This is a genomic window from Allochromatium vinosum DSM 180, assembly GCF_000025485.1.
GTDB lineage: Bacteria > Pseudomonadota > Gammaproteobacteria > Chromatiales > Chromatiaceae > Thermochromatium > Thermochromatium vinosum.
In genome coordinates, this window is the sequence record NC_013851.1 from 171,953 (window position 1) to 287,295 (window position 115,343).

At 60.9% G+C, this 115,343-nt stretch carries 80 protein-coding genes, 1 tRNA gene and 1 pseudogene (2 of these 82 running past the window's edge); 49 read left to right on the top strand and 33 right to left on the bottom strand.

What is annotated here, in order from left to right:
- The 5 genes from pilB to ALVIN_RS00840 form a co-directional block, all read right to left on the bottom strand.
- Positions 1–896, bottom strand: the 5' portion of a protein-coding gene (gene pilB / locus ALVIN_RS00820; RefSeq protein ID WP_012969408.1) for a type IV-A pilus assembly ATPase PilB. 820 nt of this gene lie to the left of the window's left edge; only the first 896 of its 1,716 coding nucleotides appear in the window; it begins with the start codon at positions 894–896; its stop codon lies beyond the left edge, outside the window.
- A 26-nt stretch (positions 897–922) separates the two neighbouring features.
- Entirely contained in the window at positions 923–1,756 is an 834-nt protein-coding gene (locus ALVIN_RS00825; protein ID WP_012969409.1) for a LabA-like NYN domain-containing protein, read from the bottom strand.
- A 218-nt stretch (positions 1,757–1,974) separates the two neighbouring features.
- Positions 1,975–3,921 carry an acetate--CoA ligase gene (gene acs / locus ALVIN_RS00830; RefSeq protein WP_012969410.1) on the bottom strand — a complete coding sequence of 649 codons (1,947 nt, stop codon included), beginning with the start codon at positions 3,919–3,921 and terminating at the stop codon, positions 1,975–1,977.
- A gap of 154 nt (positions 3,922–4,075) precedes the next feature.
- Positions 4,076–4,753 (bottom strand): exonuclease domain-containing protein, encoded by a 678-nt coding sequence (locus ALVIN_RS00835; protein ID WP_012969411.1) that lies wholly within the window; start codon positions 4,751–4,753, stop codon positions 4,076–4,078.
- A 19-nt stretch (positions 4,754–4,772) separates the two neighbouring features.
- A complete protein-coding gene (locus tag ALVIN_RS00840; RefSeq protein WP_012969412.1) occupies positions 4,773–6,638 on the bottom strand; it encodes a putative nucleotidyltransferase substrate binding domain-containing protein in 1,866 nt (621 codons plus the stop codon).
- A 162-nt stretch (positions 6,639–6,800) separates the two neighbouring features.
- On the opposite strand from ALVIN_RS00840, the gene ALVIN_RS00845 reads away from it, so the two are divergent.
- From ALVIN_RS00845 to trpC, 3 genes are read left to right on the top strand one after another with little or no spacing between them, the layout of a single operon-like run.
- Positions 6,801–7,382, top strand: coding sequence for an anthranilate synthase component II (locus ALVIN_RS00845; RefSeq protein WP_012969413.1), 582 nt, complete (start codon positions 6,801–6,803; stop codon positions 7,380–7,382).
- Position 7,383: 1 nt separating this feature from the next.
- The gene (trpD, locus tag ALVIN_RS00850; protein WP_012969414.1) at positions 7,384–8,406 is read left to right on the top strand and encodes an anthranilate phosphoribosyltransferase; all 1,023 of its coding nucleotides are present in this window, start codon (positions 7,384–7,386) and stop codon (positions 8,404–8,406) included.
- Between the two features lie 25 nt (positions 8,407–8,431).
- Positions 8,432–9,229, top strand: coding sequence for an indole-3-glycerol phosphate synthase TrpC (gene trpC, locus ALVIN_RS00855; protein WP_012969415.1), 798 nt, complete (start codon positions 8,432–8,434; stop codon positions 9,227–9,229).
- On the opposite strand, the gene crp is transcribed toward trpC, so the two are convergent.
- Positions 9,226–9,882 carry a cAMP-activated global transcriptional regulator CRP gene (gene crp, locus ALVIN_RS00860; RefSeq protein WP_012969416.1) on the bottom strand — a complete coding sequence of 219 codons (657 nt, stop codon included), beginning with the start codon at positions 9,880–9,882 and terminating at the stop codon, positions 9,226–9,228. The two genes, trpC and crp, sit on opposite strands and share 4 nt — an antisense overlap.
- A 145-nt stretch (positions 9,883–10,027) precedes the next feature.
- Between crp and ALVIN_RS00865 the strand changes: the two genes are divergently transcribed.
- Positions 10,028–10,447 (top strand): OsmC family protein, encoded by a 420-nt coding sequence (locus ALVIN_RS00865; RefSeq protein ID WP_012969417.1) that lies wholly within the window; start codon positions 10,028–10,030, stop codon positions 10,445–10,447.
- A 9-nt stretch (positions 10,448–10,456) separates the two neighbouring features.
- Here the strand turns inward: ALVIN_RS00865 and coq7 are convergent, their stop codons facing one another.
- Positions 10,457–11,119, bottom strand: coding sequence for a 2-polyprenyl-3-methyl-6-methoxy-1,4-benzoquinone monooxygenase (gene coq7, locus ALVIN_RS00870; protein WP_012969418.1), 663 nt, complete (start codon positions 11,117–11,119; stop codon positions 10,457–10,459).
- A gap of 18 nt (positions 11,120–11,137) precedes the next feature.
- On the bottom strand, positions 11,138–12,466 hold the full coding sequence (locus ALVIN_RS00875; RefSeq protein WP_148217423.1) for a (Fe-S)-binding protein: 1,329 nt from the start codon (positions 12,464–12,466) through the stop codon (positions 11,138–11,140).
- Positions 12,467–12,563: 97 nt separating this feature from the next.
- On the opposite strand from ALVIN_RS00875, the gene ALVIN_RS00880 reads away from it, so the two are divergent.
- The 7 genes from ALVIN_RS00880 to ALVIN_RS00910 all read left to right on the top strand — a co-directional run bounded on the left by ALVIN_RS00880 (position 12,564) and on the right by ALVIN_RS00910 (position 20,212).
- On the top strand, positions 12,564–12,893 hold the full coding sequence (locus ALVIN_RS00880) for a (2Fe-2S) ferredoxin domain-containing protein (RefSeq protein WP_012969420.1): 330 nt from the start codon (positions 12,564–12,566) through the stop codon (positions 12,891–12,893).
- 173 nt (positions 12,894–13,066) lie between these two features.
- The gene (rplM, locus tag ALVIN_RS00885; RefSeq protein WP_012969421.1) at positions 13,067–13,504 is read left to right on the top strand and encodes a 50S ribosomal protein L13; all 438 of its coding nucleotides are present in this window, start codon (positions 13,067–13,069) and stop codon (positions 13,502–13,504) included.
- An 11-nt stretch (positions 13,505–13,515) separates the two neighbouring features.
- The gene (rpsI, locus tag ALVIN_RS00890; RefSeq protein WP_012969422.1) at positions 13,516–13,905 is read left to right on the top strand and encodes a 30S ribosomal protein S9; all 390 of its coding nucleotides are present in this window, start codon (positions 13,516–13,518) and stop codon (positions 13,903–13,905) included.
- 20 nt (positions 13,906–13,925) lie between these two features.
- A tRNA-Gln gene (locus tag ALVIN_RS00895) sits at positions 13,926–13,999 on the top strand.
- Between the two features lie 174 nt (positions 14,000–14,173).
- On the top strand, positions 14,174–16,948 hold the full coding sequence (locus ALVIN_RS00900) for a class I SAM-dependent DNA methyltransferase (protein ID WP_012969423.1): 2,775 nt from the start codon (positions 14,174–14,176) through the stop codon (positions 16,946–16,948).
- Positions 16,945–19,002 (top strand): DEAD/DEAH box helicase, encoded by a 2,058-nt coding sequence (locus tag ALVIN_RS00905; protein ID WP_012969424.1) that lies wholly within the window; start codon positions 16,945–16,947, stop codon positions 19,000–19,002. Before ALVIN_RS00900 ends, ALVIN_RS00905 begins: the two co-directional genes overlap by 4 nt.
- Positions 18,995–20,212, top strand: coding sequence for a GIY-YIG nuclease family protein (locus ALVIN_RS00910; RefSeq protein ID WP_012969425.1), 1,218 nt, complete (start codon positions 18,995–18,997; stop codon positions 20,210–20,212). The genes ALVIN_RS00905 and ALVIN_RS00910 overlap by 8 nt, the downstream gene beginning before the upstream one ends.
- Positions 20,213–20,370: 158 nt before the next feature.
- Here ALVIN_RS00910 and ALVIN_RS17740 read toward each other — a convergent pair whose 3' ends face one another.
- Both ALVIN_RS17740 and ALVIN_RS18170 read right to left on the bottom strand, forming a co-directional pair.
- Positions 20,371–20,514 (bottom strand): hypothetical protein, encoded by a 144-nt coding sequence (locus ALVIN_RS17740; protein WP_190275511.1) that lies wholly within the window; start codon positions 20,512–20,514, stop codon positions 20,371–20,373.
- Positions 20,515–20,770: 256 nt separating this feature from the next.
- Positions 20,771–23,602 (bottom strand): methyl-accepting chemotaxis protein, encoded by a 2,832-nt coding sequence (locus ALVIN_RS18170; protein WP_317623700.1) that lies wholly within the window; start codon positions 23,600–23,602, stop codon positions 20,771–20,773.
- 164 nt (positions 23,603–23,766) lie between these two features.
- Between ALVIN_RS18170 and ALVIN_RS00925 the strand changes: the two genes are divergently transcribed.
- Positions 23,767–25,695, top strand: coding sequence for a bifunctional metallophosphatase/5'-nucleotidase (locus ALVIN_RS00925; RefSeq protein ID WP_012969427.1), 1,929 nt, complete (start codon positions 23,767–23,769; stop codon positions 25,693–25,695).
- Between the two features lie 75 nt (positions 25,696–25,770).
- Here ALVIN_RS00925 and ALVIN_RS00930 read toward each other — a convergent pair whose 3' ends face one another.
- The 5 genes from ALVIN_RS00930 to rpmB form a co-directional block, all read right to left on the bottom strand.
- Positions 25,771–26,904 (bottom strand): sodium ion-translocating decarboxylase subunit beta, encoded by a 1,134-nt coding sequence (locus tag ALVIN_RS00930; RefSeq protein WP_012969428.1) that lies wholly within the window; start codon positions 26,902–26,904, stop codon positions 25,771–25,773.
- A 4-nt stretch (positions 26,905–26,908) separates the two neighbouring features.
- A complete protein-coding gene (gene oadA, locus ALVIN_RS00935; protein ID WP_012969429.1) occupies positions 26,909–28,693 on the bottom strand; it encodes a sodium-extruding oxaloacetate decarboxylase subunit alpha in 1,785 nt (594 codons plus the stop codon).
- A 108-nt stretch (positions 28,694–28,801) separates the two neighbouring features.
- Positions 28,802–29,050, bottom strand: a complete 249-nt coding sequence (locus tag ALVIN_RS00940; protein ID WP_012969430.1) for an OadG family protein — start codon at positions 29,048–29,050, stop codon at positions 28,802–28,804.
- A 111-nt stretch (positions 29,051–29,161) separates the two neighbouring features.
- Positions 29,162–29,329: a 50S ribosomal protein L33 gene (gene rpmG, locus ALVIN_RS00945; RefSeq protein ID WP_012969431.1), complete on the bottom strand. Its 168-nt coding sequence runs from the start codon at positions 29,327–29,329 to the stop codon at positions 29,162–29,164.
- A 15-nt stretch (positions 29,330–29,344) separates the two neighbouring features.
- Positions 29,345–29,581, bottom strand: coding sequence for a 50S ribosomal protein L28 (rpmB, locus tag ALVIN_RS00950; protein WP_012969432.1), 237 nt, complete (start codon positions 29,579–29,581; stop codon positions 29,345–29,347).
- A 164-nt stretch (positions 29,582–29,745) separates the two neighbouring features.
- Between rpmB and ALVIN_RS00955 the strand changes: the two genes are divergently transcribed.
- Both ALVIN_RS00955 and ALVIN_RS00960 read left to right on the top strand, forming a co-directional pair.
- A complete protein-coding gene (locus ALVIN_RS00955) occupies positions 29,746–30,138 on the top strand; it encodes a DUF423 domain-containing protein (RefSeq protein WP_012969433.1) in 393 nt (130 codons plus the stop codon).
- 22 nt (positions 30,139–30,160) lie between these two features.
- Positions 30,161–30,907, top strand: a complete 747-nt coding sequence (locus ALVIN_RS00960) for a 16S rRNA (uracil(1498)-N(3))-methyltransferase (RefSeq protein ID WP_012969434.1) — start codon at positions 30,161–30,163, stop codon at positions 30,905–30,907.
- 16 nt (positions 30,908–30,923) lie between these two features.
- On the opposite strand, the gene ALVIN_RS00965 is transcribed toward ALVIN_RS00960, so the two are convergent.
- The 5 genes from ALVIN_RS00965 to ALVIN_RS00985 all read right to left on the bottom strand — a co-directional run bounded on the left by ALVIN_RS00965 (position 30,924) and on the right by ALVIN_RS00985 (position 40,307).
- Positions 30,924–36,572: a hybrid sensor histidine kinase/response regulator gene (locus ALVIN_RS00965; protein ID WP_012969435.1), complete on the bottom strand. Its 5,649-nt coding sequence runs from the start codon at positions 36,570–36,572 to the stop codon at positions 30,924–30,926.
- A 30-nt stretch (positions 36,573–36,602) separates the two neighbouring features.
- A complete protein-coding gene (locus ALVIN_RS00970) occupies positions 36,603–38,648 on the bottom strand; it encodes a methyl-accepting chemotaxis protein (protein WP_012969436.1) in 2,046 nt (681 codons plus the stop codon).
- A gap of 92 nt (positions 38,649–38,740) precedes the next feature.
- Positions 38,741–39,343, bottom strand: coding sequence for a chemotaxis protein CheW (locus ALVIN_RS00975; RefSeq protein ID WP_012969437.1), 603 nt, complete (start codon positions 39,341–39,343; stop codon positions 38,741–38,743).
- Positions 39,336–39,785 (bottom strand): response regulator, encoded by a 450-nt coding sequence (locus ALVIN_RS00980; protein ID WP_012969438.1) that lies wholly within the window; start codon positions 39,783–39,785, stop codon positions 39,336–39,338. Before ALVIN_RS00980 ends, ALVIN_RS00975 begins: the two co-directional genes overlap by 8 nt.
- Positions 39,786–39,896: 111 nt before the next feature.
- Positions 39,897–40,307, bottom strand: coding sequence for a response regulator (locus tag ALVIN_RS00985; RefSeq protein ID WP_012969439.1), 411 nt, complete (start codon positions 40,305–40,307; stop codon positions 39,897–39,899).
- 244 nt (positions 40,308–40,551) lie between these two features.
- On the opposite strand from ALVIN_RS00985, the gene gshB reads away from it, so the two are divergent.
- The 8 genes from gshB to ALVIN_RS01025 all read left to right on the top strand — a co-directional run bounded on the left by gshB (position 40,552) and on the right by ALVIN_RS01025 (position 47,686).
- The gene (gshB, locus tag ALVIN_RS00990) at positions 40,552–41,523 is read left to right on the top strand and encodes a glutathione synthase (RefSeq protein ID WP_012969440.1); all 972 of its coding nucleotides are present in this window, start codon (positions 40,552–40,554) and stop codon (positions 41,521–41,523) included.
- Positions 41,524–41,605: 82 nt separating this feature from the next.
- Positions 41,606–42,709 carry an FAD:protein FMN transferase gene (locus tag ALVIN_RS00995; protein ID WP_012969441.1) on the top strand — a complete coding sequence of 368 codons (1,104 nt, stop codon included), beginning with the start codon at positions 41,606–41,608 and terminating at the stop codon, positions 42,707–42,709.
- Positions 42,706–43,716, top strand: a complete 1,011-nt coding sequence (locus ALVIN_RS16395) for an energy transducer TonB (RefSeq protein WP_012969442.1) — start codon at positions 42,706–42,708, stop codon at positions 43,714–43,716. The genes ALVIN_RS00995 and ALVIN_RS16395 overlap by 4 nt, the downstream gene beginning before the upstream one ends.
- Before the next feature lie 139 nt (positions 43,717–43,855).
- Positions 43,856–44,419, top strand: coding sequence for a YqgE/AlgH family protein (locus ALVIN_RS01005; RefSeq protein ID WP_012969443.1), 564 nt, complete (start codon positions 43,856–43,858; stop codon positions 44,417–44,419).
- Positions 44,420–44,432: 13 nt separating this feature from the next.
- Positions 44,433–44,843 carry a Holliday junction resolvase RuvX gene (gene ruvX, locus ALVIN_RS01010; RefSeq protein WP_190275528.1) on the top strand — a complete coding sequence of 137 codons (411 nt, stop codon included), beginning with the start codon at positions 44,433–44,435 and terminating at the stop codon, positions 44,841–44,843.
- Complete coding sequence (pyrR, locus tag ALVIN_RS01015; RefSeq protein ID WP_012969445.1) at positions 44,830–45,369, top strand: bifunctional pyr operon transcriptional regulator/uracil phosphoribosyltransferase PyrR; 540 nt, start codon at positions 44,830–44,832, stop codon at positions 45,367–45,369. The genes ruvX and pyrR overlap by 14 nt, the downstream gene beginning before the upstream one ends.
- A gap of 39 nt (positions 45,370–45,408) precedes the next feature.
- Entirely contained in the window at positions 45,409–46,407 is a 999-nt protein-coding gene (locus ALVIN_RS01020) for an aspartate carbamoyltransferase catalytic subunit (protein ID WP_012969446.1), read from the top strand.
- Entirely contained in the window at positions 46,400–47,686 is a 1,287-nt protein-coding gene (locus ALVIN_RS01025; RefSeq protein ID WP_012969447.1) for a dihydroorotase, read from the top strand. The genes ALVIN_RS01020 and ALVIN_RS01025 overlap by 8 nt, the downstream gene beginning before the upstream one ends.
- Positions 47,687–47,720: 34 nt before the next feature.
- Here the strand turns inward: ALVIN_RS01025 and ALVIN_RS01030 are convergent, their stop codons facing one another.
- Positions 47,721–49,004: a capsule biosynthesis protein gene (locus ALVIN_RS01030; RefSeq protein WP_223295240.1), complete on the bottom strand. Its 1,284-nt coding sequence runs from the start codon at positions 49,002–49,004 to the stop codon at positions 47,721–47,723.
- A 441-nt stretch (positions 49,005–49,445) separates the two neighbouring features.
- On the opposite strand from ALVIN_RS01030, the gene ALVIN_RS18260 reads away from it, so the two are divergent.
- From ALVIN_RS18260 to ALVIN_RS01055, 5 genes are read left to right on the top strand one after another with little or no spacing between them, the layout of a single operon-like run.
- Entirely contained in the window at positions 49,446–49,784 is a 339-nt protein-coding gene (locus ALVIN_RS18260; protein WP_223295281.1) for a DVU3141 family protein, read from the top strand.
- The gene (locus ALVIN_RS01040) at positions 49,781–51,466 is read left to right on the top strand and encodes a polysaccharide biosynthesis/export family protein (RefSeq protein ID WP_012969450.1); all 1,686 of its coding nucleotides are present in this window, start codon (positions 49,781–49,783) and stop codon (positions 51,464–51,466) included. The genes ALVIN_RS18260 and ALVIN_RS01040 overlap by 4 nt, the downstream gene beginning before the upstream one ends.
- A 17-nt stretch (positions 51,467–51,483) precedes the next feature.
- The gene (locus tag ALVIN_RS01045) at positions 51,484–52,278 is read left to right on the top strand and encodes an ABC transporter permease (RefSeq protein ID WP_012969451.1); all 795 of its coding nucleotides are present in this window, start codon (positions 51,484–51,486) and stop codon (positions 52,276–52,278) included.
- Entirely contained in the window at positions 52,275–52,964 is a 690-nt protein-coding gene (locus ALVIN_RS01050; protein WP_012969452.1) for an ABC transporter ATP-binding protein, read from the top strand. The genes ALVIN_RS01045 and ALVIN_RS01050 overlap by 4 nt, the downstream gene beginning before the upstream one ends.
- Entirely contained in the window at positions 52,961–54,040 is a 1,080-nt protein-coding gene (locus tag ALVIN_RS01055; protein WP_012969453.1) for a chain-length determining protein, read from the top strand. The genes ALVIN_RS01050 and ALVIN_RS01055 overlap by 4 nt, the downstream gene beginning before the upstream one ends.
- A gap of 17 nt (positions 54,041–54,057) precedes the next feature.
- Here ALVIN_RS01055 and ALVIN_RS01060 read toward each other — a convergent pair whose 3' ends face one another.
- Positions 54,058–55,983 (bottom strand): capsular polysaccharide biosynthesis protein, encoded by a 1,926-nt coding sequence (locus ALVIN_RS01060; RefSeq protein WP_223295242.1) that lies wholly within the window; start codon positions 55,981–55,983, stop codon positions 54,058–54,060.
- 56 nt (positions 55,984–56,039) lie between these two features.
- Between ALVIN_RS01060 and ALVIN_RS01065 the strand changes: the two genes are divergently transcribed.
- Positions 56,040–57,038 carry a glycosyltransferase family protein gene (locus tag ALVIN_RS01065; RefSeq protein ID WP_190275512.1) on the top strand — a complete coding sequence of 333 codons (999 nt, stop codon included), beginning with the start codon at positions 56,040–56,042 and terminating at the stop codon, positions 57,036–57,038.
- On the opposite strand, the gene ALVIN_RS01070 is transcribed toward ALVIN_RS01065, so the two are convergent.
- Positions 57,001–58,980, bottom strand: coding sequence for a glycosyltransferase family 2 protein (locus ALVIN_RS01070; protein ID WP_407637053.1), 1,980 nt, complete (start codon positions 58,978–58,980; stop codon positions 57,001–57,003). The two genes, ALVIN_RS01065 and ALVIN_RS01070, sit on opposite strands and share 38 nt — an antisense overlap.
- A 146-nt stretch (positions 58,981–59,126) precedes the next feature.
- Positions 59,127–62,072 (bottom strand): glycosyltransferase family A protein, encoded by a 2,946-nt coding sequence (locus ALVIN_RS16400; RefSeq protein WP_012969457.1) that lies wholly within the window; start codon positions 62,070–62,072, stop codon positions 59,127–59,129.
- A 6-nt stretch (positions 62,073–62,078) separates the two neighbouring features.
- On the opposite strand from ALVIN_RS16400, the gene ALVIN_RS01080 reads away from it, so the two are divergent.
- Positions 62,079–63,512: a coiled-coil domain-containing protein gene (locus tag ALVIN_RS01080; protein WP_012969458.1), complete on the top strand. Its 1,434-nt coding sequence runs from the start codon at positions 62,079–62,081 to the stop codon at positions 63,510–63,512.
- Positions 63,513–63,601: 89 nt separating this feature from the next.
- On the opposite strand, the gene ALVIN_RS18125 is transcribed toward ALVIN_RS01080, so the two are convergent.
- A complete protein-coding gene (locus ALVIN_RS18125) occupies positions 63,602–63,733 on the bottom strand; it encodes a hypothetical protein (protein WP_263053324.1) in 132 nt (43 codons plus the stop codon).
- Between the two features lie 147 nt (positions 63,734–63,880).
- Here ALVIN_RS18125 and ALVIN_RS17425 point away from each other — a divergent pair, with 147 nt between their 5' ends.
- From ALVIN_RS17425 to ALVIN_RS17440, 13 genes and pseudogenes are all read left to right on the top strand, one after another.
- Positions 63,881–64,279 carry a hypothetical protein gene (locus tag ALVIN_RS17425; protein WP_012969459.1) on the top strand — a complete coding sequence of 133 codons (399 nt, stop codon included), beginning with the start codon at positions 63,881–63,883 and terminating at the stop codon, positions 64,277–64,279.
- Positions 64,280–64,282: 3 nt separating this feature from the next.
- Positions 64,283–65,296, top strand: a complete 1,014-nt coding sequence (locus ALVIN_RS17430) for a class I SAM-dependent methyltransferase (RefSeq protein ID WP_012969460.1) — start codon at positions 64,283–64,285, stop codon at positions 65,294–65,296.
- A gap of 292 nt (positions 65,297–65,588) precedes the next feature.
- Positions 65,589–66,602, top strand: a complete 1,014-nt coding sequence (locus ALVIN_RS01100; protein ID WP_012969461.1) for a hypothetical protein — start codon at positions 65,589–65,591, stop codon at positions 66,600–66,602.
- Positions 66,603–66,636: 34 nt separating this feature from the next.
- Positions 66,637–67,827 (top strand): annotated as a pseudogene (locus ALVIN_RS01105) (SDR family NAD(P)-dependent oxidoreductase).
- 38 nt (positions 67,828–67,865) lie between these two features.
- Positions 67,866–69,053 carry an NAD-dependent epimerase/dehydratase family protein gene (locus tag ALVIN_RS01115; RefSeq protein ID WP_012969462.1) on the top strand — a complete coding sequence of 396 codons (1,188 nt, stop codon included), beginning with the start codon at positions 67,866–67,868 and terminating at the stop codon, positions 69,051–69,053.
- 443 nt (positions 69,054–69,496) lie between these two features.
- Positions 69,497–71,164 carry a glycosyltransferase gene (locus tag ALVIN_RS17435; protein WP_190275513.1) on the top strand — a complete coding sequence of 556 codons (1,668 nt, stop codon included), beginning with the start codon at positions 69,497–69,499 and terminating at the stop codon, positions 71,162–71,164.
- Positions 71,165–71,229: 65 nt separating this feature from the next.
- The gene (locus tag ALVIN_RS16815) at positions 71,230–73,113 is read left to right on the top strand and encodes a glycosyltransferase (RefSeq protein WP_190275514.1); all 1,884 of its coding nucleotides are present in this window, start codon (positions 71,230–71,232) and stop codon (positions 73,111–73,113) included.
- A 19-nt stretch (positions 73,114–73,132) separates the two neighbouring features.
- Positions 73,133–73,498, top strand: coding sequence for a transposase (locus ALVIN_RS17880; RefSeq protein WP_223295282.1), 366 nt, complete (start codon positions 73,133–73,135; stop codon positions 73,496–73,498).
- Positions 73,389–73,973, top strand: coding sequence for an IS5 family transposase (locus ALVIN_RS16825; RefSeq protein WP_223295226.1), 585 nt, complete (start codon positions 73,389–73,391; stop codon positions 73,971–73,973). Before ALVIN_RS17880 ends, ALVIN_RS16825 begins: the two co-directional genes overlap by 110 nt.
- Before the next feature lie 41 nt (positions 73,974–74,014).
- Complete coding sequence (locus tag ALVIN_RS16830) at positions 74,015–75,061, top strand: glycosyltransferase (protein ID WP_223295283.1); 1,047 nt, start codon at positions 74,015–74,017, stop codon at positions 75,059–75,061.
- Complete coding sequence (locus tag ALVIN_RS16835) at positions 75,042–76,670, top strand: glycosyltransferase family 4 protein (RefSeq protein WP_012969465.1); 1,629 nt, start codon at positions 75,042–75,044, stop codon at positions 76,668–76,670. Before ALVIN_RS16830 ends, ALVIN_RS16835 begins: the two co-directional genes overlap by 20 nt.
- A gap of 356 nt (positions 76,671–77,026) precedes the next feature.
- Positions 77,027–78,013, top strand: coding sequence for an NAD-dependent epimerase/dehydratase family protein (locus ALVIN_RS01120; protein ID WP_012969466.1), 987 nt, complete (start codon positions 77,027–77,029; stop codon positions 78,011–78,013).
- Positions 78,014–78,075: 62 nt separating this feature from the next.
- Entirely contained in the window at positions 78,076–79,122 is a 1,047-nt protein-coding gene (locus ALVIN_RS17440; protein WP_012969467.1) for a sulfotransferase family protein, read from the top strand.
- 325 nt (positions 79,123–79,447) lie between these two features.
- Here the strand turns inward: ALVIN_RS17440 and ALVIN_RS16840 are convergent.
- Positions 79,448–80,202 (bottom strand): IS5 family transposase gene (locus ALVIN_RS16840; RefSeq protein WP_148217425.1). Its coding sequence is split into 2 segments (ribosomal slippage): positions 79,448–79,872 and positions 79,872–80,202, totalling 756 coding nucleotides; the frame shifts between segments, so codons are not numbered across the junction.
- An 82-nt stretch (positions 80,203–80,284) separates the two neighbouring features.
- On the opposite strand from ALVIN_RS16840, the gene ALVIN_RS16405 reads away from it, so the two are divergent.
- The 3 genes from ALVIN_RS16405 to ALVIN_RS16845 all read left to right on the top strand — a co-directional run bounded on the left by ALVIN_RS16405 (position 80,285) and on the right by ALVIN_RS16845 (position 83,623).
- On the top strand, positions 80,285–81,691 hold the full coding sequence (locus ALVIN_RS16405; RefSeq protein WP_012969470.1) for a glycosyltransferase family 2 protein: 1,407 nt from the start codon (positions 80,285–80,287) through the stop codon (positions 81,689–81,691).
- A gap of 199 nt (positions 81,692–81,890) precedes the next feature.
- Entirely contained in the window at positions 81,891–82,769 is an 879-nt protein-coding gene (locus tag ALVIN_RS01145; protein WP_050750261.1) for a hypothetical protein, read from the top strand.
- Positions 82,770–82,945: 176 nt separating this feature from the next.
- Positions 82,946–83,623 (top strand): sulfotransferase family 2 domain-containing protein, encoded by a 678-nt coding sequence (locus ALVIN_RS16845; protein WP_012969472.1) that lies wholly within the window; start codon positions 82,946–82,948, stop codon positions 83,621–83,623.
- A gap of 53 nt (positions 83,624–83,676) precedes the next feature.
- On the opposite strand, the gene ALVIN_RS01155 is transcribed toward ALVIN_RS16845, so the two are convergent.
- From ALVIN_RS01155 to ALVIN_RS01175, 3 genes are all read right to left on the bottom strand, one after another.
- The gene (locus ALVIN_RS01155) at positions 83,677–94,971 is read right to left on the bottom strand and encodes a DUF4347 domain-containing protein (RefSeq protein ID WP_012969473.1); all 11,295 of its coding nucleotides are present in this window, start codon (positions 94,969–94,971) and stop codon (positions 83,677–83,679) included.
- Between the two features lie 79 nt (positions 94,972–95,050).
- Positions 95,051–101,926: a DUF4347 domain-containing protein gene (locus tag ALVIN_RS16410; RefSeq protein WP_012969474.1), complete on the bottom strand. Its 6,876-nt coding sequence runs from the start codon at positions 101,924–101,926 to the stop codon at positions 95,051–95,053.
- A 177-nt stretch (positions 101,927–102,103) separates the two neighbouring features.
- Complete coding sequence (locus tag ALVIN_RS01175) at positions 102,104–102,829, bottom strand: response regulator transcription factor (RefSeq protein WP_043795464.1); 726 nt, start codon at positions 102,827–102,829, stop codon at positions 102,104–102,106.
- A 178-nt stretch (positions 102,830–103,007) separates the two neighbouring features.
- On the opposite strand from ALVIN_RS01175, the gene ALVIN_RS01180 reads away from it, so the two are divergent.
- The 3 genes from ALVIN_RS01180 to ALVIN_RS01190 all read left to right on the top strand — a co-directional run bounded on the left by ALVIN_RS01180 (position 103,008) and on the right by ALVIN_RS01190 (position 108,214).
- Positions 103,008–104,963, top strand: a complete 1,956-nt coding sequence (locus ALVIN_RS01180) for a sensor histidine kinase (RefSeq protein ID WP_012969476.1) — start codon at positions 103,008–103,010, stop codon at positions 104,961–104,963.
- Between the two features lie 191 nt (positions 104,964–105,154).
- Complete coding sequence (locus ALVIN_RS01185; protein ID WP_012969477.1) at positions 105,155–106,888, top strand: type I secretion system permease/ATPase; 1,734 nt, start codon at positions 105,155–105,157, stop codon at positions 106,886–106,888.
- Between the two features lie 9 nt (positions 106,889–106,897).
- Positions 106,898–108,214 carry an HlyD family type I secretion periplasmic adaptor subunit gene (locus ALVIN_RS01190; protein WP_012969478.1) on the top strand — a complete coding sequence of 439 codons (1,317 nt, stop codon included), beginning with the start codon at positions 106,898–106,900 and terminating at the stop codon, positions 108,212–108,214.
- Between the two features lie 8 nt (positions 108,215–108,222).
- On the opposite strand, the gene wecB is transcribed toward ALVIN_RS01190, so the two are convergent.
- Positions 108,223–109,353 carry a non-hydrolyzing UDP-N-acetylglucosamine 2-epimerase gene (gene wecB / locus ALVIN_RS01195; RefSeq protein WP_012969479.1) on the bottom strand — a complete coding sequence of 377 codons (1,131 nt, stop codon included), beginning with the start codon at positions 109,351–109,353 and terminating at the stop codon, positions 108,223–108,225.
- Positions 109,354–109,607: 254 nt separating this feature from the next.
- On the opposite strand from wecB, the gene glmS reads away from it, so the two are divergent.
- The gene (gene glmS / locus ALVIN_RS01205) at positions 109,608–111,422 is read left to right on the top strand and encodes a glutamine--fructose-6-phosphate transaminase (isomerizing) (RefSeq protein WP_012969480.1); all 1,815 of its coding nucleotides are present in this window, start codon (positions 109,608–109,610) and stop codon (positions 111,420–111,422) included.
- 36 nt (positions 111,423–111,458) lie between these two features.
- Here glmS and ALVIN_RS01210 read toward each other — a convergent pair whose 3' ends face one another.
- From ALVIN_RS01210 to ALVIN_RS01220, 3 genes are all read right to left on the bottom strand, one after another.
- Entirely contained in the window at positions 111,459–113,159 is a 1,701-nt protein-coding gene (locus tag ALVIN_RS01210) for a cation:proton antiporter domain-containing protein (protein WP_012969481.1), read from the bottom strand.
- Positions 113,160–113,269: 110 nt separating this feature from the next.
- On the bottom strand, positions 113,270–114,598 hold the full coding sequence (locus ALVIN_RS01215; RefSeq protein ID WP_012969482.1) for an ABC1 kinase family protein: 1,329 nt from the start codon (positions 114,596–114,598) through the stop codon (positions 113,270–113,272).
- A 140-nt stretch (positions 114,599–114,738) separates the two neighbouring features.
- Positions 114,739–115,343: the end of a hybrid sensor histidine kinase/response regulator gene (locus tag ALVIN_RS01220; RefSeq protein WP_012969483.1), read on the bottom strand. It continues 2,467 nt past the right edge of the window; 605 of the gene's 3,072 nt are visible here — the last part of the coding sequence; its start codon lies beyond the right edge, outside the window; it ends in the stop codon at positions 114,739–114,741.

Here is a 115,343-nt window from a genome sequence, read left to right on the forward strand (position 1 = left end):
TGGGCCGAGCTGGAGTCCAGGATACGCAGCACGATCTTTTCGCCATAGATGGTCGGCAGCGTATTGACGCGAAAATCGATGTCGCGATTGCGGCTGAGCTTGAGCTTGATGCGTCCGTCCTGGGGCACGCGCCGCTCGGCGATGTTCATGCGCGACATGACCTTCAGGCGCGAGGTTAGCCGATTGGCGATATTGAGTGGCGGGTTGGCGACCTCGCGCAGCAGACCGTCCTGACGGAAGCGAATACGGAAGAACTTCTCGAACGGCTCGAAATGGATGTCCGAAGCGCCGGCGGTGATGGCATCGACCAGGATCTTGTTGACATAGCGCACGACCGGCGCTTCGTCGATGGTGGCGTCCAGATTCTCGGTATCGTCCTCCTCGCCACCCTCGATTTCGAGCTTTTCCAGATCCGCGTCGGCGAACTCGCTGATGGTGCTGGTGTCCTGGGCCTGGATCGTCTTCTGGATGGCCGCGCCGAGCTTGCTGTCCTCGACCAGGATCGGGTCTGTGGCCAGTCCGGTGTGGAACCGGATCTCCTCGAGTGCCTGATCGCTGGTCGGGTCCGAGAGCGCCAGGAACAGCCGGTTGCCGCGGCGCAGCAGCGGCAGCGCGCGATGCTTGCTGATCAGCCGCTCATCGACGAGGTTGGGCGGCAGATTCGAGACATCGAAGGACTCCAGGTCGAGCAGGGGGACGCCGAATTCCTGCGCGGCCACGATGGCGATGCGGCGGCTGTCGAGGATCTTCTCTTCGACCAGATGCTGCACGAAGGTCCGCCCCTTGGAGCGTGCCTCCTGATAGGCCGCCTGCATCTGGGACTCGGAGATGAGCTGGTCCTTGACCAGTCGCCAGGCCAGTCCGGAGGGTTTGAGCATGGCTTGATCCTTCGACATCGGCGGCTCCGTGTGGTGCGTGCCCGCTAACGGTTGACCGAGAACGCGAGCCTCACGTTGTTGGCGACCAACCCGTTGTCCTTCTGCTCGCTCTCGTTGACATAGAATTCCAGGACGGTTTCGCGGTTCATCAGCAGATCCTCCGTCACCTCGTCGGCGACCTCGTTGGCGTGACAGAAGACGCTGATATAGGGCGAGTCGGGCTCACGCGGGTCCGTGATCCAGAGATTGGGCGAGATCTGATTCATGACCCGCAAGAAGCCGTAGCCCTTGTCGGGGAACCATTTGGTACAGACCCCGCGCACGCAGGAACCGGGCTTGCCCCATTCGTTGCGCGGCTCATAGTGGACGGGCAGCAGGTCCGGGATGACGAAGCCCGAATAGAAGGCATCGACCCGCTGCTGGAGCAGACGCGAGACGTTCTTGAAGCCGATCAGCTCGACGCGGCAGCCGGTGTTCTGAAGCGCCTCGACGACTTGCAGGAAATCGCCGTCGCCCGTCACCAGCAGCACCTGATCGAGCCGGTTGGCCTGGAGCATGGCGTCGACGGCCATGTCGAGATCGGCGTTGGCCTTGGTGGTGACGTTGCCGTTGTCGTCGGTATAGCGGCGCACGGTCTTGGCGGTGATCTTCCAGCCGAAGTCGCGCACCATCTGCTGATAGGCATGGGCCTTCTTCTTGTATTCGTAATCCTCGCGTGCGCGCTCGGCATCGTAGGCCATGTAGGTGTTGAGACGTTGCAACACGCCGCCCTCACGTGCAGCGAAACGGCGCAGAATGTCGTAACGCATCTGATAGCCGCCGTTGTAGCGCACGTTCTCGGCGTCGACGAAGACTCCAACTCTAAAACTCGATGACAAAGTGAACCTCTGGAGATGAAGGGTTCAAACCGCGTCCAATGCTGAAAAAAACAGTGCCGTCCCGTGTCCCGGTCTCGTATCCGAGCCGAACGGCGGGCGAGACGCGGCTTGAAGCGTTTTATAAATCAATCAACTGGAATCCATTTTGGTCTTGCGACCCAATCCCTTCGAGACGATGAACGCGGCCCGGACGAACCGGGCCGTGTGCGGCGCGCGTCTTACTTGACGGCGCGGTTCTCGATCAGATCCTCGACCACGGTCGGATCGGCCAGGGTGGAGGTGTCACCGAGCGAATCGATCTCGTTGGCGGCGATCTTGCGCAGGATGCGGCGCATGATCTTGCCCGAGCGGGTCTTGGGCAGACCCGGCGCCCACTGGATGATGTCGACGATGGCGATCGGGCCGATCTCGCCGCGCACCAGTGATACCAGTTCCTTCTTCAGCTCGTCGGTCGGCTCGACACCGGCCATCGGGGTGACATAGGCATAGATGCCCTGACCCTTGAGGTCGTGCGGATAGCCGACCACCGCCGCCTCGGCGACGTGCGGATGCAGCACCAGCGCCGACTCGATCTCGGCGGTGCCGAGACGGTGGCCCGAGACGTTGAGCACGTCGTCGATGCGGCCGGTGATCCAGTAGTAACCGTCGGCATCACGGCGCGCGCCGTCACCGGTGAAGTAGTAGCCCGGATACTGCTTGAAGTAGGTGTCGACGTAGCGCTGATGATCGCCATAGACGGTGCGCATCTGACCGGGCCAGGGCTGGCAGATGACAAGTGCGCCTTCAGCCGCGCCCTCGATGCGCACGCCCGTCGACGGATCGACCAGCGCCGGCACCACGCCGAAGAAGGGGCGGGTGGCCGAACCCGGCTTGAGTGCCGTGGCGCCCGGCAGCGGAGTGATCAGATGGCCGCCGGTCTCGGTCTGCCACCAAGTGTCGACGATCGGGCAGCGTCCGTCACCGACGACGTTGTGGTACCACTCCCAGGCCTCGGGGTTGATCGGCTCGCCGACCGAGCCGAGGATGCGCAGCGACTGGCGCGAAGTCTTCTTGACCGGCTCCTCGCCGGCGCGCATCAGCGAGCGGATCGCGGTCGGGGCGGTGTAGAAGATGGAGACATTGTGCTTGTCGACCACGTCCCAGAAGCGCGACATGTCCGGATAGTTCGGGATGCCCTCGAACATGACCGAGGTGGCGCCGTTGGCCAGCGGGCCATAGACGATGTAGGTGTGACCCGTGACCCAGCCGACGTCGGCGGTGCACCAGTAGATCTCGCCGTCCTGGTAGTCGAAGGTGTACTTGTGGGTCATGGCGGCATAGACCAGATAGCCGCCGGTGGTGTGCAGGGCGCCCTTGGGCTTGCCGGTGGAGCCGGAGGTGTAGAGGATGAACAAGGGATCTTCGGCGTCCATCTCCTCGGGCGCGCACTCGGTGGCGGCCGCGGCGACAGCCTCGTGATACCAGACATCGCGGCCCTCGACCCAGTCGACGTTGCCGCCGGTGCGGCGCACCACGAGCACGGTGTCGACGTTCGGGCACTCGCGCATGGCGATGTCGGCGTTCTTCTTGAGCGGGACGTGACGCCCGCCGCGCACGCTCTCATCCGAGGTGATGACCAGTTTGCACTCGGAGTCGAGCACGCGGTCGCGCAGCGAGTCGGGCGAGAAGCCGCCGAAGACGATCGAGTGCACCGCGCCGATGCGGGTACAGGCCAGCATGGCCACCGCCGCCTCGGGGATCATCGGCAGATAGATGCAGACCCGGTCGCCCTTCTGGACGCCGCGCGACTTGAGGACGTTGGCCAGACGGCAGACTTCCTCGTGCAGCTCGCGATAGGTGATCTTGCGGTCCACGTTCGGATCGTCGCCTTCCCAGATGATGGCGACCTGATCGCCACGGGTGGCCAGATGACGGTCCAGACAGTTGTAGGAGACGTTGAGCTTGCCGCCCTGGAACCAGTTGATGTGCAGATCGTCGGCCTGATAGCTGTAGTCCATGACCGAGTCCCACTTCCGGCTCCAGGTCACGAACTGCTCGGCCTGCTCGGCCCAGAAGCCGGCCGGATCGTCGATCGAGCGCTGATACATCGCGGCATACTGCTCGGCGTTGATGTGGGCCTTGGCGGCGATCGCCGCAGGAACCGGATAGACCTTTTCTTCCGACATGGATCTGATCTCCTCGATCTCTTCGATGGTGTGTTGCACGAGTCGGCTTCTCGCCGATGATGGAATCTCGACGATGTCGACCCGAGGTCGAAACGCGACAATAGTAAACCGTCGACTGAGCGACGATCTAGCCGAGTCGACGCCTGCTCCGTCCTCAGCACAAAAATTCCGACAGGCGTAACCGCCGTCCGTCGTCGCGATAGGCCGCCTGGGCCAGGAACAGTTCGGCGGCCGAGAGCGCATCGCTCAGGGCGTTGTGAGCGCCGTGGCGCGGCAGGTTGTAGCGGCTGGTGAGCGCGTGCAGACGCAGGTCCGAGGCTTTGAACGGGATCTGGCGTCGCTCCAGCGTGCGATGAGCCAGGGTCTGGGTATCGACGAGGCGCAGCGGCAGCCCCCGGCCCCAGCAGCGCTGGCAGGCCTGCGACAGAAAGCCCTGCTCGATGCCGGCATGGTGGGCGATCATCACCCGTCCGGTGAGCGCCGCGAGCACTTCACCCAGGACATCCTCCAGCTCGCGCCCGGTGGCGGCCTGATCGTCGGTGATCTGGTGGATCACGGCGCTCGCCTCGGGGATGGAGCGGTCGATACGCACCAGATGATGGCGCGCGGTCGACAGATCGATCTCCGGACCATGGAGCACCACATAGCCGACGCTCAGGATCAGATCCTGACGCTGATCGAGTCCGGTCGTCTCCAGGTCGATGGCCAGATACTCGACTTCGCGATAGTCGGCACGTGGGCTCGGCAGGGGCTGGGCCAGATAATCGCGCAACGGGCCGGGCGGGGCGCGCCTGTGGCGCCAGCGTCGGCCCCAGTCGGTCAGGATCGGCATGGTGTCGAGTCTCTGGCGATCAGGCGAAGCGCCCGGTCTGATAGCGCTGGCCGAGCGACTCCTGCATGGTGTTGATCAAGACGAAGGCCTCCTTCAGATGGCCGCGCTCCAGCGGCGAGAGTGCGTCGGGTGCGAGAAAGTTGTCGGGCTTCTCGCCGTTGCGCAGTTGCTGGGCCTGATGGCGCATGCGCAGCGTGGCGATGAGTTCGAGCGCGTCGATCAGATTGGCTGCGCCGTCGCGACTGAGCGCCCCGCGTTCGGCGGCGGTCTGGAGGCGCTCGTTGGTGTTGTTCTCCATGATCCCGGCCGAGAGCGCATAGACGCGCGCCAGATCGATGATGGGGATGAGACCGCGATGCTTGATGTCGAGCGTATGGTCGTGATCGCCGCCCTGGATCAGCACGATATTGCGGAAGAAGCCGAGCGGCGGACGGTTCTTGAGCGCGTTGGCCGCCATGTAGGCGATGAAGATGCGGTTGGCGCGCGACTTCTCGATGATGCGCTCGTGCAGCTCCTCGCACAGTCCGTTGGGGTCGCGCAGCGAGCGCATGTCGAAGAAGACGTTCGACAGCATCAGCGCCATCGGCTCGGGCTTGAGGATCCAGTTGGAGAAATACTTGTTCCAGATCCGCAGCGTCTGGCGCCACTTGGGATTGCTCGCCATGACGTCGCCGGGGCAGTAGACGCAGCCGCAGGCATGGAGTCCATCGTTGACGAAGCGCGCCAGGGCGGCGAAATAGGCGTCGTCCTCGGGCTTGGCCTCGTCGGAGATCAGGAGCGCATTGTCCTGATCCGAATGCGCCGACTGCTCGCGCCGTGCCTGCGAGCCGCCCAGCAGCCAGGCATAGGGCACGGGCGGCGCGCCGAGATCGGCCTCGGCCAGCTCGATCAGACGCAGGGTGATGGCGTCGGTGATGGCGCTGATCGCCTGTCCGACCTGGGTCGCCGTCGCTCCACCCAGGATCAGATGCACCTGTAATTCGGCGATCTTGGCTCCGATCTGGGCCAGGGTCTCGATGGAATCGGCGCGATGGATGTCGCCGACCAGATAGATCGAGTTGGCGCTCTGGAAACGGGTGAAGTCGGTCGATGAGATCAGCCCCACGACCCGTCCGTTCTCCACCACCGGCAGATGGTGCACATTGAGCCGGGTCATGGCGATGAGCGCCTGGAAACCGAGCGTATCCATGTCGACCGTGGTCAGCTTCTCGGTCATGATCGCGCGCACCGGCTGATCGGTCGCCAGCCCCGCCGCGACACAGCGATTGCGCAGATCGCGGTCGGTGATCATGCCGGCCAGATGTTCGCCGTCCATGATCAGGAGCGAGGAGACATGGTGCTCGGACATGATGCGCGCGGCGTCACGGATACTGGTCTCGGGACGGGTCGCGATGGGCGCGCGCTGGACCATGTCGCGCACCTGTACCGTCATCAGCCCGGTGCCGCTGGATGGCGACTCGGTCACCACGTCGAGCGCCTTGCGCAACCGGCGCGAGGTCGACTGCTCGAAGTGTTCGGCGAAGGCGGGGTGCGCGGCGCGCAGCTCGGTCAGATCCGCGCAGGGCAGGGCATAGACGAGCGTGTCCTCGGCGGTGTTGCCCTGGAAACGTGGTTCGTCCTCCGAGATCCGGCAGTGCTGTTCGCACAGATCGCCCTCGGCCAGCTTGCCGACCAACTCGCCGCGCGTGTTGCGCAGCTCCACCGCGCCGCGGCGCAGGATGTAGAGACAGGGCGAATCGGCCGCCTCGGGCGGAAAGGGCGTGCCGCGACGGAAATAGCGCACCGACAGACGTCGTGGAAGACGGGCCAGCGTCTCCTCGGGCAGTTGATCGAACGGCGGATGACTGGCCAGGAATTCCTGGATCTCGATCAGTTCGACATCCATCGGTTGTTCTCACGCTTGCGGAATGGAACGAGGTTCGGGTCGAGCCGGTATTGAAACATGAATCGCGAACGTTCGGGCGAGTGCCGTATCACGCCGGTTTCGTTCGCGGGGCGTTTCGGCGAGAATGCCGCGTCGTCCCAAGAATCCAAGGATGCCCTGTCTATGCTGCTGATGATCGACAACTACGATTCCTTCACCTACAACCTGGTGCAGTATTTCGGCGAGCTGGGTGCCGAGGTGAAGGTCGTCCGCAACGACGAGCTGACGGTCGAGGAGGCGGTCGCGCTCGCGCCCGAACGGGTCGTGATCTCGCCCGGTCCCTGCACGCCGCACGAGGCCGGGATCTCGGTGGCCCTGATCGAGCGTCTGGCCGGCGCGGTGCCGATCCTCGGCGTCTGTCTGGGGCATCAGTCGATCGGTCAGGCGTTCGGCGGGCGCATCGTCAAGGCGCCCGAGGTCATGCACGGCAAGACCTCGCCGGTGTATCACAGTGATCAAGGCGTCTTCAACACTCTGCCCAATCCCTTCGGGGCCACGCGCTATCACTCGCTGGTGATCGAACCCGAGACCCTGCCGGACTGCCTGGAAGTCACGGCCTGGACTCAGAACCCGGATGGTACGCGCGAATGCATCATGGGTGTGCGTCATCGCACGCTGCCGATCCAGGGCGTGCAGTTCCATCCCGAATCCATCCTCACCGAACAGGGCCATCGTCTGCTCCAGAACTTCCTGGAGGACCGCTGACATGGAACTCAAGGACGCCATCACGCGCTGTATCGAACGCCGTGATCTCAGTGGCGACGAGATGAGCGCGGTGATGCGCCGCATCATGACCGGCGGTGCCACCCCGGCCCAGATCGCCGGCTTCCTGATCGCGCTGCACATGAAGGGCGAGAGCGTGACCGAGATCGCCGCCGCCGCCGCCGTGATGCGCGAACTGGCCACCGGGGTCGATCTCTGCGGACTGGATCACACCGTCGACATCGTCGGCACCGGGGGCGACTGTTCGGGCACTTTCAACGTCTCGACCACCAGCATGTTCGTCGCCGCCGCCGCCGGCTGCCATGTCGCCAAGCACGGCAACCGCTCGGTCTCCAGCAAGTCCGGCGCGGCCGACGTGCTGGAAGCGGCCGGGCTCCGGCTCGATCTCACCGCCGAGCAGGTCGCCCGCTGCGTGCGCGAGGTCGGGGTCGGCTTCATGTTCGCGCCCGGTCATCACAGCGCCATGAAGCACGCCGTCGTTCCCCGGCGCGAGCTGGGCGTGCGCACCATTTTCAATGTCCTGGGGCCGCTGACCAACCCGGCGCGGGTACCCAATCAGGTGCTCGGCGTCTTCAGCGCCGAGTTGCTCGAACCGCTCGCCCTGGTGCTGCAACGGCTCGGCAGCCGGCACGTGCTGGTGGTCCACGCGCGCGACGGACTCGACGAGATCAGCATCGCCGACAGCACGGATGTGGCTGAACTGCGCGATGGCGAAGTCCGTGTCTACAGTCTGCGGCCCGAGGATTTCGGACTCCAGCGCGCGCCGCTGGAGGCGATCCGCGTGTCGGGTCCGGCCGAGAGTCTGGCGCTGCTGCTGAGCGTGCTCGCCGGTGAACCCGGACCCGCGCGCGACATCGTGCGGCTCAACGCCGGTGCAGCCATCTATGCCGCCGGGCGTGCCGGCTCGCTCGCCGAGGGCGTGACCGTGGCGGCTCAGGTGATCGACAGCGGTGAGGCCCAGCGACGCCTGGAACGTCTGGTCGCCCTGACCAAGCGCTTCGATTGACCCTTCACAGATGACGCAAAGGCTCATGACCGATACCCCGGATATCCTGAAAAAGATCGTTCAGCGCAAGATCGAGGAAATCAGCGAGCGGCGCATACGCCGCTCAGACGCCGATCTGAGCGCGGCGCTGGCCGATGTCGGGCCGGTGCGTGGTTTCGCCGCCGCGCTTCAAACGCGGGTCGCGGCCGGTGAGCCGGCGGTGATCGCCGAGGTCAAGAAAGCCAGTCCGAGCAAGGGCGTGCTGCGTGCCGACTTCCATCCGGCGGAGATCGCGGCGGGCTATGAACGCGGCGGTGCGGCCTGTCTCTCGGTGCTGACCGATGTGGACTTCTTCCAGGGCGCCGATGCCTATCTCCAGGAGGCGCGCGCCGCCTGTGCGCTTCCGGTCATCCGCAAGGACTTCATCGTCGACCCCTATCAGGTGCGCGAGGCGCGGCTGATCGGCGCCGATGCCATCCTGCTGATCGCCGCCTGTCTGTCCGATGCCCAACTGAGCGAGTTGAACGCGCTGGCGCATGAACTGGGGCTGGACGTGCTGGTCGAGGTGCACGACGCCGAAGAGCTGGAGCGTGCGCTCGCGGTGCCTGGACGGCTGATCGGCATCAACAACCGCAATCTGCGCACCTTCGAGGTGACGCTGGAGACCACGCTCGGTTTGCTGGAAGCGATTCCGGAGGATCGGCTGCTCGTCACCGAGAGCGGCATCCTGACCGGCGAGGACGTGGCGCGGATGCGCGGTCGGGGCGTTCATGCCTTCCTGGTCGGCGAAGCCTTCATGCGCGCGCCCGATCCGGGTGTCGAGCTGGCACGGCTGTTCTTCTAGCGTGCGCCATAGACCACGATGGTCTTGCCCTTGACGCTCACCAGCCCCTGTTCCTCCAGATTCTTGATCACCCGTCCGGCCATCTCGCGCGAGCAGCCGACGATGCGCCCGAGTTCCTGACGCGTCACCCGGATCTGCATCCCGTCCGGGTGCGTCATGGCATCCGGCTGTTTGCAGAGATCGAGCAGGGTGCCGGCGATGCGTCCGGTGACGTCGAGAAAGGCCAGGTGCCCGACCTTGCGGCTGGTCATCTGCAGACGCATCGACAGTTGTGCGCCGAGGCTGTAGAGCAGCTCCTTGGCCACCTCGGCCAGCTCTTCTTCGAGCAGGCGGTCGAGGCGCTGATAGGTGATCTCGGCCACCTTGCATCGGGTGCGGGTGCGCACGATGACGCTGCGCGTGTTCTGCGGGACGAACAGCCCCATCTCGCCGATGAACTCGCCCTTGTTGATATAGGCCAGCATCAGCTCACGGCGTTCATCCTCGTCGAACATCAGGGCCGCGACCGAGCCTTCGATGAGATAGTAGAGGCTCTCGGCGGCCTGCCCCTGGCGGATGAAATCGACGTTCTTGTCGTAGCTCTTGGTGTGGCATTGAGCCAGAAAGGGCTTCAGCCACTTGGGCTCTTCCTTCAGTGCGCGCTGAGTGCTCATCGCTCGACCTGTGCGTGGGTGGGCGGAACTGAGCCGGATTCTAGGCAGGCCGGGTAGTCTTGTCGAACTTATGCTAGCCTGCCCCGCCGCCGGTACGGGCGGGCGAGACGTATCGGATCACAACAAACGGCAATGAGGGCGAGCGATGAAGGCGCGGGTGAAATGGATCGATGGGGTGGCCATGCTGGGCGAGTCCGGCTCCGGGCATGGCGTGGTGATGGACGGGCCGCCCGAACTGGGTGGACGCAACGTCGGCGTGCGGCCGATGGAGATGCTGCTGCTCGGCCTGGGCGGCTGCACCCAGTTCGACGTGCTCCTGATCCTGCGCAAGGGCCGCCAGGATGTCACCGACTGCGTGGTTGAGCTGGAGGCCGAGCGCGCCGAGCAGGATCCCAAGGTCTTCACCCGTATCCACGTCCACTTCGTCATCACCGGGCGCGGACTCGATCCCAGGCGGGTCGAGCAGGCGATCCGGCTGAGCGCTGAGAAATACTGCTCGGCCTCGATCATGCTCGGGGCGACAGCCACCGTCACGCACGACTTCGAGATCCGCGAGGCGCCCTGAGCCGTATCCTCACACCCAGTAGGCGGTGCGCGTCATCACGCGCGAAGTCAGCTTCATCGCCTGACGGATGGGCGCGGGCAGATCGGCTCCGCCCGCCGACTTGGCGACCTGGGCATGATGGATCTCGTCGGCCTTCATTCGTTCCAGAATCGCCCGGCTCTTCTCGTCGTGGGCCGGGATCTGGGCCAGATGGTCGTCGAGATGATCCTCGACCTGACGCTCGGTCTCGACCACGAAGCCGAGACTCCATTTGTCGCCCGCCAGTCCGGCCAGCGCCCCGAGCGCGAAGGAGCCGGCATACCAGACCGGGTTCAGCAGGCTCTTGCGGTCGCCCAGCTCGTCCAGGCGCTCCTCGCACCAGGCCAGATGATCGTTCTCCTCCTTGGCCGAGCGCTCCAGCCGCTGGCGCGTCTCGGGCAGTTTGGCGGTGAGCGCCTGGCCCTGATAGAGCGCCTGGGCGCAGACTTCGCCGGTGTGGTTGATGCGCATCAGACGCGCCACATGCCGGCGCTGGTCGGCGCGCAAATCGGCTTCCATCAGATCGGCGGCCGGATTGCGGCGCTCGGTGAGGCGTGGGCGGCCGAAGACGGTGCGCAGAGCCTGATCGGTGTTGATGAGCAGGTGATCGAGCAGGGTGTAGCGGCGGCTGTCGGTGTGCTGGCTGTTGGTCATCGTCAAAGAACTCGCAAATCAGGTGGACATGCTTGGGAGTTGGCGCGCGATCAGCTCGACCGGATGGCAGACCTCGATGGCGAGACCGGACTCGCGGACCCCAGCGAGCAGATGCAGTGCGCATCCCGGATTGGTGGTCACGATGATATCCGGCTTCAAGTCGCGGATGTGAATCAGCTTGTCGTCGAGCAACGCGGCGGCCATCTCCGGCTGCTGGAGCAGATAGGTGCCGGCGGCCCCGCAGCAGCGATCGTTGTCCGGCAGCGGTGCGACCTCCAGGCCCGGAATCCGTGCCAGCAGCCGGTGGACGGCGGCATTGCCCCCGAGCAGACGCCGGTGCGAGCAGGGTTCGTGCACCAGCACGCGGCGCGCGAGTGGGGTCAGGACGAGCGCGTCGGGCCAGGTCCGGCGGTCGAGGTAATCGCAAACCTCCTGCGCCTGGGTGAGCGCCGGATGCTCGCGCAGTTCGGCGATACAGGCACTGGAGGCGCCGACCAGAGGGCGACCGCCGTGGACCTGTGCGCACTGTTCGCGGGCGCGATCGGCGGCCTCCGGGAAACCGTTGTGACGCTGCATGGCGCCGCAGCAGACCGCCTCGGACGCGATACGGACCCGGAGTCCGAGCCGTTCGCAGACGAGGCGCGTGGCCGCGATCGCCCCGCCTTGTGCGCTCGCCCCCGAGCAGCCGACGAAGAGATCCAGGTCGGCGTCGTCGAGCGGCTGCGCCGCGACCGGGCGCGCGGTGACGGCCAGCGCCCTGAGCAGCCGATGACGGGGCGCGATCGCGCGGAGGCGGATCAAGCGCGCGATCTCGACGAGCCGCGCCAGTCCGGTTCCGACATAGACCGAGGCCAGCCGCCCAAGCGCGTCCATGAACCGGGCGTTCGACAGCGCACCGAGCCGGTGTCCGGTCCAGAATCGCCGCCAAGTCGGCGTCATGGCCACGTGCCGCGCCCGCGCGCCGTCGAGCAGACGCCCATAGGCGACCAGCGACGGACAGGCCGACTCGCAGGCGCGGCAGAGCAGGCAGCCGTCGAGATGCGCGGCCAGTCCGGGCGTCATGTCCAACTGACCCGTCAGCCAGCCCTGGACCAGCGCGATGCGCCCGCGCGGCGAGTCGGCCTCGTGGCGCGTCTTGGCATAGGTCGGACAGTGCGGGAGGCAGAGTCCGCATTTGACGCACTGATCGGCGAGCCGGAGCAGATCCTGATTCGAGAGACGGGGCGCCGACCGGGCGGACGACAGAGTGACCGGAGTATTCAAGGCGGATTCTTGGCGGTGATAGTGATGGACGACGTTCGACTGGAACGCCCGACCGACCAGCGCGCGGGCGCGGATCGACGTCATGGAGGAGCGGTGTTCGGGGTGTCATGGTACCCTATAAACCGTTATCCCGACTGAATCACTCTCCCGGCTCACCGACCACGACGACCCAGGTTCGACCATGGCGCGCTACAGTCACCACATCTTCTTCTGCACCAATCGGCGCGAGGACGGCCGCCAGTGCTGTGCCCAATCCAATGCCTCGAACATGCGCGACTATCTCAAGCGCCGTGCCAAGGATGAGGGGCTATCGGGTCCGAGCGGCGTGCGTGTCAACACCGCCGGCTGTCTGGGGCGCTGTGTCGACGGACCTACCATCGTCGTCTATCCCGACGCCGTCTGGTACACCTATGCCGACGAGCAGGATCTGGAAGAGATCCTGAGCGAGCATCTGAAAGGCGGGCGTGTGGTCGAGCGCTTGCGGCTGCCCGATTCGGGGACGGCGACCTGAGTTCGCGCACGCCCGAGAGGGGCTGTGCGATCGACTGATTGACATTCTGGCATTCGGGGGCTTGCACTCCCGAATTTGATCGCGTATATTTCGCGGTCTTTCCCGTAGTGGACAAACGATTTACACGGCCAGCGCGCTGATCACCGTGCGCGGCCCTCCCGGAGCGATGGAACATGACGACGACTGTTAGCGCCAAGCCCGCCGAGGTTCGCCGCGCTTGGTACCTGATTGATGCCGAGGGCAAGACCCTGGGGCGTCTGGCAAGCGAGCTGGCGCGCCGCCTGCGTGGCAAGCACAAGCCGCAATACACCCCTCACGTGGACACGGGCGACTACATGGTGGTCATCAATGCCGAGAAGATCCGCGTGACCGGCAACAAGCTCCAGGACAAGATGTACTATCACCACACGGGTTACGTCGGCAATCTCAAGTCGACCAACCTGGAGAAGCTGTTGCAGAGCGCTCCTGAGCGTGCCATTCAGATCGCCGTCAAGGGCATGCTGCCGCGTGGTCCGCTTGGTCGCGCCATGTTCAAGAAACTGCGCGTCTATGCCGGCCCCAATCACGAGCATCAGGCCCAGCAGCCGCAAGTCCTCGAACTCAACGTGTAGGAATTAGACTCATGTCGGAGACACAACTCGCCACTGGTCGTCGCAAGACCTCCGCCGCACGGGTCTTCCTGTCGCTGGGATCGGGCAACATCACCGTCAACAACCGTCCGCTGGATGAGTATTTCGGTCGCGAGACTGCGCGCATGGTCGTGCGTCAGCCACTGGAAACCGCCGGTCTGGCCGATCGCGTCGACGTCAAGATCACGGTTCGCGGCGGTGGCAACACCGGGCAGGCTGGTGCCATTCGTCACGGTATCGCTCGTGCGCTGGTCGATTATAATGAGGAACTGCGCAGCCCCATGCGCCGCGCCGGTTTCCTGACCCGCGATGCACGCGAAGTCGAGCGCAAGAAGGTCGGTCTGCACAAGGCGCGCAAGCGTCCGCAGTACTCCAAGCGCTGATCGCTTCGAGACAGTTTTCCTGGGGAATCGTCTAACGGCAGGACAGCGGACTCTGACTCCGTCAATCTAGGTTCGAATCCTAGTTCCCCAGCCAAACAAAACAAGGGCTTAGCCGCAAGGCTAGGCCCTTTGTTTTTGGGTTCCGGGCGTATTCCGGGCGGAGCCACGTACAGCTTGTTCCGGGAAGAGCCAGTTGCGGATAAGATCAGGGTTCACTCTCCGCGCCAACTCAGACCACCAATCCATCATCAGGAAAGGGTAAATACCGTTGAACGCCGTAGAGATCGAGCAGGCCATTACTGACCTTGCCGAGCAGCCCTTCGACGCTGCGAACTTTCCCTACGACTTCCTGGAAGCCTTCGGGAACAAGGCGACGACGATCAAGCGCCTTCGCGCCGGTGCGTCGAACAAATCCGACCTTGGCGGTGTACTCCAGACAAACAATATCCACATCCTGACCTGCGACGCGGGGCAGGTGTCGAAAGCGCTCAAGGCACTCAAGGACAGCCCGGCTACCACCAAGGCCAAGGCGAAGTTCATCCTGGCGACCGACGGCACGGACTTCGAGGCGGAAGACCTGACAAGCGGCGAGACGGTGGCCTGTGCTTTCAGGGACTTTCCCGACCACTTTGGCTTCTTCCTCCCGCTGGCGGGGATCTCGACCGTTCGTCAGATCACCGAAAATGCCTTCGACATCCGGGCCACCAGCCGCCTCAATCGCCTCTACGTCGAGCTGCTGAAGGACAACCCCGAGTGGGGCACGGACGAGCGCCGTCATGACATGAATCACTTCATGGCGCGGCTGATCTTCTGCTTCTTTGCCGAGGATACCGGCATCTTCGGCGGCAAGGGCAAGTTCACCGAGACCGTGGCGCAGATGAGTGCGCGGGATTCGTCCAATACGCATGAGGTGATCAGCACGCTGTTTCTGGCCATGAACACGCGGCGGGAGCAACGGGCGGTAGCCAATCTCCCCCGCTGGGCCAGTAGCGATGTCTTTCCCTACGTGAATGGCGGTCTGTTCTCGGGCAGCATGGAAGTGCCGAAGTTCAGCAAGATTGCCCGGTCCTACCTGCTGCATGTCGGTGGGCTGGACTGGACCAAGATCAACCCGGACATCTTCGGCTCGATGATCCAGGCCGTCGCCGACGATGAGGAGCGCGGCGCGCTGGGGATGCACTACACCAGCGTGCCCAACATCCTCAAGGTGCTGAACCCGCTGTTTCTCGACGACCTGCGGGCGAAGCTGGAGGAGGCAGGCGACAACCCGCGCATGTTGCTCAATCTGCGCAAGCGCATGGCGAAGATCAGGGTTTTCGATCCCGCCTGCGGTTCGGGCAATTTCCTGGTTATCGCCTACAAGGAAATGCGCGCCATCGAGGCTGAGATCAACAAGCGGCGCGGCGAGCCAGACATGCGCTCGGCGATCCCGTTGACGAATTTTCGCGGGATCGAGCTGCGTGACTTCCCGGCAGAGATCGCCCGCCTGGCGCTGATCATTGCTGAGTATCAGTGCGATGTGCTCTATCGCGGGCAGAAGCTGGCCTTGGCCGATTTTCTACCGCTGAGCAACGAGAACTGGATTACCTGCGGCAATGCGCTCCGGCTCGACTGGTTGAGTCTCTACCCGCCGACCGGCACGGGCGTGAAGTTGCAGGGAGACGATCTGTTTGGCACGCCACTCGATCAAACGGAGATCGACTTCGAGAATGCAGGCGGGGAGACCTATATCTGCGGGAATCCACCTTATAAAGGAAGCCAAGAACAGACACCAAGTCAGAAAACCGACCTAGACACTGCGTTTAGAGGACGGATCAAGTCCACCAAGTCGGCTGACTATGTTGCTGGCTGGTTTATTCTCGCGCGTGACTACATCGCAAAGTCAGATGCAGCGTGTGCTTTCGTTACAACGAATAGCATCAATCAGGGGCGACAGGTTTCCTTGATCTGGCCAACTATACTGACCGACGACATCGAGATCCGGTTTGCGAGACCATCATTCCCATGGAGCAATCTTGCATCCAAGAAGGCCGTTGTCACTGTCTCCATTGTAGGCCTTGGCAGGAGATCAAACAGGCCGAAGTTAGTCTTTACGCAAAATACCGTTAAGGAAGCTAAGTATATTGGCCCCTACTTAGTGCCAGATCAGTCGGCGATCGTCTTACCGTCGACTTCTTCGTTGTCGCCGCTGTCCGAGATGACCTACGGGTCGATGCCTAACGATAACGGTGGACTAATATTATCGTCGGACGATGCACATTCACTTGTCGAAACCTATCCACAGGCCCAGAGGTTTGTTAAGCGACTGTTGGGGTCGAATGGAACGATTCACGGTCAATGGCGTTATTGTCTTTGGATTTCCACAGCCGACCTAGATGCCGCTTTGGCTATCGAACCCATCCGCAAGCGTATAGAAATCGTAAAGAACCACCGCGCGCGGAGCACGCGAGTAACCACCAAGGCGCTCGCCGCGACCCCGCATTTGTTTGGCGAGGTGCGCCACTCCGATAGTCAGGCGTTGGCCGTACCCTGCCACAGCGCAGAGGGCAGACCCTATCTACCATTTGCACTAGTTGATGGAGACACAGTTATTGACAACAGCGCGATCCGGCTTTCCGAGCCTAGGATGTATGAGGTCGCCCTCTATGCGTCGCGCCTTCACATCATCTGGATCGCGACCGTGTGTGGCCAGCTAGAGACCCGCTACCGTTACTCAAACACACTCGGCTGGAACACCTTCCCCGTTCCGACGCTGACCGAAAAGAACAAGGACGACCTGACCCGCTGCGCCGAAAACATTCTGCTGGCGCGGGAGCATCACTTCCCGGCCACCATCGCCGACCTCTACGATCCCGACAAGATGCCGGACGATCTACGTGCCGCCCATGACCGCAACGACGAAGTGCTGGAACGCATCTACATCGGTCGCCGCTTCAAGAACGACACCGAGCGGCTGGAAAAGCTCTTCGACCTCTACACCAAGATGACCGCCTCAACCGCCCCGTCCAAGGGCAAGAAGCGCACAGCGAGAACCCGCGCATGAGCGACACGATCAAGGCCGTCCCGTCCATCTCCGTCACCTATGCCCGCAAAGGCGTCTCGACGAAGGCTAATGCCCTGGGAATGCGCCCTATGCAGGAGCGCGCTTACGAGAAGCGGGGCGAGCAATATCTACTGATCAAGTCACCGCCCGCCTCCGGCAAGAGCCGCGCGCTCATGTTCATCGCGCTCGACAAACTGCACAACCAAGGCTTGAAGCAAGCCATCATCGTCGTGCCGGAAAAGACCATCGGGGCCAGCTTCAACGACGCGCCACTGTCCCAGTTCGGTTTCTGGTCCGACTGGCAGGTCGAACCCAAGTGGAACCTATGCAACGCACCGGGCAATGACAACGGCGGAAAGGTCAAGTCACTCGGCGCATTCCTCGAAAGCGACGACAGGGTACTGGTCTGCACTCACGCGACGTTCCGCTTCGCGGTCGATGCCTACGGCGTCAAAGCCTTCGACAACCGTCTGATTGCGGTCGATGAGTTCCACCACGTTTCGGCTAATCCAGACAACAAGCTCGGCCTGCACCTAGGGCAGTTCATCGCACGCGACAAGACACACATCGTCGCCATGACCGGCTCCTACTTCCGGGGCGACGCTGAAGCCGTTCTGCCCCCAACGGACGAAGCCAAGTTCGATACCGTCACCTACACCTATTACGAACAGCTCAACGGCTACGATTACCTCAAGCAACTCGACATCGGCTACTTCTTCTACAGCGGGTCGTATGTCGACGACATCCTCAACGTCCTCGACCCCAACGAGAAGACGATCATCCACATTCCCAACGTCAATTCACGCGAAAGCACGAAGGACAAGATGCGGGAGGTGGAGCACATCATCGAGGCACTCGGCGAATGGCAGGGCATCGACATCGCCACTGGCTTCCAGCTCGTCAAACAGCCTAACGGACGGGTACTGAAAATCGCCGATCTGGTAGATGACGAGGCGACGAAGCGCGATCGAGTGTCTACCGCCCTCAAAGACCCAGCGCAGAAGGACAACCGCGACCATGTAGACATCATCATCGCCCTGGGCATGGCCAAGGAAGGCTTCGACTGGATTTGGTGCGAGCACGCGCTGACCGTGGGGTATCGCGCCAGCCTAACCGAAATCGTCCAGATCATTGGCCGAGCCACACGCGACGCTCCCGGCAAGACCAGGGCGCGCTTCACCAACCTGATCGCTGAGCCGGATGCCTCTGAGAAAGCCGTCACCGAGGCCGTCAATGACACCCTGAAGGCCATCGCCGCCAGCCTGCTGATGGAGCAGGTGCTTGCCCCACGCTTCGAGTTCAAGCCCAAGAACCCCGACACCGGCCCGACACCCGGCTTCGACTATGGCGAGGGCGGCTATGACCCGAGCCGGTGCAATGTCGGTGTCAATGAGCAGACGGGGGCGTACCAGATCGAGATCAAGGGACTGGCCGAACCCAAGAGCCAGGAGGCGGTACGCATCTGTCAGGAGGATCTGAACGAGGTGATCGCCACCTTCATTCAGGACAAGACCACCATCGAGCGCGGCCTGTTCGACGAAGAACTCGTGCCGGAGGAACTGACACAGGTTCGTCTGGGCAAGATCATCAAAGACAAATACCCCGAACTGGATACCGAGGATCAGGAAGCCGTGCGCCAGCACGCTATTGCCGCACTCACGCTGACACAGCAGGCCAAGCAGCGTGTGATCGGTGGCGAGAGCGACGAGGCGAAGCCCAACACGGCTCTGATCAACGGCGTGCGTCGCTTCGCGATGGATGTCCGCGACCTGGACATCGACCTCATCGACCGCATCAACCCCTTCGGCGAAGCCTACGCCATCCTTGCCAAAACCATGAGCGAGGACAGCTTGAAGCAGGTCGCAGCCGCCATCTCCGCCAAACGTGCGAACCTGACGCCAGAGGAAGCGAAGGAGTTGGCGATCCGCGCTGTCCAGTTCAAAAAGGAACGGGGACGGGTGCCCGCGCTCGACTCACAGGATGCGTGGGAGCGACGCATGGCTGAAGGTGCAGCCGCCTTCATGCGCTACAAGAAGGAGGGGCGCTATGAGTGAGTTCGACCTCGACGAACTGGCCGAAGAACTTTCCGAGTTCGCCGCACCGGAAACCAAGAACGGACGCTCACCGCGCGAGGAGCGCGTTATCGCCGGGTTCGAGGAGATCCAGCGGTTTGTCGAAAAACAGGGTCGAGTGCCACAACACGGGGAGGAACGCGACATCTTTGAACGGCTATATGCAGTGCGCCTCGATCGCCTGCGTGCGCTTCCGGACTGCCGCGCCGTACTGGAACCTCTAGATCATCAGGGTTTGCTGGCAGGTGCCCCCACGATTGCCGAACCCTCACCGGACTACGACGTGGATCAACTGGCGGACGAACTGGCAGACATGGACGGCACTGAAGACATCACCGTCCTGCGCCATGTTCGCACTAGTGCCGAAAAGCGCGCTGCCGAGGAGATCGCCAATCGAAAGACCTGCACCGATTTCGAGATGTTCAAACCGCTGTTCGAGCGCGTACAGGCTGACCTCAAGACGGGTCTACGCCAATCCCAGCCGATTGAAGCAGGGAACCGCGCGATTGAAGCCGGAGATTTTTTCATCCTCGACGGCGTCACCCTCTACGTCGCCGAAGTGGGTGAACCGCTGAAGACGACAGCGGGGGAAGTCGATTGCCGTCTACGGCTGATTTTCGCCAACGGCACTGAGAGCAATCTCTTACTTCGGTCGCTGCAACGCGCATTCTACGACGACCCTGCCGCACGGCGATTGGTTTCACCGGACAGCGGACAGTTGTCGTTCGGCGGCGAATTTGAAGCGGATGATGTCGAGAGCGGCACGATCTATGTCCTGCGCTCCCTGTCGGATCATCCCTATGTCACCCAACACCGCGACCTGATCCACAAGATCGGCGTGACAGGCGGCAAGGTAGAGACCCGCATCGCCGGGGCTGAACATGACGCCACCTACCTACTGGCGAAGGTCGAGATAGCAGCCACCTACAAGCTCGCCGGTATCAACCGCACGCGCATGGAGAACCTGTTTCATCGGCTGTTTGCATCGGCCCGGCTGGACATCACCATCAATGATCGCTTCGGCCATCCGGTACAGCCACGGGAATGGTTTCTCGTCCCCTTATTCGCCATTGATGAAGCCGTCGAGCGCATCAAGGATGGGACGATAACGAACTACGTCTATGACCCTAAGGCGGCGCAGTTGGTGAAGGCAGCCCCCGTTGGCGGCCATCGTGGACCAGGTTTGGACTGACGAACCCGTAGTCCGTCAACCTTGAGCCGGTCAAGAAAAAAAGATCCCGTCAAAAGCCTTGCCGGACAGGAGCTTAGGTGAGGCACCCAGAGACAGAGATCGTGGAGCGGACTAAATTCCGGTCGTATACCGGGTGTCTCGGCACCGCTCCACCTCGATCAATCGACTTCGCGCCTTTCCAGACCCGCCTCGAACTCCAGAATGGCGGCCCGCTCCTCGAAGAACTCGCGCGCATCGGCATCGAGTCCAGCCACAAACCGCGCGACCACTTGATCGACAGGGACAGGATCAGAAGCGTCCATGTCGATAGTCCTCGGGCAACAACAGCGTCGTCACTGAGCGATCCGCTTCCGTGATGATCCAGACCTTGACCAACTCAGCGACGGCATAGCTCGACAACAGCCGTCCTCCTACACGCAGTGCCCGCTGACTTTCTGCCCCGTCCTCGACACAGACGCCCCCCAGTCTCCCTGTACATGCCGTCAAGCTGTCAGGCCGCACTTTCCAGCGGAGCAGCGCATCCCGCTACTCCGCTGTTTTTGCTGGAATCGAGTTCGATCAGAACTCTTCCCACTGCTCCCCATCGTCTGTAGCCGGAATCGACTTGGGTCGCTTTCTGAGCGAGGAGTCGCTCGCTTTGACGGGAGACTTGGACTGGGTGCCCGTCATCTTGGGTGCGGCCGATGCGGTCATACCGGAACGCGGCTGAGCCTGTGTCCTGGCAGGCGTGCGTGCACCCGTGGAGCCGGCTCCAGAGAGCTTGAAGATGGAAACGGCCTGCGCCAGCACCCGCGTTTGATCCTCCAGACTCTCGGCCGCCGCCGCGGCCTGTTCGACCAGGGCGGCATTCTGCTGGGTGACTTCGTCCATCTGGGCGACCGCCTTGGTCACTTGCTCGATTCCCGAACTCTGCTCGCGCGAGGCGCCGGTGATCTCATCGACCAGCGTCGTGACCTGACGGAAGCTGTCGAGGATCTCGGACATGGTCGAGCCGGCCTGCGAGGCCAGCTCGGCGCCCCCCTCGACCTTGCTCACCGAGTCGGTGATGAGCTCCTTGATCTCCTTGGCGGCCTGGGCGCTGCGCTGAGCCAGATTGCGCACCTCGGCAGCGACCACCGCAAAGCCGCGCCCCTGCTCGCCGGCACGCGCCGCCTCGACGGCCGCATTGAGCGCCAGGATGTTGGTCTGGAAGGCGATGCCGTCGATGACGCTGATGATGTCGGCGATGCGCCGGCTCGATTCCTGGATGGAGCTCATGGTGCCGACGACACGCTGCACCATGTCGCCGCCGCGCGCGGCGATGGTATTGGCGCTCTGCGCGAGCTGATTGGCCTGCTCCGCATTCTGGGCGTTCTGCCTGACCGTAGCGTTGAGTTCTTCCATCGAACTGGCCGTCTCTTCCAGGCTCGCCGCCTGCTCCTCGGTGCGTGCCGAAAGATCGGAGTTGCCCGAGGCGATCTCGCCGGCGGCGCTGCTGATGGCCTCCGAGACTTCCAGAATGCGCCCGACCACCTCGCGCAGACGCGCGACCGTGGTGTTGGTGTCGTCCTTGACCTGACCGAAGGTGCCGCTGTAATCGGCCTCGATGGTGCGGTTGAGATCACCCGCCGCCATGGCATTGAGCACGGCGGCGATGTCGGCCAGACCCTGAGCCATGATCTCGATCAGTCGGTTGAGTCCCTCGCCCAGCTGCATGAAAAAGCCGTCCTTGCCCTGGAGTTCGATGCGGCGCGTGAAGTCGCCATTGGCGGCGGCCTGCACGAGTTCGGCGATCTCGTGCTCAGCCGTGACCTCGGCGGTGCGGTCCTGCCACTGGGTGACACGTCCACGATAGCTGCCGTCCTCGTCCATGATCGGCGTGGCGGTCATGCGCAGATTGCGCCGCGACTGAACCATGTCGAAATGCCGGGTCTGGTCGAGCCGGCCACGATAGACCTCGGCGATCGCCTGATCCTCGAAATAGGTCGCGAGGTTGGTGCCGATCATGCCGGCGACCGTGAATCCCGGATGACGCTGGCGAACACCCGCCTCCATGGTTTGCCAGAGACGCTGCGCGGCGGCATTGAGATAGACCAGTTGACCTCGGTCGTCGGAGATGGTCACGGGCAGGGTGACGTTGTCGAGTCCGGTGCGGATGCGCAGATTCTCGCTGGCGATCCGGCGTGCATCCTGAATGTCGAAGTCCAGCCGCGCCTGCACCGACTTGACCGCGAGCATCATTTCGCCGAGTTCATCCTTGTTGGTGATTTCGATGCGGCTGCTGTAGTCGCCGTTGGAGAGGGCCTCCAGATAGCCGAGCGTCTTTTGCAGCGGGCGGGTGATCTTACGTACCAGCCAGATGCCGAGCAGAATGGCGGTCAGCAGCGCCAACAGCGAGAAGGCGAGCGCCTGGCGTTCGGCGAGATTCGCGGCGGCAATGGCCGCGTTCCGCTCGGCTTGGGCCTTGCGTGTGACCTTGGCGGTGGCTTCGAGTATCAGATCCTTATAGGCGCGCCAGATCACATTGTCCTGGGTGTCGTAAGTCTGCTTGGCGCCGAGCAGGTCGCCGGCGCTGATCTGGACCAATACCCGCCCCTGGATTTCACTGTGGCGCTGGCGTTCCTGCTCGATGCGTGCGAGCACTTGGAGTGCCTCGCTGTCATCGGCCGAGAGCCGGCGTGCCGTGTCCAGATTCCGGGCGAATTGCTGACTGGCTTTTTCGACGTTGTTGCGGGCTTGTTTGTCGCTGGGTTCGAGCAGCAGATAGCGCATGGCAGCGGCCATCTGCAGGCCATCGCCGAGCATGCCGTTGTAGGCCTGTTCCAGGATCTGCGTTTCATCATCGATGTGCTGCAATTGACCGGCGGCGCGATCCAGACTCATGAGCGAGACATTGAGCGCCAGGATGAAGAACGCGGAGATGAGCACCAGACCGCCCGGCAAGGCCCAGCGTATCCGGATGTCGTTGATACTGGAGGCGATCCGTCTCAGCAACGGCTGCGGCGGCTTGCCTGCACGCAGCCGCGCATAGATCACCTCGGCCTCGGCGATCTGCTCGCGCGTGGGTTTGCGCCGCACCGAGATGTAGCCGGTGATCCGGCCTTTCTCGCGCAAGGGTGAGACGTTGGCCTCGACCCAGTAGAAATCACCATTCTTACAGCGGTTCTTCACCAGGCCGGTCCAGGGGCGGCCCGACTGGATGGTCTGCCACATATCCTTGAATGCCGCCGGTGGCATATCGGGGTGGCGGATGATGTTCTGGGGCGCGCCGAGCAATTCCTGCTCACTGAAACCGCTGATGTCAGCGAAATCGCGGTTGAAACTGGTGATTCGTCCCTTGAGGTCGGTCTTGGAGACGATCAATTGGTCGTCACGCATCACATGTTCGGTGGCGGTGACGGGCAAGTTCATGCGCATGGTCGGTCCGGTCCCCTCATATCGTGGCTGTTTGGGCGCGCTTTTGCAAAAACGACCAAGCATTGGGTGTCGTGTCAATCAAGTCAAGCTTGGTGAATGTTCGATCGAATATACTCGTCGGCTCCATTCATAAATCGGAATCCATCGAGGTGGCCTGTATGGTCCGTTTCGCTTTCAGTACCAGACTGGCGGTCGCGATGCTCGTTGGACTGGCGTTCGTCGTCTCGGGCGGGCACTCTGCCGCTGTCGAGACCGGGACGGACGCCTTCAGGCTGACCATCCTGCACATCAACGACCATCATTCGCATCTCGAACCCGCTCTGGATGCGCGGCTGGCGTTCGCTGAGCCTGTTGGGGCCATCGAGGTCGAACTGGGCGGTTTTGCGCGTGTGTCGGCCAAGATCCGGGAGCTGCGCGCGCGCTATCCGAACAGCCTGGCTCTGCATGCGGGCGATGCCATCACGGGCACCCTCTACTACACCCTGTTCAAGGGCGAGGCCGACGCAGCGGCCATGAATCGGATCTGTTTCGATGCCTATGCGCTGGGCAATCACGAGTTCGACGACGGTGATGCGGGGCTGGCGGGGTTTCTCCGAATGCTCGATGGCGATCCGGCCGGCTGTCGGACTCCGGTGCTGGCGGCCAATGTCGTTCCGGCCCTGGGGACGCCGCTCTATCCCCGCGCGGGCGAACGCTTGATCCAGCCGGATGTGGTGCGGACGGTCGCCGGCCGGCGCATCGGGATCATCGGACTCGACATCTCGGGCAAGACGCGGCGCTCGTCGCGTCCGCTCGACTCGACAGTCTTCCTCGATGAACTCACGACCGCGCAGCAGCGGATCGATGCACTCACGTCTCAGGGGATCGACAAGATCATTCTGCTGACGCATCGGCAGTATCTCAATGATCTCGACATGGCGCTGCATCTGCGCGGAGTCGATGCCATCATCGGCGGTGATTCACATACCCTGCTCGGGGAGTCTTTCGCCGACTGGGGGCTGAATCCGAGCGGTCCCTATCCGACCGAGACGCACGATCCGGACGGCAACCGCGTCTGCGTCGTGCAGGCCTGGCAGTACGCCAGCGTCGTCGGCGAACTGCACCTGAGCTTCGATGCGGCCGGACACGTGGCGCGCTGTGAGGGGACGCCGCATCTGCTCCTGGGCGAGCGCTTCGCGCGCGACGGTCAGCCGCTGGACGCGACGGCGCGTCAGACGGTACTCGATGCGATCGCGGCGGCGCCCGAACTCGGCATCGTTGAGCCCGATCCGTCCACCCAGGCGCTGATCACGCGCTATTCCGAGCAGGTCGGGCGGCTCAAACAGACCATCGTCGGAATCGCGGTCCAGGATCTCTGTCTGGAGCGGGTGCCGGGGCAGGGACTGAGTGCCCTCTGTGATGCGCGCGCGACCCAGGCTCATGGCGGCGACATCCAGCAACTGGTGACGGCAGCCTATCTGGCGCGCGTTCCGGAGGCGGACGTGGCGATCCAGAACGCCGGCGGGGCGCGCATCGACATCCCGGCCGGGCCGATCAGTGTCAGTGATGTCTACAGTCTGCTGCCCTTCGCCAACACTCTGGTCGCGCTGCGTCTGACAGGGACCGAGATCCGGGCGGCGCTGGAGGAGGCTGTCGCTGGCTTCATGGATCACGCGGATGGATCGGGCGGCGCCTATCCGGTGGCGGCCAATCTGCGTTGGGAGCTGGATCTGAGCCGGCCGCGCGGACAACGTTTCAGCCATCTCGAGATCCGGCGGCGCGGCGCGCCCGCGTGGCGCCCGCTGGAGGAGACCGATGAGGTGGTCGTCGTCACCAACAGCTTCCTGGCCGGCAGCGGTGATGGCTACGAGACCTTCAAGCGTGCGAGCGAAGATGGACGCGCCAGCGACACCTTCATCGATTACGCGCAAGGCTTCATCGATTATTTGCAGCAGGATCTCGGCGGCGCGGCACCCGGCGATCCGATCCTGGCGACGCCGCCCGAGATTCGGCCGCTGCCCTGCGCCGACTACAGCACCCAGCGCTTCGTCGATGGGCAGGGGCGTCTGTTACAGCCGGATCCGGCCAATCCGCCTGCTTGCCGCTGAGCGAGAGGGGAGATGTCCCGGTCACACCGCGCTCGGGCGGCGTGACCGGGGCGAGCGGAGCGTTGCGGCGGGCGGCTAATTCCCCACCAGCGCCAGCAGCACTCCGGCGGCAACGGCTGAGCCGATGACACCGGCCACGTTTGGCCCCATGGCGTGCATGATCAGGAAGTTGTGGTGATCCGTCTCCTGCCCGACCTTGTTGACCACGCGCGCGGCCATGGGAACGGCCGAGACGCCGGCCGCGCCGATCAGCGGATTGATCTTGCCGCCCGTGACCCGGTGCATGATCTTGCCCATGATGACGCCGGCCGCAGTGCCGATGCAGAAGGCGAGGGCGCCGAGCACCAGGATGCCCAGCGTCTCGGTCTGGAGGAACTTCTCGGCCGAGAGCTTGGACCCGACCGCCAGCCCCAGCAGGATGGTGACGACGTTGATGATCTCGTTCTGCGCCGCGCGGCTCAGACGCTCGACCACTCCGGCCTCGCGCAGCAGGTTGCCGAGCGTGAGCATCCCGATCAGGGGCGCCGCCGAGGGCAGCAGCAGGGCGCAGAGGATCAGCACCACGAACGGGAAGATGATCCGCTCCAGCCGCGAGACCGGACGCATCTGCTGCATGACCACCGCACGCTCTTCCTTGGTCGTCAGAGCGCGCATGATCGGCGGCTGGATGATCGGCACCAGAGCCATGTAGGAGTAAGCCGCGACTGCGATGGCGCCAAGCAGGTCGGGCGCCAGCCGTGAGGCCAGGAAGATGGCCGTGGGACCGTCGGCACCGCCGATGATGGCGATGGCCGAGGCATCCGCGAGCGTGAAGTCGAAGCCCGGCACCAGATTGAGCGCGATGGCGCCGATCAGGGTGGCGAAGATGCCGAATTGCGCCGCCGCGCCCAGCAGCAGGGTCGAGGGTCGCGCGATCAGGGCGCTGAAATCGGTGAGCGCGCCGACGCCCATGAAGATCAGCAACGGAAAGACGCCGGTCTCGATACCGATCGAGTAGATCATGCCGAGCAGGCCATCAGGGCCCGCGATGCCCGCGACCGGAATGTTGCTCAGGATGGCGCCGAAGCCGATCGGCAGCAGCAGCAGCGGCTCGAATTTCTTGGCGATCGCCAGATAGATGAGCAGGACGCCGACGCTCATCATCAGCGCCTGGCCCCACTCCATGTTGGCGATGCCCATGGACAGCCAGAGTGTTTCGAGTTTGTCCATGGTGTCAGCCCAGTGCGATCAGCGGCGCGCCGAGTGCCACGGCTTCGCCTTCCTTGACGCGGATATCGGTCACGCGGCCGGCGGCGGGTGCACGGACTTCAGTCTCCATCTTCATCGCCTCCAGGATCACGACCACATCCCCGGCGTTGACCGTCTGGCCGACAGCGACCGGAACCTTGACGATGGTGCCCGCGAGCGGGGACGCGACCGTTTGCGCCTGGACCGGCACCGCCGCCGACACAGGTGCCGTGCCCGCCGGCACGACCGCTTCGAGCGTGCCTTGGGGCGAAACCGTGACATCGTAGGCACGGCCGTTGACTTCGATCCGATAGTGCTCGGGACCGCTCGCGACCGTCGTCGTGGCGGCCGGGCCGGCGGGTGCGTCCTCGATCTCCCAGGGACGCGGCTCGAAGGCCGCCGGGTTGTCGCGGTTCTCGATGAACTTCAGTCCCACCTGCGGGAACATGGCATAGATGAGCACGTCGTCGATCACCGGATCGACCAGCTTGAGCGTGCGCTCGCGGGCGATCGCCTCCAGCTCTTCGGTCAGGCGATCCAGCTCGGCCGTCAGGTTGTCGGCCGGACGGCAGGTGATCGGCTCCTCGCCCGGCTGGAGCACGCGCGATTGCAGATCCTGATCGACCGGCGCAGGCGTGGCGCCGTATTCGCCGCGCAGCACACCGGCGGTCTCGGTGGTGATGGTCTTGTAGCGCTCGCCCATGAGCACGTTGAGCACCGCCTGACTGCCGACGATCTGCGAGGTCGGCGTGACCAGCGGCAGGAACCCCAGCTCCTCGCGCACGCGCGGGATCTCGGCCAGCACCTCGTCGAGACGGTCCGCCGCGCCCTGCTCGCGCAACTGGTTCTCCATGTTGGTCAGCATGCCGCCCGGCACCTGCGCGACCAGGATGCGCGAATCGACGCCCTTGAGCGAACCCTCGAAGCGCGCGTATTTCTTGCGCACCTCGCGGAAATAGGCGGCGATCTCTTCGAGCAGATTCAAATCCAGGCCGGTGTCGCGCTCGGTGCCCTGCATGATCGCGACCACGGATTCGGTCGGCGAATGACCATAGGTCATGCTCATCGAGGAGATGGCGGTGTCGACCATGTCGATCCCGGCTTCGGCGGCCTTGACGATGGCCGCCGTGCTCAGGCCGGTGGTGGCGTGACACTGCATGGCGATCGGGATGGCGCAGGTCGCCTTGAGCCGCGTCACCAGTTCCTCAGCGACATAGGGACGCAGCAGTCCGGCCATGTCCTTGATGCAGATGGAGTGACAGCCCATGTCTTCGAGCCGCCGGCCCATGTCGACCCAGTAGTCGATGTTATGCACCGGACTGACGGTATAGGACAGAGTGCCCTGGGCGTGGGCATCGGTGGCCAGCGCCGCATGGACCGCGCGCTCCAGATTGCGCAGATCGTTCATGGCGTCGAAGATGCGGAACACCCCGATGCCGTTGAGGGCCGCGCGCTCGACGAACTTCTCGACCACATCGTCGGCATAGTGGCGGTAGCCGAGCAGATTCTGACCGCGCAGCAGCATCTGCTGGGGCGTGCGCGGCATGGCGGCCTTGAGCTGACGCAGACGGTCCCAGGGATCCTCGCCCAGATAACGGATGCAGGCGTCAAAGGTGGCGCCGCCCCAGGATTCCACGGACCAGTAACCAACCTGATCCAGCTTGGCGGCGATGGGCAGCATGTCCTCGGTGCGCATGCGGGTCGCCAGCAGCGACTGATGCGCATCGCGCAGGATGACGTCGGTGATGCCGAGTGGGGTCTTCTGAGTCATGGGTCTATTCCGGCTGTTCGCGCCCGCTCGGGCGTCCGCGACGCACGAGTCGGGCCGGGGCGATGGAGGCTCGGGCCTCTCGGTTGGAATGCGGGTGCGCGAGTCCGGTCAGCGCGGGGCGCGATAACGCGCGATGGCCGCCGTGATCACGGCGATCAAGTCCTCTGAGGTGTCCGCCGGGAGCGGCGCGGCGGCCGGCGACGGGACGGCTGGCGGTTCCTCGGCGGGTGCCAGACGCAGGATGAGCGCCGACATCAGACGCAGGATGCCGACCAGCAGCAGCAGAAAGCTGAACACGATACCCATGCCGATCAGCATCAGCATGAAACTTTCGAACAACAGGGCGCCGTCATTCATGATAGGGCTCCATCGGTCTGTGATTTCCCCATACAGCACGAAGCCCGCCAGAAGCGGGCTTCATCGCGCCACGGACAAGGAGATCGACGACATCGCCGATCGCGATCAGGCTTACTTGATCTTGCCTTCCTTGTACATGACGTGCTGGCGGGCGACGGGATCGAACTTCTTGATCTCCATCTTGCCGGGCTGATTGCGCTTGTTCTTGGTCGTGGTGTAGAAGTGACCGGTTCCAGCGCTGGAATTCAGGCGGATTTTTTCGCGTGCGGCCTTGGCCATGGGGGAATCCTCCGGTTAGACCTTGACGCCGTCGGCGCGCAGGTCGACGAGCACCGCATCGATGCCCTTCTTGTCGATGGTGCGCATGGCCTTGGTGGTCAGGCGCAGCTTCACCCAGCGCTTCTCGGCCTCGACCCAGAACCGCTTTTCGTGCAGATTCGGCAGGAAACGGCGTTTGGTTTTGTTGTTCGCGTGCGAGACGTTGTTGCCGGTGAGGGGGCGCTTACCGGTAACCTGACAGACCTTGGACATGGCGGGAATCCCTACAAGTCGGCGTTGTTCAGTGCTAAAGACCGCGCACTCTAACACAGTGGTCAAAATCGACGCAACCGGAAACCCGATTCTCGTCATCGACATCAGGTTGTTGCAGAATGCCGCCTGGACGGCGACTTTCGACTCTCTCAGCGAGGAAACACATGCCTCCCGCATCGATCTGGATGACACTCGGCGCCGTCGGCGGTCTGCTGACGGTGGCGCTCGGCGCCTTTGGCGCACATGGACTCAAGGGCCGGGTCGATCCGGCGCTCCTGGCCAACTGGCAGACAGCGGCCAATTATCTGGGGCTGCATGCCCTGGCGATCCTGGCCTGCGGTCTGGCCTTGCTGCACCGGCCCGAATCGAGCCTGCTGCACTGGTCGGCGCTGGCCTTCGCGGTCGGCGTCTGTCTGTTCAGCGGCAGTCTGTTCGTGATGACGCTCACCGGTCTGCGTCAACTGGGCATGATCACGCCCATCGGCGGTGTGATCCTCGTCCTCGCCTGGGCGTTGCTGGCCGTCGGCGCGGCGCGCCTGGCCGGCCCTTCGGCCTGAGTCTGGAACGCGAGCACATGTCATGCGCCTGACCCGTCTACATGTCGACCTCGATCTGCGGCCCGGTGCCGAGATCGACCTGCCGAGCGCCCAGGCCCGTCATGCGGTGCAGGTACTGCGACTCGAACGCGATGCACCCTTGGTACTCTTCAATGGCGATGGGCATGACTATTCGGCCTGTCTGGTCGAGCCGGGACGCGATCGCGTGCGCGTCCTGGTCGAATCGCGCGGCGATCCGGAGCTGGAATCCAGGCTCGACATCCATCTGGCGCTCGGGATCTCCAAGGGCGAGCGCATGGACTTCGCGATCCAGAAGGCCGTCGAACTGGGTGTGACCCGGATCACGCCGCTCTTCACCCGCCGCGCTCAGGTGCGGCTCGATGGGGCACGGCTCGACAAGCGGCTGGAGCACTGGCAGGGCGTGGTCGTCGCCGCGTGCGAGCAATCGGGACGCAGGCGCTTGCCGACGCTGGAGCCGGCAGGCGGTCTGGAGGCCTGGCTGGAGACGGCGCACGGGGACGGCTTCGCGGGCGGACTACTGCTCGATCCGCTCGCCGAGCGGGCGCTTCCCGCGCTGCCCGCCCCCGAATCTGGTCTGACGCTGTTGATCGGACCGGAAGGCGGCCTCGATCCGCGCGAGCGTGAAGCGGCGCGGCGCCACGGTTTTCAGGGTGTGCGCCTCGGCCCGCGCATCCTGCGCACCGAGACCGCTCCACTGGCCGCCATCGCCGTGATCCAGGCGCTCTGGGGCGACTTCCGCGATCCCTGAGTCCGGATTCCGTGCTTCAGCCCGACTTCTTGCCGATCAGGGCGCCGATCTCATCGAGCAGCTGCGACTCCTGGTAGGGCTTGCCCAGATAGCGGTTCACGCCGAGCTGGGTGGCATAGTCGCGATGCTTGGCCCCGGTGCGCGAGGTGATCATGATGATCGGCAGATTCCTGAGCCGCTCCGAACGCCGGATGTGGCGCGTGAGTTCATAGCCGTCCATACGCGGCATCTCGACGTCGAGCAGCACCACGTCCGGAATCCGCTCGTCGAGCAGTGTCAGCGCCTCGACGCCATCCTTCGCGGTCAAGACCTCCATGTTCTGCCGGCGCAGCAGACGGCTGGTGACACGGCGCACGGTCAGCGAGTCGTCCACCACCATGACGCAGACCGATTCGCTGGCCGGCTCGGGTGCGATCAGCACCGGCGCCTGTTCGCGAATGGCCCCCGAGCGCACCAGCGCCAGCGCGTCGAGGATGAGCGCAACCCGCCCATCCGGCAGGATGGTCCCGCCGCTCAACCAGCGCACACCCGTCAACTGCGGTCCCAACGGCTTGACCAGGATGCGCTGGCTCTCCAGCAGGGTATCGGCCTGCAGGGCCACGCGCTGATCGCCGATACGCGCCAGCAACACCGGCAGCCAGCGCCGTTCGCCGAGTTCCGGTTCCGGCCCGTTCGCCTCCAGCGCCTGTCCCAGATAGGCGACGCGATAGCGATGACCGCGTGCCGTATAGGTCTTGCTCGGATCGGCATAGATGGCCAGCAACTCTTCACGATTGATGCGCGCCAGTCCTTCGACCGTGCTGTGGGGCACGGCATAGACGGTGTCGCCGACCGAGACCAGGAAGGCGTCGATGATGGCCAGGGTCAGCGGCAGACGGATGGTGAAGCGCGCCCCCTTGCCGGGCACCGATTCCAGATTCATGGTGCCGTTGGCCGCCTTGATCTCGGAGGCGACCACGTCCAGACCCACGCCGCGCCCCGAGATCTGCGTGACCTTGCCCGAAGTGGTGAAGCCCGGTTCCATGATGAATTGCAGGATGGCCTCGTCCGGGAGTTTGGACTCGGCTGTCATCAGGCCGCGCGCGATGGCCTGCTTGCGGATGGCCTCCAGATCCAGGCCCTTGCCGTCGTCGCCCAGACTGATGACGGCATCGTTGCCTTCGCGTCGCAGCGCCAGTGTCACCATGCCGGTTGCGGGTTTGCCGCGTGCCACGCGCGTCTTGGTGTCCTCCAGTCCGTGATCGACGGCATTGCGCAGCAGATGTTCGAGCGGCGCGACCAGCCGGTCGAGGATGGTGCGATCGAGTTCGACCTCGGGGCCGATGACCTCCAGTCGCGCCGACTTGCCGAGACTGTCGGCGGTCTGGCGTACCAGACGATGCAGTCGCGGCACCACCTGCACGAAGGGCACCAGCCGCGTGCGCAGCAACCCATCCTGCAAGTCGTCGGCCAGGCGTGCCTGCTGGGTCAGCAGATCGGTCATCTCACGCTGATAGCCGGCCAGCATCTCCTTGACGCTGATGAGGTCGTTGACGGTCTCGGCGAGCGATCCTGAAAGCTGCTGGAGACGCGAGAAACGGTCGAACTCCAGCGGATCGAACTCGGCGTCGTAGTCCGAGGCGGTCTCGGCACGCTCCGAGGACTCACCGCTACGCTCGAAGCGGTTCAGGATCTGAGCCTGGGTCTCGATCTCGAGCTGGCGCAGTTGCTCGCGCAGCCGCACCACGGTCTGGTCGAGTTCGCCCAGTCCGAAGCCGAGCTGGCCGTTGCGCTGGGTCAGGCGACCGCGATAGATGCTGATCTCGCCGGCATGGTTGACCAGACGGTTGAGCAGGTCGGAGCGCACCCGGATTTGCGGGACGGCGGCGATGGCCCCGGCTCCCTCGCGGGGGGCGGCTTCGGCCGGGGCGGCGGCGGGTGTCGGGAGCGGATGATCCATGGGTGCCGGCGCACCGGGTTCGGCCGTCTCCGCCGGGCGCATCAGGGCGACCTCGGGCGTGGCGGCTTCGGTCGTCGGCTCACCATGCGGTGCGCGCGACAGCTCGGTGACGAGCTCGGCCATGCGCGGGATGGCCGCACCCTGTTCGAGTGCGTCGACCTGGAGCGAGAGCATGTCGACGGCGCGCTGGGCCAGTTCGAGCGTGAGATCGTTGATGCCCGTCTGGTCTTCGTCGAGCGCCTTGAGCCGGGTCTCGAGCGCATGGCTGAGGTCGCCGATCGCCGGCAGTCCGGTCAGGCGGGCGCTGCCCTTGAGCGTGTGCAGCAGCCGGTTGACACCGGCGAGCGCGGCGCTGTCCTGGGGGGCGAGCAGCCAGTCGCGGAACTGACGATCCAGCTTGTCGAGCAGGTCGCGCGCGTCCTCCAGGAAGAGCGCGGCCAATTCGGGGTCGGGCGCGGCCTGGATCTCCGCAGGTGCAGGCTCCGGCATTACCTCTAACTCGCGCTCCGGCTCCGACTTAGGCGGCTGTTCCACCACCGGGGCAGGCGGCTGGGGTGTCTCGGTATGTGCCGAGTCCGTCTCCTCGATGTCGATCCCTGTGGAATCCCTGTCCGGCTCAGGTTCTTCCCGCATGGCCTCCAGCACATCGGTTCGGGCCGTCTCCGGTTCGAGTTCGGGCAAGGGCTCCAGCTCGATCTCAGGCTCCAGCTCGATCTCAGGCTCCAGCTCTGGTTCCGGCGTTGGCTCCGGCTCGGATTCGAGCTCGGACTCCGGTTCCAGGGCCGCTTCGATGTCTGCGATCGGGAGCGCTTCGGCTGGACTTGGCTCGGCTTCCAGTGTGAGTTCCAGCTCGGACGCCTCCGCCGCGATCGGCGCATCGAGCTGGAGCGGTTCTTCCAGCTCGACGAATGATTCCGGCGCGTGCTCGTCGATGGCCGCGAAGGATTCGGGCGAGTCCTCGTCCTCGAAGGCGACATCCAGTTCCAGTTCGAGTGGCGCGAGGTCCGGCGTTCCGGGTTCCGGTGGTTCGACCTCGACGGCTGATCCGTGCTCCGGTTCCGGCGTCTGGAGCGCCGGTGAGTTCAGTTCAGACCAGAGGGCGGCGAGGGCGGCCGCGCCGGCGCCCGATTCGGGCAGTTCCTCGACCCGCTGCTCGATGGCCTCGGCCGCGCGCCGGAAGAGTGTGACGAGCGGCTCGCTCAAGGGTTCGCCGCTCGTGCGCCTGGGCTTGATGCACAGCTCCATGGCTTTGGTGACGCGCGCGATGGATTCGATGCCCGACATGCGGGCGCTGCCGGTCAGGGTATGGAGCGCGCGTTCGATCGACTCATAGAGCGGCCGCTCGCCGCCGGATTCGTCGCCCTCCAGGAAGGCACGCACGACGCTCAGATGTTCCAGTGTCTCGGTGTGGAAGATGTCGAGCAGTTCCGAATCGGCGGCAAACAGGCTGTCGTGGTCGAGGCTCTCCTCGACGGGTGCCGACGTCCCGACCTCCGCGACCGGGGAAGCGGCTTCGGCGGGTGACTCTTCCGGCTGGCGTTCGACGGATGGCTGGGGTTCCGACGGACTCTCGGCACCGATGCCCTCGCGCAGCCGGGTCGCACGCACGACATGGGGTTCGATGTCGAATGGGTGCCCCTCGGCTTCGGACTCGACCAGCTCGGGCAGGACGCGCACGGCCTCGGCGATGCAGTCCAGGATCTCGGTGGAGGGACTGGACGCCGTCTCGATGAGCCGGTTGAGCAGGAACTCTATGGCTTGAGCGAAATCACCGACCTGGAGCGCGCCGACCAGCCGTCCGCTGCCCTTGAGCGTGTGGAAACTGCGGCGCAGCGTAGCCAGTGCGTCCGCATCGGACGGATCGGACTGCCAGCGCGCCAACTGGGTGCGGGCCGAGTCGATCTCCTCGCGTGCCTCTTCCAGGAAGATGTCCAGGAATTCGGTCTCGCCGTCATCCGATTCCAGATCCAGCTCGTCGGCCGGATGTGCGGATTCGGACTCCGGTTCGGACGGGAGTTCGAGTTCCGGCTCGGGCGTCGCGTCGGCCTCCAGCGCCCTGGAGGCGAGGGGGGGCTCGCCCAATGCGCCCAGTTCGGCCTGGAGCGCCGAGATGCCGCGCCCGGCCCGGTCGATCAGGGTCTCGCCGAGCGGCATCGGCTGTTGCAGATGGCCGATATAGAGCTCCAGTCCGGCGATGGCGTCGGCCAGGTGGTCGATCTGGGTGTCGGTCGGGAGACGCTGGTGGCGCACATAGGCCGTCTGCACCAGGCTCGCGACCAGCTCGGCCAGGTCGGCGGCCGGACTCTCGCCCAGGATGCGCAGCGCGCCCGACACACCCGTCAGGTAGCCCTCGATGGGACTCAGGATCTCGCGGGACTCGGGGTCGCTCTGCCAGTCGGCGATGGCCTCCTTGACCCGCGACAGCTCGTAGCCGGCCTCGCGGAGCGTGGCGGCGGTCAGGTCCGATAGATCCATATCGGGCGCAATGAGCCGCTCGGCGCCCGCGTCACGCCGGTCGGCCAGGGCCAGTAGCACGGATTCGATCCCCAGCAACTCCATTGCGTAGGATTCGAGACGCGCGGCCTGTCCCTTGAGATCGGTCGCGTCGAGTGTCTGGAAACGATCGGCGAGCGCCCGCAGGCGTGCCGGCAGATTGCCGACCTCGACCTCGTCGAGTCGCGTGGCCAGTCGGCGCAGACGATCGCTGAAGCCCTGGATCAGATCCTGATCGGTGTGCTCGGCGAGCGTGAGCCGATCGAAGGTCGCCTTGAGATCCGTGAGTTCGGTGACGAGCTCGCCCGCCAGTCCGGCGAGCGCCGCCTCGGCCTCCAGCGTGGCCTGAGTCTCGGCTTCGATCGGCACGGCGGGCGCCGGACCATAGTTCATCCGCGCTTCGGTGAGCGCGTCGTCCTCGATACCGGCCGCGATCAGGATGTCGAGCAACTGTTCGATCAGTGCCCTGGCATCGACCTCGGGCCAGACGGGGGGGCGCTGGGTCAGCGGCTTGAGCGCCCAGTCCATATGCCCCATGAGGGTCCGCGCATGCGGGCTGGATTCGAGCCGGCCGTCCTGGAGCGCCGCCGTGAAGAGCTCGGCGAGTCCGAAGAGATCGGTGAGGGTTCCGTCCTTGAGGTAGTCGTGGAGCTGGTGGAAGATCCGCCCGAGCTGAATGAGGGCCTCGGTGTCGTTGCGGTACCAGCCGACCAGATGACGATGGAACTGGGGACGGACCTGACGGATGACCTCGGCCAGGATGTCGAGCTCCTCGGGAATCCATTGCGAACGGCCGTCCTGATCGGAGATCGCAAACCGCAGCAACTCCGAGCGGGTCAGCGGGAGCTGATCCCGGGCCGAGCGCAGGGCGTTGATGATCGACCACAGGCTCAGCGGTGGTTCCTCGAATCCGGCGTCCAGCCGGTCGAGATGGTTGGCCAGCTGATCGAGCGCCTGCCCCAGGACGACGGTGGCCTCGGGATAGTGTTCGGGTTCGGTCTCTTCGAGACATTCGGCGAGCCGGTGCATCTCCTCGACCAGGCGCGCGGGCGTCGTCAGGCGCAGGGCCAGCAGCACGCCCTGGATCTGACTCAAGGCTTTGAGCACGGAGTCCAGTTCGGTCTCGACATCGAAATCGGCGCCGGCCTCGATCAGATCGCGGACCGGGCGCAGGGTGGCGCCGATCTCGCCCTTGACCCATTTCAGGCCGCCAATCAGCTGTTTGTCCGCCATTGGCTCATCCCTCGCGATGAAATCCGCCGATCACGCCGGCAACCGGAAGCCGGCCACCGATTTCTGCAGGTCGCTGGCCAGACTGGCCAGTACCTCGACCGATTCGGCGGCCTTGCGCGTGCCGTCGGTGTTCTCTTCGGTGATCGCGCGGATGGCCTGCACCGTGTCGTTGATCTCGGCCGACTGGCGCGACTGACGCTGCGAGGAGTCGGCGATGCGCTTGGTCAGCTCGGCGATGTAGGCCGAGACGTTCTCGATCTCGCGCAGGGCCTCGCCGGCGTTCTCGGCCAGATGCGCGCCCTCGACCACGCCGGCCGTACTGGCCTCCATCGAACTGACGGCCTCGTTGGTGTCGGCCTGGATGGTGCGCACCAGCACCTCGATCTGCTTGGTGGCGTTGCGCGAGCGCTCGGCCAGACGCTGCACCTCGTCGGCGACCACCGCGAAGCCACGCCCGGCCTCGCCGGCCATGGCCGCCTGCATGGCGGCGTTCAGGGCCAGGATGTTGGTCTGGTCGGCGATGTCGTCGATGAGTTCGACGATCTCGCCGATCTCCTGCGAGGACTCGCCCAGCCGCTTGATGCGCTTGGAGGTCTCCTGGATCTGCTCGCGGATGGCGTCCATGCCCTGGATGGTGTCGCGCACCGTCTGGGCGCCGCGTCCGGCGACCTCGACCGAGCGCGAGGCGACCTCGGCCGACTCACCGGCGTTGCGCGCCACCTCGTCGATCTGCACCGTCAGCGACTGCACGGCGGCCGAGGCCTGAGTGATCTGGAGCGACTGCGCACTGCTGGCCTCGGCCAGCCGCAGCGAGATGGCGCGGCTCTCCTGGGCCGAACCGGCGACCTGGGTCGCCGTCTGGTTGATGGTGGCCACCAGTGCGCGCAGCGCCTCGATGGCATAGTTGAAGGCGTCGGCGATGGCGCCGGTCTTGTCCTCCGTGACTGTGGCCTCGACCGTGAGATCGCCGTCGGCCAGGTCGCCCAGCTCGTCGAGGAGACGCAGGATGGCGCGCTCGTCACGTTCGGTCTGCGCCCGGTAGGCCGCCTCGCGGGCCTTGGAGTCGCGCAGGAAGATCAGGACCAGGGCGGCGAGGCTCAGGAGCGACAGGGCCGCGAACACGAGCACCGCGCCCGTGCCGATCGGCAGGCCGAGCAGGATGAAACGCCGTCCGGCCTCGCGAGAGTGGGTCAGCAGCTCCGACAGGGCCGACTCGACGCCCCCGGCGGTCGTCTGGATGCCCGGCAGTTGCCCGATGGCCGCGCGCACGCCGTCCAGGCGCCGCAGGATCTCGGTCGAGCGGGTCTCGAGCGTGGCGAACTGCTCGGTCATCTCTTCGAGCGCTGCGCGCGATCCGGCGGCTTCGCTGTGTCCGCGCACACCGGAGATCAGGGTCGAGAGTCCCTCGGCAAACGCCTCGCTCGACTTGACGGTCTCGTCGAGTGCCTGACCGGCGGCGACGCCGCCGAGCAGATAGCGGTCCAGCGCCGACTCCAGCCGCTCCAGCCGCGAGAGCTGGAATCCGGCCTCCAGCACCAGGGCGGGCGCGGCATCCTCGGCGGCGAGTCGCTTGGCCACCTTGGTCATGGTCTCGCGCAGACGCGGGAGTTGCTCGCGGGACTCACCCATCAGCTTGCGTACCGCCAGGATCGGCTCGCGCGCGGCCAGGATGGCGTCGAGACCCTGGGCGAGCGGCGTCCAGGACTGCTCGATCTTGCGCAGATCGGCGCGCAGCAGACTGGTCGCCTCCTGCTTGGCGGATTCCTCGATGCTCTGGGTCAGATCCACCAGCGTGGCCTGGAAGCGCTGGCGCTCGCGGCGCAGACGGTCGAGTGTCTCGGCCTCGCCGGTCGTGGCCTCGTGCGCCGAGCGCATCAACTGCTGGGCCAGGATCTTCTGCTCGGCGGCGATGAAGCCCTGACGCGCTTTCAGCTCGTCGAGCTGGGCCAGTTCGAGATAGCTGAACAGCGCCAGGATCGCGAAGAACAGGGCGCAGAACCCAAAGGCGATCGCGATCAGCAGATGCGATCCATCCAGCGCGGGCTTGCCAAGATTGAGTTTGAAGCGTGTCGCCATCTCGTACCGACTCCTCGATAAACCCAGGTCGACCCGATCGTCTGGATGTCGGAACCGACAGGGTTCGACTGCTTAAGATTATGTTGCCGGGATCAGGTGAGCGCGGCGTTGAGTAGCGGATCGGCCATCATGGCCGTCAGCTCGATCACCGGCAGTGGTTGACCGTCGAGCCGATAGGCCGTCTCGACATAGCGGCCGATCGCTCCCCAGCCATCGACGTTCCCGGCGACCCGGTCGCTGTTCTGGATATAGCGCATGCCTACGGCCTCGGAGACCACCAGGCCGCAGGGCAGATCGTCCTGCCGCACGACCAGTACGCGCTCGCGGCCCCGGACGTGCTCGCGCCGACGCTCGGCGGCGCCGTCCTGAAAGCGTTTGCGAATCCGTGGCGGGGTGCCCGTGATCAGGGACGCCAGGTCATAGATGGGCAGGAGCGTGCCACGGTTGTTGGCCACGCCGAGCAGCCAGGGTTTGGTGCCGGGAACGCGCGTGATCTCCCAGGGCAACTCCAGCACCTCGGCGATCTGTTCGAGCGGCGCGAGCAGGAGTTGTCTGTCGACCCGGAACAGTACGGCGGTCCAGCTGTCCGGCGGGCGGGCCTCGTCGGGCAGCCCGGCGGCGCGGGCGCGGCAGCGTGCGTCGAGCTTCTGGATCAGCTCGTGCAGATCCGTGCGGGTGCGCTGGTTCTTAGCCATGGCTCGCCGGACCGTCCAGGAGTTCACGGATGCGTTCTAGCAGGAGCTGGCGGTCGACCGGCTTGGTCAGATAATCCGTTGCGCCCTGGCGCAACCCCCAGGTGCGGTCGGTCTGCAGATCCTTGGTCGTCACCATGATGATGGGGATGTCGGCGGTCTCGGCATCGCGCCTCAGCAGACGGGTGGCCTGGTAGCCGTTGAGAACCGGCATGATGACGTCCATGAGGATGAGATCCGGGCGAAGCGCCCGCGCGCGCGCGACGCCTTCCTCGCCGTTACAGGCCGTCTCGACCTGATAGCCGGCCTTCTTCAGCGTGGTCGAGAGGATGTGGGTCTCGGTCGGCGAGTCATCGACGATCAGGACGGTCGGGGGCGTCTCCAGGGTCGTCGCGGCGGCGCCCAGATCCCGGTGCGGATTCAGTTTGTCTTGGAAACGTCTCATGGCGTGCTCGGGACTCGAGTGCTTGATATCCTCGCGCAACGATCGCGCTTGGGATCGAACGCTGGCATGGCTGAGTGGCTCGGGGGTCGGCTCATGGCACTGGCGTCCGCTTCAGGGCGACTCCGTGGACGGAGCCGGACTCAGACTGGCGCGCACCGCGCCGATCAACTCGTCGGCGGTGAAGGGCTTGGCGAGATAGAGCCGTGCGCCGACCAGACGTCCCTTGGCGCGATCGAAGAGACCGTCCTTGCTCGAGAGCATCACCACGGGCGTGTCCCGGAGCTGGGGGTTGTTCTTGATCAGGGCGCAGGTGTGATAGCCGTCGAGCCGTGGCATCATGATGTCGACGAAGACCAGATCGGGCTTGAAGCTGACGACCTTGCCGAGTGCCTCGAAGCCGTCTTCGGCCAGTTGCACCTCGCAGCCGGCCTTGGTGAGCAGGACTTCGGCGCTGCGGCGAATGGTCTTGCTGTCGTCGACGACCAGAATCCTGGTGCCGCGCAGATCTAGTTCGTCCGGCATGCCGACTCCTGGTGAGGATATGGCCCGATGTGTGTCCGGGCCGTCTGGAGGAGGGCGGCTGGACCTGGACCATCGAGGTTCTCGAAACTGGGCGCCGTGGTCATCGATGCTGGAGTTCCCGCACGCGGGCGGGGATTCCTGATGCCTAGAATGGACTGGGATGCTAGGGTCAAGCGTCCTCCCATGCAAGCGACTCGACTCGGTTTTTCACTTTAGGCCGGTTTTTCACTCTAAGGCGGGGTTTATGAATATTCGAATCGGCTTCGTGATGGACCCGATCGGTTCCATCCGGATCAAGAAGGATAGCACCTTCGCCATGCTGCTCGCCGCCCAAAGACGCGGCTGGTCGCTCTGGTACATGGAGGTCGGCGATCTGTCACTGCTCGACGGTCAGGCCATGGCGCGGATGCGTGCCGTCGAGGTCGTCGACGATCCGCTCGGCTGGTTCCGGCTCGGTGAGGAAGTCGAGCGGCCGCTCGACTGGCTCGATACGCTGCTGATGCGCAAAGACCCGCCCTTCGACATGGAATACGTCTACACGACCTATCTGCTCGAACGCGCCCAGCAGGCCGGCTGTCTGGTCGTCAACGATCCACGCAGTCTGCGCGACGCCAACGAAAAGGTCTTCACCGCCGTTTTTCCACAGTGCGCGCCGCCGACGCTCGTCACACGCCAGGCGCGCGACATCCGCGCCTTCCAGGCCGAGCACGGCGAGATCGTGATCAAGCCGTTGCACGGCATGGGCGGAGCCTCGATCTTTCGTCTGCGCCCGGACGATCCCAACCTGAGCGTCGTCATCGAAACCCTGACCCAGCATGGCCGGACCTTCTGCATGGTCCAGCGCTTCATCCCCGAGATCGAGACCGGAGACAAGCGTATCCTCATGGTCGACGGCGAGCCCGTGCCCTATTGTCTGGCGCGCATCCCGGCCCCCGGCGAGACGCGCGGCAACCTGGCCGCCGGCGCTTCGGCCGAGGCGCGGCCACTGAGCGCGCGCGACCGCTGGATCGCCGAACAGGTCGGCCCCGAACTGCGTGCGCGCGGTATCCTCTTTGCCGGACTGGATGTGATCGGCGACTACCTCACCGAGATCAATGTCACCAGCCCGACCTGTATTCGCGAACTGGACGCGGCCTATGACCTGGACATCGCGGGTGATCTCATGGATTGCATCGCGGTCCGGTTGGGCGAGCGCGCGGATCGCTCCGAGCATTGACGCCCATCCGGGGTGTCCTTGAAACCAGGCGTGTCATCGGAGACGGGGCGCGCGCACGAGGTTCAACCTGGGAGCCATCATCATGGGGTTTGTGCTGTCCCCCTCGACCTTGGTCCGACTGGCGCGCGCCTGTACGCTGCTGCTCGTGCTGTCGCTGACACTCACCGGCTGTCGCGACAAGGCGCCGGTCATGCTCTCGCGCTTCACGGCCTTCGAGACGCCGGTGGATGTGAGTCTGGTCGCTGTCACCCGTGATCAGGCCGAGCGGGCCGCCACGCTCGTCGCCCAGGACTTCGCCTGTCTGGAGCGGGACTGGGCGAGCGATGGCGAAGCCATGGAGCGCGTGAACCGTCTGCTGGCCCAGGGTGATCCCTTCGTGCCGCCGCCGTCCGTTCTGCGTCTGGTCCGGCTCGGTCAGACGCTGGAATCCGAGAGCGAGGGGCTGGTCAATCTGAGCATCGGACGGCTCGTGCGACTCTGGGGGTTCGACACAGCGACCACCGCCAGCCGTCATCCGCCGGAGCGCGAGCGGATCTCAGATCTGGTCGCCGCCGCGCCGTCCATGTCGGCGATCACGATCGAGGGGCTGACCCTGCGCGGGAGTAACCCGACCCTGAGTCTCGACCTGACTCCCATCGCCAGGGCACAGGCCATCGACCTGGCGATCCGGCATCTCAAGGATCTGGGCGTGCGCAATGCGCTCGTCCAGGCCGGCAGCGAGCTGCGCGTGCTCGGTGAGCGCAGCGGTCAGCCCTGGCGCGTTCCCGTGCTGCGACCCAGCGGTTCGGCGGTGCTGGCGATCGTGCCGCTGCGCGGTGACGAAGCCATGGCGACGGTGGCCGAGCACGATCGCTCCTTCACGGATCGCGGCCGGCTCTATCACGCCGTCCTCGATCCGCGTACGGGCCGGCCGGCCACCGGAGCGCGTTCGGTCACGGTCCTGAGCGCGGAGACCACATATGCGGCGGCGGCGGCTCGGGCGCTCTTCATCGCCGGCCCCACGGATTGGCGGCGCCTGGCCGGGCGTCTGGGTGTGCAGCAGGCGCTGCTCGTCGACGCCGAGGGGCGTCTGCACCTGACACCGGCGATGGCCGAACGTCTCGAACGGGTCGATGCCGACGAGCCGGTCGCGATCGTCGAACCCGAATGGCCGGCGCCCGTGGCGCAAGACGGGCGACGGCCATGACCGCCACCGGTATCAGGACGCTGGAACGGCCGCGTGAACTGGTCATCCAGGGCACCAGGGTGCCGAGCACGCCCTTCGTCGCCGCCCTGGCCGGGGCCGGCTGGCTGCATCTGCTACTGATCCTGGCCGTCTCCTTCGTGTGGCCCGAGCCGGGGCCGCCACCCGAATCGGCGATGGAGGTGGTCTTGCTCAAAGACATCGGCGCCGGCGTGCCGAATCGCGCCTCCGAGGCGGCGCTGGCGCAGCGCGATCAGGTCGGTCAGGCACCGCTCGGCGACGCGGCGATCCCGACCTTCGGCGAGGCACCCGAGGCGTCCTCCGATACGCGCGCGCAGACGGAGGCACCGGCCGGCGACGCCGACCTCCGGACGGTGACTCCGGAGCCGGCGACCGCATCCACACCGACCGAGGTGCCGCCGCACGACGATCCTCTGGCCCGTCCGGACGCCATGACACTGCCGTTGAGGGAGCCGCCCACCGCGCCGATCCTGGCCACCGAGGCCGAGGCTCCGCCCAGGCCGGAGGTCGACCCGCTCACGCCGCGCCAGACGGTCGTCGACGCGGCTCAGATCCTCGCCAGCCAGGGCTTGGAGGTCGCGCGTCTGACGTCCAGCCAGACGGCCAGTGCCGCCGGCGGCTCCAAGCGCGCGCGGCGCAAGTCGATCAGCGCCAGCACGCGCGAGTTCCGCTACGCCAGCTATCTGGCGGCCTGGGCGCAGAAGGTCGAGCGCATCGGCAATCTCAACTATCCGCAGGCGGCGCGCGATCAGCGTCTCTATGGCAGTCTCATCCTGCACGTGGCCGTGCGCGCCGACGGCAGCCTGGAGAACATCCGCGTGGTGCGCTCCTCCGGCTTCGATCTGCTCGATCAGGCTGCGATCCGGATCGTCGAGCTGGCCGCGCCCTTCTCGCCCTTTCCGCCCGACATCGCCGCCGAGACCGATGTGCTCGACATCGTGCGCACCTGGCAGTTCATGCGCGGTGACGTGCTCGGATGGGAACGGTGAGCGCGCGCCTGGATGGGACAGGAGCGCCAATCGGCCGTATTATCCTCATATCGAGCCGGGACCGAACGGAAGCGGTCCGCGTCCCAAGGATGGCTCGTTGCGCTTGCCTCATCATGAGCCGATCAGGATACTAACGCCCATGCCTTTCAGTACTTCATTGACCAACCATCTCCTGATCGCGATGCCGGGTCTGCAAGACCCCAACTTCGCGCGCACGGTCACCTATATCTGTGAGCACACGGAGCAGGGGGCCATGGGCATCGTGATCAATCGTCCGCTGGACGTGACGCTCGGCGCGCTCCTGGCGCAGCTCGACATCCCGGCCGTGCGTCCCGGCGTGACGGAGACACCCATCTATCAGGGCGGTCCGGTCCAGACCGACCGCGGCTTCGTGCTGCATACGGCCGGCTACAGCTACGACTCCACGCTCAGCATCACGCCCGACATCAGCGTCACCACCTCGCGCGACATCCTGGAGGCCATCGCCGGCGGTGAGGGACCGGATCAGGTGCTGATCGCGCTCGGCTATGCCGGCTGGGGCAGCGGTCAGCTCGAACAGGAGATGAGCGCCAACGCCTGGCTCAACGGCCCGGCGAGCGACGAGATCATCTTCCGCATGGACCCGAGCGCGCGCTGGATGGCGGCCGCCCAGCTGCTCGGCGTGGATCTGAACCTCATGAGCGGCGAGGCCGGGCACGCTTGACGCGCCCGGATCGATCATGACGCTGCTCGGATTCGACTTCGGCCCGCGCAAGATCGGCGTGGCCGTGGGCCAGACGATCACCCGCTCGGCCACGCCCCTGACCACCTTGCGCAGCCAGGGCGAGAAGCCGGACTGGACGCGCATCGAGGCGCTGATCCGCGAGTGGCAACCGAGTGCGCTGGTCGTCGGCCTGCCGTTCCAGATGGACGACACGGAGGTCGCGTGGTCGCCGCGCGTGCACCGCTTCGCCCGCCAGCTCGAAGGACGCTATCGTCTGCCCGTGCATCTGGTCGACGAGCGTCTGACCTCGCGCGAGGCCCATCGTCAACTCGCCGAACGCGATCGGCGCACGCCCACGCTGGAAGCCGTGGACGCGCTCGCGGCGGCCCTGATCCTGGAAACCTGGCTCTGTGAGCAAGTCTGACATCTGGAAGGATGCCGCCGAGATCGAGGCGGCCATCGACACCATGACCGAGCGGCTGCGCGAGCGTCTGGAGCGCCGGGGTATCGAGCGTCCGCTCATGATCGGCATCCACACCGGCGGGGTCTGGGTCGCCGAGCGGCTGCACGCGCGGCTGGGGCTGGCCGAGCCGCTGGGGCATCTGGACATCTCCTTTTATCGCGACGATTTCAGCCGGGTCGGCATGCATCCGCAGGTGCGCCCGTCCTATCTGCCGGTCGGAGTCGACGACCGGCATCTGATCCTGGTCGACGACGTGCTCCAGAGCGGACGCACCATCCGGGCCGCGCACAATGTGCTGTTCGACTATGGCCGGCCGGCCTCGGTGACGCTGGCGGTGCTGCTCGAGCGCGACGGACGCGAGCTGCCGATCGCCGCCGATGTCGCCGGTTTCGAGGCCGGTTTCGGCGCCGACGAACAGATCAAGCTCAGCGGACCCGAGCCGTTGCTCATGCTGCGCGCCCGCCGGGGCGCGAATCCGATTCGCTGACACAGTCCGGCTCAGCCCATCCATCCGTATTGAAATACCATGACGACGCCCAATCCACAGCTCGACGCCCACGGCCGGCTCAAGCACTTCCTCACCATCGACGGACTGAGCCGTGAACTCCTGACCGAGATCCTCGATCAGGCCGAGGGTTTTCTCGGCGTGGCCCAGCAGGCGGTCAAGAAGGTGCCGCTGTGTCGCGGCAAGGTCGTGGCCAATCTGTTCTTCGAGACCAGCACCCGCACCCGCACCACCTTCGAGCTGGCCGCCAAACGGCTCTCGGCCGACGTGCTCAATCTCAACATCTCGACCTCGTCCACGGCCAAGGGTGAGACCCTGCTCGACACCCTGCGCAACCTGGAGGCCATGCACGTCGACATGTTCGTCGTGCGCCATGCCGAAAGCGGCACCGCGCACTTCATGGCCGCCCATGCCGCGCCGCACGTGAGCATCGTCAACGCCGGTGACGGACGCCACGCGCATCCGACCCAGGCCATGCTCGACATGCTCACCATCCGCCGCCACAAGCCGGACTTCGACCAGCTGAGCGTGGCCATCGTCGGTGACATCCTGCACTCGCGCGTGGCGCGCTCGCAGATGCTCGCGCTCAGGACGCTCGGCGTGCCCGACGTGCGCGTCATCGCCCCGCGCACCCTGCTGCCTACACGGGTCGAGGAAGCCTTCGGGGTCACGGCCTATCACGATCTGAGCGAGGGTGTGCGCGACGCCGACGTGGTCATCATGCTGCGTATCCAGCGCGAGCGCATGAACAGCGCGCTCCTGCCGAGCGAGCACGAATACTTCCAGCTCTTCGGACTGACCGAGGAGCGGCTTGCGACGGCCAAGCCCGAGGCTATCGTCATGCATCCGGGGCCGATCAATCGCGGGGTCGAGATGGACTCGCAGGTCGCCGACGGGCGCCGCTCGGTGATCCTGGAGCAGGTGACGAACGGTATCGCGGTACGCATGGCGGTGATGTCCATGTGTCTCGGCAATCAGCATCTCGGCAGCCAGAGTCAGGAAGAAGCGACCCATGCTTAATGCACCCCGTCTCAGCATTCGTCACGGACGGCTCATCGATCCGGCCAGCGGGCACGATGCCGTCGCCGACATCCATCTCGCCGAGGGCCGGGTGCTGGCCATCGGCGCCGCGCCCAGCGGCTTTCAGCCCGACCGCACGCTGGATGCGCGCGGGCAGGTGGTCTGTCCGGGCTTCGTCGATCTCTGCGCGCGGGTGCGCGAACCCGGTCTCGAACAGAAGGCGACCATCGCCAGCGAGGGGCGCGCGGCGGCGGCTTCGGGCGTCACCACGCTCTGCTGTCCGCCCGACACCCGCCCGGTCATCGACAACCCGGCGGTGGCGCGGCTGATCCATCAGATCTCCAAGCGTCACGGTCTGACGCGCGTGCTGCCGATCGGGGCCATGACCGTAGGACTGGAGGGCCAGTCCATCACCGAGATGGCGGCGCTCAAGCTCGCCGGCTGTCCGGCGCTCGGTCAGGCCGATCGACCGATCCGCGACACCCAGGTACAGCGCCGCGCGCTCGAATATGCCGCGACCTTCGGACTGCCGGTGTTCCTGCTGCCGCTCGATCCCGAGCTGAGTGCCGGCGGGTGTGCGCATGAGGGTATCGTCGGCACCCGACTCGGGTTGCCCGGCATCCCCGAGGCGGCCGAGACCGTGGCCGTGGCGCGCGATCTGGCGCTCGCTGAGCAGACCGGGGCGCGCATCCACTTCCGCGGTCTGTCGACCGCGCGCGGGGTCGAGATGCTGGCCGAGGCGCGCGCGCGGGGGGTGCGGGCGAGCGGAGACGTGGCACTGCATCAGCTCTTCCTCAGCGAGCACGATCTGGAGCATTTCGATGCCAACTGCCATCTCGTCCCGCCGCTGCGCACGCCCGCCGATCGCGATGCGCTACGCGATGCGCTGGCCGAGGGCGTGCTGACGGCGGTCTGTTCGGATCATCAGCCGCACGACCCAGATGCCAAGCTCGGTCCCTTCCCTGAGACCGCGCCCGGACTCTCGGGTCTGGAGACCGTGCTACCGCTGGCGCTGCGGCTGGTCGCGGATGGCGTGCTGGATCTCATGGGCATGATCGAGCGGCTCACGGTCGGGCCGGCCGCCATCCTGGAGCGCGACCTGGGCCGCCTCGCGCCCGGTGCCGCCGCGGATCTCTGTGTCTTCGATCCCGAGGCAGTCTGGACGCTGTCGCCGGACACCTGGATCAGTCAGGGGCGCAACACGCCCTTCATGGGCCGTGAATTGCGCGGACGGGTGAGCTGGACGCTGCTCGGGGGGCGGATCGTCTTCGAACGTTGAGGGCTCGAAGCCATCCGGAGGTGGGGGGGTAGGCTTAGAATTCGGTGCTGGCCCGAGCCATCGGGCGCAGTTCTCCGCCGCCATGGGACGGAGGCATTACGGCCAATCGTGTCGGACACTCCTGCATGACGGGTTCTGAAGCCACGTCCGGCAGCCCCAGGGCCGGCGGCCAGGCCATGCCCGAGTGGTTGGTCAGGGTGCTCAGGCGGCGATAGAAGTTGCCATTGGCCTGATTCTGCAACAGCAGCCATGTCCGAAAGCGCCGGTATAGCTCGCGGTCGACCGTCCCTGGAGTCGACCAGAACGCATCCAGTGACCCCTGAAAGGTCAATCCTGGAATGTTGTAGATGGGATCACCCATCACGCAGACCGGCGTACCGTGCAGAAGCGAGGACAAGCCCACGGTGCTGTTGATGACAACGGTGCCCAGTGCCTTGTCGAGCAGGGTCGGCAGATGTACGTCATGGACATAGTGCACCCGCCCTTCCAGGCCGTGCTTGATGATCATTCGGCGTAGAAAATCGGTGTAGTCACGATAGCCACGATCGAGCGGATGGTGCTTGAAGACCAGATGATGCTCGGGAGCGGCGGCGCGCGCGAACGAGATCATTGTGTCTTCGATGAATTCCTCAATGGTCGAGTAGTGCGAATGAACACTGAGCTGAGCGTCGTTGTGGGTCTGGAGCGGCGCCAGGAAGAAGCGCTTTGCGAGTGGTTCGAACAGCAGGCGCGCCAGACCGCGCTCCCGCTGGCCGAACCAAAACTTGCGCCAGCCGGAGAGCAGCCAGTAATACGCTTGACTGAACGGTTCGAGCGAACGGTGATGACGATAATTCGGATAACGCCATCCGAGCAGCGCATTGGCGAGGGCGTAGAGAACCGCGAAGAGGGCCGTGCGCGAGAAGGCGTGTTTGACTGGTAGCGGATCGGGTCGCTCGGCGAGCGGCGGCACCTGAGTGCGATAGAAGTCCGGATCACGCGGCAACGAGGAGAAGTTGTTGGCTCCACCGCGCTCGATGGTGATGAAATCCGGGCGCAGATAGCCTTCCTCGAAGACATAGAGCGCCACATGACGCCAGCGCACCACATGCGGTACCACGATGTGATAGTGCCGGCAGTCGCCGAAGAGCATGACAGTGTCGATGGCGTGTTGAGCGACGAACTGGCTGAGGAAGGTTGGCCATTCGTCGAGCGTGCCTCGGAAATCGACCGCGCCGGTTGGGTAGAAGAGCTGGTCGCCTGGACAGAAGTTGATCTTGAAGACCTTGGCGCCCGCTGCCTCCAGGTCACGTCGCAGACGGGTGAAGAATGGACCCATAGGGCCTTGCAGCAGCAACACGCGTCTTCCCGTGAAGGCTGATAGCATGGACGTTGTCCTCTTTAGTAATCCAATGATGTGTCAAATTGGATACAGTCTGATCATGACCAACGGGTTGCGGCGAATGTTGCGCGCTTTTTATGTGGCGCAGAATACTACAGATATGCACGGGTTGTCATACATGCTTCGGGCTGGGCTGGGCTGGGCTGGGCTGAGCCGAGTGTTCGCGGTGCCGATCACGGTATCTCAGGGTCATCTGGTTCGAGGACGTTGTTACTGGTATCATGCCAGCCCTTACTGTGGATACGGGATGGTGTGGCGGGCGTTCGATGGGCCGAAGATATATCGCTTCGTTGCAACTAGGGTATTGAACGCATGCTCCGTGTCGTCCTCCTGATGTGCGCGACATTCCTTGCCGGGTGCGCGCAATGGTCTGATCTGATGCTTGGCGAATCGACCAAGGTCGCTGAGGGCCAGACGGTCGACAGTGTCTCATTCAGCCAACTACTCGGTCACGAACCGACCAATACACTGGTCACACTGTCCAACAGTCCCTGGGGATCGAGCGTCCAGGTATTGCTGCACGAAACCTATGCGGCGGCCAGCGGGCGTAACTGTCGTCGTCTGACGGTCGATCCAGAGGGCCAATCCTACCCAGCGCTTGCGTGCCAACACCCCAAGAAAGATAAAGACTGGGTTCCTGTGCGACTCCTGCAGATCGGCGGGCGTCCCGTTCTGAATCAGTCTACGTCGCTTCCGGCCTGGAATGAGCGTCGATGATTGCGTTGCTTCACTGTCTCAATTCGTTCGAGCGTCCTGGTCGGCTCCTGGTTGGTCTCTGGCTGCTGTTCGTGCTCGTGCCGACCGTCGGCGCACAGGGTATCTCAGCCAAGGTCGATGTGCCGGACGATCAGCGCGTGCAGACCCCGCTGACCAGCAATATTCCATCGACATTGTTGGGGCCATCACGGGTCGATGACATTCAGCCCTTTGGCTCCAGTTTGTTTGCTGGCGGTTTCAGCGCCAGGCGCGTGTCTGAGCTCAATCCGGGTTATCGCATCATGCCTGGCGATCAGGTTACGGTTCGTGCCTGGGGCGCGCTCGAAGTCGATCTCATGCTGCCCGTCGACGCGCAGGGCAATATCTTCATTCCCGACGTCGGTCCGGTTCAGGTCAAGGGCGTAACGTCCGCTGGATTGAATGACGTCGTGACCCGCGCGATCAAACAAGTCTATACGGACAACGTCTCGGTCTATACCAGTCTGCAGGGCGTGCAGCCGGTGGCGGTATTCGTCACGGGGTTCGTCAAGAAACCCGGACGTTATTCGGGTGCGCCGAGCGATTCGGTGCTGAACTATCTCGATCAGGCCGGTGGTATCGATATCGAGGCCGGTAGCTTTCGGGACGTGCGCGTGCTGCGTAACCGTCGTCCAATCGCCGAGATCGACCTCTACCCCTTCCTGCTCGATGGTCTCCTTCCGCAGCCGCAGCTCGAAGATGGCGATACCATCGTCGTCGGGCGTCAGGGGACTATGGTGACGGTCTCGGGCGATGTCGTCCAGCCCTACCGCTATGAGCTGACGGCCCGCACGCAATCGGTCGCTGATCTGATGCAGTGGGTCCAGCTCAAACCGGGCGTCTCGCATGTGCTCCTGACCGGCGTGCGTGATGCCGGACCCTATTCGTCCTATCTGCCGTTCGACGACCTGGGGGCACACTGGCTCCAGGACGGTGACGAGCTGCTGTTCTCGATCGATCAGCGACACGAGACCATCGTGGTACAGGTCGAGGGCAGCTTCAGTGGTCCATCGCGTTTCACCGTCCCTCGTGACGCACGTCTGATGGAACTGCTCGACAGCATTCCGGTCGATCCGCAGCTGGCCGATGTCGACAGCGTTTCGATTCGACGCAAGAGTGTGGCGCAGCGCCAGCGTGAATCGCTCGACGAAAGCCTCAAGCGGCTCGAAACCGCCTATCTGGGAGCGTCTTCGTCCACGGTCGACGAAAGCAAGATCCGGGTCGAAGAGGCCAAGCTGATCCAGGACTTCGTCAATCGCGCCCGCCAGCTCGAACCCAGTGGACGACTGGTGGTGGCCGAGAGCGGACAGGTGCGCGATACCACCCTGCAGGATGGCGATGTCATCACGATTCCGAATCGCTCGGACTCGGTCTTCGTCACGGGTGAAGTGCTGGTGCCGCAGGCGATGGTGTATCAGGATCGTCAGGGCGTCGACGATTATATCGAGCGTGCCGGCGGCTTCACGGATCGCGCCAATAAGCGCGACATCCTGCTGGCGCGTCAGAGTGGTGAGGTTGTGGCGGCCGACAAGGCGCAGCTCAGACCCGGCGACGAGATACTGATCCTGCCCGAGATCCCGACCAAGAATCTCGAGTTGGCCAAGACGCTGTCGCAGATCGTCTATCAGATCGCCGTGGCCACCAAGGTGGCGCTGGATCTCTGAGCAATGCGCCGGCTGTGATGAGTAGTACCGGCATAAGATCGCCCTGGCAGGTCACCTGGAGTGTCTGGCATGCGCTGTTCATGCGTGAGGTGCTGGCGCGGACCATGGGCAACCGATTGGGCTGGTTCTGGATGCTGGCCGAACCCGTGGCTTTCATTGCCATCATGGTGGGTATTCGCGAGATGATGGGGCGGATGCGCTTGGTCACGGGGGCGGAATTCATTCCCTGGCTGATCGTCGGTATCACCGCCTTCTTTCTCTTTCGTGAGTCTTTTACACGCTCGTTGACCGCCATCGAGGCCAATCAGGCGCTCTTTGCTTACCGTCAGGTCAAACCCATCGATCCAGTGCTGGTGCGCAGCACCATGGAGGCGGTACTCAAGAGTGTGGTGCTGCTGATTCTGATGGTCATAGGCGTACTGCTCGGGATGGATGTCTTGCCTGATGATCCGCTGGGTGCGCTCTTTCTCTGGTGCTCGATCTGGCTCCTGGGGGTGGGGGGAGCGATGGTCATGTCGGTTGTCGTGCGACTCGTACCTGATACCCAGCATGTCGTCGCTATGCTGATGCTGCCGATGTTCATATTGTCCGGCGCAATCTTTCCAATTCAAACCATGCCGCATTCCATCCAGGTGTATCTGCTCTACAACCCGATGCTGCATGGTGTGGAACTGCTGCGTCTCGAATTCTTCCCGGGATACACAGCCATCTCGGGCGTGAGCCTCGACTATCTGTGGCACTGGAGTCTGACCATGCTCGCGCTTGGGTTGGCATTGCATCGGCGATTCGAATCGAGACTCAAAGCGCAATGATCGAAGTCAGGAGCGTCTACAAACGCTATCACACGCGTAATCATCAGGCGGCCGACTGGGTCTTGCGTGATGTGAATTTCCACTTGCCGCCTAGTGTGAGTCTCGGTGTCGTGGGGGGCAATGGCGTGGGCAAATCGACGCTGTTGCGTCTGATCGGCGGTATGGATCATCCTGATCGCGGCGAGGTGATTCGCCGTTGCCGTGTGTCATGGCCGATCGGTTTGACCGGTGGGTTCCAGGGATCCATGACCGGACGCCAGAACGTCAAGTTCATTGCTCGCATCCATGGTGATACAGACCGCATCCAGCAAGTGGTCGATTTCGTACAGGACTTCGCCGAGATCGGCAAGGCGTTCGATGAGCCGATCAAGACCTATTCCAGTGGCATGCGCAGTCGTCTCGCTTTTGGGCTGTCACTGGCCTTCGAATTCGACGTCTATCTCTCCGACGAAGCCACAGCCACCGGTGACGCCTCGTTCAAGGCCAAGGCCAAGCAGGCCTTCGACGAGCGGGTCGGCAAGGCCAGTATCATCATGGTCTCGCACAGTGAGGGCATTCTGCGCGATCTCTGCCAGGCGGGTCTCTGGCTGCGTAAGGGCGAGGCGATCTGGTTCGATGACATCGCCGATGCGCTGGCGGCTTATCATGAGAGTATCGGGCAAGTCAAACCACGGAAAGCCGCATGAAGCCATTGCGCCAAAATCCGCTGTGGACAGTGATCCTGTTCTTCGTTCTCGGTGCGACCCTCTATTGGTCTTTCATTGCCAGCGATCGTTTCGTCTCGCGTGCCAATGTCGTGTTGTTGAGTGCGCAGATCAGCAAGCCCGATGTCGGTCTGTCGGCGATTCTCCGGGGCATGAGCAACAACGATCTGCTGATCCTGCGTGACTTCATGCGTTCGACCGACATGCTCGCGCGACTCCAGACTGAACTCGACCTGCGTGCGCACTATTCCAATTCCGATATCGACTGGTTTTCGCGCTTGTCGGCGCCCGATGTGCCGACCGAGACCTTTCATCGTTATGTGCTCAAGCGTCTCTCGATCGAGTTCGATGAGTATGCTCAGGTGCTGCGTATCAGCGCCCAGGCCTATGACCCCGGGATGGCGCAGCGTATCGTCGCTTTGCTGCTGGAGGCCGGTGAGGAGCACATGAACGTCATGGGCCACAGGCTCGCTGAGGAGCAGGTGCACTTCATCGAGAAGCAGGTCGAGGTTCTGCATCAGCGCATGCTCGAGGATAGCGAGCGCATGCTGAGCTATCAGAACGAACACGGCCTAGTCTCGCCGACCGAGACCGTTGGCAGTCTCAGCGGCGTGATCGCCAAGCTGGAGGGTGAGCTCGCCGGGCTTCAGGCGCGCAAGGCGGCGCTCAGCGTCTCACAGAGCGAACGCGCTCCCGAGATGATGAAACTCGACAGCGAGATCAAGGGGATGCGTGAGCAGATCGCCACCGAGCGTGCCCGGCTCGCGCGCGCCTCGGGCGATGCGCTCAACCGGCTCGCGGCCGAATACGAACTCCTGCGCTTGCAGTACGAGTTCTCCAACGAACTCTACTCCAGCGCCGTGACCGCGCTCGAGAATACCCGTGTCGAGGCCGCACGCGCGCTCAAGCAGGTCTCGGTCCTGCAAACGCCGACCTTGCCGGAATATTCGACACAGCCGCGCCGGCTCTACAACATCACAGTGTTCGCCATCCTGGCCGCGCTCACCGGTATCATCCTGCAATTACTGCTGGCCATCATCCGCGACCACAAGGATTGACGCCATCCGGCGCCGGCTCAGCCGCTTGGACGCCGGTCGCGCAGGGCGGCCAGCCGTCCCAGCACCGGACGCACGAACACCCGGCGCCAAAACGTCAGTCGCTCGCCCCGCGCGCGCCATTCCAGCAGCTCGTCGAGCGCGTGCTCGGCGGTCGTGAAGCGGCTCGTCACCCGACTGACATAGGTCGGATAGAGCAGAAGCGCGCCGGCCACCAACATCTCCAGCGACAGGCGACGCGTGCGGCGCGCCGGGGGCAAACGGTCCTCGGTCAGCCCCCAGCCGGCATAGAACGGCTGACCATGACAGACGACCCGTTTGCCGCGCAGCAGCGCCTCGAAGCCTGCCAGCGAGGTGAGTACATGCAGTTCATCGACCGCATCGAGCAAGGTCGCCATGGGCACATCGACGATCAGTTCGTCACACCAAGTGCGTGCGGCAGACTCGTGCTCACCAGCCGCGCGCAAGCCGGCCGTGACATCCGGATGCGGCTTGTAGAGAACATAGGCGTCGGGATGGGCTTCGCGCACGGCCCGCAACAGCTCCAGATTGTGCCGGATGCCAGGCGCGCCGAGCCGGATCGAGGCATCCGTCTCCACCTGTCCCGGCACCAGGATCACCCGTCTGGCGGTCGCCGGACGTTGCCAGTGCGCCGCGCCGACGTTGTACTTGGTCAAGCCCGAGGCGACGATCCGCTCGCGCAATCTTCGCGCACGCTCCAGTAGCGCCTCGTCGAAGACCTGGGTTTCGAGCAGGATCTCCAGATCTGAGGGTCGGCTCGGATCATAGTAGAGCCCACGCTGATCGATGACCCAGGACAACGGCTCGACCAGATCCGCCCCCAGGCCCACCGAGCGCAAGAAGCCATCCTCCAGGCGCAGGATGGTCCGACCTTCGGGCGCCGCCGCCAGACCCCACACCGCCAACGGGATGCGAGCATCGCCCTTGATCTGTCTTGCATCATGAGGTCTGGTCTCGAATTCGACCCGGCTCCCCTGCATGAAGCGTCGTACCAGCGGACGTTTCCAAGCCGAAAAATTCAGTGCCCGGATCGTTTCGGGAAAGCGCTCGCGCATCCGTCGCTGCAAACCCATCCACTCCAGCACGCGCTCGATCTCGCAGCGTTCGCCGGTTTCAGGATCCAGATAACGTGGAGCGGCGATCAGTGCTCCATGGATCAGGGACTCCAGGCCGACCGGCGCCCGTCGTTCCAGCCTGGGCAACTCGTCCTCGGTCAGCCCCCAGCCGGCGTAGAATGGCATCCCGAAGACACGCGCCCGCCGCCCCCAGAGCAGCGCTTCGAAGCCGAGCTGTGAGGTGACCGTGTAAACCGTCTCGACCCGTTCCAGGAGCGATACCGGATGCAGATCGCGTGTCAGCAGCCGCACCCGCTCCAGCCTGGCGAGCCGCTCGGGATCGAAATGACCGCGCTTGCGTCCGGCGAAGACGTCGGGATGGATCTTTACGAGAATGACGGCCCGGGGATTCTCGTCCAGTGCCGCTTCCAGCAGGTGCTGGAAGCTTTTCGAGTCGGCCAGACCATGGGTGATGGCCGGATCGCCAAAGGTCTGATCGACCACCAGTACGGCGGGGGAGGGCAGGGGTTCGCGCTCTTCGCGCAAATGGTTGTACTTCGATACCCGCGCCGCGCACCAGGCCGAGCGCAAGGACCGCGCGCGCGCGGTCTCGGTGTCGGACAGCGGATGCCGGATCAGTGTTTCCAAACGCGATGGGCGCGTTGCATCATAGTAGACACCCAGGTCGTCGACGATCAGCGACAGCGGTGGATCCTGGTTGCCGAGTCCGACCGAGCGCAGAAATCCGTCTTCCAGCGCCAGATAGGGCAGACCATGGCGGCGCGCATAGTCACGCGCCCGGCGCGAGGTCGCTTTCAGGCCCCAGCCTGCAATAGCCGACAGCTCCGGGCGAGCGCGCCATGGACTCACGGCGACGACAGGCTCTCCAAGCACGACCTCCAGCCCAGGAATCCGCAGGATCCCGCGTGAAAGAACTCCAATCATCTCCAGCTCCCATCCATCTGATCGAGGAGCGTCCCAATCCTTCGACCGATTACTTCGTGCGCCCGGTTCTGCAGGCCAGCGGGCGGCCCATTCACTGTTACACCTTCAGTCGATCGCTTCCCGATCCGAGTGCACTGACGGGCGCCAGTGTCGTTCTGGTACGCTATGTGCCGGCCGCCTGGGCCGGATTCATCGAGCGCCATCGTTCGCGACTCGGCGAACTCATCTTCTTCATGGACGACGATCTCTTCGATCTCAACGCCGCGCGCGGCACGAACTGGCGCTATCGTCTCAAGCTCGCGCGACTGGCCACCTGGCGTCGCGACTGGCTGAAGGCCCAGGGTGCCGCCCTCTGGGTCTCCACACCCTATCTGCGCGACAAATATGCCGACTGGCAGCCGCAGCTGATCCGGCCCGCACCGTTGCCCGCGCCCATCGTCGACGAGCATGTTCGCGTCTTCTACCACGGCAGCGCCTCGCACGAGGCCGAGATTCGCTGGCTCCACCCCGTGATCGAGGCGGCGCTCCAGGCCGAGCCGCGTCTGAGCTTCGAGATCATCGGAACCTCCAGGGTCAATCGGCTCTATCGGCGTCTGCCGCGCACCACGGTCGTGCATCCCATGTCCTGGCCCACGTATCGAGCCTTCATCGCCATGCCGGGGCGACACATCGGACTGGCGCCGCTGCTCGACAGTCCCTTCAATCACGCCCGTTCCTGCACCAAATTCTTCGATATCACCCGAGCCGGCGCCGTTGGGATCTATGCGCCTGGTCCTGTCTGCGCCGATATGATCGAGCATGATGTCAACGGCTGGGTCGTCGCGCTCGATCCGGACGCCTGGACCAATGCCATACTGAGGTTGACGCGCGATGTCCCTCTACGTCGAAGCCTGCTGGACGGCGCGCGCGCGACAGCGCCTCGCTCAGTCCCCTGGTCCGGATCTACAACCAGGGCCGATCCACCATGGGCATATGACTGAGTGAAAAATCCGGGCGTTGATAACTCAGGTTCAGATTGTAAAAGGGATCATGCCGCATCACGGCCCCCCAACGCTGGCGCATGTACGCGAGTTCACGTGCCGCGCGGGCGATCTTCCGGGGGTCTTCCTGCTTGCCGCGCGACACGGATTCATGGTGATAGAGTTCGGCCCGTGGTGTCCAAACGACGCGCCACCCATGTTCGCGGACCCGTAGACAGTAATCGACATCGTTGAAGGCCACTGGCAGGTGTTCTTCGTCGAAGCCCCCGAGTTGCAGATAGAGATGACGCCAGGTCAGGAGGCAGGCCGCCGTCACGGCCGACAGATCCTGCGCCAGGATCGCGCGATCACAGTATCCGGGGTCGGCTCGATCGAGGAAGGCATGCAGATGATGCGCACAGCCTCCAGGACCGACCGTGTCGCCGGCATGCTGGATACGTCCATCGCTGTAATAGAGCTTGGCTCCAACCACGCCCACACCTGGCTGGATCAGATGGCCGACCATGATCTCCAGCCAGTCCGGCGTGATGATTTCGGTATCGTTGTTGAGCAGACAGAGCACATCTCCCTGAGCCTGATGAGCCGCCGCGTTGTTCAGTGCCGAGAAGTTGAACGGGCGTTCGTCGCGAATCACCCGAATCGTCGCTCGATTGGTCTGTGATCGCGATCGCTCCACGAGCCTGTTGAGGTAATCGCGTGTTTCGGGTTCGACGCTGCCATTGTCGATGATCAAGACCTCGAAGTCCGGATAGGTGCTCGATGACAGCAGGCTCTCCACGCAAGGTCGGAGATACTCCAGCTTGTCGCGGGTCGGAATGAGAAGGCTGACACGCGGAGGCGGATCGGGCAGCGTATAGCGCACGTCGTAATGTCCGCGTTCCGTGGGGCTGACGGTGGCGGAGACTCCGATACGATCGAGGTGGGCCTGAACCACATTCGGCGACGAATCGATCCGAATCGTTGATGGAAGATGCCACACCGGCGCGGCCAGATGCAGGATCTGCTCTGACTTCAGCGACTCACAGAGACCAAGTAGCAAGGCATGGAGATCCGCGCTCGATGTCGGCTCCGGCAGGCCGTGCTCGGACATGAACTGCCGCCGTGTCTCGTGATGGAAGATCACCGTTGGGCCGATATAGGGTGTCGATCGCAGCAGCTCGGGCGACCAATCGGGTTTGAACACCGGGTTCCGGGGCTGGCCGGACTCATCGTGCACGTCATGATCACAATAGATCAGGCGAGCCGCCGGGTGCGCGCGGATGACCTCGGCAAACCAGTAGAGCGCATGCTCCGACAGGGTCATGCCATGTTCCAGATGGAGGGTCCAGTCAGGCGTGCCGGCAGTCGCCGCCCCGTTGAGGCTGAAGTCCCGATAGAGTTGGGATTCGAGCGAGGCCAGGGTTTTGGCCAGAGCGCCCGCGTGTCGATCCGTGCGGTCGTCGAGATGGATCTCGAAATGCGGACGCGCCCTGGTCCAGCGGCGGAGGCGTCGTCGGATGAGTCGACGGTCGTGATGGCTCAGTTGGCCGAACAAAGCGAACCACTGCTCATAGAACAGCGAGGGCGCATAAAAGCGCGTGTTGCCTGCCAGACGATAGGCGCGTTCGAGGTCGAATAGTGGCGTATACAGCCGCAGGCCCAGGATCGACCGTTGTCGACGTGACAGCTTGGCATAGACCGGCAGGACACGCCGCCAGCGATACGCGGTACGTTTCAGCCAGCCGGCCGGCTCGAGGCGCCAATCATGCAGCTCGAATTTTCCCAGAGAACGCATCGGTTGCAAGCGCAGACGGCGTACCCCATCGGGTAATTCGATCAGTTCAAGCAGCGTCCCCTTCAGTGAGATCGGGAGATCATAGTGATAGTCGGCGCCATCGGTCTCGATGAAGAGGCGGGCCGAAAAGTCGCGTCCACGGCGGATCAAACGGCCTCGCAGCAACACCCAGCCCGACGGCAACTCACCCTGCCAAGTCAGCTCGATCCATGCGGGGATGGAGTCGATTTCATAGACGCCATTCTTGCAAGTAAGGTGCGGCGGCCTTTCAAGCGGAGTCAGTGCTGATTCGGCCGTTTTTTTTATTTTCATGCTCAAGGAATGAATTTCGATCCAAACGCACTACGAATTTTTCTTTCCAGGGAATTTGCGTTCTTCGTTTTTTGGATTTGCCTGTCGAGATCGATGATGGCCCGAAGAGCGGCTACCGCCAGTGCTTCGAGGTCTTCCAGGTCCGGTTCTTCTGGGGTTGGATTTTTCGCGGCTCGCAATGAATACAATTCGGATGTCCACCAGCGCTCGTCTTCGAGCATGCTTTTTCGTTGCGCCGGCGTGAGGGAAAAACTCAGTTTTCTGTTTTCTGAAAGAAAAAAGCCGATCAGCTTTTTTGCGAGATCACTATGGATCACCCATGGGGACTTTCCGGAATCCAGGTTCAATCTTCTGGACAGAATGAAGTCTGTCTCGGAATCATGCGGCCCCGCGCGTAGCTCTCGATGCCTTTGAAACAGCCTTAGCAGAGGCGCGGGAAGGCTTTGATTGATCAGCGGCGATTCGGTGTGGCGTTCAGTTCGGTCGAGTCCGAGGTAATCCAGAAAATCATGTACGACATCACCCTGCATCAAGCGAAAATCAACACCTTCGACCCAGTTCTTCTGGCTCCAGTTCTGGTGCAGGCGGTTCCAGTTCAGATTGCCTTTTTGGGTTTCGATCCATTTGTCGAAGCTCAAATCCGTCCAGGCGCCCCATTGCCACCATGCTGAATTCAGCCACTCGATCTGCGGCCGAATATAGGCCAGTATCCTCACCCGGAAGTCTTCGTGTGCGAACAAGTCTTCGTCCGAGAAAAATCGATGATTGAATCCCCAGCCCTCGCAGGAGAAAACAATTTTGTCGTATCGATTTCCGATGTGTCGAATTTTTTTTTGCAGGTTTTTTTTGTCTTCCGGGGAGAATGTCTTGAATGATTCTACGGAGCAGGATGAAGTATATCGGCGCGGGGACCGTAAAGTGATTTTATGGAGTTCGTGCGGGGTCAGTATTCTTTTCTCTTTCGTGAGGGCCAGGTACGCAAACCGTCCCTTTGAGGCTTTTTCGAAGTCCACTCCACTCAAATAAGCCTGCAATGCACTTGACCCGCACTTCGGCATGCCGACATGCAGTACTATTTCGATTTTTTTCTTTTGGCCAAACAGGGCTTTTCGGATGACTGATGTCTGCTCTTGTGTGTCGGGTCGCTGGATTTCGAATGAAACGACATGGTTCGAATCAGTCGTGTCAGAGCATTCTGTTTGCAAGGAATCATTCAGATGGCAGATTTCAGGCGGAGCTGGAAAAGGCCGTTTGTCCGGATGGGCTGGTACATAGAGATCGCTTGGTGCGCGTGCCTGTGCATGCCACTGATACGCGGCATCCTGATAAGCCTTGCGCATGCCGCCGAAGACGGAACGCAGGCTGGTCTCCGGGTGCTGGGTCAAGGACGTCGGGCTATGACGGGCAAAAGACAGGGGTATGCCTGGTAATACCTCTCTGACCCGATCGGCTCCAAACGCCTTGATGACCCGATAGTAATACTCGGTATCCGCGTTGACCTTGACCCGATCCCAGTATCCGAGCTGCTCGAAGACCGAGCGTTTGAACATCAGCGATGAAACATTGCGATGCACCCAACCCATCCAGCCCGATGGTGTACTCCATTGCCCAAAGCGCAGATCACGACTCGTACGCACCCAATGCGACAGGGTCGCGACCAGTACGTCGGACTCCAGCAAGGGGCGCACCTGCGACTCGATCTTGCGTGGATGCGACCAGTCATCGCTGTCATGGGTCGTGATGAAGGCGCCACGCGCCGAGGCCAGTCCGGTATTGCGTGCAGCATAGGCGCCTCGATTGCTGGCGTGACGCAACAGTCGGACGCGCGGATCCCGGGTGGCGAAGCGCTCGACGATCGCCGCCGTATCATCGCTGGAGCAATCGTCGACCACGATCACGTCCAGATCCGTCCAGGTCTGGCGGACAAGACTCTCCAGCGCGGTCTCCAGCGTCGTGGCGGCATTCCAGGCCGGAACGATGATCGACACCAGCGTCTGGACGTCCGTTCCGGGAGCGGCTCGCCGCCGCGTGGCTCGGGTATCGGTTCGGAGCCGGTCGAGCATCGGGACTGGTGCGGATGGATTCGCGTTCGACCGCAGACCCAGTGGTTCGAGACCTTGGGCGAGATAAGGGCGATTGATCCAGGCGAGACGTTGCCGTATGGCCGTGTCGTCCCGATCGTCCTGCGCTTCGGCCTGAATCAGGTTCGCTGCCAGCAGACAGAGATCCGCGTGATCGGGCCGGCGCTCCAGCAATGGCTTCAGGCGATCATGTGCCTGGCCGAATTCGCCGACGCGCATGGCTGCATCGATATCCAGCAGATGTGGCGCCAAATGACCAGGCACCGGATCTGCGATCTGACTGAAGCGCTTCATCACCCGCGCCGCTTCCGGCCACTGATCCATCCAGGCATACCAGCGCCCCAGCGACCAAGCGGCAGCGCTCGCTTCCTGAGCGCAGCCCTCGTGGCTGTCGAGCAACGTTTCGAGTTCCTGAAGCGCCTGTCGCTGCGCCTCGATCGCCTCCGACGACCACAGTCGCTCATGCCAGGTCAGAGCGCGTAGTGGTCTGGGCAGGCGTCCTTCGGTGCGGCCGTGATGCAGATAATGGAGTAGCGGATTCATGCCGGCCGCCTTCACGTCCGGATACTGCTCCAGATACCAGCCCGAGTTGAAACAGGCGCTCGGCCGACGCCCTTCCTGGCCGCCATACAGCAGGTAGTGCAGCGCTGGATTCTCCACCCAGTATGTTCGGGCGGCCACATCCGGCGCCTGAGCCAGATAGAAATCCGCGTCGAAGTAAGGGCTCTGGGCGATCAGCGCAGCGATCTTGCGTTGCCGTGCCTGTGTTCTGAGGTGGCGCCACCGACCGGGAGACAAGTGCACAAGGCGGAATCGAGGCATGTGGAGGATACGCGGGTTCGGGGGGTTATCGTGAACGGTGCGCATGGTACCATGACCGGCTATCAGCGTTTCCCGGTCGATTCAGGCGGTTTCATGGAACATTTTGTCATCACGACAGGTTTTTCGCGCAGTGGCTGGTCTCGCGGGCTAGCGGCGTTGGCGCGCGATCAGTTTGCAGAGGGTGTCGACGAAATCCTCGAAACATGGCGTGCACGGGCAGCGCACGATGTTTCAGTCGAGTCGATCGGCGCACCACCACTCGAGCGCTTCGGTGCCTGGCTGGACTCGGTGGAGCCGGGGCATACGATTCTGTCGAGTGATGAGCGCGATCTCTGGTTGCTCGACCAGTGGGCCGAGCACTATCCGCAAGCGCGTTTCCTGCTGTTTTATACGGATCCGGAAACAGCCCTCATCGCTGCTCTGAAGGCTGGTGCGGACCCAGCCGACTTTCTCGATGGCTGGCGTGCGGCCGTGCATCGGCTCGTGCGTTTCCAGCGGCGCCATCGGCAACGCTCACTCTTACTCGATGCGGAGTCTGCACGACTCGATCCACAGGCCATGGTCGAGGCCGCCCAGCGCATAGGGTTGATGTTGCGGCTCGACGAGCAACTCTCTCAAGCGGATGAGGATCCTGTGTTCGAGCGTCTGGTGGCGCGTCGTTGGCTCGACCGCGAATCGGATCTGGCACTGTTGCAAGCCGAGTTGGAGGCACATGCTTATCCGCTTGGTGAGCGTCCGGCTGTTGCGGATCCGGACGTCGACCAATTGCTCGAACTGTATCGGCGTGAGCAAGCCTTTCATCGTCGATTGACCGCTGAGCGCGATGAGCAAGCAAGGTTGGTGCAAGAGAATGCCAATGCGGCTAAAGCGCAATCGAAGTTAGCCGCCGAGCGTGGCGCCGAGCTGGAGCGGCTGCAAGCGCGGCTGAGTGCGCTGGAGGCCCAACACACCGCGCTCGAAACCAGCCGCAAGCAGCTCGAAGCGAGCCGGAAGCAACTCGAAACCAGTCACAAAACACTCGAGGCGACGCATAAGGACACAGTCGAGGAAAACGAGCTGCTGCTACTACAGCTCCATCAAGTCCAGGAGGAACTGGAATCACAGTTTCTGCAAGGCAAGCAGCAACTCGAAACGCTGAGCGCCGAAAAAGCCGCACTCGCCAAGGACAAAGAGGCACTGACCCGAGACAAGGCCACACTCACGGCCGCGCGTGATGAACAGTCGAAGTTAGCCGCCGAGCGCGGTGTCGAGCTGAAGCGTCTGCAAGAGCGGCTGAGTGCGCTGGAGGCCCAACACACCGCACTCGAAACCAGCCGCAGGCAGCTCGAAGCGAGCCGGAAGCAACTCGAAACCAGTCACAAAACACTCGAGGCGACGCATAAGGACACAGTCGAGGAAACGAGCTGCTGCTACTACAGCTCCATCAAGTCCAGGAGGAACTGGAATCACAGTTTCTGCAAGGCAAGCAGCAACTCGAAACGCTGAGCGCCGAAAAAGCCGCACTCGCCAAGGACAAAGAGGCACTGACCCGAGACAAGGCCACACTCACGGCCGCGCGTGATGAACAGTCGAAGTTAGCCGCCGAGCGCGGCGCCGAGCTGGAGCGGCTGCAAGCGCGGCTGAGTGCGCTGGAGGCCCAACACACCGCGCTCGAAACTAGCCGCAAGCAACTCGAAACCAGTCACAAAGAACTCGAGGCGACGCATAGGGACACAGTCGAGGAAAACGAGCTACTGCTGCTACAGCTCCATCAAGTCCAGGAGGAGCTTGAGCAATATTTCCTCAAATATCAGGAGTTGAAGGGTCTTCAGGATCATTCGGACGCAGACACGAAAACGGTTTCCGATGCGACCGTGCTCACCGAAAAGTCCGAGCCCACACCGCCGTCTTCTCAGACACCCAAAAACCGTCGTTACAAGCGCCCGCCGGCACTCAAATCAGGCGGATTCATCGGTAAAAAGCGCAAGGAACGTCAGCGACTCGAACGCTATGTGACGATCATCCGTGAATCCGGCCTCTTCGACGAGGCTTGGTATCTGAGCCAATATCCGGACGTCGCCGCTGCCGGCTACGATGCCATCGAGCATTATGTTTGCCATGGCATACAGGAAAATCGCCATCCGGCTCCCTGGTTCGACACAGCGTTCTACCTGGAGCGCAACCCGGATGTGGCTAACTCAATCATGAACCCATTGGTCCACTATCATCAGTTCGGAAAGGCCGAGCGCCGACCGACTCGCCGTGGATATTGATGTATGACGACGATCGATACACTGATCCATCTGGGTGCCGGCCCCTGTCGTGAGCTCGACGCGCACCTCGCCTTGCAACCCGAGCGCCTGATCCTGGTCGAGGCCGATCCGTCGCTCGCCGAAGCACTGAGTGCTCGAGTCCAAGGGCTCGAGTCCGTGGATGTCCGTCACCTTGCTGTGGCATCCAAGCCCGGTGAGGTGACCTTCCATCGCTACAATCTGCCCGATGCCGGTAGTCTTCACCCGGCAACGGGCCTGAAAGCGCTGTTTCCAGGTCTGAAGCGGCTGCAAACCCTGACGATGGAGGCCGTGGGAATCGGTGATCTGATCGATTCGTTCCAGCTGGAGTCCGATGCCGTCCATCGGCTCATCGTTGATCTGCCGGGGGAAGAGTTCCCTTGCCTTCGAGCCTTGTATGATGGCGGTCAGCTCCATCGGTTTCAGTGGCTATCGATGTACTGTGGTCACGAACCGCTCTATGAGCATGGTCTGGCTGCGGGAGCGATCCTGGACTGGCTGAGTGAACAGGGGTTCGACCTCGTCGAGTGCGACGAGACTCAAGACCCGGACCGCCCGTGCTGGATACTCAAGCGCAATCCACTCAAGCTCGAATGCCTGACACTGCAATCACAGATTCAGCAGTTTCTCGCAGACAAAAGCGCACTCACCAAGGACAAGGCGGCGCTCAGTGCCGCGCGCGACGAGCAGGCCAAGCTGGCCGCCGAGCGCCAGCAGCAGATCGAGGCGCTGAACGCTGAAAAAGCCGCGCTCGCCAAGGACAAGGCGGCGCTCGCTGCCGCACGCGACGAGCAGGCCAAGCTGGCTCAGGCCCGACAAGTCGAGATCGATAACCTCAAGTCCCGACTGCAGGAGCAGCAAAAACGCGTGACTGAGCTTGACTCTCAACTCACCGAGCGCGATCAGCGTCAGACGCTCCTGGATGAGGAGCTACACAAAGCCGAGGGGCAGATCGAGCTCATCAAGGACTTGCTGCTACGCAACGAACTTGGTCAGTGATTATTCAAAATTGGCATGTACTCAGTCACGACCGCTACGTCGACCACGCCGAACGGGCGCGCTATCTGTGTTGCCGCACGACACTGGACAGCCTGTCGGTTGGCTTGGCCAACTGGACGGTGTCTTGCTATCATCCGCCCGTTCGATCACACGCCGGGAATACTCAAGGAACGTGGATCCAGTGAGTCAGCGTAGTCGTCAGAAAAACCGTAACAAGGCTCGTCGGTCGGCCGCGCGCGCGTATTCCGGCGTGGCGTCGATGTCTCCTGTGGAGACGTCTGATTCGGTGTCGATGGTCTCCACTTCGCTTCCGGCGCCCGCTTCCACCGCACTGAGTCAGTCGCCGCCGCCCGCCGCTCATGCCGGCGACTTGCTACCGCGCGATGAGCAGTTGTTCGATCGCGTGCTCACCCAGTGGCAGTTCGGCGACTGGAACCGGCTCGCCACGCTCGACCCTGAGGGCTTCGCCCATCATCCGCGTCGCGCTCGGCTGGCGCTGTTGGCCGCTGCGGGTCATCAGCAACTCGGACATCAGGATGAGACGCGCCGTCTGGTGCATCTGGCGTATGAGTGGGGCTGTGATCGTACCCTGATCAAGCGGGTGCTGATCTCGGGGGTCTATAACACGCTCGGGCGTGTCAATGCGCTCGCAGGCCGACAAAGTCACGCCCGCGAGCGTCTTGAAACCGCGTTGGCCGTGGGGGCGCCGGGGCAGGATCTTGGGTTGCTGATGCCGGTGCGGGTTCGGCAGCAATTCGACGACACTGGTCTGCCCGCTCACACCATCGCGACGCCGAGGGCATTGGGTCAAACGACTGATTCCAAGGCCGACCAGGCCACGCTGGAGGCGGCCAAGGTGGCCTGGATGCTCGGCGACTGGAATACACTCACGACATTCGACAAAGCCGACCTCGTGCAGCATCCTGCGCGCGCTGAGCTGGCTCGCCTCATCGCGGCCGGCTATCAACAGGTTGGCGATATGGCGGCGGCTGACCGCTGTACTCAGCTCGCGCTTGCCTGGGGCGAAGATCGCCGGCTGATGCGCGCGACCCTCACCTCCGGTGCCTTCAATCTGCTCGGGCGCGCCTGTGCCGCGTCTTTGCGCTATGGTGCGGCTCAGGCCAACTTCGCGCGCGCCTTGCAGATCATGCAGGTCCGAGACGATGTCAACCACAGCCGGCTCAAGGCCCGTATCGAACACCAGGTCGCGATGATCCCCGGTCTCGATCTCGCTGAGACCGTCGCCGCCATCCTCGGTGCCGAACCAGAGACCGCTGACGGCACCGCTGAGTTGGCGGCCTCATAGGGACACCTGAAATTTTCAAAAGGGCTTACTGGACATGCTTCATCTCAAGAATAAATCCATCCTCGTCACCGGCTGCTGCGGGACGGTCGGTGGCGAGCTGGTGCGCCAGCTGCTCGAAGACTACGGCGTTGACGAGCTCATCGGCATCGACAACAACGAGTCCGAGCTGTTTTTTCAGCAGCAGCGTTATCAGCACTATGCGAACGCCAATTTCTTTCTCGCCAGCATCCGCGATCGCAGCAAACTGGTGCGTCTGTTCAAGGGGGTGGACATCGTCTTCCATGCGGCGGCCTTCAAGCATGTCGTACTCTGCGAGCGGGCGCCCTTCGATGCGGTGCAAACCAACATCAATGGGGTGCAGAACGTCATTGAGGCAGCGCTGGAGGCCAGAGTCGGGCGGGTGATCTTCACCAGTTCCGACAAGGCGGTGAATCCGACCAATGTCATGGGCACCTCCAAGCTCATGGGCGAGCGGCTCATGACGGCCGCCAACAATTGTCAGCGCGGCTGCGACACCATTTTCGCGTCTACCCGTTTCGGCAATGTGCTTGGCTCGCGCGGTTCAGTCATTCCGATCTTCCGTGAGCAGATCCGCCAGGGCGGTCCTGTCACCCTGACCGATCCGGAGATGACGCGTTTCATCATGAGCATTCGCGAGGCGACGCGCCTGGTCATCGACTCCAGCGCGCTGGCCTGTGGTGGTGAGGTGTTCGTCACCAAGATGCCTGTCATCCGCATTCAGGATCTAGCCGAGGTGATGATTCGCCAACTGGCGCCGGTTTATGGCATCGCATTCTACACATCTCTGTAAGTCGTTGAATTTCATAAAACACAGCCTGGAGCGTGCTCTATAAAAAATCAGTGACTTACAGACTTGCGTGTAATGCGATGGGTTTATGGTCATCGCGCCGAGGACATCGAGATCCGAGTCATCGGTTCCAAGGCGGGTGAAAAGCTCTACGAGGAGCTGATGAATGGTGAGGAGACCCGCCGCACCTATGAGCTGCCGACCTATTTCGCTGTGCTGCCGGCGTTGCGTCACATCTCGCGCGAAATCGAATACAGCTATCCCGAGATCCTGTCCAAGGCGGTCGACAATCCCTACCACTCGGGTAACGAACCCTGTCTGTCGCAGGAGCAACTCAGCGAGTTCCTGCAGCAAAACAACCTGTTGCATGAAGACGATCCGCCGCCGGTGCCAACCCAGCGCATTTGGCCAGGTTGAACACGCAAATCTTTCGGCGAACTCAAGCGAGTACAGACATGTCACACATCCTCATTCTTGGCGGTGATGGTTATCTCGGCTGGCCTACGGCCATGTATTTTTCCGCGCGCGGCTATGCCGTCACTGTGGTCGACAACTATTTCCGCCGCAATGCCTGTACAGAACTCGATGTCGGGATGCTCTATCCGCTGCCGAGTCTGTCTGAGCGGGCGCGTATTTGGCACGAAAAGACCGGCTATGAGATCAAGGTCGTCATCGGTGATCTGACCGATCCCGAGGTGATGCGTGGTCTGTTCGATGGGCGGGTCAAGTATCAATGGGCGGTTGATCCGACATTCAGCGGGATTCCGGAGACCGTGGTTCACTATGCCGAACAGCCCTCGGCGCCCTATTCGCTGATCGATTACCGCTACGCGAATATCACGGTTTCGAACAATCTGCTCGTCACCAATAATCTCATGTTTGCGGTTCGGGATTTTGCACCTGAGACGCACATGATCAAGCTCGGTACCATGGGCGAATACGGTACGCCCAACATCGATATCGAAGAAGGGTGGATTGAGATTGAGCACAAGGGGCGTAAAGGAACGTTTCTGTTTCCGCGTCAGGCGTCCTCGCTCTATCACACCACCAAGATCATGGATACCGACCTATTCTGGTTCGGTGTGCGCATGTGGAACCTCAAGGTCACGGATTTGATGCAGGGACCGGTGTATGGGTTGGAAACAGATGAGTCGGCTGTCGATGATCGGCTCAAGACGTTGTTCAACTATGACGAGGTCTTCGGCACCATCGTCAATCGTTTTATCGTTCAGGCAGTTGTGGGTTATCCGCTGACGGTTTACGGTAAGGGGGGGCAGACACGCGGTTATCTCAATCTCAAGGATACGTTGCAATGCGTGCATATGTCTGAGAAGACGCCGGCCAAGGCGGGTGAGCTGCGTATCTTCAATCAGATCATGGAAACCTTCAGCGTCAATGAGCTAGCGGAGTTGACTCAGCGGGTCGGTCGTAAGCTGGGTTATGATGTCACGATCAAGAATATCGAGAATCCGCGCAAAGAGGCCGAGGAGCACTATTACAACCCGACCTATCAGGGGTTGATCGATCTTGGCGTAGAACCGCACTATTTGACCGAAGAGGTCATGGAAAGCATGTTTCGGGTGGTGGCAGGCTATAAAGATAACATCCGTCAGGATGTGATCTTCCGTGGTGTGAAGTGGTGAGGGCAGCAGAATTTTAACCCATCTCATTACACACTAATCTGCAAGTCGCTGATTTTTTATAGAGCACGTTCCAGTCTGTGTTTTATAAAATTCAACGACTTACAGAGGTGTATAGCATGCGATCATGCTAACCCTGCGTGCCACACTTGAGCCCAATGGGCGCATCATATTGCATCCAGCGGTTCAACATGAACAGCCGATTTCTGTGTTGGTGACTTTTTGAAAGAGCCTATCGTGGCTCAAGCTGTGAAAAGCGCGTCAGCAACTTTAATACTATTAAAGTCACCGGCATTTCAGTTACTTTCGATGGAAACTAGGTTTTAGTAATGCGTATATGCTTTTTTACTGCAAACCCATTTGGAATGTTTGGTACAACAGGAACATTTAAACTAATCGAGGAGGCATCAGTTGTCTGCGATACATACACTTTTTCTCGAGAGCCTATGCCGGGCAACACAATATATGAAGCGCCGGAAACTCTTAGTATAGAGTTATATGACTACCTAGCAAAACGACATTATCCGAAAATAATAGAAAAAGTTAAGGCTTTTAATCCTTGTGTGCTTTATATTTTTAACTACTCCGAATGGCCTGAACTCGCTGCGGCGCTAAAAAGCCAGTTTCCAAAAATTCCGATCTTTCTTGACCTTCAAACTCCACTCCTAGCGCAGGGCGACAAACGAGAAGATATTCGCAGTCGCGGAGAGCGTGCGCAATGCTATATAACAAAAGTATTTACTTATTCAAAATCGAATATCGAAACCTGGATTAAAAACCCAGCTGTTTTGTATCATGAATATCCTCTTGGTGTAGATTGCGCCTCCGTCCCACCGTATAGAAGGAAAGCGCTAAAAAATCATCAAGGTCCATACCATGCTATTTATTTTGGTTCGTTAAACCCGCTGCGAGAAATCGATAAATTTGTTTTTCTCTTACAGAAGTCGCTTGGAGCGCTTGAAAAGCAAGTCACTCTTGACCTCTATGGGGATAAAGTTAGTGATCAGTACAGAGAAAAAATACTTTTGCATGAGGATTCCTGGCTGCGATTAAATCTGCGGCCAGCGATATCTCAAAAGGAGCTTTTTCAAAAATTTTCTGATTACGATTTTGGAATCGCTTGGGTTCCTAATACTCAATATACAGATTCGCCGTCACTTAAACTTATTGAGATGATGGCATCAGGTATGCCAGTCATTGCGAGCAATACTAATGCTCATCGATTATGTATAGAAGGCTGCGAACAGATCCCACTTTTTGACGAAACAGAATTCTCCTTAACGGAGGCTCTCAGCAAGTTATTAACGCATTTAGCGTCCCATAACCCCACAATTAATATCAATGCCTCAAAGAGGTATTCTTTTACGAAAATATTCGCCGATCACCTGTTGCCGATCATGGCTGCAGAGCTTGCTACCTTGGGCGGTAAAAGAGGCACAGAGTCCAGTAATCTACTGCAAGCCACCCCGTTAGATGAAAGTCTCACTAACTTAAGCTTCGACAAATCAAATTGTCCAGATTTTATAACGTATGCACTAATATCATCTTTTTACATAAACGGGCAACAGCCTCTCACGGAATACCTAAGAAAAATTTGTGAATACCGAAGTCAAAGCGAGTGCATTCAGTTACAAAAATATGTAGTCACGAATCATCCGAAGCAACTAGTAGGCATCCTTAATAAAAAGGATATATGTCTCACGCGGCCTATAGTTCTAGCGAAGACACTGGATAAAATAAAACAAACAAATCTCAAGGAATTATTTGATTTCTTGTCATGTAGATTCATAATAATTGACCCAGAACTTTTGCTAAGCCAACTTCGGCTAGACGAGGTTATGTCGATATTCAGTGACACAGCAGTACTCAATGTGATCTTAGGTAGGCATGTAGTAGCTTCGATTATTGATGCTAAGGTGCTGCAGAATACAAAAGATTGTAAAAAAGCTACGATTCAAGACTATTGCGATGATGCACTGAAAGCGAAAAGCATAGATTTTAAAGTGCTTCACCAACTGACTCAGAAAAATGAAAAAAATTGTACTAAAAAACTGTCGCAAATATACTGCCGACATAAATATCAGAGTTATAAGACTGGCCTTTCGCTAAAATAGCCGCTTACACTTACAATATGAACATCATTATAATTTGCCGTACTGTATCTCTTGGAATGGGAGGTATGGAGCGAACAGCCTGCAACGTAGCCAATTTTCTAGCGTCTAATAGTCATGACGTTTTTCTCTTTTATGAACGACTTGGGGCGGGCGAACCTGCATATAGCGTCCTGCCTTCTGTAACGCTAATGGGATATGATAGATCCCGATCGTGGGATTTCATTAAAGACTACATCCTATCAATTTCGCCTGACGTATGTATTGTTTTTAGTGCGAGTTCTGATGTTATTAAATTAACGTCGTATCTTTACGATACGGGAATTCCTGTTGTGATGCATGAAGGCAGTAACCCACAACGAATCATAGATAATAATTGGTCGAAACCCAGGAAAGTTTCTTTAGATGTAGCAAGTCATGAACGTAATTGTATCTTGTCTGCCGCGTCTATTATTCGGTTCACATTGCCAGATTATATTAATAGTATCCCAGCAGTCCTTAGGAGTCAGGCTGTTAGCTTTCCTAACGCGTTTAAATTGGCGCCAGAATGTGATACTAGCCAAGAGCGATATAAAAGGAATAAATTGATCAACATTGGGGGGCTAAAAAGAAACAAAAACCTCCACTTACTATTAGATGCCCTCAGTCAAATAAAGTGTTCGATAAGTTTTGACTTATCAATTTACGGCCCCTCGTTCGATAAAAGCTATGAACAAGAAATAAGAGAAAAAATTAACTCATCTGGTTTGGCCAACAAAGTTTACCTTTTTCCAGAAGTGCGGAATATAGAAGAGAAATATCAAGAATCTAGTTTGCACATTATCACCTCGGAAGAAGAAGGCTTCAGCAGTTCTGTTGTCGAAGCTATGTGCGCGGGAGTTTCATCAATAGGCCTGTCCACTTGCAATGGTGTCTACCAACTAATTGAAGACAATAAAAACGGGATGCTTGTTAAAAGCACGTCGAATGTTAAGCGTGTATTGGAGCTTGCTGAAATAATAGAAAAATCTCTTAAAGACAGTGATTTTGTGCGCAATCTTGGTCTTAATGCACTAGATTCTGCCAAAAAATTTGATCCGAAACTGGTTTATCCTAGGTGGGCCGAATTAGTCGCTTCTGCCCAAAAATACGCTCAAAATGACATGCTATTTAACCAGCAATGTGAGGTTCACAAATCTGACGCTATACGCTTTAGGGATGGATTGAGGAAACTATACATTGATACAGGGCTAATTGACAAAAAATTCTATACTTTTCTGGAAGCAAGTGAAGGCAAGCTTTCGAGGAAAATTCCTGGTAATAAGCATAAGTACGACATTGCTATTATAGGAGCAGGAGATCTTGGAAAAATTGGGGGTATTGAAGTTTCATACAAGCATCTTTTTAAAGGCCTATTTGAGCACGGGCTCAAAGTAAAGTTTTTTGGATACAAGTCACAAAACAAAGACTTTAATCCCGACGCAGATCTTAACTGGGTTCCGCCTACATTTGATCTTGAATTTTTTGATAGGGGCCAGTCATTGGAGCATTTTCGTTTAATAAAAGGAATGATTGCACGGGATAATCCAAAATTAGTCGTAATAGTACACAGCTCAAGGATTGCGCAGTTTTTTGCAGCTGCATGTTTTGATTTGGGTATACCTTATATTTTCTCTATGCGCGGTTCGAGTGAATATTGTCTCAGATACATTTGGCCTTGCTTGAAATCTCTACTAAGTACTGCTGAATTATCAGTACGAACACATGTGTTAATGCCCTCCTATGCTGATCTGTTTACGCTTAACGGAGTGAAAAATATTACTGTTATACCAAGCCCTGTTCCAGATGGAAAATTTGCAGTTAACCAAAAACTCTCAAGAGATGACGGCACTTTTAGAGGCTGTCTAAAAACTAAGAAATTGATTTTTATGTATATTTTTTGGAAAATATGGCAAGGTTCACGAGTCAATTAACTTCACTCATGTCGTGAATATGACTTCAAAAAAAGAATCTTCGCAAAAATACCCAAGCGATATCTCCGATGAAGAATGGGAGATTGTTGAAAGCATTTTCGAAGAACTTGAGCCTTATACAACAGGCCGACCAAGATCAAGTGATCTACGTGAAATCTTGAACGCTATTTTTTATTTAAACAAAACAGGTTGTCCGTGGCGTTATTTGCCAAATGATTTTCCATCCTACAAACTGGTTAACTATTACTACAATAAGTGGACAGATAACAAATTGCTTGAAAATCTTAATACCGCTTTACGCGAGCAATTACGCGAAAAAAAAAGACCGAAAACCAGATCCAACAGGCGCGATCATCGACAGCCAAAGTGTCAAGGGAACCCCTGAGTCTAGACGGGCCTCTGGGTTCGATGGCGGTAAGTTAGTCAAAGGTCGCAAGCGGCATATCGTTGTAGATACAATGGGTTGCGTGCTTGTCGTGTGGGTGCATGCCGCCAACATGTTTGATGGCACAGCTGCACGCGAAGTGATCGCACGCTTATTTCTACTCATCCAATCCGTCAAAATTATTTGGGCGGATGGAGCCTACGCCGGGGCAGAGCTGATTGAGTGGGTATTTAAGCAGTTTGCCTGTACGCTCACTATTGTTAAGAAGCAGACCGGTCGCCAAGGTTTTCATGTCTTGCCACGTCGTTGGGTCGTTGAAAGAACATTCGCTTGGCTTGGTCGTTCGCGTCGATTGAGTAAAGATTACGAGCGTAAGCCAACCTCAAGTGAGTCTCAAGTTTACTTGGCGTCTAGTCGGTTGTTGCTTCGCCAAATTTGCAATAATCAAATTCACTATAAATTGGCTACTAGCTAGAAAAGACTGTTTTTCCAGTTTCTAGACAGCCTCTTAGAATCATCTACTCTGGGCGCTTTTCATTTGAGAAACGTGTCGATCTTTTAATTGAAGCGTTTGCTAAAATCCATAGTAAGTACCCTTTATGGACTTTAACACTTTTTGGGGAGGGTCCGCTAGAGTCCTATCTGAAAAGTGCAATCGAATCCTTCAACATAAAAGAAAAGGTATCAATTCTTCGTGAAAGTTCAGTCGAGGGCATGTATCGCCGTTATTTGGAACATCATGTTATAGTGCTAACTTCAAAATATGAAGGATGTCCATTGTCAATTAGGGAAGGTATGGCTAATGGCCTTGTCCCTGTTGCTTTCGATGATTGTTCCGGTATAAACGAAATTATAGTAAATAAAGAAAATGGCTTGCTAGCCGACGGAAGAGATCCAGTCGTTTCGCTAGCCGTTGCCCTTGAAGAAGTAATGTGCTCAGATACTTTAAGGACTCAACTGTCGTCAAAAGCTAAAGCTTCAATCAGTCGATTTGATCCAGATGTTATCAATAAAAAATGGATCGATATGGTTATGTCAGCCCTGAGACAAGTTGAAGTTTTTGATTATAATAACTGTTCTAATTCATCTTTAAGGCACTTTAGAAAATATCTTTATGCATTAAAATACCAAGGTAAACACGCGTCTGACATACTGGAATTTTCAAATGAACCACTAACAAAACTTGAGCGGTTGTACTATGCATTACTGTCAGAATCTCCACTTTTTGATAACCGATTTTATTTAGAGACTTATTATCATGTCAAGGAGAAGGGAGAAGACCCACTTCTTCATTACATTAACGAAGGATGGTTGCTAGGGTATAATCCGTCGGAAAACTTTTGTACGGTTGATTATATTTCAAAATATCAACTACATGATCTTAATTACTGTCCTTTAGTGTATTTTTATCTCTTCGGTTGGTTAATTGGACACCACCCAATTCACACAGGCATTTCTAGAAGTCCTGCCTCTTTCACAACGGTTCCTTTGCGTAAAGAGTGGCAAAAAGATACTGATGCAGTTTTAAAGTGGATGCAAAATAATGAAGAATGGGAAATTTAATTTAATTGCTTGGTATCACGGAAATAGATCACAATTTGTTGCTCTTCTGCACTCGATTGTTAAAAATAACTTCTATTTGAATATAGAGGTAACTGTTGGTACGTCTCGCCCACGTGAGGCAGTTTATTTGATAAGACCTTTTTTGAAGTATTTTTTTATTCGCGTTGTCCGACTGAATCAAGGTGATAATTTTTTGGGAGTCGTTAATTCTGCGCAAAATACCTTATGTCAAAATATCTTAATATCTGCATATAATCCGATCTTTGAAAGAGATTTTTTGCCAGCGTTTATCGATCAGCTTCACAAAGAAATTCAAAAACCTCTGGGTCGGATTAGGACGTTAAGTGGAAATGGTGGAAAATTTTTACTATTGGATAATAGTATAAAAACGATACCCCTAAGCACTAATGAAATTAACTTTATTAGCTCGTTTGTTTGTGGTGCCAGTGATAATAAACATTATCTTAACCAAAGATCGGCACAAAACGCTAAACATGCAAACTTTCAGCTTAACATTTTATTTGTTGGCCCTTGGGCTTTTTCCCTAGATACTGGATTGAAGAACATAGATCTTATATATCCGTCTTTGTTAACAGCGTTAAAAGGGTGTAAATTTCACATATTGCATGGCGCACCAAAAAGACCTGAATTCACGAATAGTCTTCTTAATTGTTATGATGTTACTTTTCATTCTGTCTGCGATAACACAATTAAAGCTTGGATGGCTAAGTGTATTGAGATCGGAAAGCAATACAATATAGACATATTTACAAATGTATTTTATGGTTTTTATTTCGGATATTTTGCTGCAAAAACTGCAAATATTCTTGGGAAAAAATCAGTGGTGAGGTTCCCCGCGAACGAAATTGCTGTCAGAGTTCTGCAAGGGGTATATGACGATATTGATGGTGATACTCGAAAAGCGCTTGATCTTAGGCAGGAACGTGCTGCTGTCCAATTGGCCGACAAGGTAATAGCTGTATCTCCGATTGAACAACAACGTTTAAAACAGTTATCTAATGATCGCGGCAAAGTTTTCTGGTGTATGCGCGGAGTTGATCTTAATCTTTATCGTCCAGAGGAAAAACGTAAACAACGGGTAGCAAATAATTTTTTGTTTGCTGGCAGGAGTGCGAAAGTTAAAGGTCATGAACTAATTGAAGGTGCGGCGCAGATTATTGAAAATTACGATCCAGATATTCGCTTTTACTTTGCTGGACAGTTTGAAAAAAAGGTTGAGGGTAATCGAGTCTATCTTGGTTATTTGAGGCACGACGAGTTACGCCTAACCTATGGTCTTATGGATGGGTTAATTTTACCTTCTGCGTGTGAGGGTTTTGCGAACGTTGTTGTGGAAGCTTGTGCTTGCGGGCTTCCCTGTTTAATAAGTCAGGAAATAAGTAACGCGCTTTTTCAACACGGGAAAAATGTTCTTATTTTCAAGCGCACTGCTAATGATATAACTGAAAAAGTTCTAAGCATTAAGAATGACCAGCAACTTTTCTTGCGTTTGCAGCGCAAGTCTCGTGAGCTCGCAGAAAAAACATTCGACAGTAGCTACTGGGGTGAAGAATATCGAAGTATAGTACTTGGAGAAAGATGCACCTAAAAATAACAACGCAGTCAGCGCTCAGGCTAAGTAATTGATTTTTTGCTCTTATGGTGAGTCGCCCCCCCGCAGTGTCAGAATAAGTGTTACCTGCCCCAGCTGGTTTTCTTAACTCCTCGTGGAGGCGAGAACTCTCAGATTCTGGTTCAGTGACACTCGCTGTGCTAAACAATATGGAAACACTCCGCTCGCTAGAGCGACCTACGGGCCATAGAGACCCGATCTAGGCATGTTGCCCAACCTTAGTGCCAACCTGAACCTTAGCCTTTTTCTAAATGCATTAACTCCGATGCAGGTGACAATTCCCCCGATAACTACCGGCACCTAACACCATCAACTATTTCAAATTTTTGTCTATGAACAACAAAGTGCTCATCACCGGCGGTTGCGGCTTTATCGGCACCTCGCTGATCCATAAACTGCTGGCGCGATATCCCACCGCTCACATTCGCATCGTGGATAACTTCGTCACTGGCTCGCCGGCGGATCTCGCGGAGGTATGCGTGTTTCAGTCCACGCAAGCGGCGGACCTAGCACAGGCGACGCTGACAGCGGGCGTTTTCTTACTGGAAGGCGACATTCGTGACGCGGATTTTCTGTTGCAATGTGCGCAGGGCGTAGACTGCATCGTGCATCTTGCTGCCAATACGGGGGTCGGTCCTTCGGTGGAAGACCCGCGCCTAGACATGGACTGCAACGTGGTCGGCACCTTCAACGCCCTGGAAGCAGCACGCCTGAATGGCGTCAAGCGCTTTATTTTCGCCTCCTCCGGCGCGCCAGCGGGCGAAGTCGAGCCGCCGATTCATGAGGAATTGCCCCCGCATCCGGTTTCGCCCTATGGGGCGAGCAAGTTGGCGGGCGAAGGCTACTGTTCGGCCTATTACCGCACCTTCGGCATCGAGACGATCTGTCTGCGGTTTGGCAATGTGTATGGGCCGCGCTCCAAAAAGAAATCGAGCGTGGTCGCAAAGTTCATTCGGCAGGCGTTGCAGGGCGAGCCGTGCATTATCTATGGCGATGGCACCCAAACGCGCGATTTTCTCTACATTGATGATTTGGTGCGCGCCGTGATGCTAGCAATGGAGCAGCCGGTCGGCGGGGAGACTTTCCAGATTGCCACGGGCATGGAGCGCACGGTCGGCGAGGTGGCGACCCTGCTAGCCAAGGCGCTTGAGAAACGCGGTACTCACATGGACATTCAGCATGACTCACCACGTTTGGGCGATGTGAGGCGAAATTTCTCTGATACCAGCAAAGCGGCGCGGCTACTAGAGTGGCGGACCGAAGTGGAAGTCCCGGAAGGGATTGAGCGGACCTTGGATTGGTTTTTTGAGCAGGCGTAACCCTTGATTCATCGACAGATGAATTGCTGCTTTCAATGGCTTAACTGGGAGTCATGTTATTCATGGCCAATTTCCCGCCTTTGAAAAAAATTGTTGTTGTGTTCGGTTCAGGAAGATCGGGGACTTCCCTGCTGACGCAACTGCTCGCTACCATGGGATTATCTATTTCAGAAAATCTGTTGGGTGGTCATGTTGAAAATCCCGATGGTTTTTTCGAAGATATTGATTTGTTGGAGCTGAATAAAAATATAATCGCGGAGCTTGGGTTTTCTCCTTTTTTACCCTTTCCCGCAGATTGGTTGGAGCATAATGCGGCCACTCAATTCGTCAAGCCTGCACGGGACTTGTTAGAAAAAAAAGTCACTGCATCAAAGAACACCCTTGTCGTTAAGGATCCGCGATTCAGTGTTTTGCTACCTTTTTGGGCAAAAATATTTAAATTATTGAATATTTTTCCCATTTATATCTTGTCTGTGCGCCATCCATCAGCCACGGCAAATTCTTTGGTTAAGCAGGCACCAAATGCGATTTTTCCGGCACTCGCGGAACTGATCTGGTTGTCGCGAACATGTGATGCGCTTTGGCATGTTTCTGGAAACTGCTTTATTGCGCATTACGAGGAAATTCTTGAGCAAACAGAACAGTTCTGTACTGCTATTGCGCACTATTTGGAAGATTTTGGTATTGAGGACATCACAGCGCATGGTCTTAGCGACTCTAAAGTTGTTAAGGAGCGACTAAATCGTTCCAGTGCTTTGCGAAATGAAGCAGTCAATCCTCTTGTTAGTGTGCTTTACAGTCAGTTGTTGAAAAGCCGTCACGGTGATTTTGACAAAAAAGCATTAATGTCTAAGGTGTCAGAATGTCGCCGAGCAATGGAGGGATTTAAGGGGTGGTACTTAGCGGCGCAACAAGCACAAAAAAAACTCGGCGACTCTGAAATTCGCCTGGCCGACTTGAAAAGTGAAGTCGCTAAAATGCGCAAAGACCAGTTTGCAATGCAACAGCAACTTAAAGCAGTACAGAAGGAAAATCAAAGGTTGGAAGTGATGGTTGCTGAGGTTGATAAATTGTCGGGCGCGCTGGCTGGTTTAAGTGAATATCCATGACTAGCAAACCACCTCAAGTCCACCTTGTGAGGTGGCCTGATGAAAACGGACACTTCTGCTTAGTAGAGTCTACTGAGCGAGGCGCAAGATGAGGAGCCAGATTTATTCAGCGAAGTTTCGGGCCAAGACCATCAAGCTGGTCCTTGCGCAGGGGTTATCGTAGGAGGTTATAAGGGTACGCTTGGCAATTACCGTCCCGCTCTGGCACAGATGATTTCGTTTAGTCCTATCAAAAAACGCCGGCGATTTTAGGGGCCATAATTCAAAATGAATTGAGTTTTTTTACCCGATAGTTTTTATTTTTGCGGTGAAATCTAGGTCCTGTTCACAGTAACCAGATATAGGCGCATGCGAGATGCAAGAAGGCGTTGTATCGATTCGCGAGCTTGTCGTAACGGGTGGCCACGCGACGGAATTGCTTGAGGCGATTGAAGAACCGCTCCACGAGGTTGCGCGCCTTGTAGCGGTGCCAGTCGACCTTGCGCTTCGTGTGCCGGTGGCGGCGAGGCGGAATGATGGCTTGTGCGCCCGTCGCTTCGATGGCCGCCACCAGCGCGTCGCTGTCGTAGCCCTTGTCGGCGATGACCGCCTCGGTCACGAACCCCTCGATCAGCGCGGCGCCTTGGGTGATGTCGGCCTCTTGGCCCGCTGTCACGATCAGACGGACAGGATTACCCAAGGCATCCACGCCGGCATGGACCTTGGTGGTCAGGCCCCCGCGCGAGCGACCGATCGCCTGATCGCCACCGTTTTTTTGGGTGCACCGGCCGCGTGCTGGTGCGCGCGGACAATCGTGGCATCGATGAAGAGTTCCTCCATATCCGCCTCCCCTTGCAAAGCCTCAGCGACCCGATGCCACACGCCGTACGTCTCCCAGCGGGCGAACCGGACATACACCGAGTGCCAGTTGCCCAACTCCTTGGGCAAGTCCCGCCAGGGACAACCTGTCCGCGCTATGTACAGCACAGCCTCGACAAACCGACGGTTATCCACGGCTCGACCGCCCTTGTCAGTCGGTTTCCCAGGCAGAAAATCGGCAATCCGAGACCACTGTTCATCACTCAGCATCCGTCGATCCATGTGCAACATCCAAATTCCAAGATGTAAACACAAATCAAATACTGTGAACAGACCCTAGTTACGATGATTCAACGAGGTTGATTTGGCTGAAGCTAAACGCAATCAGCGTCTATTGAAAGATTTCGCGGAAGCTCAGCGTCTCTACCGCGACAGGCAGTTTTCTATAGCCCGAAAGCGATTAGCGGCATATCGCGCTGGAATCGATTACGAGTCGTTTCCGCGCCAGGACCGAAGGCCAGCGGAGCAGATCATCCATAGCTCAGTAGTACTGGTCAGCTACGGCAGCGGCCAGGGACTACTCGACTGCCTGTATAGCCTACGCAAGCAAATTGATCCGCATTTCGAAATCATCCTGGTCGACCAAGGCGGCAACGAGTCAGTGCATGCCGAGCTGGCCACTTGGCCACTCCTATGGGTTTGCCCCCCCATCAACTTGTTCCCATCCGAAGGCCGCAACCTAGGCGCCTACTTCGCCCGAGGTGAATTACTGATCTTCCTCGATGACGACGCCATTGCCCATGAGGACTTCACCGCCCAAGCCTGGTTCGGGATGCACCAAACCCAAGCGCTCGCCTTACGCGGCCGCATTCTGCCCCGCTCACCCGGCCAACCAACAACTGCCACTCCACCACACTACGACTTGGGCGATCACCTCTGCCTCGCCCCGGCGAATCTCGAAGGCAATCTCGTCGTGCGCCGCGCCGCCTTTCAAGTCGTGCGCGGTTTCGACCCCTTGATCTTCGGCCACGAAGGACGCGAACTGGGCTGGCGTCTGCATCAGGCACGCCGGCACGGAGCCTTTGCTGATACCCCTTGGCGCGGAATTTACTACTGGCCTATGCTCCAAATTCGCCATGACTTCGCTAACGGCGAACGGCTGGCAACGAAACGCGCCCGACATGCTCTGGGGCAGGCTTACCTTGATACCTTCGCCCCCGGTGCCTTCGATGCCCCCGAGCGCATGGACCCCGCTCTCGCCGAACTGACACCGGAAACACTCGCTAACCAGCTACCCGGCCCCGGTATAACCCTAATCCTGCGTGCTGGCACCGATCTCACCCAAACGCAACGACTGTTGACAAGTCTGATACAGCAGGCATTCCAGCGCCCGATCGAAGTCTTGATATCGGCCCCGAACGCCAAAGCCGCTGTAGCCATGATCCGCCCTTTTCTGGTAAGACTTACAATTCGTGTGCTCAGTCCCCGATACCTGCATTCCAGACAAAATCTGAGCGATCTCGTCGGGCTTGGGCGCTATGCCAGCATCGCACTCGTCGCCGAAACAGCCGTGTTTTCAAGCAATCCCTGGCCCACCATGCTGACAACCCTGGAACAGCAAGCCGTCGTCGCCGGCCCCGGCGAACTGGCCGAAACCCTGTTGCTCTGTCACCGCTGGACACTCGGACGCGGTTTCACCGAACCCCTGGATACGCCGCTCCCTCAATTGATCAAGCGCCTAACCATCGGGGGGTTAATAAATCGTGTTTAAGGCGCGACATCTGTATGTAGCCCTCTCCGGCCACGGTTTCGGCCACTTAGCCCAGGTCGCGCCCGTCGTCAATGCTTGGCAGTGTCGTCACCCGGCGCGACGCCTGACCATCCAAACCGCTCTGCCTGAAACTGTGGTCCGCGCCCGCATCCCCGGTGTCTCATGCATAGTCATTGGCGAAGCCGATTTCGGCCTACGTATGGCCGATGCCCTCACCGTGCAGATCGACGCCAGCCTCGCCGCCTATCGCACTTTTCACACTGATTGGGAACGCCATCTGACCTGGCAGATCGGCCTGCTGCGCGAAGCAACCCCCGACCTGATCTTGGCGGATATCCCCTATCTCACCCTGGCGGCTGCCGCTCGACTTGACATTCCTGCGGTCGCGTTGTGCTCCCTGAACTGGGCTGACGTACTGGCTGCCTACGCGCCCGAATCCCCTGACCTGGATCGCCTGTGCGCACCCATGTTGGACGCCTACAACAGCGCGGCGGTCTTTCTCTGCCCCGAACCCTCGATGCCCATGCCCACGCTGCGCAACGTCCACCCGATCGGCCCCATCGGCGTGCTGGGCCGTTCGCAACGCCCCTTGATCGACCACCGACTGGGACTGCGCGACGACGAGACTCTGGTCCTGATCGGACTAAGCGGTATGGAAATGCGCCTGTCACTCACCCACTGGCCACGACTGCCGGGCGTGCACTGGTTGACACCGCCTGGAACCGACGCTCAGCGCGACGATGTGCATGACTGGACCATCCTCGGTGCACGCCCCATGGTCGACCTGATTGCCTCCTGCGATGCCTTCTTGACCAAACCTGGGTATGGAGCCTTTGTCGAAGCCGCCTGTCATGGCACACCCGTACTCTATGTCGAACGCGACGACTGGCCGGAAGAACCAGGCTTGAGCCGTTGGCTGCATACACACGGCCGCGCCCAGCGTCTCAGTCGCGAGCAGTTTGCCCAAGGTAACCTGGGAGTGCCGTTGCGTGAACTGTTGGTGCTACCGGCTTGTGAGTCAGCGGCACCGACAGGTATTGCCGAGGCGGTTACATGGTTAGAACGCTTGATGAGATGATGATGGATTACGTTCTGCATTTTACGAACGTAAAATCGCTCGATTATGATGCTGATCCGTATCCGCGCTTATGCGTATCTGTTGCGTCCCGCGTGATAATGTGCCGCGCAATCTGCTCGGGAGCGTGATACCGGAATGAAAAGCTTTATTGAAATGATCAGGCAGGGTTGTTTGAAATGAAAAAAACAGAAAATAAATATGATTTGCATTTTCTGCATGTAGGAAAAACTGGCGGAACAGCTATTAAATCAGCTTTGAGTGATTATCTGGTTTTGTCTCGCTATAGCTTGCTTTTGCACTCGCATGAAACTTCGGTTAAAGATGTTCCTGAGAATAGTAAATTTATGTTTTTCTTGAGGGATCCTATTTCTCGATTTGTTAGTGGCTTTTATAGCCGAAAAAGAAAAGGGCAGCCGCGCTATTTTTCTGATTGGCGTCCGGGCGAAAAAGAAGCATTTGAGTTGTTTCAGACGCCAAACGATCTGGCAAATGCTCTCGCTGGAGGCGCTTTGCAGGATGCGGCACTGAAAGCCATGCATTCTATTACGCACCTCAGAAAATATAAGCATTGGTATGTGACGCTGGATTATTTTGAAACGCGATTGGCAGATGTGTTTTATATCGGATTTCAAGAAACGATGGATAGTGATTTTTCCAAGCTTAAAGTGCTTTTGGATTTGCCCGATTCGTTGCAACTTCCAAATGATGATGTTGGTGCCCATCGAAATCCTCAAAATCTTGACAAGAGCTTGACTCCAAAAGCTGTTGCTGCATTAACCGATTGGTATGCTGAGGACTATGTTTTTTTCTCTAGATGTAAAGATTTCAAAACCTCGAATAATGGTCGAGGTTGAGTGATTGATGCAAACATCCAGGTACGCGCGTTGGCGTACCTGGATGCTCAATGTCAAGCGATGATGAGGACGGTATCGAAGGTCACCGGGTGGGTGTCCTGACCTAAGATGGCGAAGGCCACGGCGCTGCCGGGTTGGCTGCCATCGGCATCGTAGTAGAGGGTGCCGCTGAAGTTGTTGTAGAAGAGGTTGGCGTTCTGGCCGACCCGTTCTCCCTCGTGCCCGGTGAAGGCGGTGAAGACGGCACTGGAGAGGGCGATGACATCCTCGGCATGGTTGAAGTCGGTGATGACATCGATGTTGCTGATAGTCGGTACGGTGTCGAAGACGAAGGTGTCGACACCGGTCCCGCCGGTAAGGATATCGGTGCCGGAGCCGCCGCCGAGCCAATCGTTGCCGGCGCCGCCGTCGAGCCAGTCGTCGCCTTCCTGGCCGCTGAGGGTGTCGTCACCCTCGCCACCCGCCAGGCGGTTGGCCGCCGTGTTGCCGGTGAGGGTGTCGGCGTAGGCGCTGCCGGTCAGCTGCTCGATGCTGATCAGGGTGTCGGTACCGCTGTAGGTGCTGATCCACTGCGGGCCGCTCTGGCGCAGGTCCACTCGCACCGCGTCGCTCGATTCGCTGTAGTCGGCGCGGTCCTCACCGGCCCCGCCGTCGAGCACGTCGTCGCCAGACGGGTTGCCGGCAAACACGTCGTTGCCGTCTCCGCCCTCCTGGCGGTCGTTGCCAAAGCCGCCGCCGAGCCAGTCGTCACCGTCGCCGCCGAGTACGGTGTCGGTCCCCGGTCCGCCCGTGAGGCGGTCGTTGCCGGCCCCGCCGTCGAGCCAGTCGTCGCCTTCCTGGCCGCTGAGGGTGTCGTCACCCTCGCCACCCGCCAGGCGGTTGGCCGCCGTGTTGCCGGTGAGGGTGTCGGCGTAGGCGCTGCCGGTCAGCTGCTCGATGCTGATCAGGGTGTCGGTACCGCTGGCGGTGCTGATCCACTGCGGGCCGCTCTGGCGCAGGTCCACTCGCACCGCGTCGCTCGATTCGCTGTAGTCGGCGCGGTCCTCACCGGCCCCGCCGTCGAGCACGTCGTCGCCAGACGGGTTGCCGGCAAACACGTCGTTGCCGGCACCGCCCTCCTGGCGGTCGTTGCCAAAGCCGCCGCCGAGCCAGTCGTCACCGTCGCCGCCGAGTACGGTGTCGGTCCCCGGTCCGCCCGTGAGGCGGTCGTTGCCGGCCCCGCCGTCGAGCCAGTCGTCGCCTTCCTGGCCGCTGAGGGTGTCGTCACCCTCGCCACCCGCCAGGCGGTTGGCCGCCGTGTTGCCGGTGAGGGTGTCGGCGTAGGCGCTGCCGGTCAGCTGCTCGATGCTGATCAGGGTGTCGGTACCGCTGGCGGTGCTGATCCACTGCGGGCCGCTCTGGCGCAGGTCCACTCGCACCGCGTCGCTCGATTCGCTGTAGTCGGCGCGGTCCTCACCGGCCCCGCCGTCGAGCACGTCGTCGCCAGACGGGTTGCCGGCAAACACGTCGTTGCCGTCTCCGCCCTCCTGGCGGTCGTTGCCAAAGCCGCCGCCGAGCCAGTCGTCACCGTCGCCGCCGAGTACGGTGTCGGTCCCCGGTCCGCCCGTGAGGCGGTCGTTGCCGGCCCCGCCGTCGAGCACGTCGTCGCCATACTGGCCGTTGAGGCTGTCGTCACCGTCCTGCCCATAGAGCCGGTCATCGCCTGCACCCCCCTGGACGGTGTCGTTGCCCCCGAGCGCCTCGATCACCTGGGCGATGGGGTTGGCGCGACCATCGTAGGTGTCTGGACCCTCGGTCAGGCGGAAGCTGTCGCGTACGTTGGTGATCGCCTGCCCGGCGCTGGCCACGGTGTTGGTGAAGCCGGCATCGTCGGTGTAGCTGACCTGGACCCGTACCTGTCTGCCGCCGAGGGTGTCGTCGAGCGCGTGGCTGGCGCCGGTGGCCCCGGACAGGTCGCTCCAGCTGGTGCCGCCATTGGCGCTGACCTGCCATTGATAGGCGTAGCTGGCGCCGGTGAGGCCATCGAGGTCGCCCAGGGCGCTGGTGTTGGCCGTCAGTGTCTGCAACTCCGCTGGCGTGCCGTCGAGGGTGACGCTCCCCGTGGGGGCGTCGTTGACGCCGATGAAGTTGATGGTGGTGGTGGCCCCTACGCCCACCAGGGCGCCCGTCCCGGCGTCGGTCGGGGTGACGGTGACGGTGGCCGTGCCCGCCGGGGCCTCGGAGGTGTTTGTGTAGCGCACTCCGCGCAGTGCCAGCTGGTAGTAGCTGACGTCCTTGGGGCCATCAAACTCCAGCGTCCAGGCGTTGGTCTGGGTGGTGGTGATGCCAAGCCCGGCGAGGGTGCTGATCAGGCTTGCAGCAATGCCGAGCGATTCGGTGGTGCCGCCCGTGGGAGCGCCGTCGCGCAGCGTCACGGTCAGGTGCGCGATGTTGCCGTCCTGGTCGGTGATGGTGCTGTCGGCGGTGGCGATGGCGAGTGCGCCCTGGCCTTCGGTGTAGCTGACGCTGTGGTGGCGACCCGCTCCACCGGGGCCGTTGAGGTCGATCACCGGCGTCCAGGGGGTCTGGATGGTGGTCACGGCACTGGCACTGCGCGCCTGACCCGGCTCGGTGACGGCGCTGTCGGTGACGCTGATCGTCACCTGCCGGTCTCCCGCCGTCGCCGAGGGGTTGCTGTTGAGATAGCGCACGCTCTGCAACAGGGTCGCGTACTCGGCGTGCGTGCCCGCGCCGCTGATCGTCAGTGTCTCGGTCCCGTTGCCACTGATCGTCAAGGTGCCCAGGCTGCCGGCGTAGCTCTCGCCCAAGCTGGACGACAGGGTTTCGAAGCCAGCATCCCGAATGCCGGCGAGGGTGAGCGTGGCGCCGCTCAGGGTGTCGCCGGTGTCGACGTCGGCGATGACCAGATCGTCATCGACCACGGCCACCGCATCACCACGCGGACGGAAGATGGCGGTGAAGCCCGTGCCGGAGCCGTCGTCATCCAGGTCCAGGGTCGGGGCGTCATTGACGTCCGTGACCTCAATGCTCGCGCGGGCGCCATCCAGAGAGAAGGCACTGGTTCCACCGCGCGTCGTGCTCACGTCAGCGGTCGTTCCGGCACTGCCCGCCGACTGATCCCAGGCATAGTAGTCGAAGCTGGCCGTGGTGCCGTTGTCGCCATCCGGCAGGAAGCGGACTTCATCCGTGGCTTTGAGCAATAGCGCTGCACCTTCGGAAACCACCGGGAAAGCCGTCCAAGTACCACCGTCGATACGATATTGCCAGGTGCCGCCGCCAGGGCCGGCATTCGAGGCATCATAAATAGCCACGCCCGAGAGCGCACCGGGATCGACATCATTGGCACCACCGAGCAGGTCCGAGACCGTCTGGCCGGTGTTACCGAGCGCATTTTCATCCATGGTTGTCAGCGCGATAGCCTCTCCATCGAGTACCGACGCATCATTGACCGCCAAGACATCGAAAGTCAGGGTGTTGGCCGACAGTGCCAGATCAATGCCTCCATTGGCCGTGCCACCATCGTCCTGAACCCTGAACGCAAAGCTTGCATAGCCGCTTGCTTTAGGTGCAGCGATCGCGTCGCCGATTGGACTGAAGACGAATCGACCGGCCGCGATGTCGCTAGCACTGATGAATTGATCGAGTGCCACGGGCGCGCCATCGAGCGTCAGACTGCCTGTTCCCGCATCCGGCAGACGGGTGATCTGGACAAAAGCCAAATCATCGGGCGGGATGTCGTTGACATCACTGAATCCAAAGTCGGCCGTCTGGAAGGTATAGATGGCATTTTCGGCGATCTCAATGGTCTGATCCGCGCCCGTGGGAACGTCATTGACCTGAGTCAGGGTAATGGTGGTCGTGGCATTGACACTGTCATAGCCATCGTCATCGACGGCACTGACCGTCACCGTGCGCAGTCCACTACTGTCGGTCGCGGCGGCCTCGTTGATGTATTTCACGCCACGCAGAAAATGTTGGAATGTGGTGGCATCGCGATCGGGTGAGCCGCTAAGGCTAGAGAAGGTGATCTCGTGTGTTCCATTGCCCGTTATCTGGAGTCCATAGGACGGCAGCAAGGCGAGCTGATTGGCATCGAGATACAGATACTCTGCCGCACCGTTGAGCGGATTGTTGAGCGTCAAGGTTACGCTGTCGAGGTTGCCGTCCTGGTCGGTGATGGTTGCCGTGGGGTTGGCGATCGGAACACCCGCCGAGCCTTCGGTATAGCCAATGCTGAAGTCGCGATTCTCGGACGTGTCGCTACTGCCATTGAGGTCGATGACCGGCACCCAGGGAACGGCCACTGTGGTGATGGAGGTTGTGGTAAGCGGGTTGCCGGGTTCAGTAAGCGCGCCATCGGTCACGCTGATGGTGACCGTACGATCGCCGGTGATGGGGCTGGGATTGGCGTTGTCGTAGGTAACAGTCTTGAGCGCGGCAACGTAATCGCCTTGAGTGCCGGTACCGCTGATAGTTAGCTCGGTGTTGTCGCTGTTGGCCACGATGTTCAGTATCGCGCCGGATGGGGCATTGAACGCGCCGAGCGGAGCGCTGAGTGTTTCGTAAATGGTACCGAATAGGTTGTCCAACGCACCAGCCGTGAGTGCAACCGTGGCCGATACGATGGTATCGGGTAGATCGACATCGGTTATGGTCATGTCGGAAGCAACTACGGCCACCTCGACGCCGCGCGGCTTGAAGAGCGCTTGGTAGCCAGTGCCAACCGCCGTGCCATTCAGATCGAGGATGGGCGCGTCATTGAGCGGCGTGATCGTGATACGTGCGCTATCGCTGGCGGTCGAGTAATTGGTCGTACCGCCGCGCACCGCCACATCAGCGTAAGTACCCTGCTGATCGGCTACTCCAGCAACGAGTCCATCCCAGAGGTAATAATCGATGCCGGCTTCGGTGGCATTATCCTCATCGGGCACGAAGCGGATCTTGTCACTCGATCGCAATAGCAGTGCTGTGTCACCGCCATTGATTTGCCCTGTGTCGATCGGGATCCAGCTCGCCCCATCATCCGTGGAGAACTCCCAGACACCGCCCAGGCCGAGCGCAGGGCCGGCGTTCGTCAGCCCATAGATCGCGATGCCATGGTCCCAGGCTTCGTCGTCGGCCGACGCCTGAGTGGTGAAATCCACATCTGTGACCACGCTCTGGCCGGTTACACCGGCGGGATTGGTTCCATCGACCGCACGCACCAGATCCGAGATACGATGGCCGGGGCTGTCGATCGTATCCTCATCGATCGTCGTCAGCGTTGGTTGGCTTTCCACCGCGTTTGTGAGGACTGGGGCATCATTGACCGGTGTGACCGCCAGGGTCAGGGTGTTTGGCGTTGGATCGAGATCCACTCCGCTATTGTCGACGCCACCGTCATCACGGACCTGGAATGTGAAGCTGGTGTAGTCATCGCCCGGCGTGCTGGCGTTGTTCTCATCCGTCGTCGGTACGAAGGCGAGCTTGCCGGCGGTGATGTCCGACACACTGATCTCGTCTCCGGCCTCGACATCCACGCCATCGAGCTGAAGCTTGCCGTTGGCGGGCAGGGTCGTGAGCACGACCGAGAGCAGGATATGAGCGCTACTGCCACCGGAGACTTCGTCAGGGGTATCCGTGAAGCCGAAATCAGCCGCACTGAAGATGTAAGGGGTGTCTTCCAGAGTCACGCGGTGCGCGTCAGCGCCGTCCGGTGCGTCGTTGACCGCCGTGATGTCGACCTGGATCGTTCCGCGTGAAACATCACCACCGCCATCGTTGGTCAGGAATTCAATGGAGGCCGCGCCCGTTCCGTTGACATCCAGCACGCTGCTATAGAGGATCCGCTCGGGTGTTTGCAGCCAGGGACCAAGGCTGGATAGCGCTCCAGTGAGTGTCAGGGTGCCGGTGCCCGAGCCAGTGACCGTCACACCTTCACCGCTCGTGGCTGACAGCGAACCGGCGCTGGTGATGAATGTAACGGTGATGTTCTGATCCGGGCTGTCGACATCCGTGATGGAGAAGGCCGGGGGCAGGTACGCGGGCACATCCTCCAGCATCTCGAAACGCTCGGGCAGACTGCTCACCGTCAGCGCGTCGTCCGCGCCTTGGATGGTGACTCGCAGAACGGCGGTATCGGAAAATCCCGCGCCGTCCGTAACCGTGTAGTTGAAGGCATCGGTCAGCGAGTCGCTCGTATTGAGTGACTCGACGAAGTAGTTGGATTGGTTGACTTCATAGATGTAGTCACCATTCGCTTTGACGCGCAGGGTTCCGTATTGTCCGGCCACGCTGTAGAGGTATTCACCGCTATCAGTCGTGCCAACGGCTCCCGACCCCTCACTCTCGCCACGTCGAATCGCCGTTAGAGTTTTGGTGTCACCGCTGTTTGCATCGGTATCGTTCTGGAACAGATTGCCGGTCGGGTTGGTTCCAGGCGTTGCGTTGGCGACGCCACTGGCCTCGATGGCGGTGGCTGCATCATCGCCGGCGACAGGCGGCATGGCGCCCAGTGTCACGGCTGTGCTCCGTGTTCCAGTCACGGTTTCCGGCGTGCCCTCGTCGTCGGTATAGCTGACCTCGACCGTGATGTACTTGTTGCCATCGGCGTTGGTGAGTGTATAGGCACTGAGGTTGCCAACGACCGTGGTCTTGGCTCCCTCGCTGTCGCCGCGATACCAGGTATAGGTCGGTGTCGCTCTGGTCAACCCGTTACCATCGCTGATGGTGGCGGTCAGGATCTGGCCAGGTGCCAACGAACCTGCAATCGTGACCGAGCCGGGCAGGTTGAAGGTTGGGATGGTCAGTGCGTTGGAGACGGGCGATTCGGCATAGCCGCCGCCGTCTGTATAGAAAGCCTGAGCGCGGATCTGTTGGCTGGATACGCTCTGAGTGACTGTGAACGTGGCGGCCGTGGCGCCCGCGATATCGCTCCAGGTGCTGCCATCGGCGCTGACCTGCCACTGGTAGTTCACCGTGCCAGGAACGCCATCGGCATCGGTTGGCACCGGAGCGCTCAGGATATCGCCGAGTTGGATGTTGCCGCCGTTGTTGTCACTGGGGGTGGCGAGCGTGCCGGGTGTATTGACTGCGGTGGCGCCATCGGCGGCCGCCGCCAGATCCAGGATGAAGCTGGTGGATGTGCTGGCGCCGCCTGGATCTGTACCCGTGACACGTAGATTCAGATAGGGCGTGCCGGCGGGCGGGTTGCCGTTGAAGACGCCGGTGTTACCGTCGAAGCTGAGCCAAGTGGGCAGTGTGCTCGTCCAACCGCCCGCCCCATCGCTGACCTCGGCACCATAGGTGAGACCGGCTGTAGTCGGTGTTCCGTCCGCATTACCATCCGGATCACTGAAGAGGGTGCCGACATTCAGGCTCCAGCCGGCCGTGCCGTTGTGGCTCTGATCCTCCAGGTGGGTTGTGACCACCGGGGCATCGTTGGGATCGGCGATGGTTAGCGTGAAGGTCTGTACGGCGCTCGAGGGGGCGCCGGTGGTGTCGTTGGCGGTGACCTTGAGGTTCAGTGAGCCGGCGGCGCCCGCCGGGGGATTGCCGCTGAAGGTGGCGGTGTCTCCATCGAAGTGGAGCCAGGACGGCAAGGGGTCATCATTGTCCAGGGTCGCGCTGTAGCTCAGTGAACTGCCGTCACTGTCTCCATCGGCATACGAGAAAGCATCGGCTGGGATCTGAAAACTGTGCTCGCCCGCGCCGGTCCAGGTTTCTTCGGGAATGGCGGCTCCAGCCGAGACGCCGGCATCCGTGGTGCTGAGTGTGAGTGGAACCACGGCCGTCGCGGCGCCGCCCGAGATGGCATCGTGAGCGATGATGGTGATCACACCAGGCGGTAAGGAGGAGCCATCGCCCGAGAAGATGCGCGTGCCGCTGTCGAAGGACAGAGCCTGACTGTCAACGAGCGGGGTGCCATCCAATTCTGCCGAATACGTGAGAGCGTTGTTCTCGGGATCGGCGAAGGTCGTGAGTGGAACCTGATAACTCCAGCCGGCGCCATCCGCGAGTTTGGCGAGAATGAGTGTACCGCCGCCATCGGTGTTGTAGCTGCCGGTGAAATCAGTGTCTTGCGGATCAGTTTGATCACCCTGGTTGAGCGAGGTATAGACGACCTTGCTCGGATCAGAGCCATCGAGCGCCACGCTCCAGTTCGAGGTATTGCCGGCATCGACGACAGCTTGAGCGACTTGCTCGGCTGTGAGGGCCGTGCCAGCGGTCGCTGTCACGTCGTCGAAAATCAAGGTGGAACCGCTGAGACCAGTCCCATAAGTGACTTCGAAGATTTCAGGTTGGCCGCTACTGCCGTCGACGGTGCCCGAAATCGAGGGCGGGAGTAGTGCCAAGTCCTTATAGGTGCCGCTGAAATCGTCGAGCGAGATGTCGAGTTGATCCCCATTATTGATATGTGTAAATCTGACTTCGGTCTCGCTGACCTTTGTGACGCTCCAGTTTGCAAAACCGCTTTCACTATCTGCTGTCACAAAAAGATCGGCGATCGTACCGCCTGTGGTTAACACATCGGCCGAAATAGTGACCGTAGTACCGTCAAAGGTCAGCGTCCGCTCGGTACCGTCGTTATTGACCAAATTGAGCACGAAGCTCTCGGGAGAGCCAGTAATACCGTCCTGAACCTTGCTGATTGCAGGGGAACCGGCATAGGTACCAGCGCCGACTAGATCGTTGTAGGTCGAATCGGTTACGTCGCCGTCGCTCTTGGCGGTGAAGATGACAGTCTCTGGGCTGCCGCCCTTGAGTGCCACGGTGTAATTGGTCGTATCACCGGCGCTGACAACGGCCGAGGCCACCTGCGCACCGGTCTGGCCGGTGCCCAACGGAATCGTCTGGCCATCAAAGCTGAGTTCCGAGCCACCCAGCGCCGAGCTGAATTCGACGCTGAACTGCTCGGGGATGTCCGCCACCACCACGGGGGCGATGGGATTGGCGACATAGGGCGGTTGATTACCGACATTGCTCAGATCGAGCTGAAAGACATCGCTGGCTGTCACGCCATCAGAATCCGTGGCCGTGACCTTGATGTAATAGGTACCGTCGGTGGTGGGATCGCCACTGAAGGTGCGCGATGACGGATCGAATGACAGGCCCGGAATCTGGTTCGCGAGTACGCCGTCGTTGAGTAGCGTATTTCCGCTCGCGTCGCTCACGACCTCCACGCTATACGTCAGCCCCAACCCTTCCGCATCGCTGAAGGTATCGGCGGGTACCTGAAAGCTCCAGCTTCCTGAGCCACTGAAGCTCTGGTCACTGATCTCCGCATCGAGTATGGGCGCGTCATTGGTGCCGGTGAGCGTGATGGTCAGCGTCTGGGTCGTGGACGCTCCATCCTGATCAGTCACCCGGAACTCGAAGCTCTCGGTGACGCTCGCCCCCTGGGCCAGGGCATTGATGGCAACGAAGTTGGTGGGCGTATAGGTCCAGTTGCTGGTGCTGGTGTCTAGCGTGAGGGTGCCATAGAAACCATCCTTGGTGACGGTGCCAACACTGCTCGTGCCACCGCGAATACCGAACTGGATGCCAGAGGTGCCGTCCTCGATGTCGTTGGCGGTGAGCGTGCCGCTGAGTGCGCCACTGTCGATTTCGACCTTGCTGGAAGCAACTGCATCGTCCCAGTTCACTGTCTCGGTCAGGGTCGCCGCACCTTGAGAGCTGGTAAAGGTCGGCGGGTCGTTTACAGGCGCGACCGCGACCGAAACGGTTGCGGTATTAGTCGATTGCCCATCATTATTATCGATGACACGAATGGTCAGCGCGCCTGGAGTGCCGTTGTAGTTGGCGGTTGGAACGAATTGGAGCTTATAGGTAGACAGCAACGTCGTGCCGTTGGTGACATCAGACCAGCTTGCGCCATTGTCCACTGAATAACGCCACACCCCTTCACCAGCGGTCGCGGCATTGCTGACGATATAGATGCCCTTGAAGCTGGCGCCGGTATCGACATCGCTGAAGCGTGCACCAAACAGATTGGCGACCGTAGTCCCAGGATTGAGCGCGTTGGTGTTACCCGCATCCTCCAAGATGCCGGGCATGACCGCATCGCCTGTGACGCTCGGCAAGTCGTTGACGCCACTGAAGGAAACGGTCAGGGTCTTGCTGCTGCTCAGGCTGCCGTCCGAGACCGAGACTGTGAAGTTGTGGCTGGCCGTGGCGCCGGCCGCCAGGGTGTTGATGGCGGCCGCGTTCGGTGTGAAGGTGAAACTGCCGTTGGTCGCGACGCTCAGGGCGCCATAGGTTTGAGTGCCGCCGCCGGAGAAACTGAGCGTGCCAGTCGGCGTGCTGTCGGTCGCCGTGAGTGTGCCGGTGAGATTCGAGAACGACGTATCGTTTGTGGAGGTGTCGACGACGGTACCGATGTTGCTGTAGCTATCGGTAAACGTGGGTGCGGTCGGAGTGGGAACCGGATTGCTGCCGATATCTTCCGGCTGGGGCGGTGGCGCGCTGGGGTTATTGGTGCCGATATAGATGGAGTAGGTTCCACGATAGCCCGGTGAATAAGTGGTCGCGCGGATTTCGTCGCCGGGTTGGTAGACCCAGGTAACGAAGGCGTCGTAACTGCGTTCACCGTCGCCGCGGTCATCGTCTTGGGTCACGATGCTTCCGCCTCGGGCCACTTGTAGGTAGTCATCTACCGTCGACGAGTTGCCCATGTAGACATAGACGGTCGTGCCCGCCTCGACGCCATTGAGAATGTACCTGTCCCATTTATTACCCGCACGCAGCGGGTTCTCTGGGTCGCTATCGGTGATCTCGCCGTCGTATTTGGTCTGGAAGGTATAGCTCCCCCATGTATAGGGAGCCGAGGCCAGACCTGATGGAAGCTGCGAGTCAGTACCAAGCACGGTGTCGTACGCAGGGATCGCTAGGGTGACACTTTCAATGGGACCGGTTTGAAATTCCAATGTCCAATCAGCACCGAGCACACTGGTGCCGGTAAAATTCTCCGACGCCGCCACATCCGCCCCAGTCAGTTCGGCCAGTCGCGCGACGAAGGCCGCACCGCTTTCGCCCTCAGCGACGTTACAGCCATAGAGCAGGATGTCGCCGTCCTCGCTTAGATGTTCGCCGAGCGTGACCAGATCTTCGGCGCGCTCATCGAGCACCGCGCCATCGAGCACCAGATTCCCAAGATCCACCCGCCCCGAGTCGCCATGGCTGACGACATGGATGGCGTTCAATCCCGAGCGTCCTTCCAGCGCAGCCAGGATCTGGGCCAGCCCGTCCGTCTCGGGATCGAGCAGATGCACCTCCGCCTCGGTGGGCAGACCGGCAAGTAGGGTATCGAGATCGCTCAGATCACCGGCGATGAAATAAAGGTTAGCGGAGGTAGCAGACGGATTGGCCATGGGATCTCACCAAAATCGAGTTTTGATCGAATGCGGCAAATATCCAGGTACGCGCGTTGGCGTACCTGGATGCTCAATGTCAAGCGATGATGAGGACGGTATCGAAGGTCACCGGGTGGGTGTCCTGACCTAAGATGGCGAAGGCCACGGCGCTGCCGGGTTGGCTGCCATCGGCATCGTAGTAGAGGGTGCCGCTGAAGTTGTTGTAGAAGAGGTTGGCGTTCTGGCCGACCCGTTCTCCCTCGTGCCCGGTGAAGGCGGTGAAGACGGCACTGGAGAGGGCGATGACATCCTCGGCATGGTTGAAGTCGGTGATGACATCGATGTTGCTGATAGTCGGTACGGTGTCGAAGACGAAGGTGTCGACACCGGTCCCGCCGGTAAGGATATCGGTGCCGGAGCCGCCGCCGAGCCAATCGTTGCCGGCGCCGCCGTCGAGCCAGTCGTCGCCTTCCTGGCCGCTGAGGATGTCGTCACCCTCGCCACCCGCCAGGCGGTTGGCCGCCGTGTTGCCGGTGAGGGTGTCGGCGTAGGCGCTACCGGTCAGCTGCTCGATGCTGATCAGGGTGTCGGTACCGCTGTAGGTGCTGATCCACTGCGGGCCGCTCTGGCGCAGGTCCACTCGCACCGCGTCGCTCGATTCGCTGTAGTCGGCGCGGTCCTCACCGGCCCCGCCGTCGAGCACGTCGTCGCCAGACGGGTTGCCGGCAAACACGTCGTTGCCGGCACCGCCCTCCTGGCGGTCGTTGCCAAAGCCGCCGCCGAGCCAGTCGTCACCGTCGCCGCCGAGTACGGTGTCGGTCCCCGGTCCGCCCGTGAGGCGGTCGTTGCCGGCCCCGCCGTCGAGCCAGTCGTCGCCTTCCTGGCCGCTGAGGGTGTCGTCACCCTCGCCACCCGCCAGGCGGTTGGCCGCCGTGTTGCCGGTGAGGGTGTCGGCGTAGGCGCTGCCGGTCAGCTGCTCGATGCTGATCAGGGTGTCGGTACCGCTGGCGGTGCTGATCCACTGCGGGCCGCTCTGGCGCAGGTCCACTCGCACCGCGTCGCTCGATTCGCTGTAGTCGGCGCGGTCCTCACCGGCCCCGCCGTCGAGCACGTCGTCGCCAGACGGGTTGCCGGCAAACACGTCGTTGCCGTCTCCGCCCTCCTGGCGGTCGTTGCCAAAGCCGCCGCCGAGCCAGTCGTCACCGTCGCCGCCGAGTACGGTGTCGGTCCCCGGTCCGCCCGTGAGGCGGTCGTTGCCGGCCCCGCCGTCGAGCACGTCGTCGCCATACTGGCCGTTGAGGCTGTCGTCACCGTCCTGCCCATAGAGCCGGTCATCGCCTGCACCCCCCTGGACGGTGTCGTTGCCCCCGAGCGCCTCGATCACCTGGGCGATGGGGTTGGCGCGACCATCGTAGGTGTCTGGACCCTCGGTCAGGCGGAAGCTGTCGCGTACGTTGGTGATCGCCTGCCCGGCGCTGGCCACGGTGTTGGTGAAGCCGGCATCGTCGGTGTAGCTGACCTGGACCCGTACCTGTCTGCCGCCGAGGGTGTCGTCGAGCGCGTGGCTGGCGCCGGTGGCCCCGGACAGGTCGCTCCAGCTGGTGCCGCCATTGGCGCTGACCTGCCATTGATAGGCGTAGCTGGCGCCGGTGAGGCCATCGAGGTCGCCCAGGGCGCTGGTGTTGGCCGTCAGTGTCTGCAACTCCGCTGGCGTGCCGTCGAGGGTGACGCTCCCCGTGGGGGCGTCGTTGACGCCGATGAAGTTGATGGTGGTGGTGGCCCCTACGCCCACCAGGGCGCCCGTCCCGGCGTCGGTCGGGGTGACGGTGACGGTGGCCGTGCCCGCCGGGGCCTCGGAGGTGTTTGTGTAGCGCACTCCGCGCAGTGCCAGCTGGTAGTAGCTGACGTCCTTGGGGCCATCAAACTCCAGCGTCCAGGCGTTGGTCTGGGTGGTGGTGATGCCAAGCCCGGCGAGGGTGCTGATCAGGCTTGCAGCAATGCCGAGCGATTCGGTGGTGCCGCCCGTGGGAGCGCCGTCGCGCAGCGTCACGGTCAGGTGCGCGATGTTGCCGTCCTGGTCGGTGATGGTGCTGTCGGCGGTGGCGATGGCGAGTGCGCCCTGGCCTTCGGTGTAGCTGACGCTGTGGTGGCGACCCGCTCCACCGGGGCCGTTGAGGTCGATCACCGGCGTCCAGGGGGTCTGGATGGTGGTCACGGCACTGGCACTGCGCGCCTGACCCGGCTCGGTGACGGCGCTGTCGGTGACGCTGATCGTCACCTGCCGGTCTCCCGCCGTCGCCGAGGGGTTGCTGTTGAGATAGCGCACGCTCTGCAACAGGGTCGCGTACTCGGCGTGCGTGCCCGCGCCGCTGATCGTCAGTGTCTCGGTCCCGTTGCCACTGATCGTCAAGGTGCCCAGGCTGCCGGCGTAGCTCTCGCCCAAGCTGGATGACAGGGTTTCCTGAAGAATGAAGTCGTTGTCGCGATCACCGGCGGTGATCGTAACCGTCGCGCCGCTCAGGGTGTCGCCGGTATCGACGTCGGCGATGACCAGATCGTCATCGACCACGGCCACCGCATCACCACGCGGACGGAAGATGGCGGTGAAGCCCGTGCCGGAGCCGTCGTCATCCAGGTCCAGGGTCGGGGCGTCATTGACGTCCGTGACCTCAATGCTCGCGCGGGCGCCATCCAGAGAGAAGGCACTGGTTCCACCGCGCGTCGTGCTCACGTCAGCGGTCGTTCCGGCACTGCCCGCCGACTGATCCCAGGCATAGTAGTCGAAGCTGGCCGTGGTGCCGTTTTGAGCGTCAGGGACGAAGCGCACGCTGTCGGTGTCTTTCAACAACAGGGCGCCGCTCTCAGAGACCGCACCAAAGGCGATCCAGGTACTGCTGCCGGCGAGCTGATATTGCCAGGTGCCGACGCCAGGACCGGCGTTGCTGGTCGCATGGATGGCGATACCTTGCAGGTTGACTGGGTCGACGTCGCTGATGCCGGGGATCAGCGACGAGACCAGGTGGCCGGTGTTGCTGGTCGCATCTTCGTCGATGGTCGTCAGATTGGAACCGGAACCGCTGAGCACCGGGGCATCGTTGACCGGATCGACGTCGATCGTGATGGTGTTCGCGCTCGCATCGAGGTCGACACCACCGTTGGCGGTACCACCATTGTCCTGGACCTGGAAGGTGAAGCTGGCATAGTCGTTGCCGCTCCCCTCGCTGACAGGCGTGTAGACGAGTTCGCCGGCCGCAATATCGGCGGCACTGACGAACTGCCCGGCGCTGACCGCGTTGCCGGCGAGCGTGAGACTGCCCAGCGCCGGCAGACTGGTAATCTTGACGGCGAGCAGGCTGTTCGGCGGGAGGTCGTTGGAATCCGTGAAGCCGAAGTCGGCTTGGGAGAAGGTGTGAGCGCTGTCCTCGTTAATGGTCAGCGTCTTGTCGGCACCCGCCGGAGCGTCGTTGATCGGCGCCATCGTGATGGTGGCGGTAGCGGCGAGACTGTCATTGCCATCATTGTCCGTGGCATTGACGACAACGATGCGGTGCGCGCTGGTATCGGTATCCTCGGCGGTGTTGAGGTATTTCACGCCGCGCAGATAGTACTGGAAGATGGTGGCGTCGCCGCTGCCGGTGAAGGTGAGTTCATGTGTTCCGTTGCCCGTCAGCGTGATGCCGTCGCCCGCGAGATTAGCCTCCTGGGTCGGGTCGAGATAGAGATACTCCTCTGCACCGTTGAGTGGATTGGTGAGCGTGAGCGTCAGGCTGACGATGTTGCCATCCTGGTCGGTGATGGTGGCCGTGGGATTGGCGATGACCAGACCAGGGTCATCCTCGGTGTAGGCGACCGTGTAGTCGCGATTGGTCGAGTCGTCGCTGGAGCCGTTGAGGTCGACGACCGGCACCCACTGGACCTTGACTGTGGTATCGGCGGTGGCCACTTCGCCGCTGTCGTCGGTGAGGGTGACAGTCAGGGTGCGATCGCCGTTGAAGGGGCTGGTATTGGCGTTGTTGTAGAAGATGGTTTGCAGCGCTGACTGGTAGTCGGCCAATGTCCCTGCGCCGCTGATGATGACTTCTGGGGTGCCGTTGCCGGTGATGGTCAGGGTCGCGCCCGACGGGGCGCTGAAACTGGTGATGGTTGCGCTTCCGGCCCCAGCGGCGCGCGCGCTCAGCGTTTCGTAGTCGGTGCCAAAGAGGTTGTCAAAGGCTCCGCCGGTGATGGCGACCCGGGCTTCGGTCATCATGGAGCCGTCCGGATCCGTGATGGTGATGTCGCTGTCGACGACCGCCACCTCGGTGCCGCGCGCCTTGAAGGTGGTTTGGTAGTCGTTGCCCGTGGCGCTGCTGGAATCGTCGGCATCCAGATCGAGCGTGGGTGGGTCGACGACGTCGGTGACCATGATGCTCGTGCTATCGCCGTTCAGCGAGAAGGGGGTGTCGCCGCCACGGCTGGTGACATCGGCTGTGCTGCCGGCGCTACCGCTCGCTTGGTCCCAGGCGTAATAACTGAAGCTGGCGGTGGTGCCGTTCAGAGTATCCGGTACGAAGCGCACCTTGTCGGTGTCCTTCAGCAGCAGGGCGCTGGTTTCGGAGACCGTGCCAAAGGGCGTCCAAGAACCGCTATCGACTTGGTATTGCCAAACACCGCTGCCGGTTCCCGTGATGGCTGTGGCATAGATTGCCACGCCCTGTTCGATCGAGGCGGTTCCAGCGTTCGCCGGGTCGGGATCCGTGATGGTCGCCAGGAGGCTGGCGATGGTCTGGCCGGTGTTGCCGGTGTCATCCTCGGTGATCGAGGTCAAATCTTGGCCGGTGCCTGGGGTGAGTACAGGGGCATCATTGGACGCTGTGATCGAGGTGCCGAGCGTGACGGCGGAGGCCGAGACCGCCGAGGTTTCGGCCGCGCTGTCGTCGCTGGTGACATCGAAGGTCGCGCGCGAGGCGCCGTTGGTATAGCTGCCGCCGAAGGTACTGTCGACCGCGTGAACAGAGAGCGCGCCTGGGGTACCGCTATAGTCGGGCGCCGGCACGAATCTTAGCAGCGAGGCGGCGCTCAGCAGCAGGCCGTTGCTTGCGGAGACTGAGCCGACCGCCTGCCAACCGGAGCCGCCATCGGTGGAGTATTCCCAAGTTCCTTCGCTCGGGGCGCTGGCGTCGCCGACCACGACGATGCCGCCCAGTGTATCGGCTGGAACATAGTCTTCGTCTGGATCGGAATAGAGTGCATCGAATAGATCCGAGACCGTGCTGCCCGTGGGATTTCCAGTATCCTCAGCGATGGTGCTTAGAGTTGCGGGACTGGTGAAGCTGGGGGCGTCATTGATCTGCCCCGTCACGGTGATGGTGCTTGTTGCTGTGCCGACATTCGCCGAGCCATCCTCGACAGATATTGTGAGGGTGCGCGTTAAAGGCAGAGAGACAAAGTCATCTGCTGTATTTTCATAAGTGATTTTTTGAGCGATGGCGCTGATATCAAAGTCATCGATAGATCCTGGAGGATTAGCTTGCGTGACCGTAACAGCATCGATGAGAAGCTCGCCGCCAAGAGCTTTACCGCCGGTAAAGTCATAGGAACCCGCGACAAACACAAATCGGTAAACGCCTTCTTGTCCAGCGCTAATCACGATCGTCTCGGTTGCTCCGCTCGTGCCTCCGGTCTCTGAGTTGCCTGTCTCATCGAGGATCGTGATAGTGTTTCCGGTATTGACATCGATGAGATAACCATAGGCGTCATAAGCATCACCGCCGGCTAGGGCTTTCCACCAAAAGGAGACCGAATCACCCTGCTGGAGTGAGACCGTGCCGTTGCTATAGACATAAGGGCCGCGGATGACACCATAGCTTTGGTTGATCGAGGACGAGCCAGTGTTTAAGCGAACTTCATAATTGGAATTTGAATCATGGTCAGCAACATAGGCTGACTGATTAAAAGTGCCGCCTGTTGTGTTATCACCAATGGAGCCGTTATTTGTCGGATAGGTGGTATCGATAGGTGTTGATTGGCCAGCGATTTGATAGACACCATCAAGCCTAACCCGCTCGCCACTACGCCCTTCATTGAGCTGCGTTGTCCAGCCGGTGATGGCTGTAGAGTTTAGCGCATCATCCTGGAAATCACCGTTTTCGAAGACGTTGGAAAAATTGATTCGCAGTGGCTGTCCATTCTGCCCGTTCAGTGTCGCATCGACGCTGCCAATGATCTCATGGCCGCTTCCTGTGCCGCGATAGACTGTGGTTCCAACAATAGAAATCTCGCCATCCACATCAGATGGCGTAGCATCCGTTTGAAGCGCAAGACGTTCACCCGAGGCTGCGCTTGTAATCTCAAACTGCAGATAACCACCGGAATAATCCGTACCGCCAGCGAAGGCGATATCACCGTTGTCGAGAGCAACAATTCCATCACCTTCCGTATAATTTGAGTAATCGTCGAGATTCGAAATCGTGATGGCGGCCATCAATGCATCATAGTTGGGCGATGTTAGAGGTGTCGTGTTAACGACGCCGACTGTCGTTTCCAACTCCCAATCCCCGCCCAGCGCCGCCGCGCCGGTCACATCCACCGAGGCCGCCACGTCCGCCCCCGTCAGCTCGGCCAGCCGCGCGACGAAGGCGGCGCCGGTCTCGCCCTCAGCCACATTACAGCCATAGAGCAGGATGTCTCCGTCTTCACCAAGGTGCTGGCCAAGCACGGCGAGATCCTCGGCCCGTGTCTCGAGCATCGCGCCATCAAGGTTCAGGCTGCCGAGATCCACCCGTCCCGAAGCGCCGTGGGTGACGACATGGATGGCACTCAGTCCGGCGCGTCCCTCCAGCGTCGCCAGGATCTGCGCCAGTCCGTCCACCTCTGGATCGAGCAGATGCACATCCGCCTCTGGCGGCAGACTCGTGAGCAGGGTGTCGAGATCGCTCAGATCGCTAGCGATAAAATAGAGGGCGCTGGACAGGGCGGCGACATTGGTGGTCATGACGATCCTCAGGATACGATGGGGTGTGGAAACGACTGGAGCATGGCTTGGTCGACATGGGGCTGGCGGGCTCGTCAGCGATCAAGCGAGAGCTGATCAATGCACAGCGCCTTTGGGCTAACGATGGACGCGGATACCTTGGTTTGCCATTCACTGTAACTCACAAATTTTCACAATTCAGAGTCGTTTGATGTGTGCGGGGCCAATGAAGCTGAGGCCACGCCCGAACACAGAACGCACAGGAAGTCCCAGGCCAAGCGTTTGTTCGGCTTTCTTGCGCAATCGGTATAGCAGGGTTTCGATGCGGTGGAAATCGTCCATGGCTGTCGAACCGCTGAGGTGCAGCAGCAGATCTTCCTTACCGATGATTTCGCCTGGGCGCGACATGAGATAGGCAAGCAGTTCGATCTCACGTGCGGTGAGTGCGACCGCCTCACCGTTGGGCGCATGCAGGCTACTGTCGAATAGATCCAGGACCCAGGGGTCGGGTTGGTCCTCGCCGCGGCGTCGGCTGATTTGGTTCAGTCGCCGAAGTACTGACTCGATGCCGGCCTCCAGTTCGTAGAGATCGACCGGTTTGACAAAATATAGGTCAGCACCACGCTTGAGACCCTGGATGCGGTCGGCGGTCGCGCCACGCGCGGTCATGGCGATCAGGCCGTAGCGGTTGGCGGCTGCGAGATGCTCGATGAGGCTGAAACCATCTTCGCCGGGCAGACCGATATCGACGATGATGATCTGGGTCGGGCGAGTGACCAAGTGTTTGTAGAGCGCTTCGGCGGAACCGACGCTCCAGGCCGGATAGCCGCAACTGCGCAGAAAGAGTTCGAGATTGAGGCGCAGATCCGCTTCGTCCTCGACAATAGCGATGGTCGGGCGATGTGTGTGTGGAAGCGTATCCATTTTGAACCAGAACAGCGGTAAGGATTGGTGAATCAGGCTAGACGGCATGGGCCGGGTTGGCTATTCACTAAAATTCACGATTTCTCACGGTTACGAACAGGCTGATACTGGCGCAAAACCTCCAATGCGATCTTCATCGAAGCGTTGCCTTCAAGGATTGACATTTTTCGTGCTCGTTATGCTGCTCTGGAGCGGACCTGGACAGGCTGGCGAAGAGCAGCGCCGATGGCGCTTGGGCAGCGACCTCCGCTATGGACTCTATCTGGACGATTCGGGTGCGCTTGGGGTCGAGGAGGTCATGGCGCTCAAGGCCGATTCCTTTATGCCGCTGTGCGGTGTGATGGCGCTGGGCTATACGCGCGCGGCCGTCTGGTTACGCTTCGAACCACCGCCACTCGCACCTGGTCAGCACGATTGGTGGCTGGAAGTGGCACCGAGTTATCTTGATACAGTCGATCTCTACCAGAACGACGGGTCGCAATGGAGTGTACAGCACGCGGGTGATTGGCGACCATTTGCCGAGCGAGCCATTACGCATCGACATTTCGTTTTTTCGCTCCGCCCGGATGGCCAGGGGCCGATTTTTTTGCGTCTACAGAGCGCCAGTTCGATGGTGGGTATTCTGACGCTCTGGGAGCCGGGCGCCTTCGTGGCGGCAGATACGCATCGTACGCTAGCGTGGGGCCTGCATCTGGGCGCCTTTGCAATGCTGACGGTCTTGATGGCACTTCTGGCCGTGGTGTTCAGGAATCGTGAGCTAGCCATCATCGCGCTGGTCGGTTCATTCAACCTGCTGGCCATGGCCGCAACAAAGGGCTTTTTGGCCGAGTGGCTATGGCCGTCACAACCGCGTGTGGCGAGCCATGCCGTGGGTTGGATCTCGACCTGGATGCTGGCCAGCGCCTGCTGGATGATGCGCGAATTACTGACACGAGGCACACGCCAGCGCTGGCTCGATCGCTGTCTGATGGTTGCCACTGGACTCTTTGTACTGGCGCCGCTGAGTCTAGCCATAGATCGCTATGGCGAGTTCATGGGACCGTTATATCTGCTCCATGCGCTGGCGGCTGTAATGGGGGTTTGGGTGGCATTGATACGTGTGCGCGAGCATGCGGGGATCTATGAACTGGCCATTTTGACGGCTTTTGTGATCTATGTGTCGGTGGTCGTACCTCTGTTGCTGGTGCTGCTCGGAATACTGGGTCAGGCTTCGACACTGATGAGCGTCTGGATCGTCGTCATTCCGCTGTTTCTGACCATCTCGGCCGTAGCGCAGACACTGAGGATCCGCCGGCATTATTGTGCGATGGCGGTGGCGCGCGATCAGGCGCTCGACGCGGCGCGGGCGGCCGAGCGACGGCTGGAGGGCGAAGTGCGTCTGCGCACATCCGAGTTGGTGCGTGCTCAGGAGAAACTGCGCGCGTCGCTGGAGTTCGAGCGGCGCCTGCGTCTGGAGCAGCGTCACCTGGTCGATATGCTGAGCCATGAGTTTCGCACGCCGCTGGCGATCGTGGATGCCGTGGCGACAAATTTGACTGCGGTGCCGCCGGCCGATGGATTGGATCTGCGCAGGCGCGTCGATCAGATCCGTCGAGCTACCGGTAGTCTGGCGCAACTGATCGCCAACTATCTCAATAATGATTTGCTGGAGCGCGGTGCTTTCGAGGCGAGTGTGAGAGTCACGGCGATCGAGCCATTGATCGCGGAAGTGTCACGTTTGGTTGCGCGTTCACCACGGCATATTTTTTTGGTCGATCCGTCGGAGGCACCGCCATTCTGGTCGCTCGATCCCTTTTTGATCCGCATCGCGCTAAATAACCTGATCGACAATGCGTTCAAATATGCGCCACCGGGGGAGGTGTGTCTGACGGTGCGCGCCGATGAGGATAGCGAGAGCCTGTCGTTGATGGTCTCGGATTTAGGGACAGGGATCAGCTCAGAGGAGGCCGAGCGGATCTTCGACAAATTCCAGCGTGGGCGTCGGATTAGTGGTATTCGTGGCACGGGACTGGGGTTGTTCATCTGTCGGGAGATCGCGCGGGTGCACGGGGGGGGTATCCATCTCCGGATGGGAGACGACAGTCTGATGGGTGGTGTAACTTTTGAGATCCGTCTGCCGCTGCATCCGATGTGAGCCGTACGTTCAGCAGGTCGCCCACTGAGCAACACTGGGCTATAATCCGCAATTCCGTCCAGATACCTGGTGCGTCCCGTTTCGTGTGATCGTTACGGCACTTAAGGCATATATACATGCCGCGTCTACGCCTTGCTGCCGTAGTCCTGGCTCTTAATGACTCATCCACAGATCAAACCGGCAGGCCACTCGTGAAACCACATCACCGCACCGACGACGAGTTGCGTTCTGCTCTCAAGGCGAGTCGCGACTCATTTCTCTTTGCCGGTTTTTTTAGTCTCTTCATCAATTTGTTGATGCTGACCCCGGCCCTCTACATGCTGCAACTCTATGATCGAGTCCTGGTCAGCCGTAGCGAGTCGACACTGATCATGCTGACACTCCTGTTAGTCTGGCTGTTTGTGGTCATGGGTCTACTGGAAGTGCTGCGCTCGCGCATCTTGGTAAGAGTCAGCGCACGCTTGGATATGCAACTCCATCCGCGTCTGTTCGGTGCGATGTTCGATGCCAGGTTGCGTGATGGGCGCGGGGCCGGAACTCAGCCGATCGATGATCTCAGCAGCCTGCGTCAGTTTCTGACTGGGAATGGCCTCTTTGCATTCTTCGATGCGCCCTGGATGCCAATCTATATCGGCGTGCTTTTCCTGTTGCATCCATTGATTGGTATATTTGCGATCTTCGCGGGCGTCGTACTCCTCAGCCTTGCAGTCGCCAATGAAATGTCAACGAGCAAGCCACTCAGCAAGGCCAATGGACTCGTCATCAGTGCACGTAGTTATCTTGGCGGCAATTTGCGCAACACCGAAGCGCTCGAGGCCATGGGTATGCTGCCGCGTATCCATGGCCGCTGGCTCGAGCGCCACCGCGAAGCGCTACGGCTCCAAGCGCTGGCCAGTGATCGCGCCGCTTTTTTATCCAATAGCAGTAAGATTTTACGTATGCTCTTCCAGTCACTGACCTTGGGGCTGGGAGCCTATCTGGTGCTCCAGCAGGAAGTAAGTCCTGGCGGTATGATCGCGGCTTCTATTCTGCTAGGTCGCGCGCTCGGTCCCATCGACCAGTTGATCGGTGGCTGGAAGGGTTTTCTCGCAACCCGCTCAGCCTACAAACGTTTGCATGATCTGCTGAACTCCATTCCGCCGCGTCCGCGTTTCATGCCGCTACCAGCCCCGGATGGAAGGGTCTCGCTCGAGGGTGTGCTGGCCGTTCCGCCAGGATCGACTCTAACTGTTTTACGTGGTGTGCAGTTCGATATTGCGGCTGGAGAAGTCATCGGTATCATCGGTCCCAGCGCTGCCGGAAAATCGAGTCTTGCGCGCGTGTTGCTCGGTGTCTGGCCAGTGGCAGCGGGTAAGGTACGTCTGAGTGGGGCTGACATCAATCACTGGAATCGCGATGAGCTCGGCCCATATATTGGCTATCTGCCTCAGGACATCGAGCTTTTCGATGGAACTGTGAGCGAAAACATTGCACGCTTCGGTGAAGTCGATCCAGAGCGGGTAGTAGCTGCCGCCAAGCGTGCTCAGGTCCACGAGATGATTCTGCGTCTACCCAAGGGCTACGACACTCCCATTGGTGAAGGTGGAGCCGTGCTCTCGGGTGGCCAGCGTCAGCGTATTGGTCTGGCACGTGCCATGTATGATAAACCTGTTCTCATCGTACTCGACGAGCCCAATTCAAACCTCGACGATCAAGGTGAGTTGGCACTGGTTAAAGCCATTGCCCAGCTCAAATCTGAGGGAACCACAGTCATCATCATCACACACCGTCCCAGCCTTCTGGGCTCAGTCGACAAGATCCTGGTGCTGCGTGAAGGGCATGTCGAAATGTTTGGACCACGCGATCAGGTATTAGCCCAGTTTGCGCGACCGACGGCTGTTTCGCGTCCGGCCACAGGCGCAATTTCTGTCCAGGCTGCTGGTTGATGAGGCGCTATGGATATCACTACTGCTGATTCAGCACCCCTGCCAACCAACGACAAGCCTGAGCGGCTTGCCGGTTTGCTCTTGTTGCTGTTGGCTTTGGGGGGCTTTTTATCTTGGGCGTTCCTTGCGCCAATCAATGGGGCTGCCGTGGCTTCTGGCGTGGTTGCGGTCGAGTCGGCACGCAAGATCGTGCGTCATCTCGATGGCGGTGTCGTCAGTGAGATCCTGGTGCGTGAGGGTGATCGGGTGGAAGAGGGTGAAGTGCTGGTACGGCTCGACGATACGGAGGCTAGTGCTCGGCTCGAGATTGCTCGTGGTCAGTATCTGGCGCTGCGCGCGCAGGAGGCGCGGCTGATTGCCGAGCGCGATGGTCTCACCCAGATCCCGTTCGCTGATGAGCTGATCGCTGCCCAAGGCGATATGCGCATCGCTGAGGCGATCACCGGTGAGCAGCGCGTATTCCTTGCCCGTCGTCAATCGCTCGATGGCGAGAAAGAAGTGCTCGATCAACGCCGCGATCAATTGCAAGAGCAGATCCGTGGCCTCGAGGCTTTGATTGCGACCAAGACTAAGCGCATCGGCCTTTATCAAGAGGAGATTGACGGGTTGCTCAATCTCTTCGACAAGGGACTCGGCGATAAGCGCACGCTGCGCGAATACGAACGGCTTTCAGCCGAACTGGAGGGCGAACGTGCCCAGCATCGGTCTGACATCGCTGCTGCACGTATCCAAATCGGTGAAACCGAGATCCAGATTGCTCAGCTCAAGCGCAAGTTCACCAGCGAGGTCGTTACGGAGTTACGCGACGTAGAGACGCAACTTGCTGATTTGCGCGAGCGCATGCGTGCGCTTGGTAAGACGTTGGAACGCACTGTTATCCGCTCACCCGCGGCTGGTGCTATCGTCGGTAGCAGTGTGCATACCATCGGAGGAGTCATCCGTCCCGGTGATCATATTCTCGACGTCGTTCCAGAGGACGAATCGCTTATCATCGAGGCACGCGTTCAGCCGATCGACGTCGATCGCGTTTCGCCTGGGTTAGAGGCGGATCTGCGCATGAGTGCTTTTAACACCCGCACTACACCAGTCGTCCAGGGGCGGGTATTGACCATCTCAGCCGATCGGCTTTTAGACGAGTCGACCAGGCAGTACTACTATCTGGCACGCATCCAGGTTACAGACGATGGAATGGCTAAACTGAAAGGATTGACACTTCAGGCTGGAATGCCGGTAGAAGCCATGATCAAGACCGGCGAGCGTACCTTCATCGATTATTTGGTCCGCCCCTTCACTGACAGTCTGGCAAAGGCTTTCAGGGAAGAATGATAGTGTTATTACATTGCGTGTGAATTGCTGGTCCGTCCAAGATGCAACAATTGTTCTAATGCCGCCACGATACGCGGCCCTGTTTGTCCATCCCACCTCTCTGGAATGGTGCCCCGTTTCCATTCACCCGCAAAGAGCCGATCCAGCGCCGGCCCGAGTTTAGCCGGGTCGGTGCCGATCAGCTCGTTGGTGCCGATGGTCACGGTCTCGGGGCGCTCGGTGGAATCGCGCAAAGTCAGGCAGGGGACACCCAGCACCGTCGTCTCCTCAGTGATGCCGCCTGAATCCGTGATCACCGCCTTGGCCGAGCGCACCAGATAGTTGAACTCCAGATAGGGCTGCGGATCGACCAGCTGCACGTTTGCTGGCACCTCACCCAATTCATGCAGGGTCTTGGCCGTGCGCGGGTGCACTGGAAAGACCACGGGCAAGCCGCGCGTCCCAGCGCCGATCGCCGCCAGCAGACGCGCAAAGCCATCGCCCCGATCGACATTCGCCGGACGATGCAGCGTCAGCACGAAATATTCACCCGCCCGCAAGCCCAATTCATCCCAAAAGGGCGGCTGGCGCAGTCGCGGCAGATTGGCCAGCAGACTGTCGATCATGGTGTTGCCGACGAAAAAGATCCGCGACTCATCCACGCCCGCCCGGCGCAGATTGGCATTGGCCACCTCGCTGGTGGTGAAGAACCAGTTGGTGATCGCATCCGTCACCATCCGATTGATCTCCTCGGGCATGGTCCAATCGCCCGAGCGAATGCCCGCCTCGACATGGGCGACCGGGATACAGCGCTTCTGCGCCGCGATGGCACAGGCCATGGTCGAGGTCACGTCGCCCACCACCAGGCACAGCCGGCATGGCGCCTCCAGCAACAGACGTTCGTAGCGGGTCATGATCGCGGCAGTCTGTTCCGCCTGACTCCCAGAGCCGACCTCCAGATTGACGGCAGGCTCCGGAATCCCGAGTTGCGCGAAGAAGTCGCCCGACATCCGGCTGTCATAGTGCTGGCCGGTATGCACCAGGCGATACCGAAGTGAACCACCAGCCGCCTGGCGGGCTTCGAGCGCCCGTATGATGGGCGCGATCTTCATGAAGTTCGGGCGCGCGCCGGCGATGATATCGATCAAAGGCATAGGCATAGCATTGTCATCCTGAATACTGACTCGGAACAGCGTTCGATATTGGCTGGATGATCCAGGTTATCCGCCGTATCTGCAAACCCACGGAGCATCGGTTCGCGATCGGGCAGGCCGCCCAATCAATCAGGTTGAGTGTGGCACAGATCGAGACGTTGCGAGCCGGCGATTCCCTGATCATTCGGATGTTGTTCATGGCAAAATGCCGTACCCTGCCTGATGGGCACTTTTCTGAGTGTTGATGCAAGGATTTTGAAATGTGTGGAATCGTCGGCTACATCGGCGCGCAAGAAGCCACCGCGATCGTGCTCGCGGGACTGCGCGAGCTGGAATATCGCGGCTATGATTCGGCGGGCCTCGCCGTACTGGAAGCGGGCGCACTGCGTTGCTTCAAAGCCGTCGGCAAACTCGACAATCTGGTCGCCAAGGTGGGTGACTACCGCTCCTCGGGACCCGTGACCGCCATCGGCCACACCCGTTGGGCCACCCACGGCAAGCCGACTGAGGCCAACGCCCATCCGCACGGTCTGACCCACAGCCAGGTGGTGCACAACGGCATCATCGAAAACTACCTCGCCCTGCGTGACTCGGTCGACACCCCCTTCCTGAGCCAGACCGACAGCGAAGTGATCGTGCATCTGTTCGAGCAGCGCCTGGCGCAACAGCAACCGGGACTGAGCGGCGCCCTGGCGGCGTTTCGCGACACGCTTGCCGCCTTGCGCGGAGCCTATGCCATCCTGTTGATCAGCGAAACGCTGCCGGGACACGTCTTCTTCGCGCGTCTGGGCTCCCCACTCCAGATTGGATTGGCGGCAGATGGTTGTCACTTCGCGTCCTCGGATGCCGCCATGGTCGGCGTGTGCGCGACGGCGGTCTATCTGGAGGACGGTCAGTGGGGCGTGGCCGGCACTGACGGACTCCAGCTCTTCGACGCCACTGGTGCAGTGGTCGAACCCCGTCTCCTGCCCTTGCCGGCGAGCAGCCTGGCCGCACGCAAGGAAGGATTCCGCTACTTCATGGAGAAGGAGATCTACGAACAACCGCAGGTGCTCGCCGACATCCTCACCGGTCGCCTGCGCGACGAGGCCGTGACCCTGGACGAGTTCCCGTCCGCTTGGCTGGCGAATTTCAGCTCGGTGACACTGTGCGCCTGCGGTACCAGCTATCACGCCGCCCTCGCCGGCAGCTATCTGCTGGAACGTCTGGCGCGCGTGCCGGCCAAGGTCGAGATCGCCAGTGAATTCCGCTATCGCGACCCGGTACTCGATCCGCGCGGACTGTTCGTCGTCATCTCCCAGTCGGGTGAGACCGCCGACACCCTGGAGGCTCTGAAGCTGGCCAAGGCCCAGGGGTTGGCGACCCTGGCCCTGTGCAATGTCGACAACAGTTCCATGGTGCGCGAGGCTTCACAAACGCTGCTGTTGCGTGCCGGAATCGAGAAGGGCGTGGCCTCGACCAAGGCCTTCTCGGCCCAGGTGATGACCCTGTGGCTGCTCGCGCTCTACTGGGCGCAGTCGCGCGACACACTCGATACCGCGCGCCGGGTCGAAGAGATCGCCGCCATGCGCCGCACGCTGGACGTCGTGCGGGTACAAAAGCCGGTGCACGAACGATTGCATCGGCTCTCCAAGCGCTATCTGCACGGACATGGCTTCTTCTTCATCGGGCGTGACCTGTTCTATCCGCTGGCACTGGAAGGGGCCCTCAAGCTCAAGGAGATCAGCTACCTGCACGCCGAAGGCTATCCGGCCGGCGAAATGAAACACGGCCCCATTGCCCTGGCCGACGCGGAGCTGTTCACCATCGCGCTCATGGCGCGCAGCACCCTCTACGACAAGATCAAGAGCAACGTCGAGGAGCTTTCGGCGCGTGATGCCACCATCATCGCCATCAGCACCGAGGACTTCGAGCTGGCCGACGACCTGATCCGTATCCGCGCGTTCGAACACCCGATGCTGGAATTTTTCGAGATGCTGGTGGTGGTGCAACTGCTGGCCATGGAGATCGCCATCCGGCTCGGCAACGATGTCGACATGCCGCGCAACCTGGCCAAGAGCGTGACGGTGGAGTGAGCGGAGTGGGGCGCCGGTGGACGTGCCTGGTTCTGTCTAATCGACCACCTGCGCATAGTTCTGTCCACGCACACCCTTGAGCAGCGAATCCACGTCTTCGGTCGAGACCCCGAGCATCTGCAGCGCCTCGGCGCCGAGCCGCAGACTGCTCTCGATGGCCTCGGGATAAGCGCGGGTGGCACCGGCGCGGATCAGGCTGCCGCAGGCGTCGAGATCACGCGCGCGGGCGATCACAGGCACATACGGATACGCCTGATGGATATGCGAGACGGCCCGATGGGCCGTCGGCCCGTGGTCAATGGTCAGCACGACGAGCGAGGCGCCCTCCACATGCGCCGCCGTCAGCAGTTCCATGTCACCGATGTCGCCATAGTAGACAGGCCGGCCATCACGCACGCCATGCTCGACATTGGCCGGATTGGTGTCGAAGGCGATGAATGGGATCTGATTGACCTCCAACAGGGTGGCGATGGTGTGTCCTACACGCCCATAGCCGCCGATCACCACACGCCCCTTGGGTACCACGCCCGTGGTCGCCTCGTCGAACGACTGGATCGGCCCCGGGCGGCGTTCGAGCCGCCGCGCCACCTGATCGCCGATGCGTACCAGGATCGGCGTCAACATCATGCTCACCGAGATCACGCTGAGCGCAATGACGAAGGTCGCATCGTCGATGAGTCCGAGCGTCTTGGCAAAGCCGAAGAGCACGAAGCCGAACTCACCGTTCTGGGCCAGCAGGAAGGCCACGCGCGTCGCCACCCCGCGCGGCAGTCCAAAGACGACCGCGATCCCGAACAGCGCCGCGAGCTTGATGGCCAGGATCACCAGTACATGCTGGGCGAGCAGCCAGGGATGGTCGGCGATCGCCGGCAGATCGATCGACATGCCGACGGCTACGAAGAACAGGCTCATCAGGAGACCCTTGAAGGGCTCGACATGGGCCTGGATCTGGAAGCTGAAGCGCGTGGTCGACAGCAGCATTCCCATCATGAAGGCGCCGAGCGCCATCGACAGCCCGGCCTCGTGCATGGCCCAGGCGGCGAGAAAGACCGCCAGCATCACCACCAGCGCGAAGGCTTCGCGATTGTTCTGGCGCAGCAGCCGGTCGAGCGCGAAGGGCACCACATAGCGCCCGGCGACCAGCACCAGTCCGACCAGAGCGACCACATGCAGCAGCTGCTCGCCAAGCGAGACCTCATCGGCCGCGCGCCCGAGGTCCGACATCAGGGGCACGATCGCCAGCAGCGGCACCACGGCCAGATCCTGCATCAGGAGCACCGCAAAGGCCGTGGTGCCATGGCGCGTGCTCAGATCGCCGCGCTCGTGCAGGAGCTGCATGACCAGCGCCGTCGACGAGAGCGCCATCGTTAGACCCATGAGCAGCGCCACCGGCCAGGAGGGCGCGTAGATGGAGAGATAGAGCGCGATCACCAGACCCGAGAGCAGGATCTGCACCGTGCCCAGCCCGAAGACCTCGCGGCGCAGCGCCCAGAGCCGCTTGGGTTGCATCTCCAGCCCGATCATGAACAGGAGCAGCACCACGCCCAGCTCGGTGAAGTTGCGCACGTCCTCGACGTGAGCCGTGACATAGGGGCCGGGCGAGTGCGGCCCGACCGCCACGCCCGCGACCAGCAGACCCAGGATGGACCCGAGTCCCAGATGCTTGAACAGCGTCACCGAGAGTGCGGCGGCGGTCAGGAGCACGATGGCCGACAGGATGAAGCTATGCAGTTCCATGACGAGATTCGGGCCGGACTGGCGCTGTGGAGCGCTTTGGCGCAAAGCGTGTCAGTTTAGACAGGATCGGTGCGATGCACCAGAACGGCCTGAATGTCGCACTTCTTGGTCTAGAGACAGGCGCGTGCCATCTCGCACAACTCCACACGTGCGCGCAGACGGCGCGACAGCATGAACGATCCCATGAACTTGCGATGCAGGAACAGCGTCTCGGGCGCCGGCGCGGTGCTGAAGACGCCGGAGTGAAAGAGCGCGCGCCCGCGATGGTAGATGCGCTCGAACAGATCCGAGAGGCCGAAGTCGTAGTGTCCCGGATGACGCAGCGGCTCGGAGGCCAGTTCGAGCAGATCCATCATCGCCTCGACGTGCTCATCCGGATCATCGGCGCCGACATAGCCGAGCGCGACCGAGGCCGCGCGCATCCCGGCGCGATCGCCGCTGATCGCTGAAGCGGCCAGCCGGCGATACTGCTCGACCAGCTCGGGCGCGACCGGCTTGGTCGCCCCGAAGTCGAGCAGCACGATGCGTCCGCTCGCCGCGTCATAGAGATAGTTGCCGAAGTTCGGATCGGTCTGCACCAGCCCGAATTCGAACAGTTCGCGCAGCGTCAGACGCATCAACAGCGTCGCGGCCCGATCGCGCTCGGCGCGTCGATACTCGGGACCGGCCAGCCGGTCGACCGGCACACCCTCGGCGAAATCCATCGCCAGGATGTTGCGCGTGGTCAGATCGCGATGCACGGCCGGGATATGGAAATCCGGATCGTCCCCCACCCAGACGCGATAGGATTCCAGCGCCTCGGCTTCCGCATCATAGTCGGCCTCGCGATGCAGTTGACGCCGCGCTTCTTCCAGAAAGGGCGCGATGTCCAGGCCCTTGGGCGCCATCCCGAACGAGCGCCCGAGCATGGCCAGATTGGCGATGTCGCTGTCGATGCTCTCGCGCACGCCGGGGAACTGGATCTTGAGCGCCAGCCGCCGGCCGTCGCGGGTCTCGGCGCGATGGACCTGACCGATCGAGGCCGCCGCGATCGGCGTGAACTCGAAGCGCTTGAACCGCTTGTCCCAGCCCGCGCCGTACTCGGTCTCCAGCACGCGCGAGAGCTGACTCAGCGGCATCGGCTCGGCGCGCTCGCGCAATGTGCTCATGATCTCAGCGGCCTCGGGCGTGAAGATGTCCGAGCCGTCCATCGACATGAGCTGGCCCATCTTCATCACCGCCCCGCGCATCCGCGCCAGACGATCGGTGAAACGGCGGGTGTGCTCGGGCGAGAGCTGGATGCGGGCCGGTTGACCGCCGGCGCGGGTGCGTGCCAGATCGATCAGGCCCTTGACGCCGATGCCGGCGGCCAGATCGCCGGTGGCGCGACCGAGATGCCAGAGTCGGCTCAGACGCCGGCTGGGGACGGCGAGACCGCGTGATTCGGGGTGCTGTGACATGGAGCGAGGTTCCGTGAAGGCTGGACCACAGAGGATGTGGTGGTGGCGGATGCAGACGGATCACGAGCGGTCCAGCAGGACTCGACCCGGATCGCCGAACGCGATGAAACACAGACTTTGAAGGCGATTCCCGGAAAAGTTCAATCCCGAGAGTCTTCGTCGGTCATCCGGACCGCGTGCAGTGTCTCCAGCGCCTGCTCATAGTCGAAGCCGCGAATCTGACGATCCAGTCTGTTGGCGGTCTCACCGAAGGCGGCGCGCAGCAGCGGACGCACCTGCTCGAAGAGGTCGTTGACCGCCGTGTCATGATCCGCCAGCAACTCGGCGAGCTGGGTCAGAACGGTGTTCAGTCGGGCACGATCCAGGTCGTCCGCCGGCGCGGCGGGGGCCGGCGGCTGGTCGGCGTCCAGGTGAGGCAGGACGGCGCACAGGTGCCCGGTCAAGGCCTCCAGCTCGGCGGCGAGCAGCTCCAGCACGGGCTGGAGTCGCTCGCTGGGCTGATGTGCGCGTGCCGACTGCTCCAGAGTCTGGGCCAGATCGCGCAGCACATGCGCGCCGAGCGTCGCGGCCGACCCTTTGAGCTGATGCGCCTCGTGTTCGAGTGCGGCCAGATCGCCCCGCCCCAGATGCTCGGCCAGCTGGTCGGTATCCGCACGATGCTGGTCGATGAAGCGACCGAGCAGCCTCAGATAGAGCGCCAGATTACCGCGCAAGGGCTTGAGTCCCTGCTCCAGGTCAAGTCCTG

What these genes read in the sequence shown, in the direction of transcription:
- acs (WP_012969410.1), bottom strand. Translation starts at nt 3,921, where the DNA reads ATGTCGGAAGAAAAGGTCTATCCGGTTCCTGCGGCGATCGCCGCCAAG.
- ALVIN_RS00835 (WP_012969411.1), bottom strand. Translation starts at nt 4,753, where the DNA reads ATGCCGATCCTGACCGACTGGGGCCGACGCTGGCGCCACAGGCGCGCC.
- ALVIN_RS00840 (WP_012969412.1), bottom strand. Translation starts at nt 6,638, where the DNA reads ATGGATGTCGAACTGATCGAGATCCAGGAATTCCTGGCCAGTCATCCG.
- ALVIN_RS00845 (WP_012969413.1), top strand. Translation starts at nt 6,801, where the DNA reads ATGCTGCTGATGATCGACAACTACGATTCCTTCACCTACAACCTGGTG.
- trpD (WP_012969414.1), top strand. Translation starts at nt 7,384, where the DNA reads ATGGAACTCAAGGACGCCATCACGCGCTGTATCGAACGCCGTGATCTC.
- trpC (WP_012969415.1), top strand. Translation starts at nt 8,432, where the DNA reads ATGACCGATACCCCGGATATCCTGAAAAAGATCGTTCAGCGCAAGATC.
- crp (WP_012969416.1), bottom strand. Translation starts at nt 9,882, where the DNA reads ATGAGCACTCAGCGCGCACTGAAGGAAGAGCCCAAGTGGCTGAAGCCC.
- ALVIN_RS00865 (WP_012969417.1), top strand. Translation starts at nt 10,028, where the DNA reads ATGAAGGCGCGGGTGAAATGGATCGATGGGGTGGCCATGCTGGGCGAG.
- coq7 (WP_012969418.1), bottom strand. Translation starts at nt 11,119, where the DNA reads ATGACCAACAGCCAGCACACCGACAGCCGCCGCTACACCCTGCTCGAT.
- ALVIN_RS00875 (WP_148217423.1), bottom strand. Translation starts at nt 12,466, where the DNA reads ATGACGTCGATCCGCGCCCGCGCGCTGGTCGGTCGGGCGTTCCAGTCG.
- ALVIN_RS00880 (WP_012969420.1), top strand. Translation starts at nt 12,564, where the DNA reads ATGGCGCGCTACAGTCACCACATCTTCTTCTGCACCAATCGGCGCGAG.
- rplM (WP_012969421.1), top strand. Translation starts at nt 13,067, where the DNA reads ATGACGACGACTGTTAGCGCCAAGCCCGCCGAGGTTCGCCGCGCTTGG.
- rpsI (WP_012969422.1), top strand. Translation starts at nt 13,516, where the DNA reads ATGTCGGAGACACAACTCGCCACTGGTCGTCGCAAGACCTCCGCCGCA.
- ALVIN_RS00905 (WP_012969424.1), top strand. Translation starts at nt 16,945, where the DNA reads ATGAGCGACACGATCAAGGCCGTCCCGTCCATCTCCGTCACCTATGCC.
- ALVIN_RS00910 (WP_012969425.1), top strand. Translation starts at nt 18,995, where the DNA reads ATGAGTGAGTTCGACCTCGACGAACTGGCCGAAGAACTTTCCGAGTTC.
- ALVIN_RS17740 (WP_190275511.1), bottom strand. Translation starts at nt 20,514, where the DNA reads ATGGACGCTTCTGATCCTGTCCCTGTCGATCAAGTGGTCGCGCGGTTT.
- ALVIN_RS18170 (WP_317623700.1), bottom strand. Translation starts at nt 23,602, where the DNA reads ATGAACTTGCCCGTCACCGCCACCGAACATGTGATGCGTGACGACCAA.
- ALVIN_RS00925 (WP_012969427.1), top strand. Translation starts at nt 23,767, where the DNA reads ATGGTCCGTTTCGCTTTCAGTACCAGACTGGCGGTCGCGATGCTCGTT.
- ALVIN_RS00930 (WP_012969428.1), bottom strand. Translation starts at nt 26,904, where the DNA reads ATGGACAAACTCGAAACACTCTGGCTGTCCATGGGCATCGCCAACATG.
- oadA (WP_012969429.1), bottom strand. Translation starts at nt 28,693, where the DNA reads ATGACTCAGAAGACCCCACTCGGCATCACCGACGTCATCCTGCGCGAT.
- ALVIN_RS00940 (WP_012969430.1), bottom strand. Translation starts at nt 29,050, where the DNA reads ATGAATGACGGCGCCCTGTTGTTCGAAAGTTTCATGCTGATGCTGATC.
- rpmG (WP_012969431.1), bottom strand. Translation starts at nt 29,329, where the DNA reads ATGGCCAAGGCCGCACGCGAAAAAATCCGCCTGAATTCCAGCGCTGGA.
- rpmB (WP_012969432.1), bottom strand. Translation starts at nt 29,581, where the DNA reads ATGTCCAAGGTCTGTCAGGTTACCGGTAAGCGCCCCCTCACCGGCAAC.
- ALVIN_RS00955 (WP_012969433.1), top strand. Translation starts at nt 29,746, where the DNA reads ATGCCTCCCGCATCGATCTGGATGACACTCGGCGCCGTCGGCGGTCTG.
- ALVIN_RS00960 (WP_012969434.1), top strand. Translation starts at nt 30,161, where the DNA reads ATGCGCCTGACCCGTCTACATGTCGACCTCGATCTGCGGCCCGGTGCC.
- ALVIN_RS00965 (WP_012969435.1), bottom strand. Translation starts at nt 36,572, where the DNA reads ATGGCGGACAAACAGCTGATTGGCGGCCTGAAATGGGTCAAGGGCGAG.
- ALVIN_RS00970 (WP_012969436.1), bottom strand. Translation starts at nt 38,648, where the DNA reads ATGGCGACACGCTTCAAACTCAATCTTGGCAAGCCCGCGCTGGATGGA.
- ALVIN_RS00975 (WP_012969437.1), bottom strand. Translation starts at nt 39,343, where the DNA reads ATGGCTAAGAACCAGCGCACCCGCACGGATCTGCACGAGCTGATCCAG.
- ALVIN_RS00980 (WP_012969438.1), bottom strand. Translation starts at nt 39,785, where the DNA reads ATGAGACGTTTCCAAGACAAACTGAATCCGCACCGGGATCTGGGCGCC.
- ALVIN_RS00985 (WP_012969439.1), bottom strand. Translation starts at nt 40,307, where the DNA reads ATGCCGGACGAACTAGATCTGCGCGGCACCAGGATTCTGGTCGTCGAC.
- gshB (WP_012969440.1), top strand. Translation starts at nt 40,552, where the DNA reads ATGAATATTCGAATCGGCTTCGTGATGGACCCGATCGGTTCCATCCGG.
- ALVIN_RS00995 (WP_012969441.1), top strand. Translation starts at nt 41,606, where the DNA reads ATGGGGTTTGTGCTGTCCCCCTCGACCTTGGTCCGACTGGCGCGCGCC.
- ALVIN_RS16395 (WP_012969442.1), top strand. Translation starts at nt 42,706, where the DNA reads ATGACCGCCACCGGTATCAGGACGCTGGAACGGCCGCGTGAACTGGTC.
- ALVIN_RS01005 (WP_012969443.1), top strand. Translation starts at nt 43,856, where the DNA reads ATGCCTTTCAGTACTTCATTGACCAACCATCTCCTGATCGCGATGCCG.
- ALVIN_RS01020 (WP_012969446.1), top strand. Translation starts at nt 45,409, where the DNA reads ATGACGACGCCCAATCCACAGCTCGACGCCCACGGCCGGCTCAAGCAC.
- ALVIN_RS01025 (WP_012969447.1), top strand. Translation starts at nt 46,400, where the DNA reads ATGCTTAATGCACCCCGTCTCAGCATTCGTCACGGACGGCTCATCGAT.
- ALVIN_RS01030 (WP_223295240.1), bottom strand. Translation starts at nt 49,004, where the DNA reads ATGGGTCCATTCTTCACCCGTCTGCGACGTGACCTGGAGGCAGCGGGC.
- ALVIN_RS18260 (WP_223295281.1), top strand. Translation starts at nt 49,446, where the DNA reads ATGCTTGGCGAATCGACCAAGGTCGCTGAGGGCCAGACGGTCGACAGT.
- ALVIN_RS01040 (WP_012969450.1), top strand. Translation starts at nt 49,781, where the DNA reads ATGATTGCGTTGCTTCACTGTCTCAATTCGTTCGAGCGTCCTGGTCGG.
- ALVIN_RS01045 (WP_012969451.1), top strand. Translation starts at nt 51,484, where the DNA reads ATGAGTAGTACCGGCATAAGATCGCCCTGGCAGGTCACCTGGAGTGTC.
- ALVIN_RS01050 (WP_012969452.1), top strand. Translation starts at nt 52,275, where the DNA reads ATGATCGAAGTCAGGAGCGTCTACAAACGCTATCACACGCGTAATCAT.
- ALVIN_RS01055 (WP_012969453.1), top strand. Translation starts at nt 52,961, where the DNA reads ATGAAGCCATTGCGCCAAAATCCGCTGTGGACAGTGATCCTGTTCTTC.
- ALVIN_RS16400 (WP_012969457.1), bottom strand. Translation starts at nt 62,072, where the DNA reads ATGCGCACCGTTCACGATAACCCCCCGAACCCGCGTATCCTCCACATG.
- ALVIN_RS01080 (WP_012969458.1), top strand. Translation starts at nt 62,079, where the DNA reads ATGACCGGCTATCAGCGTTTCCCGGTCGATTCAGGCGGTTTCATGGAA.
- ALVIN_RS18125 (WP_263053324.1), bottom strand. Translation starts at nt 63,733, where the DNA reads ATGCGTCGCCTCGAGTTCTTTGTGACTGGTTTCGAGTTGCTTGCGGCT.
- ALVIN_RS17430 (WP_012969460.1), top strand. Translation starts at nt 64,283, where the DNA reads ATGACGACGATCGATACACTGATCCATCTGGGTGCCGGCCCCTGTCGT.
- ALVIN_RS01100 (WP_012969461.1), top strand. Translation starts at nt 65,589, where the DNA reads ATGGTCTCCACTTCGCTTCCGGCGCCCGCTTCCACCGCACTGAGTCAG.
- ALVIN_RS01115 (WP_012969462.1), top strand. Translation starts at nt 67,866, where the DNA reads ATGTCACACATCCTCATTCTTGGCGGTGATGGTTATCTCGGCTGGCCT.
- ALVIN_RS17435 (WP_190275513.1), top strand. Translation starts at nt 69,497, where the DNA reads ATGCCGGGCAACACAATATATGAAGCGCCGGAAACTCTTAGTATAGAG.
- ALVIN_RS16815 (WP_190275514.1), top strand. Translation starts at nt 71,230, where the DNA reads ATGGAGCGAACAGCCTGCAACGTAGCCAATTTTCTAGCGTCTAATAGT.
- ALVIN_RS17880 (WP_223295282.1), top strand. Translation starts at nt 73,133, where the DNA reads ATGACTTCAAAAAAAGAATCTTCGCAAAAATACCCAAGCGATATCTCC.
- ALVIN_RS16835 (WP_012969465.1), top strand. Translation starts at nt 75,042, where the DNA reads ATGAAGAATGGGAAATTTAATTTAATTGCTTGGTATCACGGAAATAGA.
- ALVIN_RS01120 (WP_012969466.1), top strand. Translation starts at nt 77,027, where the DNA reads ATGAACAACAAAGTGCTCATCACCGGCGGTTGCGGCTTTATCGGCACC.
- ALVIN_RS17440 (WP_012969467.1), top strand. Translation starts at nt 78,076, where the DNA reads ATGGCCAATTTCCCGCCTTTGAAAAAAATTGTTGTTGTGTTCGGTTCA.
- ALVIN_RS01145 (WP_050750261.1), top strand. Translation starts at nt 81,891, where the DNA reads ATGGCCGATGCCCTCACCGTGCAGATCGACGCCAGCCTCGCCGCCTAT.
- ALVIN_RS16845 (WP_012969472.1), top strand. Translation starts at nt 82,946, where the DNA reads ATGAAAAAAACAGAAAATAAATATGATTTGCATTTTCTGCATGTAGGA.
- ALVIN_RS01155 (WP_012969473.1), bottom strand. Translation starts at nt 94,971, where the DNA reads ATGGCCAATCCGTCTGCTACCTCCGCTAACCTTTATTTCATCGCCGGT.
- ALVIN_RS16410 (WP_012969474.1), bottom strand. Translation starts at nt 101,926, where the DNA reads ATGACCACCAATGTCGCCGCCCTGTCCAGCGCCCTCTATTTTATCGCT.
- ALVIN_RS01175 (WP_043795464.1), bottom strand. Translation starts at nt 102,829, where the DNA reads ATGGATACGCTTCCACACACACATCGCCCGACCATCGCTATTGTCGAG.
- ALVIN_RS01180 (WP_012969476.1), top strand. Translation starts at nt 103,008, where the DNA reads ATGCTGCTCTGGAGCGGACCTGGACAGGCTGGCGAAGAGCAGCGCCGA.
- ALVIN_RS01190 (WP_012969478.1), top strand. Translation starts at nt 106,898, where the DNA reads ATGGATATCACTACTGCTGATTCAGCACCCCTGCCAACCAACGACAAG.
- wecB (WP_012969479.1), bottom strand. Translation starts at nt 109,353, where the DNA reads ATGCCTATGCCTTTGATCGATATCATCGCCGGCGCGCGCCCGAACTTC.
- glmS (WP_012969480.1), top strand. Translation starts at nt 109,608, where the DNA reads ATGTGTGGAATCGTCGGCTACATCGGCGCGCAAGAAGCCACCGCGATC.
- ALVIN_RS01210 (WP_012969481.1), bottom strand. Translation starts at nt 113,159, where the DNA reads ATGGAACTGCATAGCTTCATCCTGTCGGCCATCGTGCTCCTGACCGCC.
- ALVIN_RS01215 (WP_012969482.1), bottom strand. Translation starts at nt 114,598, where the DNA reads ATGTCACAGCACCCCGAATCACGCGGTCTCGCCGTCCCCAGCCGGCGT.